Genomic DNA, 115343 nt, shown 5'->3' on the forward strand with positions numbered 1-115343 from the left:
GGGAGGGGAGAGTAGTTACCTTTCAGACAGAGCGAGGGACATAAACGGTATGTTCGGAGCAAAAAGACAAATAGGGCAGACCGCGCTGGAGGTGACGGCACTCGGTTTTGGTGCGGCCACCCTGGGTAACCTCTATCACCCCATGCCCGATGAAGCGGCGAAAGCGGCCATCGAAAAGGCGTTTGCCGCGGGGCTCAACCATATTGATACCGCACCCTACTATGGGTTTGGCTTGAGCGAACGTCGCGTGGGGGATGCGCTGCGGGAAGTCCCCGCAAACGAGTATGTTCTGTCCACCAAGGTTGGCCGCCTTCTGGCCCCCTGCGGCAAGGCCGAAGACAAATACGGTTTCTGCTCCCCCATGCCGTTCGAGCCCGTATACGATTATTCGTACGACGGCGTAATGCGTTCCTATGAACACAGCATTCAGCGGTTGGGGCTGCCCAAAATTGACATCCTGTACATGCACGACATCGGCCGGGTCACCCACGGCCGCGACCACGAGCGTCTGTTCCGCATCGCCATGGAGGGGGGCTACAAAGCCATGGCCGAACTTCGTTCACAGGGCCTGGTGAGCGCCATCGGCCTCGGCGTGAACGAATACGAGGTGTGTGAGCAGGCGATGGACCTCGCCGATTTCGATTGTTTTCTGCTGGCCGGGCGCTACACACTGTTGGAGCAACAGGCCCTGGAGCGCTTTTTGCCCCGTTGTTTGGAGCGCAACACCTCGATTGTACTGGGCGGCCCCTATAACTCGGGAATTCTGGCCACCGGCGTGAAGCGGGAAGGCGGGGTTTTCCATTACAACTACCAACCGGCGCCCCGGGAAATTATCGAGCGGGTCGCGCGGATCGAAGAGATGTGCCACGAGTTCGCCGTTCCACTGCCGGCCGCGGCCCTGCAATTTCCCCTGGCGCATCCGGCGGTTGTCAGCGTGATTCCCGGGTTGAGTTCTCCCCGGCGTGTGGAGTCTGCGGTATCGCAAATGCAGGCAGCGATCCCCGCAGCTTTCTGGGCGGCGCTGCAGGATGCCGGATTGATCCATCCAGAGGCACCGTTGCCGGGGCGGAAAGGCTAATGTTACGCATTGATGCGCACCAACACTTCTGGCAGTTGTCGCGGGGCGACTACGATTGGCTGGGGCCGGAACTGGAGGTGTTGTACCGGGACTATCTTCCCGCGCAATTGCAGCCACTGCTGGCCGCAGCCGGCGTTAGCAAAACCGTACTGGTACAGGCAGCGGAAAGTGTCGAGGAAACGGAATTCATGTTGCGTCTGGCCGATGACACGGATTTTATAGCCGGCGTCGTGGGCTGGGTTGATATGGAGAGCGAGGATGCTGTTAGCACGCTCGATCGCCTGGCGAGGCATTCCGCCTTCAAGGGGATTCGGCCGATGATCCAGGATATCGCCGATACCCGGTGGATGCTCAAACCGGAACTGGAGCCCGTGTTTACGGCGCTGATTGAACGCGGGTTGACCTTTGATGCGCTGGTGACCCCCAGGCATCTGGAACCACTGCTGGTCCTGCTGCGGCGCTACCCCGATTTGAAAGTGGTGATCGATCACGGCGCCAAACCGGAAATTGCCACAGGCCGCACGACGGAATGGGCAGGGGACATCGCGCGTATCGCCTCGGAAACATCGGCCTGCTGCAAGCTGTCCGGCCTGATGACCGAGGCGGGTGACAATCCCGGATTTGAAATATTGATGCCCTGTATGGAGCACCTGCTGGCGTGTTTCGGCGCGCACCGGTTGATGTGGGGCAGTGACTGGCCAGTGCTGGAGCTGGCCGGGAATTACCCGCAGTGGCGGGCTTTCGCGGAGCGTTTTGTCGCTCCGCTGACCGAAGTGCAGCAGCAAGCCATATGGGCGGGGAATGCCGAGCGGTTTTACCGCTTGCAAGTGTGAGCGGGATTTTTTTCGGATTGGTAACTACTCGCCTTCGGGACTCGGGACTCGGGAAAAGAATACCGGGGCTTGATGCGAAGGCCCTGATACCGGGAGCCGTTCGAGAGACGATTGCCGATGAGGTTGTTGAACGAACGGCTACCGGTAGCAGGGCCGCCCAGGCTCCGGTTTAGTGTCACAGGGGTGAGCAGTTACCCGGGTTGAAGATCATTGGGAGGACGATAACGTGGGGCAACGTCTGCTGGGAAAAACCGCCGTCATTACGGCCGCCGGGGCCGGCATTGGCCGCGCCTGCGTAGAGGCCTATGTGGCCGAGGGGGCTACGGTCTGGGCCGTGGACATCAACGAACAGGCCCTGGAACAACTCCAGTCCGCCGTGCCGGCTGTCAAAGTAAAGGTGCTGGATGTCATGAAAGGTGACGATATCCGCGCGTTTGCCGATGAAGTTGGTGCGATTGATATTCTGTTTAACTGTGCCGGTTTCGTTCACAACGGCAGCATTTTGGATTGTGACGAACAGGACTGGGACTTCTCCTCCAACCTGAATGTCAAATCCTGTTACCAGATGATCCGGGCATTTTTGCCCGGCATGATCGACAACGGCGGCGGTAGCATCATCAACATGGCCTCCATTGCCAGCAGCCTTAAAGCCGTGCCTAACCGTTTTGCCTATAGCACCACCAAGGCCGCGGTGATCGGTTTGAGCAAGTCTATCGCCTGCGACTTCGTCAAACAGGGCATCCGCTGTAATGCGGTGTGCCCCGGCACCGTGGACACCCCCTCATTGCGGGCGCGCTTGAACGCCTTCGATGATCCGGTTCAGGCCCGCAGGGATTTTGAAAACCGACAGCCTATGGGGCGCCTGGCCCGCGCGGAGGAAATCGCGGCGCTTCTGGTTTACCTGGGATCCGACGAATCCACCTACACCACGGGTGTGGCTCATGTCATTGACGGCGGCTGGTGTAACTGACCCTGGTAATCAATGGCGCTAAGTTAAGGTTTAAGGAGGCACTTTTGTAGGGTGGATAAGCGGAGCGCATCCACCAAAAAGCCGGCTGTCGGAGTGGTGGATGCGCTTCGCTTATCCACCCTACGTTGAATCAAAGCAGCTTAGCTTAGTGCCATTCGCCGCGTAATCATTTTGAATAAAGATAATAAAGAGGATTTGTCATGACCACAGTAGAAGCCACGGAAGCCCGGGTTACGCCCACGGAAAAAACGGAACTGGTCCCCGGTGCCGTGTTGATTCCGTTCATTCTCGTAACCTGTTGTTTTGCCCTGTGGGGGTTCGCCAATGACATCACCAATCCCATGGTGGCGGCGTTCCAGAAAATCTTCCTCACCGGCGCAACCGAGGCGACCTGGGTACAGGTGGCATTTTACGGCGGCTACGGTGTCATGGCTTTTCCCGCGGCGCTGTTTATTCGCCGGTTCTCCTACAAGGCGGGCATTCTGCTGGGGCTGGGACTGTATACCATCGGTGGCCTCCTGTTTATTCCGGCCAGTTCGATTGGGGAATTTTATCCCTTTCTGTTGGCCTACTTCGTGATTACCTGTGGCCTGTCATTCCTGGAAACCACCGCCAATCCCTATATCCTGTCCATGGGACCGGCAGAGACCGCCACCCGCCGCCTGAATCTGGCCCAGGCGTTCAATCCCGTGGGTTCTCTGATCGGTATGTATATCGCCTCGCAGTTTATTCTGGCCAGGCTGGACGCGCGTGGCCGGGAAGCGCGGGAGCTTCTGCCCGCACAGGAATTTGAGGCCGTTAAAGCCGCGGACCTCGAAATCGTCAGCCAGCCTTATATCCTGATAGGAATTGTGATTGCGGCGTTGTTCGTGCTGATCGCATTGATGAAAATGCCGAATCAAAAAGCGGCTGTAATGACAGACGCGAGCCTGAAGGCGATTTTCGGGCGCCTGCTGCGGTCGAAGAAATACGTCGAAGGCGTGGTGGCGCAAATGCTTTACGTGGGTGCCCAGATCATGTGCTGGACTTTTATCATCCATTACGGCACGGAAGTGTTCGTGGCCGATGGGATGATGGAAAAAGATGCCCAGGTATTGTCCCAGCAATACAATATCGCCGCCATGGCGATTTTTTGTACCAGTCGTTTTATCTGTACCTTCCTGCTGAAGTTTATTCACCCGGGCGCGCTGCTGATGTACCTGGCCGCGGGCGGGGCGGGCCTGTCGCTTGGGGTCGTCTTGCTCGGGGGGCAGGGCGGACTTTACTGCCTGGTGGGCATTTCCGCCTGCATGTCATTGATGTTCCCCACCATCTATGGAATCGCCCTGAAAGGCATTGACGGGGACGATGCCAAGTTCGCCGCGGCCGGCCTGATCATGGCCATTGTGGGCGGGACCTTCCTGCCCATGCTGCAGGCCGGGGTGATAGACAATTGGAATATGGGCTTTGTCAGCGCGGTGGAAGCCTCGTTTGCGCTGCCCCTGCTGTGCTTTGTGGCGATCGCCGTCTATGGCTATAGAACGGTGAGAATTCACGATACCGGTCCCCTCTCCCCCTTTGGGGGAGAGTAGTTACGATTTAATTTTCGAAGTTCATTAGCAGAGGTTGATTACTATGAAATTATTACGTTTTGGTGCTGTGGGGCAGGAAAAGCCCGGCATACTGGATGCCCAGGGCAACGTCCGCGATTTGTCCGGCCACATCAAGGATATCAATGCTGAATTTCTCAGCAGTGATATGTTTGCCCGGGTGCAGGATATGGACCCCGCCAGCCTGCCGCTGGTGGAAGGCGACCCCCGCATTGCCGAACCGGTTTCCGGTGTGGGGAAATTTATCTGTGTGGGCCTGAATTACGCCGATCACGCCCGCGAGTCCGGCATGGAAGTACCGCCGGAACCCGTACTGTTTATGAAAGCCACCTCCGCTATTACCGGTCCCTTCGATCAGGTTCAGCTGCCACCCGGGTCACAGAAAAGTGACTGGGAAGTGGAGCTGGGCGTGGTGATCGGCCGGGAAGCCAAATACGTGTCCGAAGCCGACGCCATGGATTACGTGGCCGGATTCTGCGTTGTCAATGACCTCTCCGAGCGGGAGTATCAGCTTGAACGGCAGGGCCAGTGGGTGAAGGGCAAGGGGTGTGACACATTCGCCCCCATAGGCCCCTGGCTGGTGACGCCGGAAGACGCCGGTGATGTGGAAAATGCGGGTATCTGGTTGGAGCTGAATGGCGAGCGGGTCCAGGACGGCACCACCGCCACCATGGTGTACAAGGTGCCTTTCCTGGTGCACTACATCAGCCAGTTCATGAGCCTGCAACCCGGTGACATTATCAGTACCGGCACGCCGCCGGGTGTCGGCCTGGGCATGAATCCGCCCAAATTCCTGAAAGAGGGCGATGTAATGCAATTGGGGATCGATAGCCTGGGCGTGCAGCAGCAGAGCGTGATTCGCTACGGCAAATAACCTAGTGCCGGCGGTTATCTGGAATGACTCATGCTCTGTAGGAACCGCCGGACCTGTGTGGGAAAAAGGTGAAGGAGTCGAAGGGGGAATGGCCCCCTCGACTTTGCCGGGCGGCGGCGGTACTAAGTTAAGCGCAATTGGCCCGATGTAGGGTGGATAAGCGAAGCGCATCCACCACTCCAGCAGCCGGCTTCTGGTGGATGCGCTTCGCTTATCCACCCTACAAAAATGCCCGGCCCCCCTTAACTTAGCGGCATTCGGGTCTGTGGATGCCGAGGATTTCATTACCCGCAGGGTTCATCGAGAGCAACTTCCTGGCGGCCTTCAGTCAAGAATGGGGAACTTTGTTGCCTTAAACACCCATCCCGCCTTATAGGCTTGCTAGCCACTATCACGTGTTATAGTATGACAAATATTATATAAAAATGTTAACGATAACTTGACTTGTCGCTCGTAGAGGCGAAAAGACTGTTCTCCAGCGGCTTCTAAATATAAGAATAGCGATAGAGGGAAAGCGAGATGTCCAAGCGACTCGTTCTGAGACTCGTTCTGATAACTTCGGCCGCCTTGTTGATGGCCTGTCAGCAGAAAGCGGATCGGGATGAGGCTCCGACCTCTGTCGATACGGCGATCTATACCAATCCGATCATCCACGCCGATTATTCGGACCCGGATGCCATACGTGTGGGGGACGATTTCTATATGGTGTCGTCCAGTTTCAACAGTGCGCCGGGCCTGCCCATTCTGCACTCCCGGGACCTGGTCAACTGGCAGTTGATCGGGCACGTCTTTCAGCAGCAGGTACCGCTTGACGTCTTTGCCAGGCCCCAGCACGGCAAGGGCGCCTGGGCACCCAGCTTCCGATACCACGACGGCAAGTTCTGGGTCTTCTACCCCGACCCGGATTTCGGCATTTACGTCACCACCGCCGAAGACCCGGCCGGCCCCTGGAGTGAGCCAAAGCTGATGTTGGAGGGCAAGGGAATCATCGACCCCGCGCCCCTCTGGGATGACGACGGACAGGCTTACCTGCTGCATGCCTGGGCCGCCAGCCGGGCGGGTTTCAACAATGTGCTGACCCTGCACAGGATGTCCGCGGACGGCACCAAAGTGCTGGACGAAGGCAAAGTCATTATCGACGGCGGCGACTATCCCCTGCACCACACGGTGGAGGGACCCAAGTTCTACAAGCGCAACGGCTACTACTACGTGTTCGCGCCGGCCGGCGGCGTGGAAATGGGCTGGCAGACAGTGTTCCGCGCCCGCGATATCGAAGGTCCCTACGAGCACCGCGTGGTGCTCGCCCAGGGGAATACCGCCGTCAATGGTCCCCACCAGGGTGCTTGGGTAACCACGCCGGGCGGCGAGGACTGGTACCTGCACTTCCAGTACAAGGAGGCCTACGGCCGTATCGTTCATTTGCAGCCGATGCAATGGCGGGGCGATTGGCCGGTGATCGGCGCCGATGAGGACGGCGACGGCAGAGGCGAACCGGTCCTGAGTTACAGAAAACCCGACGTCGCGCAGCCGTCGGCGGATTTCCGGATAGCCACCAGTGACGAATTCGGCTCGGTAAAACTCGGGCCTCAATGGCAGTGGAATGCCAACTGGCGGGACGACTGGTATTCCCTCGGGGACCGCGAGGGCTGGCTGCGGCTGGCGGCCCAACCGTTGCCGGCGGATGCCCAGGTCCCGAACCTGTGGGAAATGCCCTCCCTGCTGCTGCAGAAATTTCCCCGCCGGGAATTCCAGGTGACGACGAAACTGCAACTGGGCGGCGAGGGGCCCCTGGATGCCGGACTGCTTATTTACGGCTACGACTACGCCTGGCTGGGCTTGCGCAGTGGTGACGCCGGCTACCAGCTGGTTCATGAGGTCTGCCCGGGCGCGATGAAGGGATGTGTACTGCGGGAGACGGTGGTGGCCAATCTGGAAGAGCCGGTGATCGAAGTTCGCGCCACCGTAAGGGAAGGGGCGCGGGTGCTCTTCGCCTATCGGACCGCCGGCGGAACCTTTACCGATTTCAACGAAGGCTTTCTGGCCAAACCGGGACGCTGGGTAGGGGCGCACTTCGGGATTTTTGCGCGATCCGGCACCCCGACCGGTGGAGGATATGCCGACTTCGATTACGTGAGAGTACAGGAAAGTCTGTGGTGCCCGTGCGAGATTTATCCAAGTGATGACACAATAATGAGTGAGTGAGAAGCCATGTCTATGTTCCGTAATCTGTCTCTGATCCTGGCGCTTGTGCTCCCGGCCTGCGCCGCCGCCGCTGAATCCGAAAATGCCGGCCCCAACCCGCCGGGCCAGTGGGACGCCCCCCAGGCCGGCAATCCATTTGTCCCCGGCTACTGGGCCGATCCCACCATCATCGTCCACGACGACACCTTCTATATCTATGTCACCACCGACGGCCCGGGCTGGGGGGCGAACGAGCTGACCGTCTGGCACTCGAAGGATTTCAAAAACTGGACAAATACAGTGCTCAACTGGCCCGGCCGCGATGACGGCTTTACGAATGTCTGGGCGCCCGACGTCATCGAGGGTACCGATGGCCGCTTCTACATGTATATTTCGATCAACCATGAAATCTGGGCCGGTGTGGCCGACCATCCGCTCGGGCCCTGGCGCAATGCCCTCGATGAGGACAAGCCCTTCATCGCCCTCGATTTCGATCCGGAGGTACACCACATCGACGCCAATGCCTTTATCGACGACGACGGCCAGCCCTATCTGTACTGGGGTTCCGGCTGGGAATGGGAGCGCGGGCCCGGTTACGTCGGCTTGCTCGCCGATGATATGGTTTCCTTCACGAAGCCCCCTCGCCGCACTCACCCGCCGCACTTTTTCGAAGGCCCTTACATGCTCAAGCGCGACGGCCGCTATTTCCTGATGTACAGCGATGGCAAAGTCTCCGAGCCGAGTTATAAAATCCGTTACAGCTATTCGAAATCCCCGACCGGCCCCTGGACCGAGCCGGAACAGAGCCCGATTCTGGTCACCAGCGCCGACCGCACCGTCTTCGGTCCCGGCCACCATTCGGTGCTCCAGTGGAAAGGGGATTACTACCTTGTCTACCACCGCGACGCTAATCCGTTCATGGGCATGGCCCATCGCCAGCTGTGTATCGACCGCCTGGTCTTTAATAAGGACAACCTCATTGAGCGGGTGGTGCCCACCCATCGCGGCGCTTTTCCCCAGGTGACGGACGACCAACAGCCGGCCAATCTTGCATTCGGTGCGAAAGTCACAGCCTCCTCCGCGGCGGAAAACTACGAAGCCGAGCGTCTCGTCGACGACAATTACGGCACGCGCTGGTCGGCCGCCGAGAGCGACGAGTCACCCTCTCTCACCATCGACCTGGGTGAAGTAAAAACCACCCGCCGCATCGAGATTTTCCCGGAGTATGCAACCAAGTATTACAAGTACAAGGTCGAAACCTCGAGCGACGGCGAGCGCTGGAAGGGCTACAGCGATTCCAGCACTGCCGCCTCACGCGGTATGCCCTGGGTGCATGAAAAAGACACCGACGCCCGTTATGTCAGGGTCTCACTGTTTCCCGGTGAGGACGTCGACGCCCCGCGCCAATCGCTTTGGGAGGTGAAGGTTTATTGATCCGTTGGGTTTATCCGTGCGGTCACCCCATAACGGATGAATATGCATTGTGAATCGACGTACTAGTAAGGCGGAAGGGAAGGATACCCCTCTTCCGGGACCGTATGAGGCATGGATGCCGATTACGAGCGTACAGGGATGTATTTAAGGGGGGCGCCCAGCCTGTGTCCCGGGAGAGGGGTATCCTTTCCTTCCGACCCGGTAGTAACTTTTTCAAGGTGGCTCAGTTGCTCGGTGCCGGAGCCCTGGTAGCCCCTCGGTTGCAAGCCGCTGCCAACCTGGAAGCCGGCGCCTTTTTAAGGTTGGCACGATAGCCACACGAGGACACGTATATGAACCCCCTGCGAACACCCTGGTCTCCACGGCGCCGACCTGGTGGCCGCCACCTGGCACTGGCCCTGCTGTGCATCACTGTGCTGCCGATTCAGGCCGGTGAGCTGTGGCGAGTACAGACCAGCGCACCGGTAACCGCATCACCGTTGGTGTCACAACAGGCTTTGTATCTCGCCAACGGCTATCAACTGCGCGCCTTGAGCCTGGATGGCAAGCCGCTGTGGTCGCGCGACTTTACCGGCCAGCTGCACAGCCAACCGCTGCGCATGGCCGATAAGCTGCTGGTGCACGCGGATGACGGCCTGCACGCCTTGAGCCTTGAGGGCGAACCACTCTGGCATCACGCGTCGCAGGACGGCCCCATGCAGGTGGAGGGCGAAAGTTGGGGTTGGGGCAAGGGCCTGAAGGCCGACCCTTGGGCCTGGTACCGGTCGTCCATCGCCAGTGACGGCAAGCTGGCTTACTATGGCACCCGCCAGGGCACTTACGCGGTAGATCTGGCCGACGGCCGCGAGCGCTGGCACGCCGACACCGGCACCAGTCACACCACACCGGCACTGGCGCAAAACCTGCTGGTGGTGGGCAGCTGGAACAATCACCTATATGGGCTCAACAAAGACACTGGTCGGATCGTGTGGCAGCGAGAAGGCTGCACGCCAGGTGGCCAATACAAGGATTGGATCGGCTGGCTGGGCTTTAACCTCGACCCGCTGGTGGACGACAAGGCTGTCTACGCCGGCAACCGCGGCACCTGTTTTTACAAAATGGATCACCAGACAGGCGAACTAGAGTGGCAGGTGAAGCACGCCACCAGTTGGATCGGCTCGCCGGCGCGCGCTCAGGGTGACAAGGTGGTGTATGGTTTGTCGGACGGCTTGGCACTGGTGGAGCAGGACAAGGCCACAGGCAATTTCACCCGCGTGATTCAGTCGCCGCATCTGATATTCGCGCCGCCGGCGCTGATGGGCGATCGTCTCTTTTTCGCCACCCTGTCCGGCGAGCTGTACCGCGTCGATACCCATTCGAGCAAACCACAGCGCGTGTTTCAAACCCTGGCCAGTCGCGACCACTACGCCGAGCATGTAAAGGCCGAAGGTGGTCCCATCTACCACACACCACCGAAGGAGCTGTCTGCCCATGACGGCGCTACGTGGCAGGTGAACATCATGCTGAAAGAGCTGGATGCCATCGTCAGCCTTAGCGAGCAGGACGGGCGTTTGTACTTGGGCACCCATGATGGACAACTAATTGTTTTCCAGCCGGCCGCAGCGCCATGACGAACGTGCCCGCCCAGGTTGGGATACGCTCCGGCTATCAAAAATCACCCAAGCGCCCCGAGCACCTCAACCGAAGCGACAGCGGCTTCAGCCTCACCTCCAATGGCGACGAGGCCCAACGGCGGCTCGACGACTTCGCCGCCATGGTTGCCGACGCCGAGGCCATCTACGCCCGGCTTCCCAAGGAACAGGAGCCCGCTTTCTACGAAATGATCCTCTACCCGGCCCGGGGCTCGAACCTCGTGAACCGCAGGGTCCTGCTCGCCGAAAGAGGCCGCCGCCTCTGGGGTTTCCGAGCATGAAATCGCCAATCCCGGTGTGCAGACCATCCGGGTCTGGATGATCGATGCCGGCGCCGTTCTCGACAAGCTGATCGTCGAGATCGCCTCCGGCTCTTCCGATATAACATCTCTTGAACGAGAATAATCGAATTTGACGGGGGACTGACAAAATGAATCGACGTAACTTTCTCAAGGCAGCTCCGCTGCTCGGCGCCGGAGCCCTGGCGGCGCCCCGGCTGCAAGCCGGGGATATCCCGGAAACCGGTCTTATCACTGACCATCGGCAGTATTGGCTGGATTTGCTCGATCGAATCTCCAGGCCATTGCTGGAAGCCGGCAGTGCAGGGCAGTTGAAAAGTTCCATGCCGGTGGAAACCACCACGGAGTCCAAGACCAAACCCTCCACCTACCTGGAAGGCGTGGGACGCCTGCTGGCCGGCATCGCTCCCTGGCTGGAATCGAAGTCCGGCGGTGCGGCGGAAATCAAACTCCGCAACCATTACCGGGATCAGGCCGTTGCCACTGTAGCGGCCATTGTCGATCCGCGATCACCGGACTATCTGTTTGACCATATGGAACCGCAGATGCTGGTGGATGCCGCTTTCCTGGCCCATGCCTTTTTGCGCGCTCCAGGGCGGCTTTGGCAGTCGCTTCCCAAGCAGACGCAGCAGCAGGTCGTCAGTTGTTTCCAGGCCACCCGCGAGGTAAACCCGTATTACTCGAACTGGTTACTGTTCAGTGCCATGATCGAGGCTTTCCTGCTGGCGCACGATTTGCCCTTTGACATCATGCGGATTGAGCTGCCGTTGAAAAAGCATCAGGAATGGTACCTGGGCGATGGCATCTATGGCGACGGCGAGGAGTTCCACTGGGATTATTACAACAGCTTTGTCATCCAGCCCATGTTGATGGACATCGCCACGGCGATGCGGGACAAGAATAAAATCGCCGCGGAGGAGGTGGAGACCCTGAGCCGCCGCTTCAGCCGCTATGCGGCCATTCAGGAGCGGCTGATATCGCCCGAAGGTACCTACCCGGCCATCGGTCGATCCATTGCCTATCGAATGGGCGCTTTTCAGCATTTGTCGCAGGCCGCCCTGCAGCACCGCTTGCCGGAGGATATCAAGCCGGCCCAGGTTCGATGTGCGCTGACTGCGGTCATGGATCGCCAGATGACGGCGCAGGGAACCTTTGACAAAAACGGCTGGTTGCAAATTGGGTTTTGCGGCCATCAGAATGCGCTGGGTGAATACTATATATCCACCGGAAGCCTGTACCTCTGCAGCACCGGCTTGCTCGCACTGGGCCTGCCGGTCGAAGACTCTTTCTGGTCCGGTGACGACGAACCCTGGACGGCCGTAAAAATCTGGAGAGGTGAAAACCTTGCAGCCGATCACGCATTGTAATTTCAATTTACGTGTGGGTAACGGAAGATGCTGAGTCAAGGCCGTAGGGTGCGCCGTGCGCACCGCGGAGTGCGGTAGTTTCAGCGGTTCCTTTAGAGTCGATCTTTCCTATGGAGAAGTGTTGTTGAAAAACAATAATCGAACCAAGCGCGCCACCGTTACCATTCACGATGTGGCCCGCCATGCGAAAGTCTCCTCGATGACGGTGTCCCGGGTGATCAATGGACAGCCCAACGTCCGCGAGCAGCTTCGCCAGCGTGTTTTGGAGTCGATCAAGGAACTCGATTACACGCCCAATATGGCCGCCCGGTCAACTCGCGTCGGTTTGGGGGCAACGAGGGTCGGCATTCTGTTCTCGAATCCTTCGGAGAGCTACCTGAGCAAGATTATGGTCGGGAGCCTCGAGCAATCGCGAAAACTGGGCTGTCAGCTGATCCCCGAATATTGCGCCGGGCTGAGTTCGCAGAAGAAAGCAGTCAGTCGCCTGGTGGATGCGGGGGTGGAAGGGGTCATACTTCCGCCCCCGCTGTGCGATTCCGAATCGACAGTGCGGATGTTGACCGGTCTGGACATTCCCGTAGTGGCGCTGGCAACCGCCAGGCCGCTTCCGGAGGTGTCCGCCGTATATATCGACGACTACCGGAGCGCGATATCGATAACCCGTCATCTCATTAAACTGGGGCACCGGAAAATCGCCTTCGTCAAGGGTGACCCGGCGCACACGCCCACGGAATGCCGACTGGATGGCTTTCTCAAGGCGATGGATGCGGCCGGTCTGACGATACCTGAGAACTGGATTACACCCGGTCGTTTCACCTACAAATCCGGTTTGGCGGCGGCGGAGATGCTATTGAGCGGGGACGAAACGCCCACCGCTATCCTCGCTTCCAACGACGATATGGCGGCGGCCGTCATTTCTGTAGCGCAGGGCCGTGGGATTCGCGTTCCCGAAGAACTGAGTGTGGGTGGTTTTGACGATACGCCTATTGCCAGCATTATCTGGCCGGACCTGACCACGATACACCAGCCGATAACCGCCATGGGCAGTGCTGCAGTGTCGATCATCCACAAGATGGTCAGTGATCTGAGGAGAGGCAGGGCGCCGAAACCCATCCATCAACGCATGACCTACAAACTCGTCAAGCGCCATTCCACAGGCCGGGCAGTGTCCTGATGGAGCCCCTTTTCCCGGACTAAGAATGGTACTAAGTTAAGCGGAATTCCCCTGTAGGAGCCTGCTTTCGGGCGAATAGTACCGGCGTCTGGCCCAGTGCCATTCGGGCCAGCTACGAATGGCGCTAACTTAAGCGCAAATGGCCTTATTTGTAGGGTGGATAAGCGAAGCGCATCCACCAGTTACAAGGCCTGGGGCGGCGGATGCGCTTCGCTTATCCGCCCTACGGGAGCCGGAAACCGCTTAAGTCAGTGCCATTCGGGCCAGCTACCAATACCCCTACCTTAATCCGAAAATCGGCCTATTTGTATTTGTAGGGCCGAAGGCGCCGTGAATACCTGGAGCGGACGGACTGGGCAAAGCGTAGCGTGCCCATCAAGACCCCGGAGGTGGCGGTATTAGGCCCCGCGACAGCCGAATCCGTAGTCTAAAATTCCATAAAGAGTTTAAAAATGGGAAAAATTTCCTACATGAAAATTAAAGTGCCAAAAGGGCTTATCAAATGTTTCAGTATTATTTATAGTATTATAACAATGAAGATAAGGGTGGATCGGGGGGCCTCGCCTCCCAGGCCTGGAACGCCGGCACCGGTGGCGGCCCGGCGTTTTCCACCACCGATTCTGTTATCGATAACAATAATTTCAGCGATTTGAGCCGAGGTGTCGGGCGCGATAGCGCCGCCGGAGCTGCCGAATGAGAGGAATCGTTCATGACAAAGTGGGGTATTACCGCCAAACCCGTACGAGGCACCTTGTTCCACCGGGTGGTGCGAGTTATCACAGTGGCGTTCGCATTCTTTATCTGTGGCTGCAACGCGCCGGCGCTGGCGAAGGAGGAGTTGATTGTCTATCCGCCTCCGGCGCCGCCGACCTTTTATACACACCTCAACGACGATTTCACCGTGCGGGTTCGCGAACCCGGGGGAACTTGGCAGGATCTGTACGAGTACAACGTGATGGTCGACCTGGATCGGCCCCAGTCTGCCACCATGGTCCGTTTCGACATGGACGGGCCGGTGGAGGTGATGGTGCGCAAGAACAACGGCGATTTTCGCCGTGTGCAGGTGCGTCCCAAGTCGGCTGGCATTGAGGCGAAGCGCGGCGACTGGGCTCACACCGTCACCTTCACTATCGACCGCCCGCGCAAGCTGTCCGTCGAATTCGACGGCGACCGGCTGCACAACCTGCATGTCATCGCCAACCCCATTGAAACAATGGAAAAGCCCGATCCGGAAGACCCGGATGTGATTTGGTTTGGTCCCGGCGTGCACGAACTGGCCGAGGGCGAAGAAGGCTTTCGCTTTCCCTCGAACAAGACGGTCTATCTGGAGGCCGGTGCCCTGTTGCGTGGGCCCGTAGTTCTCGATCGGGTGGAAAATGTGAAGGTGCTAGGTAGGGGCATGCTCGACAGACCGCAGCGGGGATTCGAGGTCACCTTTTCCAAGAACATCGTCATCGATGGGCCGACGGTGCTGAACCCCAAGCATTACACGGTGTTCTGTGGCCAGAGCCGGGGACTCACCATCCGCAACCTGAAAACCTTCAGTGCCGATAAATGGTCCGACGGCCTGGATTTCATGAGTTGTTCCGATGTTGAGGTGGACGACGTCTTTTTGCGCACCTCGGACGACAGCATCGCCATCTATGGACACCGCTGGGACTACTACGGCGATGTGCGGAATTTCCGCATCACCAATTCGGTTTTGTGGGCGGACGTAGCGCATCCCATCAACATCGGCATACACGGCAATGCCGAGGAGGGCAGTGAGGGCGAGGTGATCGAAAACCTGCTGTTTCAAAATATCGATATCCTCGAACACGACGAGGACGATCTCACTGCCCAGGGCACCATGGCTATCAACGTCAGCGACAGGAATCTGGCCCGCAACATACTTTTCGATACGATCCGGGTGGAGGATTTCCAGGAGGGCCAGCTGCTAACCCTGGGCGTGGTCTTTAATGAAAAATACAGCGCGGCAGCTGGGCGCGGAATCGAAAACGTGACATTCCGCAACGTGAGTTACACAGGCCCCAATATCAAGGCATCCGTTCTCACCGGTTTTGACGAGGAGCGCGCTATACGCGGAGTGCTCTTCGAAAATTTGCAAATCAACGGGCGCAAAGTGCGCAACGCAGATGAGGCGAATCTGGATATTCGCGACCACGTTTCCGGTATAGAGTTTCGTTGATATTTTGCCCGCACCCGTCGGCGAACACCGCCGGGCATGCTTATTGCACGTATCAGCCAAAAAAGTCGCGGGCGCGCAGAGCTCGGATGTGGGACGGTCAGCGGCAGCCTGGAACCACGTGCATCCTCCGAGTCACGGAATAAAATCGAAGAGTCGCATGGGATATTGATTAACTTGTTCTAAGATCCAGGAAGAAGATAGACAATTTTTCTAAATAAAAGAAAGGCATTTTGGGCTTGTTAAAAGGGGGTTTCCTTATTATTGATAATACAATAATGTACGGGTAAGGAAGCTTTTCAAGTCACCGGTTCCGGAGCCCACCCCCCCCCCGCGACTCAGATGAGCGGGGTAAAAATGATGGTTTCTGGTATCGATAACAAAAAAATCGGCGATAGAAGAATAAGAGAGCTGTTCATGTTTCGACGCAACTACTCACCCACAGAGAACCTGTACCGTTTTAAGGGAGCCACCTTGTAGGAGCCTGCTTGCAGGCGACCAAATCGCCTGGAGCGATTTGGTGCTGTCCTTGTTCGCCTGCAAGCAGGCTCCTACAGGGGTGACTGTTCAATCTGCGCGTCGTTTATAACCAGAAATACAGCGGAGCGCCGGGGCGTGGAATCGAAGATGTGGCGGAAAGCGAGCTGAGACCACAGAAATAAATTGGGTCGCAAAAAAAAGTTGCTAATCGAAGCATGGTGAGTTAAGGTCATATTATAATATAAATATGCTGTAATAGAGATATAAGAAAAGAAGGCATTCCGAGCGGCAGCGGTCACTGTCGGTTCCCCGGGCTCTGAAAGCCGATTGCGATCCCATGAGATGGGAAATTTAAATGCCGGTTTTGTTAACGATAACAGCTATTTCAATAATTTGAGCCGAAGTGCCGAATCTTTGCCCCGCCGGGCAAAAAGGCTGGATCAATAAAACGCGGACGTCGCTACGGGCGTTCCTATAACTTTCCGTTCGCCTCTGGCGAACACCCCCGCTGTTCACCACAAAAGAAGACGATGAGGAGATAGCAAAATGATAATAAAGTACAAAAAACTCTCCGCCGCGATTGCGGCTTACACCTCGCTGATGGCGTTGTCGGCAACGACCTTCGCCCAGGATGAGGGTGATGAGAAGGAGAAGGCGCAGCTGGAAGAGATTACGGTTACCGGAATGCGCCAGAGTCTCGAGACTTCCGTGGCTATCAAGAAAAACACGATGGAGATCGTCGATTCCATCACCGCCGAAGACATCGGTAAATTGCCGGACATGAACGTGGCCGATACCCTGACGCGTATTCCCGGCGTCCAGGGCTACCGCTACGGCGGCGAAACCGCCTCTCCGTTCGGCGAGGGCAGTGGCCTGACCATTCGGGGCCTGTCCAATCAGACGGCATCGCGAGTGGATGGGCGGGCCTATTTCACCGCCGGTGGTCGCGAGTTCAACGTTGAAAGCGCGATTCCGGGCATGATTTCCGGCATTGATGTGTACAAGAATCCGTCGGCCGAGCACATCGAGGGCGGCATCGGTGGGCTGGTTGACCTCAAAACGCGAAAGCCGCTGGAATTCGACGACCTTACTGTCAATGTTGCAGTTTCGGGTCGCTATAACGATTTGTCCGAAGATACCAGCCCGGAATATTTTGGCCTGTTTGCCAATCGCTGGGAAACCGGCGTGGGTGAGATGGGCCTGATGATCGCCGGCAACTACCAGAAAAGTCACAACCGCTCGGACTCCAACCCTACCTTTGGTCTGGGGCCGGGTCTGCGCCGTGCCGTGCGTGCCGACAGTGCTGAGTACGCTGGTATTTCCGGCGCCGATCAGGCCTATGCGGGCCGCAACGATGTCTGGTACCTGGATAATGTTTCCTGTCCAGATGATTTCGATTTTCCGGATCCGGACAAAACGGGTTATCTGGATAACCCCACCTGTCTGCCCATGTCGGAGCGGCAGGGCCTGGTCTCAACCCTGGGGCAGTTCAAGCAGATTTTCCAGGAAGATATCAATCGCGTCCGTAAAGGGGCGAATATTGCCTTTCAATGGCGCCCCAGCGACACCCTTGAGCTCTATGCGACGGGTAATTACAACTACTACCTCTACGATCAGGAATACCGTTTCCTGGTGACCTTTCCCGATGGCCGGACTGTCCGGGACTTGACTACAGCGGATTACAACTTTGACGAGAATTTTGCAAACCGAAATTCCAATGGTGGAGCCAATGAAATGGTGGCCGGGCAAATACTGTCCGGAGGCACCTTTCTGGACAAGACCTACGAGACCTGGGGCGGCCACGAAGAGCGGCCCTATGAAACCTGGATCGCGGCGGTCGGCGCTGAATGGCAAGCCTCGGACCGGCTGGAAGCCAAATTCGACCTGTCATTCATCCAGGCTGACCAGCTCAGGGATAACCGCCGGCTGGTGTTCAACTCACGTCAGGGCCTGACCTGGGATGTCACTCGTGACCTGAGTGTGGATCCCCACCAGATCAATCTGGAGGGCCCCGATCTGAGCGATCCCGCCAACTTTGTGTTTCGTCAATACGACAATGGGACCCATGTGTATAACGATGATGAGGGCATCGCGCTGCAAACCGACTGGAAATACCAGATCGATTCGTCATTTGTCGAGGACATCAAGTTCGGCGCGCGTTATGCGGCTCAGGAAGCCAGCTTCAGGAGCTACAGTTTCGGTGGCAGGCCGCTGACAACCGATGGCGAGCCGCTGGCGGCAGATCAGTCCAACGCCATCCTGGCGAGTTCAATGCCGGGTGTGCTGGATCGTTCGCCGAGCAACTGGCTGGACGGAGAGGGCGGTTATAACGGTGGTTACGTCGTCTATGATCCCTTGGAGATTCTAGGCAATAATGTGCGCAGCCTCTTTCCGCAGGCGGGTATTCGCCCGGAAGGTGACCTCGAGGAGAACCTGACCAGCCGCCGTTATTCCGAGGAAGAGACGCTCGCCGCGTATGCGATGGCCGACTTCGCCTACGGCGATATTCTTCGGGGTAATGTGGGTGCGCGTGTAGTACAGACTGACCTGTACGCCCGGGCCATGATTGTTAATGAGGCGGGTGAGATCGTGCCCAACGACAGCAGATCTTCTTACACCGATGTACTGCCCTCGTTGAATGTGACCGGCTATATCGACGAGGATACACTGGTTCGCTTTGGTTACGCCAAGGGCATTTCCCGGCCCAGTCTGGGGCGTCTCAACCCCAGCGTTAGTGTCAGAGCTGGCACGGGCACAGTGAATGTGGGCAACCCCGATCTGAAGCCGTTGAAAGCTGACAGTTTCGATCTGTCGTTCGAAAAATACTTCTCGGCGTCGAACTACGTCTCGCTCGCTGTGTTTTACAAGGATATTGACGGCTTCTTCAATACCAAGACCTCTTGTGAAACTATCGAGGGCTGGCCGGCATACGGTGGCGGAAACGGTTGTTCGGACGGCCAGTATCTCGTCTCGCGCACGGTGAACGCTGGAGAGGGTAGTGCCAAAGGTTGGGAGCTGGGTTTCCAGAGCTTTTTCGACTACGATTTTATGCCGCAAGCGCTGCATAACTTTGGGGTGTCGGGTTCCTACACCGACCTGGATACCAAAAACCCTGTTAAGTTTGGTGACTCCATCGTCAATGTGCCCATGGAGGTTCAGTCGGATACCAGTTGGACCCTCGCGGCTCTGTACGAGAACGATTTCATGTCGGGTCGATTGGTATACACCTATCGTTCGCCCTTCGCGAACCGACTCAGTTCCTCGCCGAGCAGTGCATTCTATACCAAAGGCTACGGTCTCCTGGATGCGTCACTCAACTTTGAGATCACTGAGGATCTGGATTTGGCGATCAACGCATCGAACCTGACCAATCAGGCGCCGGTGCGTTATGTGGGTGAGCCTCGCGACCACGAGTCGGACTTTCTTGTGCAGCACTTTGAGAATGGCCGGGTCTTCGGAATGGGCCTGCGTTATAGCTTCTGATCCTGAAGTACTCTCTCTCCTTTATGGGCGCCCGGGTGGCGCCCCTTTTTTCCGTTCTTCCATGGTGGAAGGCATGAGAGCAGTTGCAGTGTTATAAACCCGGCAATCAAATGGCTCCTCCCGATCCATTGGATTGTCATCCACGAAATACTGACGCAGATGCATGGAACTGCGTATTTTGTGGGCTGACGCCGGTCCGGGCCGGCGGCGGCACTTCCGTGTGCCGCTATTAACCCGACATATTTCCGGGCTAAGAAATCATTTAACCAGAGCGTTGATCCACAGATGGCTTTTCTTAAAAAAAGAATATCGACGATCGAGGACACCGGTACGGCCGGCCTCTGCCGCAGGGCGGAACTGGCCCGCTCGTGGATGTTCGAAGCGTCTTTTCCCCTGTGGTCGGAAAATGGCGTAGCCGACGGGAGAGGTTTCTGGGAATCACTGGATTTGCATGGGCGCCCGCTGGAAAACCCGGTTTCCCGCGTTCGCGTTCAGGCCAGACAGGTTTTTGTGTTTGCACTGGCGAACCGGATGGGATGGCAGCCAAAGCGCTCGCTCGAACTGGTTCGCGCAGGTCTGCGGACGTTGCACCGGGCCTGCCGCAGGGAAGACGGTTTGTACGGGCGCACGATCGACCTGAATTCGCAGGAATTATTGGACGATCGGGCGGACCTTTACGACAGTGCTTTTGCGCTGCTGGCCCACGCCTGGGCCCTGCGCGCAGGCGCCGGGGCCGAAGCTCTGGCTGGGGGGATGGCGCTGAGCATGGCGATCGACCAGCGGCTGCGCTGTCTCCACAACCGGGGCCGCTATTTGGAGCGCCTGCCGGCGACGGATCGGGTGGAGCAGAACCCGCATATGCATCTGCTGGAGGCGTCACAGGCCTGGCATGAGGCGGCCCGCGACCAACGTTCTCTCCTGCGGAGCCAGGAACTGGTCGGGTTGATGGAATCCCGATTTATCGACCGCGAACTGGCGGGCCTGCGGGAGGTATTAGCGGAGGACTGGGGGCCGCACGAAGACGACAGGTTCGAGGCGGGACATCAATACGAATGGGTTTGGTTGTTGCACGAGCACGCACGTATTTGTGGCGGTCGGGTTTCTCCCGCCGCGGCCTTGCTGTATCGCAAAGCCCGTGAACTGACGTTGCCAAACGGCCGGCTCTACTTGTCACATACGCTCCAAGGTGATATCCGGGAGCCCGTTCACAGGTGCTGGGGACTCACCGAGGCGCTGAAAGCCCAGTTAGCCCTTGTCTGCTCGGGCAATACCGGTAGCATTGCGGTGGCGAACGAAATTTTTGATCGGTTGTGGGCGGACCACATTCAGGGAGCGGTTTCGGGCGGTTGGCTCGACCGGCTGGATGCGTCCGGTACATCCGTATCCAACGATATGCCGGCGAGTACCGGGTATCACATACATTTGGCTATATCCGAGTTATTGAGAGCTGAAAAGGTGGTAAAAGGATGAGTGCGACGGATTTGCGAGTGGCAACCCTGATCGGTGGTATCGAGGGGGGCGGCACCAAGTTCAACTGTGTAATCGGCCATTCACCGGACAAGGTTTTGGCGAGAACCAGTTTCCCGACTACCACTCCGGACGAGACGCTCGCTCGGGCGATAGAATTTTTTAAAGAGGGTGAAGCCGAATATGGCGCTCTGAGAGCGATCGGCGTGGCCAGCTTCGGTCCGGTCGGTCTGCATCGGCAGTCGCAATATTACGGATATATCACAACTGCGCCCAAACCCCACTGGGCCTACACCGATGTGGTGGGAAGCATCTCCCGCGCCTTGAATGTCCCGGTGGCTTTCGACACCGACGTCAACGGCGCCACTCTGGGTGAGGGTTTGTTGGGCGCGGCGCGCGGTTTGAAGAACTTCGTCTATGTGACCGTTGGCACAGGCATAGGCGCCGGGGTGGTGTCGAAAGGCGAGCTCGTCAATGGCGCCATGCATCCGGAAGTCGGCCACATGCTGTTGCCGCGGTTTGACGAAGGTAACGATTTCCGTGGCAGCTGTCCGTTTCACGGTGACTGCCTGGAAGGCCTGGCCTCGGGGCCGGCGATTGAGGCCCGCTGGGGACGTAAAGGGCAAGACCTGGAACCGGATCATCCGGCCTGGGCGCTGCAGGCGCGCTACCTGGCGGCGATGTGTATCAACCTTACCCTGTGTTATGCGCCAGAGCGGATTATTCTCGGCGGTGGAGTCATGTCCCAGAAGCAGCTGTTTGCGATGATTCGCACCGAGTTCAGCAAGCTCCTCAACGGCTACACCACCCTGCCGGCGGCGGCGGACCCGGAAAACTACATAGTTCCGTCGGCGCTGGGTGGCCACTCGGGCGAACTGGGAGCCCTGATTGCGGCCGAAAAGTTGTTTAAGCAGAGCGATTATCAGTAGAGGATATGGCAGGCGAACATAACGTTGAAGTTCCCACCGGCTTTGATCCGGTGCGCACGGCGCGCCCTACGGCACTACGAAGAAAATTTGGGTAAATAGGTTTATGTCCATTTCCGCTTTCAACCTGGAAGGAAAGACCGCACTGGTCACCGGCGCCAATACCGGTCTGGGGCAGGCCATGGCGCTGGCGCTGGCGGGCGCCGGTGCGGATATCGCCCTGGTGGGACGTTCACAGCCGGGCGAGACAGTGGCCGGAATAGAGTCGGCGGGTCGCAGGCCGCACGTTATCGAGGCCGATCTGGCCTCCGTCGAGCGTGTTGCTGAAATAGTGGCCGAAGCCGTGGATGCGCTGGGGGCCGTCGATATCCTCGTGAACAACGCCGGCATCATACAGCGCAATGACTCCATTGATTTCACCGTCGAGGAGTGGGACAGCGTGATGAACACCAACCTGCGCACGCTGTTTTTCCTGTCCCAGGCGGCGGCGAAGCAGATGATCGCCTCCGGCCGCGGTGGAAAGATCATCAATATAGCCAGCATGTTGTCGTTCCAGGGGGGGATTCGGGTGCCCTCCTATACGGCATCGAAAAGCGGGGTGATGGGCCTTACCAAGACACTTGCCAATGAATGGGCTCCTCACTGTATCAATGTGAATGCCATAGCGCCGGGCTATTTCGCCACCAACAACACCGCGGCGCTGCGTGCGGACGAGGTGCGCAATGCGGAAATCCTCGGCCGTATTCCGGCGGGGCGCTGGGGCGATCCGGCGGACCTGGGCGGTGCCACGGTATTTCTGGCCTCGTCCGCATCGGATTACGTGCAGGGGATCACCCTGCCCGTCGATGGTGGTTGGCTTGCGCGATAGTGGGCTGTACCGGGGAAATATGGAATTTTCCTGTAGGAGCCTGCTTGCAGGGCCAAGCCGCGCGCATACAAAGCACTGCTTTGTGCGTGGCTTGGCGACCCGCCAGGGATGGCGGGGCCGGGGCATGGTCGAACGTGATGAGGTCGCGCCATGGATGGCGGACACAGAGTTTCTTGCCGGCAATGTTCGCCTGCAAGCAGGCTCCTACAGCGAGTAGGGTGCGCCGTGCGCACCATACCGGAGTTGGAATATCCCGGAGTTGGAATATCGGTGCGAGGCCGCCATGGATGGCGGTCATGCAGACAATGCATGGAGCACTTGTCTGCCACGGCGCACCCTACGTTTGAAAGACACAAAAAATATAATCAGCTCGAGAAAATAATAACCAAGCGGCGGTTCTTCTCTCTGGGAGGCCGGGCCCGCAAGCGAAAATGAGAGGTAAGCCCCATGGCGATAGTGGCAGATGTTCAGAGTGGCGTTTCCGTAGCGGAAGCAAAACCACTCTCCAAAGAGGCGGCGTCACTGAAGTTCCGGCTCTACGCACTGATGAGCGCATTCGTCTTCGCCTATTTCGCGGCGCAGGCCATGAGCATATCCCTGCTTTCCAACTGGCTGAAAAGCACCCTGGGTTTGAACGGCGAACAGATCGGTATTGTCTTCGCGGCCAACTTTATCGCCGCGCTGATAACGCAGCCACTGTACGGCTATATTTCGGACAAGGTCGGGTTGCGTCGGCATGTGCTTTTGTTTCTCTCGGTGATGGTCGGTCTGTGCGGACCGTTTTTTGTCTTTGTCTATGAACCCCTGATCAAGTCGAACATATTCCTGGGCGCGGCGCTGGGGGGTGCCTATCTCGGGATGACCTTTATCGCCGGTTCCTTTGCGCTGGAATCCTATGTGGACAGGGTGGGGCGCAAGTACGGATTCGAGTACAGCCGTGTGCGTCTCTGGGGTTCCCTGGGCTTTGCCTTCGCCGCCTTCTATTCCGGCACCCTGTTCAATATCAACCCACAGATTAATTTCTTTATCGCTTCCGCCACCGTATTGATCCTCCTGCCCGCGCTGTTGTTCCTCAAGGTGGAGACCACCGCCCAGGACCTGAAAGCGTCGTCGAGCCTGAAGGTAACGGATGCCCTGGCCGTGCTCAAGCTGCGGGAATTCTGGGGGTTTATGGTATTGATACTCGGGGTGACCAACCTGTACCTGGTTTTCGACCAGCAGTTCCCGGTCTATTTCGCCTCGCAGTTCGCCACCGAGGCACTCGGGCGGGAGATGTTCGGCAGGCTCAACTCGGCGCAGATATTCCTCGAAGCGGGCATGCTTTTCGTGTCCCCATGGATAGTAAACAGAATCGGTATCAAAAACGGATTACTGCTCGCCGCCGCCATCATGATCGTGCGGATTACCGGCTCCGGGCTGGTGACCGGGCCTGTGGCCATCTCCTGTATGAAAATGCTGCACGCGATCGAGCTGCCCATACTGGTCGTGTCGATATTCCGCTATATAGCGGCGCACTTTGAAAGCCGCCTGGCATCCACACTCTACATGGTCGGCGTGAGCTTCGGCCACTCGCTGGGACTGGCCATTTTGTCCCAGCCCGTCGGCAGGGCCTACGACCTGTTCGGTTTCGCCAATACCTATCTGATGATTGGCGCCGGCGCCCTGGTGTTCTGGATTGCGGCGGTATTCACCCTGCGACCTGACCCTGATCCTCAAAACCAGGAAGTTACCGCAGAGGGGAATTCATGACTATTCATCAACAATCGGCTGACAATTCAAGCTACTCCATCGAAAGAGAGACTTTGTCCCGGGCATTCGATAGGGAATTCGACCCGGTGGGCGACCGGGATCTGATCCGCAGCGCTATCGATACCGCGCTGAGCCGCATCGATGCGGGGCTGGAGGTATTTGGAGATCAGTATCCTGAGCCGTCGAGCGTCGACGGCGTTTATACCACCATAGACAATATCGAGTGGACCAGCGGCTTCTGGACCGGCCAGTTGTGGCTGGCCTATGAAGCCAGCGGGGAGGAGAAATACAAATCCGCAGCGCTGAAGCAGGTGGAAAGTTTCAGTGCCCGTATTTTTGAGCGTGTAAACGTCGACCATCACGACCTGGGGTTTCTCTATTCGCTGTCCTGCGTCTCCGCCTATAAGCTCACCGGCAGCCGTCTTGCCCGCGATGCGGCCCTGGAGGCGGCGAATCTGCTCTATAAGCGGTACCTCCCGAACGCCGGAATCATTCAGGCCTGGGGCGACCTGAACGACCCGGAGCAGGCCGGGCGGATGATCATCGACTGCAACCTGAATCTGCCGCTCCTATACTGGGCCGCGGCGGAAACCGGCAACACCGAGCTGAAGCTGGCCGCAGACACGCATATCGAGAATGCCGCGCGCTATATCGTGCGCGCGGACGGCTCCACTCATCACACTTTCCATATGGATCCGGTTTCCGGCGCACCGAAATACGGCTCCACCCACCAGGGGTTCTCCGACGAATCCTGCTGGTCCCGCGGGCAGGGGTGGGGCATTGCCGGCTTTCCGCTGGTCTACCGCTATTACCGCAATCCCCGCCTGGTGCAGCTCTCCGCGCGTCTGGCCAATTACTTTCTGAACCGCCTGCCGGCGGACGGCGTCTGTTGCTGGGACCTCGTATTCCGGGAACCTTCCCATGAGCGCGACACATCCGCCGCGGCTATTGCGGTGTGCGGTCTGTTGGAACTGAACAAAACCTTACCGCTGGCCGACCCCGATATCGGCAGCTATCGAAATGCCGCGGTAGAGATCACCCGCAGTCTGATCCGAAATTACGCCTGTGGGCCGAGCGACGCCGGCACAGGCCTGCTGAAAGAGGGCGTCTATCACATGCCCAATAACGTGGGCGTGGGCGAGAGCTGCATCTGGGGCGATTACTTCTACCTGGAGGCCCTGGTTCGTCTGACGCGGGTCTGGAATCCCTATTGGTGAGGTTTATTTGAAGATGAACGGCACTAAACCAAACGATGAGCGTGACGCGAAGGCCCTGATGCCGGTGTTCTTTTGCGGGACTGTCTGTGAGGGGGACCTCGCGGACAAGCCTCCAGGGATGGATTTACCGGGGGGGCGCCTAGCCCGTGTCCCGCGAAAGACCACCGGTAGCAGGGCCGCCCGGAGCCTTACTTCATTGCCTCTGTGTTTTGCGGGGAAAGCTGTAATCCTGCGCCTGCTTGCGACCATTATTTTGACCATGGCATACGCTGCAGCAGGAGTAGCGGCCCCTGAAGAAAAAGCTTTTCAGGAGAGCCTGCACTCGCCGGACGGAAACTACCTGCTGGAGATACACCGGGAAGCGGAGAAAGGAAGCGAGGCGAAGATCCTCTACCAAGTTTCTTACAAACGCAAGCCGGTGGTAGATAAATCAGAACTCTCTATTTCTCTCGATAACCACCTTTCCGAATGGGCGCTGGCGATTAAGGAAAAACCGCAGGGCGCCTGGATGGACGGCCTGCGGCTGGCGGATGTGGACAGGGAACAGGTGGACTCCTCCTGGCGTCCCCCCTATGGCGAGCGCAGCCAGGTAACGGACAAGTACAATGCATTGACGCTGACCTTCGAGCAACAAGCCAGCGCCAACTACAAAATGGACATTCAGTTGCGGGCCTACAACGAAGGCGTCGCCATCCGCTATTACTTCCATGAAAATCCCACCGGCATCTATTACCGGGTGGTGGATGAGCAGACCGAATTCAGCTTTCCAAAAGGGACCCTGGCCTGGTTTGAACCCTGGGCCCAGGGACCTTATTCACTGCTGCCACTAGCCGATTGGCCCGGGGAGAGTGAGCGCCCGCTGACCTTGCAGCTCGAGAACGGGCTCTACGCCAGTATCACCGAAGCGGCAATGGTCGACTTCGTCCGCACTAAATTCACCCTGTCCCACAGCAAGCCCAATACGGTGCGCACGGCGCTCTACGAGCCGGTGGACAAGATGCCCTATTTCGCTACCCCCTGGCGGGTCATTATGGCGGCGGAAAAACCGGGACAGCTGATCGAGCACAACGATATCCTGCTGAACCTCAACGCGCCTAGCCGCGTCGCAGACACCTCCTGGATCAAGCCCGGCAAGATAGTCCGCGATATGACCCTGACGGAGGAAGGCGCCAAGGCCTGGATCGATTTTGCCGCGGAGCACAATATCCAATACCTGCTGTTCGACGCGAAATGGTACGGGCCGGTTTTCAGCTTTGACACCGATGCCCGCACGGTGGAGATCGACCTGGACCTGCCGGAAGTCATCCGCTACGGAAAAGAGAAAGGCGTGGGTATCTGGCTCTATGTCAACCAGCAGGCGTTGCTGAAACAGGACCACGAACTATTTCCCCTCTACCGGGAGTGGGGCGTCGCCGGGGTGAAATACGGCTTTGTGCAAGTCGGATCCCACCGCTGGACCACCTGGCTGCACGAATCGGTGGAGCGCGCCGCGCAGAACCAGCTGATGGTCAACATCCACGACGAGTTCCGGGTCACCGGCGAGCAGCGCACCCTGCCCAATATCCTTACCGTGGAGGGCATCCGCGGCAACGAAGAGATGCCCGACGCCACCCACAACACCATCCTGCCGTTTACCCGCGGCATCGCGGGTATGGGCGACTACACCATTTGCTATTACAACGACCGTATCAAAACCACGCATGCACATCAGCTGGCGCTCGCGGTGGTGATGTACAGCCCGTTGCAGACACTGTTCTGGTACGACAAGGCGGCGGACTACGGTGGCGAGCCGGAGATTGAGTTTTTCGAGAAGGTGCCGACGGTTTGGGACGACACGCGGGTGCTTTCCGGTGAGATCGGGCAATACATAGCGGTAGCCAGGCGCTCGGGAGATCAATGGTTTGTTGGCGCCATCACCAATAATGACGCCAGGCGAGTGGAGGTCAATTTCGATTTTCTGGATAAAAACAGAAATTACGTTGCCACTTTGTATCAAGATGACGACGAGGCCAAGACTAAGACCGGTGTCTCACTTTCGCAGAGAGCGGTGGAGCGCGGCACTTCGTTGTCGCTGGACCTGAAGGCCTCGGGTGGGGCGGCCATATGGGTCAGAGAAGAATGAAAGTTCATTCTTCTCACGTCTCCAGCGTTGCCCGGCTTGACTTGGTGGATGCGTTGCGGGGGTTTGCGTTACTGGGATTATTTTTGGTCCATTGCCTGGAGTATTTTGAACTCTACTGGCGAGACCCCGAGCCAAGCTGGGTTCGCGATATTGTGTTTTACCTGTTCTCGGGCAAGGCCTATGCGATTTTCGCCATGCTTTTCGGCCTGAGCTTTTTTTCATCATAGACCGGCAGACGCGCCATGGCACTGATTTTTCGTGGCGTTTCCTCTGGCGTTTGGTGATTCTTCTGGGCATCGGTTACCTGCACAGTCTTATTTACCTGGGTGACATTCTCCAGGTTTTAGCCATTTTGGGATGCAGTCTGGTGCTGCTCAACCGTTTCAATAACGGATTTCTGCTTTTCCTATCGCTGTTTCTCCTGTTGCAGCCGCATCTGATCTGCTATATCGCAGCTTCCCTTATGAACCTCCCCGGTGCCAACGACGCTCCTGTTCACTGGGGGTTATACGGGAAGGCGTTCGAGGTTTTTGCAAGTGGGACTTTCCGCGAAGTTGTATTGTTCAACAGTTGGCAGGGCCAGATGACTACTTGGGCTTATGTGATTGAATCGCCCCGCCTATCGTCCTTTGTCTGCCTCTTTATCTGGGGTTTGCTGCTGGGGCGGGTCGGATTCTTCGCGCGGCCAGAGCATTTTGCCGGGCAGCGGCGCCAGGGGCTCTTACTGTCCCTGGGTGCCTGCGTGATGCTCTATGTAGCCAAGTCGTATTGGAGTTCCCTGCCGGCAGATTTTTTGCAGGAGCAGGGGTATGCGAAGCACTATGCGGGGATGATGCTGGATGCCTGGTTCGCAATCGGTGTAATGAGTTTCGGGGTGTTGCTGTATGTTGAGCTGTACCAGTTTCGTCCATTTGCGCGACTGGCCGGCTTGCTGGCCCCTTGCGGGCGCATGAGCCTGACTATCTATGTAGTACAGGGACTGTTGTGCGTTCCGTTGTTTTATGGGTTTGGTCTGAGTTGGTATCAAAGCATCGGCCAGGAATGGGCATTGGTGTTCGGGTTGATGGCCTATACCGCTCTGATGCTGTTTGCTTCCTGCTGGCTGTACTTTTTCCGATACGGGCCTCTGGAATGGTTCTGGCGTTGCGCCACCAACGGGACATTCCGTGTACCGTTTCGGCGGACGGGGGCCAACTTTCGTCAAGGTGCCGTAGCGGGGGCTGGACTTTAGAGGCCATCGCGTTGGCAAACCGGACAGCATATTTTTACTCCGTGCTGTGAAAACTTATCGTAGGTAACGGATTTGGCAGACAGAGCATAGGTCTCTCTTCTTAGCCTGGCTCGGTGTCCTGGCCTGCAAAGGAGCTGCAATTGTTGCATCTCTTTTGCAGCCTGATTTGAGGCCAGGGCGCCAGTCGGGAAATTTTTTCGATTTGGGAGAGAGCAGTGTAGCTCTGGGTTCAATGGTGTTTGGTATCCCTGTCGGGCACCGCCCGTCAACCGGCAAAAGTCCTGGTTCGTACCCAGTCGGGCACGGCGGAAAACGGCCGCGACTTTATTCCGCCGGGACGCGTGGTGCACTTCGCGGTCGGCGAGAAGAGCAAGGTCGTCGAGGTCCGGGTGAGACCGGACGACAAGCGCGAGGGCGATGAGCAGTTCACCTTGGAGGCCATTTGGGCCAAGGGCGCCGAAGTGCAGGACGGGGTGGGTGTTGGCACCACCCTGGACGACGACTGAACCGCTCGTCGTGCCGGTGCAGAGCCTGTGTCGGGCTTGATCCGGTACCGGTATCCAGGACTGTGGCTCCTGGGTTCCGGCTTTCGCCGGAACGACGCGTTGTAGGGGGCGAACCCTGCGTTCACCCGGGCGGGCCTCAGGCCCGCTTGCCGGGGCAGGGTAATCGCATAAAAACCTGAAGGGTGCGGAGAGCGAGGTCAAATGCCATCATGGCGATTTGCTATTACCGGACCCCGACGGCAGCCGGGAAACCCACCCGCGGGAAGTCTACGATCGTGGCGGCTGACGCCCTGTTTCATCCGGTAGTGCCGTAGTAATTGTCTGGAATTCCAGATTGTGTCCGGCTGTCGGAATTGAATTCTGATAAACCCAATCTCAGGATTTTCTGAGAGAAGGTATCGCTTGGCGGTGCCCGGAATGCTCAAGTGCTGCGTATATACTGCGCTTCCTGGGCTCCGGTGGCCACCTCCAAGCATCCGCTCCCTGCGTTGTGAAACCACTTCTAACCCCTTGTCACTGCATGCAGCCGTTCTACAACCTTTTACTTACGCATCCTGCGCGGTCAGCAGGCCACGGCTCGCCAGCCAGTCCCGGCAACGCTCGATCCAGTTGTCCGGGGTGGTCGGGTTATTCAGGCCGAAGCCGTGGCCGCCCTCGGGGTAGACGATAAGTTGTGCCGGTACACCTTGGACGTGCAGCGCCTGGTAAAAGGTGATGCTGTTCCCCACCGGTACCGCCCGATCGTCGCCGGCGTGGACCAGTAGGGTAGGCGGTGTCTGGGCTGTCACCTGGAGTTCGTTGGAGTAGCGCCGGATCAATGCCTCGGGCGGTTTGGGGCCCAACAGATTTGTGCGCGACCCAACGTGTGTCTGTCTATCAGTGAAGCTGATAACGGGATAGACCAAAACCATGAAATCGGGTCTGAGGTTGTTTTTACTCCAGGCGGCGACCACCGGGCGATCGAAGTGGGTACCGGCGGTGGAGGCCAGGTGTCCGCCGGCGGAAAAGCCGGCGATACCAACGCGGTCGGGATCGACATGCCATTTTTTCGCGTTCCGGCGCACCACCCGCAAAGCCTGTTGCGCATCCTGCAGGGGGCCGGTGGCTTTGTCGGTCATATACCGGTCGCTCGGGGTGCGGTACTTGAGCACGAAAGCCGCCACACCCATTTCGTTGAAGGCCCTGGCGACGTCGCTGCCTTCTTTGACGACGGACAGTCCGATGTAGCCACCGCCGGGGCAGATGATGACCGCGGTCCCGTTGGCCTGTTGCGGGTCCGGCAGGTAGACCGATAGCGTGGGGCGGGAGACCTTCAGTTTGAAGGTGTGTTCCGCAGACGGGTCCCTGACGGATTCCTCGTCAGGGGCTTCGATGGCATTGGGGATTTCGCCGGAGTATAGGGGAATGGTTTCCTGGGCATCTGCCGAAGCCACTATCCCAAACAAGAAGGCGAATAATACCGTGATTCTAGTCATCATTCAGGCCTCGTTCTTCTGCTTGCATAAATGTATGATAAATAATAACATTTGTTTTCGGTGGGGGAGAATGTGATGTTTATGATAGTAAATGTTCTGCGTTTTAACCTCGGTGTGCTCGCACAGTTGTGGTGGCTTCTTTTATTGATGCCGATAGCCGGCTGCCAACCAGTCGATGAGCAATTTACCATTGCAGACCAAAACAGAACAGTTTCCATTATTTACGATGTCGAGGGTTCTACACTAAATCCCATAGTCGCACACTTACTGGCTCGGGATATAGAAGCTATCACCGGTCGAAAACCGGAAGTATATACCAGTCTCGAAAACGTTGTAGGGAATGCGATTATCCTTGGGGATGTCACTTCCGGGATGATTCGCAGAACTATCGACACCTCTCGCCTCACAGGGGAATGGGAGACGTACGGGTATATGTTTAAAACCGAGCCTGTTGCGGGCATCGATCAGGCGATGTTTATCGTGGGCAGTGATCCGAGGGGTATGGCTTACGGGGTGTTTGACCTTTCAAAAAAGATGGGCGTCTCTCCCTGGTACTGGTGGGCGGATGTGCCGATTGAGAAGAAGAGCTCTTTATCCATAAGCAACCAGGACATCTTTTCTACCGCTCCTTCGGTTAAATACCGGGGAATCTTTCTCAATGATGAAGGGTGGGGCCTTGAACCCTGGGCGTCCAAAACGTTTGAGCCATCGGTTGGCAACCTGGGCCCCAAAACCTACGCCAAGGTGTTTGAGCTGATGCTGCGTCTGAAAGCCAATATACTATGGCCGGCGATGCACCCGAACACGGTGCCGTTTTTCCAGGTCCCCGGAAATGCCGAAGCTGCCAAAGAATGGGAAATTGTGGTCGGAACCTCTCACGCCGAACCGATGCTTAGAAACAATGTGGGGGAATGGGATCACGACACGAGGGGCGATTTCAATTATCAAACCAATGCCTCCTCCGTTTACGAGTACTGGGAACAACGTGTAGAGGAAAGCCGGGGCCTGGACGCCATCTACACGGTTGGCATGCGGGGCATTCACGACACCGGCATGGTGGGCGCCGGCTCCATGGAAGACAAGGTCGGTCTGCTCGAAAAGGTAATTTCAGATCAGCGGGGGCTGATCAAACAGCATATCAATGACGATGTATCCCAAGTTCCACAGTCGTTTACCCCGTATAAAGAAGTGCTCAAGATCTACGAAAACGGATTGGACCTGCCGGAAGAAATAACCATCATATGGCCCGAAGATAACCATGGATATATCCGGCGGTTTTCCAATGATGCCGAGCAACACCGCTCCGGGGGAGCGGGGGTGTATTATCACCTGTCCTATCTCGGGTCGCCTCATCCCTATATCTGGCTGTCCCCGACATCGCCGGCCCTGGTCTGGCGTGAAATGACCCGCGCCTGGCAGCACAACATGGATCACATTTGGATTGCCAATGTGGGCGACCTGAAGCGCCGCGAGTGGGAGACCGAATTTTTTATGGATCTCGCCTGGGATATCAACTCGTGGACGCCGGACAACCTGCGGGATTTTTTTGAGACGGTTGCTTCACGCGATATTTCCCAACAACACGGGCAAGCGATATCCGACATGATGTGGGAATACTACCGGCTTGCCACCGAACGGAAGCCTGAATTCATGGGCTTCAACGAATCCCAATGGGCCGGCTATCCGCCCATTCGCAACCCTCTGTACAGCCTGTGGTATTACGGTGACGAGGCCGAACAGCGGATGCGCAGCTACCAGGACCTGAGAGCCCTCGCGGAAAAAATCTCGAAAGCGCTTCCCGAGGCGGCCTCGGATGCATACTTCCAGCTGGTGCACTATCCCATTGCCGGCGCCGCCGCGATGAACGAGAAGTGGTTGTATGCCTATAAAAGCAGGGAATACGCCAAACAGGGCCGGGTAACGGCAAACCGGATGAGCGATTCGGCATTCGCGGCGTTCGACAGGATTCAACAGCTGACCCGCCATTACAACCAGGAGGTTGCCGGTGGAAAATGGGAGCATATGGTTGATTATAGGCCCGGGTATCAAATGGGATCTTCGGTATTTTTTGAACCGATCACGACGCGTCTTGAAACAAAAGGTGTGCGTGGAGTGGGTGTCGCCATTGAAGGGCAGCCGCGGCCCTTGACGCCGCTGACCGGCTCCCTTCCCGGCATCAAAACCCGGGGGGCAACGATTACATTGAGGGCCGCGGAGGCTGGCATATTTGGCGATCTTGCGACCGGGAAGGGTTCAGACGGCACCTTTGTCAGGGCGGCGCAGGACGAGGCTCGCTTCACCGTTTCCGACCTGCATTGGGATACGATTCCCTATGTTGTGGATGGCGCTGCAAAAGCGCTGTTTGAATTTTATATGGAGGACGAGCCGGGTGGGGTTCACACCCTCTATTTGTCAGTCGATCAGCCGGATGAAGACGGCAAAACCTGGTGGGTGACAGTCAATGACCATAAGTCGGTCAGCGTAAAGGGTTCCGCCGGCCGGATCCGGAAGCTCGAGGTTGGGGATTATGTGTTGCGGCCTGGCCTGAACAAGTTGGTGGTTCATCCACCCGGGGACGGAGCAAAGCTATATGGAATGGAATTCGTGCAGGAATCCCGACAGCTGTCTCCGGTGTTTGCGAAAGAGAACCGTCTCCCGGCATTGAATCGTTATACCCAAGAGCGCCGTTTTATCGACATTTTCAACCGGGGGGAGGACCCGCAGGAGTGGTCGGCTAAAACCAGTGCTCCCTGGATAGAGTTAAGTGATGACGGGGGCGTGTTGAGCGATGACTCGGAGCGTATCTGGGTAACCGTCAATCATGATAAGGCACCTGTAGGCCAGGACATCAACGGCCACATAGAAATTGCGAGTGGAGCGCAACGCTACCGTGTAGATGTCTCAGTATTCAATCAGAAATTGAACGCCCCGTCCGGCGCCTACATAGAGACTAATGGCGTAATTTCCATGCCGGCAAGCCAGTACAATAAAAAACAGATGGGAAAGGTGGCCTCCTGGCGTTCGGTAACTGGTTTGGGACGAAGTGGTTCGGCCATGCTGCTGGAGCCGATGCAAGGGTGGTACATTGAGGATTTGTTGCAGGTTCGTCAGGAATCTCCCGTTCTGGAATATGAAGTGGTTGTCGTCGAGGGCGGAAAAGCCGAGGTTATCGTAGAGGCTGTTCCGGCTTTTCCTCTGGACGCATCCCGGCAATTGCGGTGCGCCTTTAGCATTGGTGATGAGGATCCCCGGTGGATCACATTCAAAATGGGTGACCCGGGGGCGCAACCTTGGCAGAACAATGTGCTGGAAAGCCGTATGGTCGGAACCGGGCAACTGGATCTTGCTCCCGGCAAGTACCGATTTAAGCTGTGGGGGACAGATCCTTCTGTTAGCGTTGACCGAATCACGATTGATTTTGGAGGCTTGAAGCCGTCCTATGCCGGGCCACCTCAGACCAGAATAGAGCGACTAGGTGAGTAAAAACTGAGGAACTACTCGCCCCCTCGGGGCCCGGGTCGTAGGGTGCGCCGTGCGCACCGATACCGCCGGAGTTCCACTGGCTCTGGCTGGTGCGCACGGCGCACCCTACTGGAGTCCCGAGGAAGCGAGTAGTTACAAACTGGGTTTCAGATTTCAGTACTAAAAGCGATATCCATTTTATTCGATTGAACCAGAAAAATGACTATAAAAACTCTCTTTTCCCGGATAATAATATTTTTCAGTATCGGTGCCGTGGTATGCGCTTGCGATAAGCAAATGGCCAGCCGTGAGGGCTCGAGCGGCCTGGCAGAGTCGCCGCAGGCGCCCGTTCGCGAGCGGGTTTTGCTCGATAAAGGCTGGCGCTTTATGAAGTACGCATCAAAGGAGGAGGCCGACGGGCTGATCTATGATGTTCGCCCGGAAATCAAGGATCACGAGGATGGCCGGCCCGCCGACGCCAAACCCACTGAAGCGGTCGCCGTGGAGTCGGATAAGTCGGTGCTCAAGCCCTGGATTCTGCCCACGGCGAACGACTTCATCAAAGACCCCGCCAAACGCTTCCGGCGCCCGTCGGGCAATCCGGGCGGTGATTTCCCATTCGTGCAAACCGGGTTTGACGACAGCGCTTGGCAAGCCGTGCGCCTACCCCACGACTGGGCGATCGAGGGCCCGTTTATGGCCGGTGAAGACGCCGCGGTCGGCGGCGGCATGGGCCGCCTGCCGAGCCCGGGGGTGGCCTGGTACCGGAACAAGTTCGACATCCCGGCATCGGATGCCGGCAAATCCATTTTCCTCGATATCGACGGCGCCATGTCCTACGCCATGGTGTGGTTGAACGGCCACCTGGTCGGCGGCTGGCCTTACGGTTATGCGTCCTGGCGCCTGGATATCACCCCCTTCGTGGTGCCCGGCGGCGAGAACCAACTGGCCATCCGCGTGGACAACCCGCCCGCCTCTTCGCGCTGGTATCCGGGGGGCGGGCTCTACCGCAATGTCTGGCTGACCAAAACCCATCCCGTTCACATCGGCCAGTGGGGTACCCGCATCACCACGCCCCAGGTATCCGAAGCCGCCGCCAGGGTAGATTTGGCGGTATCCATCGACAACGACTCGGACAAAGATGCCGCCGTGACCGCGTCCACCGAGATCTATGTGCTGGATGCCGAGGGCCGAAAAAGCGGGGAGGTGGTTGCCCGTTTCGCGCCTCTTCACGCTGCGCTTGCCGCCGGTGAAAGCGCCGAACTGGAGAGCACCGTCACCGTTGAAAACCCCCGCCTGTGGGGGCCGCCGCCCACGCAGGCGCCCAACCGCTATGTGGCCGTGACCACCCTGGAGCAGGACGGGCGAACCCTCGATCGCTACGAGACCCGCTTCGGCATTCGCGAACTGCGCTTCGATGCGGAACGGGGGGTGTTCGTCAACGGCGAGCGCATCTATCTGCAGGGCGCCAACCAGCACCACGACCTGGGTGCCCTGGGAGCGGCCTTCAACGTTCGCGCGGCCGAGCGCCAGCTGGAAATGCTGCGCGAGATGGGCGCCAACGCCATTCGTATAGCCCACAATCCGCCCGCGCCCGAACTGCTCGAGCTGACGGACCGGATGGGCTTTCTGGTGGTGAATGAAATCTACGATGTGTGGGAACGGAAGAAAACGCCGCTGGATTTCCACCTCATCTTTCCCGACTGGCACGAGCCGGATCTGCGCGCGTTCATTCGCCGCGACCGCAATCATCCCTCGGTGATCATGTGGAGTGTGGGCAACGAAGTTGGCGAGCAGTACACCGACGAGAGCGGGGCGGCCGTGGCGCAGCGTCTGCACGAGATCGCCAAAGAAGAGGACCCCACCCGGCCGACGGCAGCGGCCATGAATTACGCCAAGCCGCACATGCCCCTGCCCGGGGTGATGGACACCATCAGCCTGAATTACCAGGGTGAGGGCATCCGCGATGCGCCGGCCTACGCCGGTCTCAAGGGTATACGCACCGCGCCGCTATACCCGGCGTTTCACGAAGCCTTCCCCGACAAGCTGATCTTCAGCAGCGAAAACGCGGCCGCCGTGAGCTCCCGCGGGGAGTATCTGTTCCCCGTCACCGGGGAAATCAGTGCGCCGGTCAAGGACGGCGCCGGCGGCGACCCGCAGTCCGGCCAGGTCAGCGCCTACGAGCTCTACACCACCCCCTTCGGTTCCTCCGCCGACAAGGTCTTCGCCTCTCTGGAAAAGCACCCCTACGTGGGCGGCGGCTTCGTGTGGAGCGGCTGGGACTACCTGGGCGAGCCGACCCCCTACTATTCCTCGCGCAGTTCCTACTTCGGGGTCATCGACCTGGCCGGGTTCAGGAAGGACCGCTTTTACCTCTATCAGTCCCACTGGCGTCCCGACTTGCCCATGGCGCACATACTGCCGCACTGGAACTGGCCGGAGCGTGTCGGCCAGGTAACGCCGGTGCACGTGTTCACCTCGGGCGACGAAGCGGAGCTGTTCTTGAATGACGAATCCCTGGGCCGAAAGAAAAAGGGAAAACACGAGTACCGTTTGCGCTGGGACCAGGTGAAATACCAACCCGGTGAGTTGAAAGTGGTGGCCTACAAGGACGGTGAGGTGTGGGCGACGGATCAGGTGCACACCGCCGGGGCGCCGGCCCGTCTCGATGCCGAAGCGGATCGCCCGGTCATTCGGGCCGACGGTCGCGACTTGGCCTTTGTCACGGTGAAAGTGGTGGACGAAGCGGGTCGGCTCGCGCCCCGGGCGGACAGCGAACTCCGCTTCACCATCGAAGGCCCCGGCGAACTCGTGGCCACGGACAACGGCGATCCCACCAGCATGGTGTCCTTCGCCTCGGCCGAACGCCCGGCCTTCAACGGCCTGGGCCTGGCCATCGTGCGGGCCAAGGCGGGGCAAGCGGGCGAGATCAAGCTCACCGTGTCGGCTGAAGGCCTGCAGGATGCGGTGATCGATATCGCAGCCGAGGGGTAGTTAAAGTTTTGGAGGTGGCTGTTTGCCACTGGAGACTCGGGGCTCGAAATAGTTGTGCCTTGTATGAGCGGCTCCCTGGGAACGCCGAGCTCCAGCTCGGCACGCGGGCCGCAGGCCCGCTATCGCGCCAACGGTCGCTCCTACAGGGGATATGAACCGGTCAGTGCCGTCGTCGGTCCTAAGCGGAGAATTTATGAAGACTTTAAACAGGCGCTTACACAGGCCAACAGCCAGAATCCTATCTTTGCTCCTGGCCCTGGGCGGGATTGCTGGTTGTGTGTCGCCGGCCATCTCCGGGCAATTCCCGGAAACGGCTGGGATAGAGCATCGAACCTACTTCCGGGAACTGCCGGAAGGCAACTACCGTGTGCGCCTGACCTTTGGCGATGAGGAGGCCCCAAGCCGGACCACGGTCAAGGCAGAGGCCAGGCGCCTGATGGTCGAGTCCTTGGAAACCCGGGAGGGGGAGTTTGTTACCAGGGACCTGATCGTCAATATTCGCCGCCCCTCCCTGCCGGAAGGGAAGCGGGTCTGGCTCGAGGATTACGAAAAGTCGTCCCCCAATTGGGACGATGGACTGTCCCTGGAATTTTTAGGCCAAAACCCCAAAATTTCCGCAATTGATATTGCGCCGGTCGAGCTGCCCACCCTGTTTCTGGCCGGGGACTCGACTGTCGCCGATCATATGGGGGAACCCTACGCCGCCTGGGGCCAGATGCTGCCGCGTTTTCTCAAACCGGTTGTGGCGGTTGCCAACCACGCCCACCCGGGGGCGAGCATGGAATCCTTTGAAGCCGCCGGCCGCCGGTCCAAAATCATGTCCCTGATCAAGCCGGGGGATTACCTGCTGATCCAATTCGGCCATAACGACCAGAAAGCCCACCTTCCCACTTATGCCGCGGCCAAATCCCTGTATCGGGATTTGCTGCGCAACTGGATAGGGCAGGCCAGGGAAAAAGGCGCGGTCCCAATCCTGGTAACCCCGCCCGAACGGGGTTTTTTCGACCGGAAGGGGCATTTAAAGCGTACCCTGGATGATTATGCGGAGGCGGTACACGCTGTAGCTGCCGCGGAAAAGGTTCCCGTGATTGATCTCAATGCCGCCAGCGTTGCGCTGTATGAATCCCTGGGGTCGCAAAAGGTGCGCTTTATCTTTGCCAAGCACGGTGAGGATGGGGACTTTACGCACAACAATAATTATGGCGCCTGGATACTGGCTCGCTCCGTTGTGGAGGGGCTGCGGAATACGCCCTTATCTGAAGTCATTGTCGACGATCTTTCGCCCTTTGACCCAGACCAGCCGCCACCGCGGGAGGAATTTACCCTGCCGGCAAGTCCCTTGGAGCAAAGGGAAAAGCCAGCCGGTAGCTAAGGTATCTCATTTCAACTGAGTCTCTTTCGTTAGGCATAAAAACGCGGATTCCGAACCCATGAAAAAATCTCTCATTATCTCAGTGGGCCTGCTGGCATACGCAACCTCCGCATTGGGTCAGGAGGTCATTCTGCCCGATTTTCACGCTGATCCGTCCGCCCGCGTATTTGATCAAAAACTGTATATATACCCACCCCACGATGCCAAGGGGGCACGCAACTGGAAAGGCATGGTGGATTGGCATGTTTTTTCCACGGACGATATGGAAACATGGATCGATCATGGTGTCATTTTCAGCCTCGAAGACATTGCCTGGGCTGATGAGGAAGCATGGGCTCCGGACTGCATAGAGCGCAATGAAAAATACTATCGATTCAAACCTATTTTGGAAAGGCCCTGATTACGCTTCAATCAGGTCGTTCAAAAGGAACAATAAGGGTAAGAGTCCGTTCAAAAGGGTTGTCAGATGAGATGTTAACCATTGAGGCACAATAGCAATGTCAGTAAAAAGATAGGAGAGATATTCATAGGAGTTTTATTAAGTAGGACTGGTCATACCGGCGTGCGCCAGAATGACGAGCGTACTTTGTAGGGATGAATCTCGTGTTCGCCCGGGCGGGCCTCCGGCCCGCTTGCCGAGCTGGAGCTCGGCGTTCCCAGGGGGCTGACCCTCTAATCTTCGTAACAATGTGATGCTTATGATTAAAAAATTATTGAGTTTCTTTGCAATTACCTTGATTGCCCTGGACTCCACAGCGATGGAAAAATTGATCGTCAACACCGACAGCAGGGAGTCGATCTCCCTGAACGGCACCTGGCACACTATCGTCGATCCCTACGAAACCGGCTTCTATACCTACCGCTACAAGGAACGGGGCGAGGACGACCGGGAGGCCTACTGGAACCGGCCGGTGGCGAAGGATAAGCTCGACCGACTGGAACACGGCTATCGGGATCCCTACACCATCCGGGTGCCCGGGGACTGGAACTCCCAGAGCGATACGCTCACCTACTACGAGGGTACCATCTGGTACCAGCGGGATTTCGATCTGCGCAAACTGAAGAGGGGAGAGAGGGCATTCCTGTACTTCGGTGCGGTAAACTATGAAGCCCATGTCTATGTCAACGGAAAGAAGCTGGGTTCCCACAAGGGCGGCTTTACGCCGTTCAACTTTGAAATCCCCGCGGACCTCCTCAAGACGAAAGACAACTTCCTCGTGGTAAAGGTGGACAACAAACGCCACCCGCAGGAAATTCCCACCGTCAATACCGACTGGTGGAACTACGGCGGTATCACGCGGGACGTCAAACTGCTGGTCATGCCGGATAATTTTATTCAGCAGTATGCCCTGCAGCTGGACCCGGCACAGGATATCCACAAGGCCAAAGAGGAAAGCCGCTTCCTGGTTTCCGGCAGCGTCGACCTGAACAGGGCGGTCGGCAAGGGAGATGTGATCCTGGCCATCCCGGAACTCGGCTTCGAGCGCCGCTTCCCGGTGAGCGGAAGCCGGCTGGAGTTCGAGTTCGAGCTGGAAGACCTGGGGCTCTGGTCTCCGGACAGTCCCAAGCTGTACCAGGTGAAGCTGGATTTCAACGGTGAGACGCTTACGGACAACATCGGCTTTCGCAAAATCGAGACCGCCGGCAAAAAGATACTGTTGAACGGCGAGCAGATATTCCTGCGCGGCATCAGTGTTCACGAGGAGATTCCCCAGCAGGTGCGAAGAGCCTTCAGTGCGGAGGACGCGGAACAGCTCCTCACCTGGGCGAAGGAGCTGAACGCCAATATGGTGCGCCTCGCCCACTATCCCCACAACGAGCAGATGACCCGTATGGCGGATGCCATGGGAATACTGGTGTGGTCGGAGATTCCGGTCTACTGGACTATCGACTTCGGCAGTGATGAGGTGCTGGACAAGGCCAAAACCCAACTGGAGGAGATGATCGTCCGCGACAGGAACCGGACCTCGGTGATCATCTGGTCCGTCGGCAACGAGACACCAGTCAGTCCTCTGCGCACCAGCTTTATGAAATCCCTGATCGACAAGGCCAGGTCCCTCGACGACAGCCGCCTGATTTCCGCGGCGCTGGAAGTCGGTTACAACGGCGATGTCAACCGTATCGACGATCCGCTGGGCGCATATACCGATATCGTCTCGGTGAACGAGTACCTGGGTTGGTATGGCGGCCTGCCGGATGATTGCCGCACCGCAAAGTGGGAAGTCGCCTATGACAAGCCGCTGTTTTTCAGCGAAACCGGGGCCGGAGCCAAAGGTGGTTTTTATGCCGACGAGAAAACCCGCTGGAGCGAAGAGTTCCAGGAGTGGTTTTACAAAGAGCAGGTGGCCATGTTCAAGCGGATGCCGGACAACTACAGCGGTCTCTCTCCCTGGATACTGGCGGACTTCCGCTCACCCCGGAGAAACCACCCGGTTTACCAGCAGGGCTGGAACCGCAAAGGTCTGATCGATGATAAAGGTATCAAGAAGAAAGCGTTCGGGGTATTGAAAAATTACTACCGGGAGATAGAAAGCGCTCAGTAAGACGGATCAAATCATGAAACGAATACTATTCAGGCTGTTCTCGCCTTGGCTGGTTCTGGGGCTCGCCGCGTGTAGTGGGGAGCAGCAATACGCACTGCAGAGCCCCGATGGGCGCATCGCGGTGGCGATGGAACTGAATGATCGGGGCCAGTTGCACTACTCGATCACGCGCGACCGGGCCGGGGTGCTGCAGCCCTCGCAGATGGGGCTGGTACTGAACGATCGCGACCTGGGCAGCGAACTACGCAACCTGAGTGCGGGACCTGTGAACCAGGTGCGCGATGGCTACACCATGGTTCAGGGCAAGCAGCGGGTGATCGAGTACCGGGCCAACGAGCAGATGTATCGCGTAGAGAATACGGATGGAGAAATCCTGCAGATTGTACTGCGTGTATTCGACGGCGGTGTGGCTTTCCGCTACCGGGTTCCCGGAGATACGCAAAGTGAGTACGAGCTGAAGGAGGAACTCACCAGTTTTGCCTTTGCCAGTGACAGTCGCGCCTGGCTGCAGCCGATGGCCGAGGCGCAGACCGGCTGGGCGAATACCAACCCCTCCTACGAAGAGCACTACCGGATGGACATTCCTGTTGGCGAGGCATCGCCTTCCGGGGCCGGTTGGGTTTTCCCCGCGCTGTTTCATACCGGCGGTGGCTGGGCCCTGATTACCGAGGCGGATATGGACGGCCGGTACCACGCCTCTCGCCTGCAGGCGGAATCACCCGATGGCGAATACCGTATCGGCTACCCGATGGCACCAGAGAAATTCACCGGCGGCGCCCTGATGGCGCAGGCCGAACTGCCGCTTGAATCTCCCTGGAGGATTATCGCTATCGGTGACCTGCCGACGATTGCGCGGTCGACCCTGGGCACCGATCTGGCTGAACCGGCTGTGTCCCCAATGCCGTGGGTGAAACCGGGGCTGGCGAGTTGGAGCTGGGCGCTGCTGAAAGACGCCTCGGTGAACTACGAAACCCAGAAGCGTTTTATCGACTACTCAGCGGATATGGGTTGGCCCTATACATTGGTGGATGTGAATTGGGACCAGAATATTGGTTACGAAAAAATCGCCGAGCTTGCGGACTACGCCGCGCAGAAAAATGTCCGCTTGCTGCTCTGGTACAACTCCTCCGGCGCCTGGAACAAGACCGAGTATACGCCCAAGGGCGCGCTGCTGGAGCGCGACAAACGCCGCCGGGAGTTCGCGCGCCTGCAGCAGATGGGCATCGCCGGTATCAAAGTGGATTTCTTTGCCGGCGACGGCCAGTCGATGATTGCTTACTACCGGGATATTCTCGAAGACGCAGCAGATTTTGAACTACTGGTGAATTTTCACGGTGCCACACTACCGCGTGGATGGCAGCGTACCTTCCCCAACCTGATGACCATGGAGGCGGTGCGTGGTATGGAATTTATCACCTTCGGGCAGGGGACCGCCGACCTGGCACCCGGGCATATGGCCATGCTGCCGTTCACGCGCAACGTTTTTGACCCAATGGATTTTACTCCCACGGCATTTTCGGAAATCCCGAATATCGACCGCCGCACCAGCAACGGCTTTGAACTGGCACTGCCGGTGCTTTTCCTGTCGGGCCTGCAGCATATTGCCGAAACGGATGAAGGTATGGCAGGGGTACCGCAGTATGTGCGGGACTACCTGGGCCATATTCCCAGCGTCTGGGACGAGAGCCGCCTGCTGGACGGCTATCCCGGAAAGTTCGCTGTGATGGCCCGCAGAAACGGCGACACCTGGTATATCGCCGGCATCAACGGCGAAGAGGAGACCCGGAGACTGCAGCTGGATCTGTCCTTTATCGGCCCGCGTGCGGGTGAGCTGATCACCGACGGTAATACGCCGCGCGAGTTCTCCCGCAGCGAAGTGGAAACCGGCAGTACCGTGGTGGTGGAAATCTCGGGTCACGGTGGTTTTGCAATGAAATTTCCCGGCGCAAATCTGGCGCGAAACTGACTGGTAGTGGCAGGAGATGTAATAAAAGCGGTGAGTTCAGATCAGAAGAAGGTCAGTCTCCGAACTGGTTGAGAACTGATTGAGTCGCGGTGAGTCAACTTTTAGTTCCGCAGCGAAAGGCTGTCGAAGCGGTGTTCGAGCCGTGCCACCAGCTTTTCCAGCATATCTGGTGTTGGTGTCCCAATTGCCGGCTGGCGGTAGGCGGGGTTCAGGCACTGTTCACCACGCGCCGCCTGTATGGCGTAGCGGCGTACGCCGCGGTCGGCGAGGGCCAGTGCCAGGTTTTCCACGTCGGTGAGGGAAAAGTCCCGCCAGTGCACAGTGGTGCGGCATTCGAAATCGATACCGCTGTCGAGCAGCAACGCCAGGCTCCGGGTGTGTCGCCGCCAGAGTCCGGGCCGGCCGCAGATACGGTCGTATTCGGGCCCGTTTCCTTTGACGTCCAGCCCCACCCAGTCGAGCAGTGGCAGCAGTTCCGCCAGCTTCGCCGGATAGGGGCCGGCGGTGTGCAGGCCCACCTTGAAACCCATGGCGCTGGCCTGTGCCACCGCCTCGGGCAGTTGGGGGTGCAGGGTCGGTTCGCCGCCGCTGAATACGACAGCTTCCAGCAGGCCCCGGCGGCTCTCCAGGAAGTCGCGGATTCCCTGCCATTCACGCACTTTCCCGCGGCGCGGAAGGATCATCTGCGGATTGTGGCAGTAGCCGCAGCGCAGCGGGCACCCCTGGGTGAATACCACACAGGCCAGATGTCCCGGGAAGTCGAGGGTGGTGAGTTGTGTCAGGCCGGCGATCGGCAGGCGGATTTTCGGGTTGGACATGGTGTTACCGGGAGATGGAGGTATCGCGCACCGGGGAACGGTGGTTCCCCGGCGATTCGTCGCTAGTATGAGACACCACACTAGTTACAGGCCGGCGGCCTGCTGGCTGAAGTGGTGGCGTTCGCAGTGCTCGGAGCGCTTGCCGAGGTTGAACTGGCTGACCGGGCGGTGATAGCCCATCACCCGGGTCCAGACTTCGCAGCGCTGGCGCAGTTCGGTGGGCAGGTTTTCCCGTTGGGTGGTTGTAGTGGTCATGCTGTCGACTCCTTCTGTGGGTGGTAAGTGGTCTGTCGTTCGCCGGTCACACCGGCACTGGTTCTCGAGCAGGAATGTTGTTCTGGTAGGCGGCCCGGGCCTGTTGCTCCAGCAGCGCATCGTCGCATTGCGGGCAGAACTCGTGTTCCCCGGCCAGGTAGCCGTGCACCGGGCAGATGGAGAAGGTCGGGGTGACGGTCAGATAGGGCAGCCGGAAACGCGACAGGGCGGTGCGCACCAGCTTGCGGCAGGCATCCGCGCTGGAAAGCCGCTCGCGCATGTAAAGGTGCAGTACGGTACCGCCGGTGTAGCGGCTCTGCAGCGGGTCCTGGTGCAGCAGCGCCAGGAAGGGGTCGTCGGTATAACCCACCGGCAGTTGGCTTGAGTTGGTGTAATAGGGGGCCTCCGGGGTGCCGGCCTGGAGAATACCGGGGAAGCGGCGGGCATCTTCCCTGGCGAAGCGGTAGGTGGTGCCCTCCGCCGGGGTGGCCTCCAGATTGTAGAGGTGTCCGGTCGACTCCTGGAATTCGCGCAGACGCGCACGCACGTGTTCGAGCAGCTCGAGCGCCATATCGCGGCCCTCCTCGCTGGCGATGTCCAGGCGGTCGCCGGTGAAATTGCGCACCATTTCGTTGAGGCCGTTGGCGCCCAGTGTTGAGAAATGATTGTGCAGGGTGCCCAGATAGCGCTTGGTGTAGGGGTAGAGGCCGGCGTCCATCCATTCCTGGATGCGTTCGCGCTTGATCTCCAGGCTGTCGCGGCCCAGTTCCAACAGGCGATCCAACTCGCGGTACAGCCCTGCCTTGTCGCCCTGGAAGCGGTGGCCGAGGCGCGCGCAATTGATCGTCACCACACCCAGCGAGCCGGTCTGCTCGGCGCTGCCGAAGAGGCCGTTGCCGCGCTTGAGCAGCTCGCCGAGGTCGAGCTGAAGCCGGCAGCACATCGAGCGCACCATATGCGGCTGCAGGTCCGAATTGAGGAAGTTCTGGAAGTAGGGCAGGCCATACTTGGCGGTCAGCGCGAACAGCCGCTCGGCGTTATCGCTCTGCCAATCGAAGTCGGCGGTGATGTTGTAGGTGGGAATCGGGAAGGTGAAAACCCGGCCCTGGCGGTCGCCGGCTTCCATGACCTCGAGATAGGCCCGATTGAGCAGGTCCATTTCGTGCTGCAACTCGCCGTAGGTGAAGGGTTGCTCCTCGCCGCCGATCACCGGCACCTGGTCGCGGAGGTCCTCCGGGCACACCCAGTCGAAGGTCAGGTTGGTGAAGGGGGTCTGGCTGCCCCAGCGCGAGGGTACGTTGAGGTTGTAGATGAACTCCTGGATGGCTTGCTTGACCTCGGGATAGTGCAAGCTGTCGCGGCGTACATAGGGTGCCAGATAGGTATCGAAGGAGCTGAAAGCCTGGGCGCCGGCCCATTCGTTCTGCAGGGTACCGAGGAAGTTGACCATCTGCCCCAGGGCGCTGGAGAGGTGTCGCGGCGGAGTGCTTTCGGCGCGGTCGGGCACGCCGTTGAAGCCTTCGTGGAGCAGACTGCGCAGCGACCAGCCGGCGCAGTATCCGCCCAGCATGTCCAGGTCGTGCAGGTGCAGGTCCCCTTCCCGGTGTGCCGCGCCGATCTCGGCCGGGTACACCTCGTCCAGCCAATAGTTGGCGATCAGCTTGCCGGAGATATTGAGGATCAGCCCGCCCAGCGAATAGCCCTGGTTGGCGTTGGCATGCACGCGCCAGTCGGCACGCTGCAGGTATTCGTCGACGGTGGAAGCCACTGCGACATGGCGGGGCTGTGTGGTGTGGAGGCTAATGGAATTATTCATTGGGATCACTATATATACCGCCTTCTTGTTGACTTTAGCACTATATGTAGTGGTTCAGGTTATGGGAGCTTGCAAGTGGCCGCCTTGATTTGTGTCAAGGCGGCGGCAGGTAGACGGGAGAAGGTGGGGGAGAACAGAAAAAAGAGGCGCCAGGACACGAGGGCGAAAACCCTCGGATCAGGCAAAGGGTGATTCAAGCGGCGTGAGTTCCACCAGGGTACCCGCCGGCTGGTCACCACTGCCGTGCGGTAACACGATAAAACAGTTCACAAGGGGTAAACGCCGGCTAACGTTCGGAAGATCGACCGATGGGGGCGGGTTCGCTGCGCTTCTGGTTAACCATCCACACCGCAGCCTCTATGCGGGAGCGCATGTTGAGTTTTTTCAGTAGATGTTTGACATGTACCTTGACGGTGGCGTCGGAGATGTCGAGTTCGCGGGCGATGAGCTTGTTGCTCAGCCCCATCGCGATCAACTGCAGTATCTGGTATTCGCGGCTGGTCAGGGTGGACAGTATGTCGGCCCCGGAATTGTCCGGCTTGCGCAGCGCAGAGGCGAGGATTTCCGTAAGCCGCTGGCTTATCGCCAGCTTGCCATGGGTCGCCGCCAATACCTGTTCGAGGATATCTTCCGGGTCCATATCCTTCAGCAGGTAGCCGTCTGCCCCGGCGCGTATGCAGGCCACCACGTCGGCGTTATTGTCGGACACCGTCAGCATTACGATGCGCGCAGTGACATCGGAGGCGCGCATGGCCCGCAGCGTATCCAGGCCGTCCATACCCCGCATATTCAGGTCCAGCAGGATGATGTCCGGATCGCACTCCTGTGCCAGCTTCACCGCCTCTTCACCGCTGCTGGCCTCCGCCACCAGTTCGAGACAGGGCTCCAGGCTGAATAGTTGCATCAGTCCTTTGCGGAATAGGGGATGGTCGTCAACCATCATGACTCTTGCTGGACTGGACATGGTTTTCCCCGTCTTGTTGTGCCATCGGATTTTACAAATCTGATAACTACTCACCCATAGGGAACCTGTATTGGCTTAAGCGAGCCACCCTGTAGGAGCGGGCCATGCCCGCGATCGGGTTCTGTTCGCGGGCATGTCGGATGGCCGCCCCGTCGCTCCTACAGGGGTGAGCAGTTATCAAATCTGATGCTAACACAACTGTGGGGCAGTGGAGCCGACTACCCCAAAATGGGTAGTGGCGCCCAGCTATTTTCGTCGGTACGGATTACCGGGGCCCGATGCATAGGAGGATATACCCGCAGATATTCAGGCAACCTGTGGAAAACGGGGTACTTATTGATGGTAATTGAGCGCTGTCGCGGGGGCGGCCATAGTGGCATTGAGAAACATTTTGAACAGGAGCCGCCACTGTGTCCGACATATACGATTGGTCTCCGGAGAACAGCCAGTTCTGGCAGTCCCGGGGAAGTAAAATTGCGAGCCGTAATCTGTGGATTTCAATTCCCAGCCTGCTGGCCGGATTCGCAGTATGGCTGTACTGGGGGATCATCACTGTACAGATGCTCAATCTGGGTTTCCCCATTGCCAAGTCTGAGCTGTTCACCCTGACGGCGATAGCCGGCCTGACCGGCGCTACGCTGCGCATTCCCAGCAGTTTCTTTATCCGTCTGTGCGGCGGGCGCAACACCATAGTATTCACCACCGCACTGTTGATCATTCCCGCCCTGGGAGCGGGGATTGCTTTGCAGGACCGCGACACGCCGCTGTGGATCTTCCAGTTGCTGGCTCTCCTCAGTGGCCTGGGGGGTGGTAACTTTGCTTCCTCCATGTCCAATATCAGCTTTTTCTTCCCCCGGGAAAAACAGGGGCTGGCTCTCGGGCTGAACGCGGGGCTCGGCAACTTCGGCGTTACCACCATGCAGATACTGGTGCCGTTGTTTATGACCTTTGGTGCCTTTGGCGCTATGGGCGGAGATCCGATGACACTGGTGAGTTCGTCCGGAACCCTGATCGGAAAAATCCCCGCGGGTTCCCCGGCGTGGATACAGAATGCCGGATTTCTCTGGCTGCTGATTCTGGTGCCCCTGGTGCTGGCCGGCTGGTTTGGTATGAACAATATCCGTACCGAAGAGGTGTCGCCGGATATCGGCAACCCGGCCAGCGCCTTTGGCAGGATGACCCTGATGCTCGGCATAGGTTTCCTCACCGCCGTGGTGGGTCTTTGGTTACTGCTGCCGGAAAGCGCGAATGGGTCCGGGTGGGGAGTACCCAAGGAAATTGTGCTGGTTTTTGTGATTTTCGGTACTGTCTACGGCCTCAAGCTATTGCCCGGGGAGATCAGAAGCAGCCTGAACAGGCAGTACCGGATTTTCAACCACAAGCACACCTGGGTAATGAGTGTGATCTACACCATGACCTTTGGCAGCTTTATCGGTTATTCCGCGGCTTTTCCCCTGGCGATCAAGGTGATCTTCGGCTACAGCCACGTGGCGGTCGATGGCGTGATGACTCACAGCACTGTAAATGTAAACGGTCCCAGTGCACTGATGTACGCGTGGATGGGGCCTTTTATCGGCGCACTGATACGCCCGGTTGGGGGTTGGATTGCCGACCGGATCGGCGGCGCCCTGGTAACCCAGGTATGTGCACTGGTGATGGTTGTCAGTGCTCTGGGTGTGTCCTACTACATGGAGGCGGCCTATGCATCCGCAACGCCGGAGGAGTATTTCGTACCCTTTTTCCTGCTGTTCCTGGTTCTGTTCGCGGCCACGGGAATAGGCAATGGCTCGACTTTCCGCACCATTGCCATGGTGTTTCCAAAAGAGCAGGCCGGCCCTGTGCTGGGGTGGACCTCCGCGGTAGCGGCGTACGGAGCCTTCTATATCCCGAAAGTATTCGGCGAACAGATCAAGGCGACTACCCCGGAATATGCGCTGGTCGGCTTTGCTGTTTTCTACGCGCTGTGCCTGGTTATCAACTACTGGTACTACCTGCGCAAAGGCAGCGAATTCTATAACCCGTGATCAAATCTGATTGGGCCATGAATGAGAGAGGGGGCAACCCCTCTCGTTTTTTTGTAACTACGCTCCCCCTCCCGCTTGCGGGGGAGGGGCCGGGGGAGGGGGCGCTGACCGGCTCCCCTCTCCCTACCCTCTCCCCCAAAAGGGGGAGAGGGGACTGTCGGGGTGAGTAGTTAGACCAGTTTGTTGGCTGCCAGCGCAGCGTGAATGCGCCGGCACATTTTGCCAAAGCGAGATACGTCACCGATAGTGGGCTTTTCGCCGGAATCCAGGCGGGTCTCCCATTCCTCCAACTCCTGGTCGAGGAATTCCAGTAGTTTTTTCGGGCATCCGCGGCAGGGGCCGGCACACAGTTGGCTCGCCGGCAGATGGAATGGCAGGGTTTTGCGAACCTGTGAAATCAGTTCGCGCATAGCGGTGGTGGTATCCGGTTTCACAATTCGCTCGGTTAGACTCCACCCCGCTCATCCACCGGACCCGGCAGCGTTGTTCCACAACAGCTGGCGTTCGCGGGCGTACTCGGGAACAAAGACAAAGGAAACCTCGGTGCCGCCGCTTTCGCAGCGGCGGATATCCAGCCCGCCTCTCAGGTTGCTGGCACGCTCCTGCATGATGGACATGCCGAAGTGATTGCGTTTCTCCGGCGACTCGCTGATGCCGACACCGTTGTCGCAGATACTGACCCGGATTTCCTGCCCCTCGCCCTGTGTCAGGCGGATGCTTATATGATCGCCCCACGAATGATACACCGCGTTTTGCGAGGCCTCGCGCACCAGCTGTAACAGGTGAATCTCTTCGTTGGGGGTCAGTGGGATTTCCTCCAGATCGTAGACCAGATCGATAGTGATCTCCGGGTGTTGTTCGCGGTGCTGGAAAACGGATTTTTCCAGAATGGCGCGCAGCCCTCCCTCCGCTATCTGCAGCCGGAAAGTGGTAAGCAGTTCCCGCAACTGCCGGTATGAGGCGTTGAGGCCCTGCTTGAGTTCGGAGGTGATCTCCGCGACCTGGTCGCGGTCCAGCGCATCGCCGCGGTTGCAGCGGGCCAGCCTGGCCACTTGGATTTTGAGATAGGAAAGGGACTGGGCCAGGGAGTCGTGCAGTTCGCGGGCAATAATGCCCCGCTCGTCCATCAGGGCCACGCGCCGGTCCTGCTCGCTGCGCTCCTTCAGAGTTATCGCCGTGGTGACCGCATCGGCAAATGCGCTGAGGCGTAGCTGTTGTTCCCTCTGCAGCAGCTGGCCCTGCGGAAGGGTGCATACCAGGACACCGTAATTGCGTTTGTCCGCTTCCAGGGGGAAGCGGTAGATCTGCTGGCCGGCGACCTCCCTGGGGCCGGAGGCGTGGGCACAGCTGTTGCAATTACTTTCCTGGCAGGCGTTGTTGCCGGCGCCGTGAATCAGGTGCTGGTAAGGGGTCATTCCCTCCGGCGTCATCAGGCACAGGTCGAGGTCGTGCAGTTCGGTGAGCTCGCTGAACTCCGCCAACCACTGGTCCATTTCCAATCCATTGAGCGGGCCTTCGCTGATGCGCCGCGCGAGGCGGTATTGAAAGTTGAGTACCTCGTGGCTCTTGTGCAGCTGTGCGGTCTTGTCCCTGACCCGCGTTTCCAGTTCGCGATGTGTGCCGTCTATAACCTCACACATCCGGTTGATGGTCTGTGCCAGCAGGCCCAATTCGTCCTCGCCGTGCAGGTCGAGTTTTTGGCGGAAGTTGCCCCTGGCGATATCGCGACAGCTGGCGATCAGTTTGCGCAGCGGCTGCTCCACCGAGCGGGACAGCGAGAAGAGGGAAAAATAGACCAGTATGACGGTAGCGAACAGAGAGCAGAGCTGGACCAGGCGCAGCAATTCGACTTTGTGCTCCGCGGTGTGCTGGTAATCCAGTACCAGGGTGTCCACCCGGTCCACAAATGACTCAGCGGTGTTGAGGAGTTTGCCTTCGCTGATGCGGCTTTCCCCGTTGGCGACGGATGCCAGCAACGGCAGGATATGCTGCCGCCACTCCTGGCGCACCTCTCGAAAATTCTGTGCCTCCGGCTGTTGGTCGGCGGGAGAGAATTCCGAGATGGTGGCGATATGATCCAGGCGCGCGGATATCTGTTCCGCCAGATCCTGCGTGGCCCTCTGGTCACCACTGGAGGCGGTGGCCACCGATTTGTAGGTCATGGCGCGCAGCGAGCCGGACAGGTTGACGGCGGCGGCGTCATTTTCCGCGGCGTCGGAGATGACATAGGAGGCCACCATGGAGCCGATGGCCACCACAATGGTGAGCAGCATCAGCACCCCGATACGGAACACAATGGATTGGCGGATGCGATTCAGTACATTGCCCATAGGATATTCTCCGCAGGTAAGGCACTCATTATGCCCGACACCACTGTATTTGGTAGTACCCCCAAAAAACCGCAATGAGTCCCGTCGGCCCCCTCCTCCAACCCGCCGGCCACGCCGCGCCGGACCAGCTGCGGCCGCGGCTGCCCGGCACCGGTAATACCTCTACCACTTAGGGGGTAGGCGGTCATTTTTGCCTCGGCGGCACCCCGGTGAATTCACTTGCCGCACCTTTTATATTGCTTTTCATCCACGGCAAGACACCGGCATTTTCGTCTCGGAGTAAAGCATGAGCCACTTTCTGGACCGACTGAAATATTTCAAAAAGCGCAAAGAGCCTTTCGCGGACGGCCACGGTGAAAAAACCTGGGATGACCGCAGTTGGGAGGACGGCTATCGCCGCCGCTGGCAGTTCGACAAAATTGTGCGATCCACCCATGGGGTGAACTGTACCGGCTCCTGCAGCTGGAAAATCTACGTAAAAGACGGGCTGGTCACCTGGGAGACCCAGCAGACCGACTATCCGCGCACCCGCCCGGATCTCCCCAACCACGAGCCCAGGGGCTGCCCGCGCGGCGCCAGCTACTCCTGGTACATGTACTCGGCCAACCGCCTCAAGTACCCGAAAATCCGCAAGCGCCTGGTACAGCTCTGGCGCCAGGCCAGGCTGCAGCACGCCGATCCGGTGGACGCCTGGGCCAGTATTGTCGAAGACCCGGAAAAAGCCAGGTCCTACAAGGAGTGCCGCGGCATGGGGGGCTTCGTGCGCATCGAATGGAATGAGGTGAACGAACTGATCGCTGCGTCTAATGTGTACACCACCAAAACCTATGGCCCGGACCGGGTAACCGGATTTTCCCCGATTCCCGCCATGTCCATGGTGTCCTACGCCGCGGGTGCCCGCTACCTGTCCCTGATAGGCGGCAACTGCCTGAGCTTTTACGACTGGTATTGCGACCTGCCGCCGGCCTCGCCGCAGGTCTGGGGTGAGCAGACCGACGTGCCGGAATCCGCCGACTGGTACAACTCCAATTACCTGATCGTGTGGGGTTCCAACGTCCCCCAGACCCGGACGCCGGATGCCCATTTCCTGAGTGAAGTGCGCTACAAGGGCGCCAAGACCTGTGTGATCACCTCGGATTATTCCGAGTGCTCCAAGTTCGGCGATACCTGGCTGGCACCGCGCCAGGGCACCGACGCCGCCCTGGCCATGGCCTTTGGCCACGTGATCCTGAGGGAATTCCACGTGGACAAACCCAGCGCCTACTTCACCGAATATGTGCGCACCTACACCGATATGCCCATGCTGGTGACCCTGGAGGAAAAAGACGGCAGGCTGGTGCAGGGGCGTTTCCTGCGCGCCTCGGATCTGGCCGACAACCTGGGCCAGGACAATAACCCGGAATGGAAAACCATCGCCGTCAACGACGACGACCTACTGGTGTGCCCCAACGGCTCCGTGGGCTTCCGCTGGGGCGAGCCCGCGGCGAAGGATGGGCAGGGTAAGTGGAACCTTGAGCAGCGGGACGGCCGCGACGGGGCGGAAGTGAAACTGAAGCTGAGCCTGAAGGATTGCGCCGACGGCGTGCTCAAAGTGGCCTTCCCCTATTTCGGCGGTCAGGTCCACGAATACGATTATTTCCAGCACACGGATCACAGCGACGTGATCGAGTACAAGGTGCCGGTAAAAAAAATCACCGGCGCGGACGGCAGATCCATTCTGGTAGCCAGTGTCTACGACCTCACACTCGCCAACTACGGCGTCGAGCATGGCCTGGACGACCCCAATTGCGCCCGCAGCTACGACGACAACAAGCCCTACACCCCGGCGTGGCAGGAGGCGGTCACCGGAGTCAAGCGCGAGGATGTGATCCGCGTTGCACGGGAATTTGCCACCACTGCGGACAAGACCCGCGGCCGCTCCATGGTGATCGTCGGTGCCGCGTTGAACCACTGGTATCACATGGACATGAACTACCGCGGCCTGATCAACATGCTGATGCTGTGTGGCTGCGTGGGCCAGAGTGGCGGTGGCTGGGCGCACTACGTGGGCCAGGAAAAGCTGCGCCCGCAGACCGGGTGGACGCCGCTGGCGTTTGCCCTGGACTGGCAGCGTCCGCCGCGCCACATGAACGGCACTTCCTTTTTCTACAATCACTCCAGCCAGTGGCGCTACGAAAAGCTCGAGATGAGCGAAGTCATTTCCCCGCTGGCGGACAGGGAAAAATGGAGTGGCTCCATTATCGATTTCAACAGCCGCGCCGAGCGCATGGGATGGCTGCCGTCGGCTCCGCAGCTGGGTACGAATCCGCTGCGGCTGGCAAGCGAAGCCGCCGCCGCGGGTATGGACCTGAAAGACTACGTCGTGCAGCAGCTCGGGAGCGGCGAACTGAAGTTTGCCAACCAGGACCCGGACAACCCGCAGAACTTTCCGCGCAACCTGTTTATCTGGCGCTCCAACCTGTTGGGTTCCTCCGGCAAGGGGCACGAATATATGTTGCGTCACCTGCTGGGCACCCGGCACGGCCTGATGGGTGTGGACCTGGGCGAGTCCGGCGGCAAAAAGCCGGAGGATGTCACATGGCGCGACACGCCCAGCGAAGGCAAGGTGGATCTGCTGGTAACCCTGGACTTCCGCATGTCCACCACCTGCCTGTACTCCGATATCGTCCTGCCCACCGCCACCTGGTATGAAAAGGACGATATGAATACTTCGGATATGCATCCGTTTATTCACCCCCTGACCAGGGCGGTGGACCCCGCCTGGCAGGCGCGTTCCGACTGGGAAATCTTCAAGGGCATCGCAAAGAAATTCTCTGAACTTACCGAGGGGCACCTGGGAGTGGAAACCGACCTTGTGACCCTGCCGATTCACCACGATACCCCCGCGGAAATCGCCCAGCCGTTCGGGGTGAAAGCCTGGTGGAAGGGCGAGTGCGATCTGGTACCCGGTGTGACCGCCCCAAGCATGATCCCGGTGGAGCGGGATTACCCCAACACCTACAACCGGTTTACTTCCATTGGCCCCCTGCTGGAAAAACTCGGCAACGGCGGCAAGGGAATTTCCTGGAATACCGATGCGGAAGTGGACTTCCTCAAAAAACTCAACCGCACCTATTGCGAGGATTCCGCACGGGATGGCCGCGCAAAAATAGAAACCGCCATCGACGCGGCGGAAATGATTCTCTCTCTGGCGCCGGAAACCAACGGTCAGGTGGCGGTAAAGGCCTGGGCCGCGTTAGGCGAGATCACCGGTCGCGACCACACGCACCTCGCCAGGCCCAAGGAAGAGGAAAAGATCCGCTTCAACGACATAGTGGCGCAACCGCGTAAGATCATTTCCTCCCCCACCTGGTCCGGGCTGGAAGACGAGCATGTGAGCTACAACGCCGGCTACACCAATGTGCACGAGTATATTCCCTGGCGCACCATCACCGGCCGCCAGCAGTTCTACCAGGATCATGAATGGATGCGCGACTTCGGCGAGACCCTTTGTGTCTACAAGCCGCCGGTCAATCTCAAAACTGTGGAGCCGGTGCTGAACAGGAAATCCAACGGCAACAAAGAGATCCTGCTCAACTGGATCACGCCGCACCAGAAATGGGGCATCCACAGCACCTATTCCGACAACCTGCTGATGCTGACGCTCTCCCGCGGCGGCCCCATCGTGTGGATGAGCGAAAGGGATGCGAAGCTGGCGGGCGTGGAGGACAACGACTGGATAGAGATCTTCAACGTCAACGGCGCCATCGCCGCCCGCGCGGTGGTCTCTCAGCGGGTTCCGGAGGGAATGGCGATGATGTACCACGCCCAGGAGCGGATCGTGAACACCCCGGGGGCGGAAACCACCGGAACCCGGGGCGGCATCCACAATTCCGTTACCCGCGCAGTGATGAAGCCCACCCATATGATCGGTGGTTATGCCCAGCAATCCTACGGTTTCAATTACTACGGCACCGTCGGCTGTAATCGGGACGAGTTTGTTATTGTGAGAAAGATGAACAAAGTTGACTGGCTGGATGGCGAAGATGCCAAGGTAACAGAGATTGCAGGGGGGGCGTCAGAGTGAAAGTAAGAGCGCAAATCGGCATGGTGCTGAACCTCGACAAGTGCATCGGCTGTCACACCTGCTCGGTAACCTGCAAAAACGTATGGACCTCCCGGGAAGGGGTGGAATACGCGTGGTTCAACAACGTGGAAACCAAGCCGGGCATCGGCTACCCCAAGGAGTGGGAGAACCAGGACAAATACAAAGGTGGCTGGGAGCGCGGGAAAAACGGCAAACTCCAGCCCCGCCAGGGCGGCAAACACCGGGTGCTGGCCAATATCTTCGGCAACCCGGAAATGCCGGAGATCGACGACTACTACGAGCCGTTCGATTTCGACTACCAGAATCTGCACCAGTCACCTCAGAAAAAGCACCAGCCGGTAGCGCGCCCCCGCTCGCTGATCACCGGCGAGCGCATGGAAAAGATCGAATGGGGTCCCAACTGGGAGGAAATTCTCGGCACCGAGTTCGAGAAGCGCAAAAAGGACAAGAATTTCGACCAGGTGCAGGCGGAGATATACGGAGAGTTCGAAAATACCTTCATGATGTACCTGCCGCGCCTGTGTGAGCACTGCCTCAACCCGGCCTGCGTGGCGTCCTGCCCCAGCGGTGCCATCTACAAACGGGAGGAGGATGGCATTGTCCTGATCGACCAGGACAAGTGTCGCGGCTGGCGCATGTGCGTCTCCGGGTGCCCCTACAAGAAAATCTACTACAACTGGAAAACCGGAAAATCCGAGAAGTGCATCTTCTGTTATCCGCGTATTGAGTCCGGGCAACCCACTATCTGCTCCGAGACCTGTGTCGGCCGCATTCGCTATCTCGGCGTGCTGCTGTACGACGCGGATCGTATCGAGGAGGCCGCCGCGGTGGAAAACGAACAGGATCTTTACCGGGCGCAGTGCGATATCTTCCTGGACCCGGCCGATCCCAAAGTGCAGGAGGCCGCCCTCGCCGAGGGTATTCCCCAGGCGTGGATCGACGCGGCCCAGCAGTCACCGGTGTACAAGATGGCGATCGACTGGCGGGTGGCGCTGCCCCTGCACCCGGAGTACCGCACCCTGCCAATGGTCTGGTATGTGCCACCGCTGTCGCCGATCCAGTCCGCCGCCGAGGCCGGCCATGTGGGCATGAGCGGCGATATCCCGGACCTCAAGAGCCTGCGCATTCCGTTGAAATATCTCGCCAACATGCTTACCGCCGGCGATGAAGCGCCGGTGGAGCGCGCGCTGGAACGCATGATCGCCATGCGCGCCTATATGCGCTCGGTGCACCTCGAGGGAGTGCAGGACCGCCAGCTGTTGGAGCGGGTTGGTCTGTCGGTACAGCAGGTCGAGGAAATGTACCGTTACATGGCCCTGGCAAATTACGAGGATCGCTTTGTCGTTCCCTCGAGTCACCGCTCCTATGCGGAAAACGCCTATGACATGAAATCCTCCTGTGGCTTCAGTTTCGGCAACGGATGCAGTACCGGAAACGACTCGGTCAATATTTTCGGAGGCAAAAACCCCGCCGTTCGCCAGGTTATCCCGGCGAAGAATGTGGAGTAACCGGAGAAACCAATGAAAATACTTCAGCTGATATCGCACCTGTTGGACTATCCGGATGAAGCTCTGGCAAAAAACCTGCCGGAACTCACCCGCTGGGTGGAGCAGGCGGACGAACTCGATGGCGAAGTGCGGGAAAGTATCCTGCATTTCATCGAATACCAGCGGCAGCGGGATCTGCTCGACTGGCAGAGCGAGTACGAGGGTCTGTTCGAGCGCGGGCGCGCCGTGTCCCTGCATATCTTCGAACATATTTACGGCGAGTCCCGCGATCGCGGGCAGGCCATGGTGGAGCTTCTCAAGCACTATCGGGAAGCGGGCCTGGAGCTATCGGAAAGGGAGCTGCCGGACTATCTGCCCACCTACCTGGAGTTCTGCGCGACCCAGGAAACCGCGGCTCGGGAATGGCTGGAGCAGATAGCTCATGTACTGGCACTCTTGTCCGCCCGGCTCAGGCAAAAGGAATCCGTCTACGCGCACCTATTGACCGGCCTGCTGGGGTTGATCGGCCTGAATGTGGATATGACGGCGCTCGCGGAGGTGGTATCCAAGGAGGAGCCCGACGATACGCCGGAAGCGCTGGACAAAATCTGGGAGGAGGAGGCCGTTTCCTTCTCCGCGGGCGGCAGTTGCGACCAGAGTGTACAGCGCCCGGCTGCGGCGCAGTTTATGGGGGAGGAGCCCATTGTCTGGGCGGATGAAGGCCGGAACAGTGCGACACCTGGGTGAGGAGTAAATGATGAACTATTTTAATACGCTTTTGTTCGGAATCTATCCCTTCGTAGCGCTCACCGTCTTCCTGGTGGGAAGCCTGATTCGCTACGACCGGGATCAGTACACCTGGCGTACCGGCTCCAGCCAGCTGCTGGAAAAGAAGAAGCTGCGCCTGGGCAGCTACCTGTTTCATGTGGGGATAATCGCGATACTCGCCGGACACTTTGTGGGTCTGCTGACCCCCAAGGCGGTGTGGCATCTGCTGGGGGTTGAGGCATCCACCAAGCAGGCGCTGGCGATGATCGCCGGTGGCCTCTTCGGGGTCATCTGCTTTGTCGGCATGACCATCCTGATCCACCGCCGCCTGACCAACCCCCGTGTGCGCGCCACTTCCTCGACAATGGATATCACCATACTGCTGTTGCTGTACGTGCAGTTGATACTCGGCTTGTTGAGCATCTTCGTCTCCGCCGGCCACATGGACGGCGCGGTCATGCTCCAATTGATGATCTGGGCACAGTCCATTGTCACCTTCAATGCGTCCGAGGCAGTGGCCGCGATCAGCGACGTGCACATCATTTACAAGCTGCATGTGTTCCTGGGCATGACGCTGTTCCTGCTGTTCCCCTTCAGCCGCCTGGTACACGTCTGGAGCCTGCCGGTGCAGTACCTGGGCCGCAACTACCAGGTCGTACGGGCGAGAGGCGCCCGTCGGGTTTGATCGGGGAATCACCTACAGGGCTGACTATGAACGGTTTACTGGCTTCAGACCGGGACGGGGACCGTCCCGATCTTCTGCAAACGATTTGTGTCAACGGTCGGGAGATATCCCCGCAACAGGTATACAGGGAGATGCAGTACCACCCGGCCGCCACGCCGGCAGAGGCAATTTTCAACGCGGCCCGCTCCCTGGTTCTGGGAGAACTTCTGAGCCAGCGCGCCCGGGCACAGGGACTCTGTGACCGGGAAACACTGCCGGGAAGTGCCGGCTTTGATACGGCGGTGGACAAGCTGTTGCAGCTGGAAGTGCCGGTACCCAAACCCGGCCGCCCCAGTTGCCTGGAGTATTACTGCCAGCACCGGGAGCAATTCACTTCGCCGCCGCTGGCGGAGGTGCGCCATATCCTGCTACCGGCGACAGGCGCCGATAGGGAGGAGGAAGGTCGAATCCGGAGGCTGGCGAATTCCCTATTGATGGAAATCAAGGCTTCCGCCGATCCGCTGGTGTACTTTGCAGAACTTGCCCCTACGCAGTCCGCCTGTTCATCCAGGGACGCCGGTGGCTGTCTGGGCCAGATAGGCCCGGGAGATACGCTTGCGGCTTTCGAGGAGGCGGTGTTTCGGTACGGCGTCGGCCTGGTGCCGGAGCCGGTGGCCAGCGACTATGGGTTGCACCTGATTTACGTGGAGCAGTTTGAACCGGGGCAGCCGTTGCTATTTGAAATGGTGGAGGAAAAGATTGCGCAACAGCTCCAGCAGTCGCTGCGCCGGCGGATGATACGGGTCTACCTGCTGGACCTGGTATCCCACGCCCGCATCACGGGTATCGATTTGCTGTCGAAACGGGATTGGGCGCATTAATCGGTGAGAGGCCGCACGCTTTTCCGGGAGGAATACAGATGGCAGTGAAAAATCCATATAGGCACTTGCCGCTGGTCTGGGCCGGGATCCAGATTCCTGGGGTCCAGACTTCGCAGGAATGACGAGATTACTTGTTCAGGGCCTTCCTAAATCGAGATAGTTATGGCGTCCATTCGCAAGTCCATTTCCCGCGGAGGTTACCGGTTCGGCTGCCGGCTGCTGCCGGTACTGCCCAAGTGGCCGGGTGAACTGGCCCTGATGAAATTCCTCAACATCCAGCTGGCCGAAGAGCTGGAGGAGGGCGGGTTCGATTTTCTCGAAGGGCGGGTATTGGAGATTGCGATCAGTGATTTTCGCATTAGCCTGCGCATAGGAAAACGCGGTGCGCGTTTCGTGCGCGCACCGGTGAGTGCAATTACCGATGCCACCATCGCGGCGAAAGCCGCGGACTTTCTGGCCATCGCCAGCGGCAGGGAAGATCCGGACACGCTGTTCTTTCACCGCCGGCTCAGTATCAGCGGTGATACCGAACTCGGATTGACGGCCAAAAACCGCCTGGATGCAATCGACCGGAGCCGCCTACCGCAACGGGCGCAGCGCTGGCTGGTGCTGGTAGCCGGGGCGCTGGCAGACGCGGCTCCGAAATAAATGGAAAACCTATGGAACTCGTATGTCCCGCCGGCGGCGTGCCGGCATTGGAAGCCGCCATCGACAACGGCGCCGACGCTGTCTATATCGGATTCAATGACGACACCAACGCGCGCAATTTCGGCGGTCTCAACTTCAACGACAGGAGTGCGCTGCGGGCCCTGGAGCGTATACGCAGTCGGGACAGGAAACTGTTCGTCGCCATCAACACCTATGCGAAGCCAGGAAGTTTCCCGCGCTGGCAGGCGGCGGTGGACCGGGCTGCCGACCTTTCGGCCGACGCGGTGATCATGGCGGATATTGGTCTTATGGGGTATGCGCGCGACAAGTACCCGAAATTGTCCCTGCACCTGTCGGTGCAGGCGTCGGCGACCAGCGTTGCGGCGCTGGAATTCTATCGCCGGCAGTTTGGCATTCGCCGCGCGGTGCTGCCGCGGGTGCTGTCGCTCAAGCAGGTGCAGCAGCTGGCGGCCGGCAGCCGGGTGGAGCTGGAGGTGTTCGGTTTCGGCAGCCTCTGCATCATGGCCGAGGGGCGCTGCCACCTGAGTTCCTATGTCACCGGTGAGTCGCCCAACTTGAACGGAGTCTGCTCCCCGGCCAGGGCGGTGGAGTGGAGAAACGGGGCGAACGGGCTGGAGACAAGACTCAACGGCGTATTGATAGACCGCTTCGCCGACAACGAAAACGCCGGTTATCCCACCCTGTGCAAGGGGCGCTTTGTGGTGGACGGCAAGCGCCAGCATGCCCTGGAAGAACCCACGAGCCTGAACAGCATGGCACTGCTTCCGGAGTTAAAAGCGGCGGGTATTCAGGCGATCAAGCTGGAAGGCAGGCAGCGCAGCCCCGCCTATGTGGCGCAGGTGGTGCGCACCTGGCGCGAGGCGATCGACGAAGTGCTGCAACGCGGCGCCGATTTCTCGGTCAAGGAGCGCTGGCGTGGGACACTGGCAAAAAACTCTGAAGGCAAGCAAACCACACTGGGCGCCTACGATCGCCCCTGGCAGTAGAGGAGGCGGTATGCAGCTCGCCTTGGGGCCGGTGCAGTACTATTGGAGCCGGACCGATATCAACCAGTTCTATGAAAGCATGCTGTCCACGCCGCTGGATATCGTTTACCTGGGGGAGGTGGTGTGCGGCAAGCGGCACCAGTTGCGCGCGGCGGACTGGCTGGAGCTGGCCCGGACCCTGGTGGAGGTTTCCGACAAGCAGATAGTGTTGTCGACGCCGACGCTGCTGGAGTCGAATGCCGACTTGAATTGGGTGCGGAAAATCTGTGACAACGGGCAACTGCTGGTCGAGGCCAATGATATGTCGGCGGTACAGCTGTTGTCGGAAGCCCGACTGCCGTTTGCCTGTGGTCCGGCGATCAATATTTACAATCATCGGGCGCTGTCTCACCTGATGTCACTTGGCATGGTGCGCTGGACCGCGCCGGTGGAAATGAGCGGGCGGCAACTGGGCGATGTGCTGAACGTCTGCGGCAGTAAGCCCGAGGTCGAGCTGTTCGCTTACGGACATATGCCGCTCGCCTATTCGGCGCGCTGCTTCACCGCCCGCCACCTCGGGCTTGACAAGGACAACTGTGGATACCGCTGTATGGAATATCCCGACGGTCTGTCGCTGGCCTCCCAGGAGGGCGAAAAGCTGTTCGTGATCAACGGTATCCAGACGCTGTCCGGGGAGCCTGTCAATCTATTGCGCCATTATCCGGAACTGCGTGAGCTCGGGATCGACATTCTGCGCATCTCCCCACAATGGTTGCGTATGGAACAGGTGGTCGCTGCCTTTGACAGCGCCCGCCGTGGCGAGTTGAACCCGGATCTTCTACCGCATGGCGTCGACGGTTACTGGCGCGACCATGCGGGCCTCGAACTGATTGCGCGTAGTGGTCGCGATGCAGATTCTACAGACTGGTGCCACACCTGAAGCCGAAGCTGTTTTCAGTGTCGAATGGCCGATCGCTCAGGGCACGATCAGCACATCGGTATTGGACCTGGCAAGTATTCGCTCCGCGGTGTTGCCGAGCAGCAAGCCGGCGGGGCCCTTGCGCACACCGCGCCCGACCAGCATCAGGCGGGCCTTGTTGCGGTCGACGATCCGGTTGACCTCGCGCGCCGGCTTGCCGGACACCAGGTGCATCTCACTGCAGCTGGCGCCGCTGTCAGCGATCATCGCCTGCAGATGCTCGCGCAGCGAGCGCTGCTGTTCGGCGGAGGTGTCCTGCCTGGGCGCCAGTCCCAGCTCCTCGAGCACGCCGACGCCGGGCAGGCAGGCAACCGCTTCCAGCTGCGCATTCAGCAGCCGCGTCAGCCGGTCGCCGGTGGCCAGTACCCGCAGGTTGAGTTCCTGGTGCAGGGGGTTGTCCACGGAAGGGTCCAGTGCCGCCACGAGGCGCTCGCGTTTGACCCAGGGCGTGCTGACCGCGAGCCACAGGGGCACCGGTGAGCGCTCGATCAACTGCCAGTCGATGGAGCCGAAGCCGCCGCGGCCAAACTGTTTCTGGGCCGTCTTGATGACCAGGTCGAAGGGCTCCCGCGCCAGCGCCTCCTGGGTCCAGTTGGCGATACTGTAGTGCCACACGGCTTCGGTCACCGTGTCCGCGGGAAGCTGGTGGCGCTTGCGTAGTTCCTCCAACCAGTGTTCGCGTCCGCTCACTATCATCTGCACCAGGTCGTCCGTTGCCTCGTGCACGCCAGGCAGGGTCAGCTGTGGCTCGTAGGCGAAACTGACCAGGTGCAGTCGCACGCCCGCCGCCTCGGCCAGTGCCATGGCTCGCTGCAGGGCGATCTGTTCATGTTTGGGCTTATCGAGAATCACGAGAATGTTTTTCATTGGATCATCCTTATAGGTACGGTTCTCCCATTGAATCTAACGCTAACTGCTCGCGACTTCTTGATCCAGATCAGTGTGGCGGGAACCAATTACTCTCCGGTGGAAAACAACGCAATAACAGCCAGCAGTGTGACGATCCACAGGCCGGAGAGGATTTTCCAGAACAGCGACGCATTTCGTCAGATTATCCTGGCTGCGCGTCCGAGCGGCATGGCCAAGCTCAGCGATTTTCAGTTCGTACCGCTGGCCTGGGCGGGCCAGACGGCGTTCAAATTCTACGGTAGAACCGCCGTGGATGGACATTACAACGGCTTGGCGCTCGATGAACGCGAAGGCGACAGGATCGCGGGCGTGCTCGAAGACAATGGCATCCTGTTTATGAAGAACCATGGGGTGATGGTCTGTGGCCCGACGATCGCGGAAGCATGGGACGATCTCTATTATTTGGAGCGGGCTGCGGATGTGCAGATCAGGGCCATGAGTAGTGGAAGACCGCTGGTTCCGGCGGTCGTTGCCGAAGAAACCGCCCGGCAGATGCGGGAGGGCGATCCGGAGAGTGCGCGCCTCCATCTGGAAAGCGCCAAGCGCGTTCTGGATCGCGCTGAGCCGGACTATAAGTCCTGATAAAGCCGTCCACGCAGCATGTACCGGCTCCGAGCCCTATGCAGGCGACTTAAGCCCGAACACCCGAAAGCGGACATACAGACTCTCGACCGCTAGAAATAGCGCCGGCGTCGTCAACAGGGATAGCACCGTTGCCACGAGCAGGCCGCCAATAACGACGACCGCCATGGGAGAGCGGAATCCGCCGCCGACGGCGCCTCCCAATGCGCTGGGTAGCATACCTGCCACCATCGCTAGTGTGGTCATCAAAATGGGTCGCGCCCGGGTGCGGCAAGCATGGACGATGGCATCGGTGGGCGACATCCCGCCGTCTTCTCCGATCTTTGCAAAGTCCACCAACAGGATGGCGTTCTTGGCAACGATTCCCATCAGCATGAGAATGCCGATCAACACCGGTAGGTTGATGGGTGTGCTGGTCACGTATAGCGCCAGGATCGCCCCTGTCAGGGCCAGCGGCAGCGACAACAGGATGATCAGCGGCTGGCGCAAACCCGAGAACAGCAGCACCATGACGGCAAACATTAACAGCAGCCCCAGGCCCAGTGCGCCGACAAAACCATTCATCACTTCATCCAGGAGTTCGCCGTCGCCCGCTGGCTGGATCAATACGCCAAGCGGCAGCGCCTGCACCTCTTCGGATGCACGAATTCCGGTCAATGCTGTGCCAAGGGTCGCGCCGCCGGCAAGGTCCGCCCCGACCAGTACGCGACGTTGACGGTCGTATCGCTCGATCGACGAAGGCCCTCCTTGCCACCGGACGTCGGCAACGGCGGAGAGTGGAATGGACTGTCCCTCGATGCGCGCTACCGGGAGTGCACGCAGCAATTCAACATCTTGCCGAGCCGACGCATCCAGGCGCACGCGAATGGGGACCAGACGATCCTCTGTCTTGAACTTCGGCAACATCATGTCGGCATCACCCACGGCCGCCAGGCGCACCGCATCGGCGATCTGCCTCGTTGTAATATCGAGCCGGGCAGCGTCCGCCAGCCGCGGCGTGATGTGGATCTCGTTGCGTATAAAGCCGGAGTCCATGGCGATATTCGCCAGCTCCAATTCCTGCATTCGAGATTCAACCAGGGAGGCCGCTTCTTCCAGAAGCGATGGCGTTGCCGCAGCAACCGAGATTTCCACCTCGCGGCCGAGGTTGCTGTTCAAGGGCCAGGCGCGCAGGTCCGGCAATGTGCGCAGCAAGTCGCGAATGGCAATCTGCACCTGACGCTGGCTCTTCTCGCGCTCGCCTCTGGGCCGCAGGTGGACGATCAACGTGGCAAGCCGAAGCTCCTGCTTGCCCGATGGCGACACACCGCCTTCAACCAGGACATGCGCCACCTCAGGCCGTTCGGAGCGTATGCGCCTGGCCATAGCGTCCGTTCGGTCGGCCAATTGCGAAAGGGTGAGGCCGGGAGGAGCTTCCAAGGCGAATACCAAGCGCCCGGTTTCCTCCTGCGGCACCAGATCATCCGGTAACTGGCTGGCAGCTGCCAGCGACAGCCCGAAACCAAGGATGCTGAAAGCGATCACCACACCCTTGCGGCGTACCACCCAGGCGAGCATATGCGCATACCAGCCGGTCGGGGAAACCGGGGTGTCCTCCTCGCCGGGTTGTGGTTTCTTCGAAGGGCGCAGTATGTTGGCCGCCATGATGGGCGTGATGAGCCGGGCCACCAGCAGCGAAAACAGGACCGATACCGAAACCGTCAGTCCGAATTCCTTAAAGTACTGGCCGGCGACACCGCTCATGAAACCTACTGGCGCGAACACCACGGCGACGCTGATCGAGATTGCCATCACCGCCAGACCGATTTCGGCGGTGGCATCGAATGTGGCTTGGCGCGGCGTCTTGCCCATGTGCATGTGACGCTCGATGTTCTCGATCTCGACGATAGCGTCGTCCACCAGGATGCCGGTCACCAGCGTCACGCCAAGCAGGCTGAGCATGTTCAGCGTGTAGCCCATCAAATCGAGCACCCAGAACGTCGGAACGATTGCCAATGGCAATGACACTGCGGCAATGAGAGTGGCGCGCCAGTTGCCCAGGAACATGAAGACAACGACGACCGCAAGAAGTGCGCCTTCGAACAGCGTGCTCATTGCCGCATCGAAGGTTTCCGCGGTAGGAGCAGTCGTTTCATCGATAAGCGTGAAGGTGATGTCCGGCGCAAGGGCCCTGAACCTTGGCAACGCATCGGCGACTGCCTGCGCCACGGCAAGCTCATCGGCGCCCCGCGCACGGAACACAGAGAAGGCCACCGCGGACTGCACGCCGTCGCGGCGCAGGAAGGTCTGGGTTTCGGCAGATGTATCGCTAATGCGCGCCACATCGCCGAGACGCAAGCTGTGTCCGGCGAGCGGCAACGGCGTATCGGCCAGTTCCCGGACCGAACGTGCCCGCGCCAGGATGCGTATGGGCTGCTGGCCATCGGCCGCATTCCAGTGTCCGGCGGGCAGATCGACCCGACTGCCACGAAGCGCGTGCTGTACGTCGCCAACCGTGGCTCCCAGTGAGAGCAGCCGATCCGGATGCAGGGCGACTTCGATTTCCCGGTCGCTTCCGCCCCTGCGCACCGCGTCGCCGATACCCGGCAATCCGAGCAGGTGCTGGGACACCGTGTCATCGATGAACCAGGACAGTTCGGCCAGCGATCTGTGGGGCGAGGAAACCTGCCAGGTCACCAGTTCCACGCCTTCCGTATCGACCTTGGCGACCACCGGCGCGTCTATGTTGGCAGGGAGTTCGCTGCGCAGGGCATCGACGCGGCTCTTGACCTCGAACAGCGCTGTGTCAGAGGCCACGTTCAACTGGAACTCGACCCGCGTGGTTGAAAGGCCGTCGGTGACCGACGAACTGATGTGGCGTATACCGGCAAGCCCCGCCACGGCGTTCTCGACCAGACGTGTTACGTCCGTTTCCAGTTCTTCAGGTGCCGCTCCCGGCTGTGAAATGGACACAGTGACCAGCGGCAGGTCGATATTGGGTGTGCGGCCGACCGGTAACGACAGGAAAGATGACACGCCCAGCAGAAGCAACAGAACGAACAGAACCAGCGAGGGCACGGGCTTGCGGATGGCTCTTGCGGAAATGTTGAAATTCATCGCTCGCGGCCTTCCGGTTCGTTGCCGGTTGTCGCGATCCGGACGGGATCGCCATCGCCATCGCGCAACAGCGACCCCGCTTCCGCCACGACGGCATCGCCATCGCGCAACAGCGACCCCGCTCTCGCCACGACGGCATCGCCGGAGTTCAGACCTCTGACGATTTCAGCATACTCGCTGTTCCGCTCACCCAGGATCACGTCTTGCCGCACGGCCTTACCGTTCCTGACGAGAAACACGTGGGCGCCCAGCTGATCATGGAGCAGGCTGGACTGAGGAAGCGCGAGAAGATCGGCGCCCCCGGTTTGCAAGCGAGCGGTGGCGCCTTGGCCGGAGACGAGCCCGGCGGGTGGATTGTCGAGGCTGATCCAGGCACGCCCCAACCGGGTGCGGCTGTCGAGCGCGCCGGACAACCGGCGTATGTGGCCCGAGAAAACCTGTCCTTCCGCCAAGGTGATGTCGGCGCTTTGACCGATGCGAACCTGGCGCCAGGCGGCCTCGCTGAGGTCGGCGACCAGCTCCATGGCGCTATCGGCGGCGATCTCGAACAGAGGTTGATCATTTGCGGCCTCGCCGATTTCGATGTTCCGTCGTTGTAGCAAACCCGCCACCGGAGCGCGGACCTCGGTTCGTGCAAGGTCGATTTCCAGGGCGCGCACGCGCGCCAGCGCCTCGGCATGACTGGCCGCCACCGCATCGGCCTCGCTACGCGTCATCGCGCCGGAGGGGGCGAGTGCCTCGGCGCGGGCCAGTGCCTGTTCAGCTCGGTGCAGCTCTCCGCGCGAGCCAGCCAACTCGGCGCGCTGGCGCTCGGAGGACAGGTGCGCCAGAATTTGGCCAGCACGAACGGTTTGGCCTTCTTCCGCCAACAACTCCGTTACCACCAGCCCCGGCGTTTGCGTGTGAACCAGCACCACCTGGCGCGGGGCCAATGTGCCAGTCACCGCTATGGAGGAAGCCAGGGGCCGCACTTCTGCACGCACGACACTGACCACCGAGGCCGCTTCAGTTGTGGTCTGAGGCTCATCCGTGTCGCAGCCCTGCAGAACAAATAGAGTAAGTAGCAGTGTCGAGCATTTATGAAGAGGAAGGGGCATGGAAGGCGTTCTCTGACAAAGCGGATGATGCACGCCCGAAAGCGTTACGGCTCGCAGTCCCGGAGACAGGGTACGGGCAACTCAGATGTTCAGGCCGCCGCCTCATCTGCGAACTAAACCAGGATACACCGGGCGATGGAACGCCACATCGAACGATCCCGCCAGGATATCTTTTGAACCGGCCATTCAATTGACGGCGACGTCGGCAACGTCACCGGGCGCATCCAGTCTGGGTTAGGCCCGGCAGAACATTGCATGTGGCGGGACACGCCAGATTGTGGCGGGATCTCTGTATTTGTTGGCAGCCCTGCGAAAGCGATTGGAACGCAGCCCATGATACAAAAAGGGCACGTCAGCTATTGCCCGTGGTCCAGCCTGCTGAAACGAATAGCGATGTCGGCCTTCGGCGGCTCCCGGCATCTCGCACGGTCAACGAAAGGTAAGACGATACTCCTGGATGAAACCCGCTTCCCTAACTTGTTCCCATCCATAAACGGGTAAGGTATTGAAATATAAGGAAAAAATTTTCTCCAGGCCTTAAAAAAGGCCCTAAAGTTTTGTAAAATCGTTTTCGAGCAAGAAAATAATCAACAAAACCAGAGGGCCTTACTATGCGAGAAACCCGCACAGTGCAGCAGAGTATATTTGATTTCTACGCAAAACACGAGTTTGGCGATTTCCTCGCGCAGCTATCGAACGTCTTGGATGATCGTCCCGAGCTGATCGCATTGCTGGAGGGCGATTTAATCCCCGGTGACGCACTCCCCACTGGCCGCAAGGGGCTGTCCGTTGAAAGTGTTCTTCGCTGTCTATTGCTGAAGCAAATCACAGGTGTGAGTTACGACAAGCTGGCCTTTCACTTGGCGGACTCGCAAAGCTACCGCGCCTTTGCTCGGCTGGAGAGAGATTGCTATCCAAGTAAGTCGGCGTTGTGCACGAACATCCGCCGGATTCAGCCGGAAACATTACAAAAGGTGTTCGAGCAACTTGCGGTCAATACGTTTAGTGACGGTGTGATTGATAACGAATCCATGCGCCTGGACAGCACAGTTGTCAAAAGCAACATAGTCAGTCCTTCCGATAGTGGCCTTCTGGACGATGGCATTCGAGTATTGAGTCGTCTGTTTGAGAAAGCCAAGGATCGCACAGGGGTAAAATTGCGATTAACAGATTACCGCAAACCATCCAGACAGTTGGCAGCAGCTATTTTTTACGGGAAAAAAGCTGAGAAAGACAAGCTATACGAAGAGTTACTTCCCTTGGCCAAGCGTGTAATAAAGCAGAGTCATAAAGCCATCGACCAAGTCGAACTGAAGAGCACTGACCCGCTGTCGCAGTTTTGGATCGAGGAAGTCAGGCACTACCGGGGCTTGCTGGAGCAGGTAATCGATCAAACCGAGCGTCGGGTAATTTATGGTGAAAAAGTGCCGGCATCGGAAAAGATCGTGAGTCTGTTTGAGCCACACACCGACATCATCGTCAAAGCAAAACGCGGTATAGATTACGGGCACAAGGTCAACTTATCGACAGACAAAAATGGGTTTATTACGACGCTCTTGATAGAGAATGGGAACCCGAGTGATAGTGATCGTTTTATTCCTATATTAGAAGAATACCAGCGCCTCTATGGCAGTATACCGACAACCACGGTAGCGGACGGTTGTTACGCCAGTCACAAGAATGTCGATACTGCAAAAGAATTGGGCGTGAAGAGAGTAGCGTTTCACAGAAAGAATGGCATCACACTCGGTGCGATGGGCATTAAAGAAAAAACCTTGAGAAAATTACGAAACTTCCGGGCGGGTATTGAAGCCAACATCTCAGAGCTGAAAAGAGTCTTTGGTGCTGGCAAGGCGATGTGGAAGGGCGAAAACGGCTTCATGGCTTTTGTCTGGTCCTCGGTGATCAGCTATAACTTGACGCACCTAGTGCGAATGGACAGCGGCTAACGCTCAATAGTAGCTCGGCAAACACTACAAAAAGTGCTGAGAAAGCAGTCGGCACAATAGCTTTCGCCCTGAAAAAGCAGCTCAAGATAAGATTGGTTAAATATTAACCAGATTGATCCGAGGTGTTGGGAATTGGATGGCTTCACGCCAATGAAAATTTGGTGCCAGCGCCAGTTTCTAAAAAAATGCGCGTTTATGGATGGGAACTAGTTACATCTGGTTTACGGTTTATCGTGGACCTTTAGTTCCGGGCCTGCTTTCACTTGAGACTTGGCTTTCATTCGCACCCCTCCGGTTATTCTTGGTTTGAGGTTTGATAGGTTAACCGTGGATCTCCAGCTCCGGGCCGGCTTTTACCTGGGATTTGGTTTTCATAGCGTTCTCCTTTTATCTGGTTTGTGACTTGAGAGTTAATCGTCTTGGATTTCCAGTTGCGGACCGCCTTTTACCTGAGATTTGGTTTTCACGGCACTCCCCCTTTATCTGGTTTGCGGTTGAGATGTCAAAGTTGAATGTCCAGCTCCGGGCCGGCTTTTACCTGAGACTTGGCTTTCATGGCGTCCCTCCTTTTATTGGGTTGGTTTGTGGTTTGGATACACACCCGAGCCGCAAGAACCCCTGAAAAACAGAGTCGCTGGCGTACTCATAGCAAAAGACTAACCGCTTTGGCCTGCTGAGTCACTTCCTGTCGACCGTCAAAAACGGAACTGTGTATCTTTTGGGGCCTGCCAATGATGGGGCGTGCGTTCTTTGATTACTTTGCGGTTATGCGCGGCGTTTCCGAGCCCCGGATGGCGAGGGCCATTGGGGTAGGCTTCGCTGTGCTCATCAAAGGACCGGATTCTAAGTGAGAGGGGGATTTTTTACCATTGCCCGGCGGAATAATAGCACTGATGGACGAATCTGTAGGAGCGGCCCATGGCCGCGATCGGCAGCACTACGGAAGTGAGGTCGATCGCGGCCAGCGGCCGCTCCTACCAGAGAGATTAAGTGGCAAGTTCTGGTTAAAAACTCGCCAAACCTGTAATGGCGTGTAATGGCGTGTGATCGACCTGTTATCGGTTTATCCGTAGAGTAGCGCTCAGGGTTGAGGAACGGCGTTGCCACCCGGTTGTTCAGGGCCGTCTATGGATGGACACTCCTCAGCGCTTTATCCGACGGACCGGATACCGTGCCGAGTGCGGCGCGGCTCGGGCAGGAAGCCGTTCAGCGCCAGCTGAATTGCCAGGCCGGCTGGGTATACACAGAGCCTACGTCTGCCCAGTTTGAGGAAAGGCCTGGTCGGGCACGGATGCTTCCTTCGCTCTTGATAGTGTTGTTGTAACCGTCCGATGGTTGGGACCATCAATTGTGCCGGCAGTAAATTGCTTGCTGCCGGCTTTTTTACTTCCGACTAGCCAGGGGTTTCCTCAGCCTTCCTCATCCGATCAGTGCAAGACTCCAGAATAAGTGTCCGCCTTTGCACCGGCTCTGCATCCCACCGAACTCGTCATAAGTCGTGGCATCCACGCCCGAAAGATGGGCACGTCCTGTGCAGGGCTTACGCCAGCTGTTGTCTACTACTTCCCGTCGGGGCCGCAGGGATTCCGGTTGCTGTTTCGGCTCCGGGCTATCCGGTTCTCTCCGGCAATGGGGGGGATTTTTTACCAATGCCTTCCGCAATAAAGGCATTGATGCATCACCCTGTAGGAGCGGCCCATGGCCGCGATCGGCGTACGCTAAGCAAGCCTGGCGGCCGATCGTGGCCATGGACGCTGCTACTGGGCGCTATTTCGGTGGGAAGGAAGCAAATATGCTGGAAAGTCTAGGGCAGAGTGAGGATGGAGGCAGTTACCCGGCAACTGCCGGGTTACCTTTCAATAGCCGGTTTGCACGTCAAGTTTTGGGTTGGATTTTGATCTCCGGGCCGGCTTTTATCTGAGATTTGACTTTCATAACATTCCTTCTTTTTCATTTGATTTCCGGCTTTAGATGTCAATCATCTTGAACATCCAGCTGCGGACCAGCCTTTACCTGGGATTTGATTTTCATAACGTCTTTCCTTTTGTCTGGTTTGCGGATCGGAAGGTCGTTTTGGTTGGACTTCCAGTTCCGGGCCTGCTTTCACCTGAGATTTGGTTTTCACCGCATCTCTTCTTTTTATCCAGTTCGAGGTTTGATGAATCAAACGTGGATGTCCAGTTCTGGGCCGGCTTTTACCTGGGACTTGGTTTTCATAGCATTTCTCCTTTTATATGGGTTGCAGTTTGAGAGATCAAGTTTTGATCTTTAGTTCTGGGCCGGCTTTTACCTGAGATTTGGTTTCCACGGCATTTCTCCTCTTATCTGGTTTACGGTTTGAGAAGTCAACCGTGGATGTCCAGTTCCGGGCCGGCTTTCACCTGGGATTTGGCTTTCATGGCATTTTTCCTTTCTTCTGGTTTATGGTTTGATAGGTCAATTATTGACGTTAAGTTCCGGACCGGCTTTCACCTGGGATTTCGTTTTCATCCATTTCTCCTTTTATCTGCTTGCGGTTTGAGAAGTCAATTTGGTTGGATCTTCAGTCTTGGACCAGCTTTTATCTGAGACCTGGCTTTCACAGCACCTCTCCCTTTTGTGGTTTGGGGATCAACCGTGACCGTGGATCTGCAGTTCCGGGCCGGCTTTTACTTGAGATTTGGCTTTCATGGCTTTCCTCCTTTTCGTGGGGAGTTCAATGGTTGCTAGCGGATGCGCTTATCGCGGATTTACTTCTAACTTCGGGCCAGCTTTCACCTGAGACTTGGCTTTCATAGCGCCTCTCCTTTCATTTTTGGTTTGGATAGATGCCTGAGCTGCCCGCACTCTCTGAAAACAAGGATTGCCGGTGCGCTCACCGTAAAAGACTACCCGCTTTGCCCGGCCGAGTCACCCCTGCAAGCCGCACAATGTGCAGTTACAGTGTGCAGTTACAGGACACCAGTGTGCAGTTACAGGACACCCACCCCTGTGCAGTTACAGCGACAGTTACAGGACACCCACTCGACCAGCAGTTCCAGGACACCCAGCAGTTCCAGGACACCCACCCCGATGCCACCCACCCCGATGCCAGTTCCCGGTGCCAGTTCCAGGACACCCACCCCGGGACAGTCCACAGTTCCAGGACACCCACCCCGGGACAGTTCCCAGGTACAGGACACCCATCCCCACCACCCACCGAATGCCCGCAGTCCGTCTCGGATACCCAGGGTTCGTCTCACAGCTCGGGAAATAGGTTGGAAGCTACCGTTGTCCTGGTTTCGCAGAATCATGGGATTGGTGATTGGACGGCGGGCCGGAGAGGTTTTGCGCAGCGGTGTCGAATAACCTCGCCGAGATGCCGCTAAGCCCCGCAGTAAACCTGCGAAGACGTTCTTTCCGGGAAAAGCAAAAGCTCAGGGACCGGTAGGTGGGGAGAAATAGCATTCACAGTCTCGGACTCCTTGTGCCCAACGCTTGCCGAGCAGTGTACAGGCGCGGCGAAGGGCATGGGCGGAGCCCACCAGAGTCTTGAAACGGCTCTCAAAGTTACGGCTGAGATAGAGCCAGTGTCGGGGATCTATTTGCAATCTATCGAGAATCGGCGGCAACTCTTCGGGGATGGCCCCACGTTTGTCTTCGCGCAGACATCGCCCGGTCCAGTCCACCAGCTCCAGATAGTCCTGTAGCCTAAAGGGTAGCCCTGCGGGCATGGGTTCGCGGGGATTGCCAACAAACGGAAACAGGGCCTGCGGTTGCCGCCGGAATTCTGCGGCTTCGATGCGCCGCTGGACGGAAGTATGGTCCGATGTCTCGGGCGATTCGGCCATCTTCGCGCGAATCGGGTTGAGATCGACATAGGCCAGGCAGGCAGCCAGTGCCCCCTCGTCCAGCAGTGCCTGGGACTTGAAGCGACCTTCCCAAAAGCGGCCGGTGCACTGATCCTCCCGATTGGCCTCGCGGGCGATGGACTCGTTCAGCATACGCATAAACCAGCTGATATTCATGAGTCGCGCCCGCCAGACCTCCGCCAACTCGGTAAGTCTGGCCAGTTCGGCGGCATCCAGGGCCTCGTTGCGGGCGAAGCGGTTGGAGAGGGGGGGAACCCTTGCACAGCTGGTGCCAACGCTCCACTACCTCGCGGAGTTCCCAGGCGGCAGCCTTCGCCGCGTCCACGTGGAATACCACATGGTAGTGATTGCTCATCACCGCATAGGCACAGATGTCCAAGGCGAATATCCGGGACAACTCCAGCAACTTGTCTTCGATCCATTGACGACGGTGCTCGAAGCATTGCCCGGTGCGTTCGTCCCGCCCGCACAGAAAGGCGCGGCGCACGCAGCGGGAGACGCAGTGGTAGTAGTGCGTGGCTTCAAGGGCTATCAGGGCTTTGCGCGGGAGTCCCATAGGTGGCTACCTATGTAAGGTGGATGGATAACCAGTATTTTGCGTAGATTCGGACGGGCTGCAATAGGGCTGGCGCTATATGCTTTTTATTTGGTGGGTGTCCAGTAACGCGCCGTCCAGTAACGCGCCGGTGGGTGTCCAGTAACGCGTTTCAGGTGTCCAGTAACGCGTTTCAGTAACGCGTGGTGGGTGTCCAGTAACGCGCAGTAACGCGTCGTTGGGCATCCTGCAGCAGCGCGCGGGCGATATACAGGTGGTTCCTTGGTAGGTTGGGCAAGGCGAAGCGCGTCGATCATCCTGTGGTGGGGCCATTGATGGGCACGCTTCGCTTTGCCCATCCTACAAAAGACCGATCGCGGCTGTGGGTGGTTAAAAGTTCGCCAAACCTGTAATGGCGTGTAATGGCGTGTGATCGACCTGTTATCGGTTTTTCCGTAGAGTAGCGCCAGGGTTGAGGAGCGCAGCGTCGCTCGGTTGTTCAGGCGACCGGTCTATGGGTAGACACTCCTCGACGCCGCATCCGATGGACCGGATGCCGTGCTGCACAGGCGCGGCTCGGGTAGGAAGCCATTCAGCGCCAGCTGAATTGCCAGGCCGGCTGGGTATACACAGAGCCTACGTCTGCCCAGTTTGGGAACGGGCCTGGCCGCGGGGCACGGATGCTCCCTTCGCTCTTGATAGTGTTGTTGTAATCGTCTGATGGTTGGGACCATCATTTGAGCCGGCAGTAACTCGGTTGCTGCCGGCCTTTTTACTTTCAGATAAGGCAAAATAGACAAAGCGCGCTCCCGTGTGCGCGAAAATAATATTGATACTAGGGAGGAATACCCAATGCTGAATCCAGCACAAACAAAAAAAATAGATGTGAACAGTAATGAACTGGTGACGTTCGAGTTTACCGTCAAGCCTGTGGCGGATGACGGGCAGGTCTGGGTGATCGAGGATGCCGGTGGCAACCAGATCGACGATATTGTGGCGGCGTTCAAGAGTATCGAGGGCTCAGGGCATGGCTATGGCTGCGCGGAGCTGAAGTTTACCCTGGATGGAGCCGGCTGGGAGTGGGATTGGATGTCCTGGAGGTGCCGCAACCGTCTGCCGGGTATCGAGTTCTGTGAGCGGCCGAAGCAATGGCGCTGTTTCTCTGAGTTCCAGTCCTATATCGGTGATGAGGGGGCGCAGGTTTTGGATGTGCTTCTTGATCCCAAGCATAAGGAAGATGGGTGTCAGCGCAAATACAAATATTGCTGGGTAGCATGGTATAATGGCAAGAAATATAAATCTGCCGATCCCGCTGTGCTTGTTGAGCCCCAGTAATTAGCGACAAAGGCTTTCTTTTACTCGCTTAGAGGTTCCCGGCTGAGCGCAGACTTGGTGGAATACTGGTAGGGAAAACCAGTCTGTGCTCATTCCTTGATCAAGGAGTTGTTCTATATAATAACTCGAAGAACTATACTCTCCTGCCAAGGCATAGATTTGGGAGGCAACATACTTTACGTTTGTATCATTTGGAAACGCTTTATTGAGCTTATGTGTAAGTGCGATTGCCTTTGATGTTTTTCCTTGGTAAGCAAGAGATAATGCGTGATATCTACTGGCCTCGGCACTATCTTTATTGGCGCTAAGCTGTTCAATTTGTTGGAAGTAGGTCAAGACCTTCTGGTTGTCTTTTTGTGCTAGGTATACTTCCGCAATATTGCCGAGAATTGTAAGATTTTCTGGTGAGACTTGTAAGGCACTTTTATAGGCATCTAGGGCTTCTATGTACTTTTCTTGTAAAAAGTAAGCCACTCCTAGATTGACGAGAGTTCTCCAGTTTCGGAATTCCTTTGGAATAGCACTGATGATATCTTCGGATGCTTGGTAGTTCCCGCTTTCAATATAGATCGCGCCTAATGTGGCATAAGATGCCCAGTGCTCGGGAAAATGTTGCGTAATTTGAGTTAGCGTGCTCGTTGCTTCTTTATATTTTCCGCTGCCGAATTGGTTTAGGGCGGTCAAGTATAGATTTTCCGCTGACGGATACAAATTGGCGGCCTCGCTGGCGTACCTAGCCCCATCCTGATATTCACCCTGCATATACAGCAGTCGAGCATACTTGCTGAGAAGCTGAGCTGGAGGGAAATCAAGCTCTTGTAGCTTACGTAATAGCTGGTCAAAAGTTTCTCGATTGCTGTCGTAAGTGCGCAACCAAAGCTCCAGTTCCAAGACTATAGTTTCATCAATATCGCGCAATTTGGCGCGCTCCAGTACCGTTAGCCCGGACTGGATATAATCAAAGTTATCTGAAGCAACATAGAGGTTTGTTGCTAAACTGGTATACGCTCGGTAGAGGTTGGCGTTATCCAGATACCGCAGTACCAACTCCTCCATTACTTTGAGATCGCTCTCTTCTAGATCCTTGCTGTCCGCTCGAGCCACTATCTCCAGATAGCGCCGATAATCCTCATCATTCATCAAATCCTGCTTCGCTTCATGCTTGAGATAATTTTTGTCAAACAAATGTGCAGTAGCTTCACTAATCTGATACTCAGACTCCTGCCGCTTCTGCGGCAAAAAGGCAAAGCTGGTCTGGTTCCTGATCAGATTATCGACCGCGCCCAGCCGCTGTATTTCGATTTCACAGCGGGTCCGCGCGCAGTGCAGGTGGGAAACCAGCACATCGGTTACCCCTTTTTCGCGCAGGGACTTGATCTGCACCTCCAGGCTGTCTTCTGGTTTGGGCGTAAATGCCACCAAGGCGCTGCTTTTTAGATGGCTGACGGATTGGGACAAGGCCTGGCGCACCAGGGTGCCGGTAAGCTCCGGCGCTTCGCCTTCGATCTGTGCGGGCAGCACGGCGATATATCGCGGATCGAGCCGGTTGAGGTAGTTCCAGCCCCAAACGCCGCCCGCGATTACAGCAGCCGCCGCGGTGAAAGCGACGACTTTGCGCCAGTAGTTGTTGCGCGGCTTGCTGAGGAGCTGGGTAATGGTGGCGGAGAATTCCTCGGTATCCGCGTCCGGTTCTCCCTGGCGGTACATAAATTCCAGGGCATCGTAAACGAGCTGTGCATTCTCCGGGCGCTGGGTGGGGTCCTTGTGTAACAGTTTGTCCAGCAGTACGGCCAGCGGCTCGGGGATTTTCGACCAGGCCTGTTGCGGTGCCGTATGGGGTTCGTTGATTACCCGGCCGGCCAGGGCCAGGAAGTTCCCCTCGCCGGTGTCGAAAGGTTTGGTGCCGCACAAGAGTTCGTAGGCGATGGTGCCCAGGCTGAACAGGTCGCTGCGCAGGTCCAGGGATTTGCCCTGGATCTGTTCCGGGGACATGGCGCCCAGGGTGCCGGCCACGTGATCTTCCTTGGTGAGGTTGAGGTCCTGCTGCTCCTGGGATTTGGCGATGCCGAAGTCGGTAATCTTGGCTATGCCGTTATGGGTGATCAGGATATTGTCGGGCTTGAGGTCGCGGTGGATGATGCCCAGGGCGTGGGCTTCGCCCAGGCCGTCGCAGATCTGCATCAGCAGGCCGATCTTTTCCCGCAGCGGGGCGATATGTTCGCGCATCCACTCGCGCAGGGTGGTGCCCTCCACGTATTCCATCACCAGAGCGATGCCGCCGTCTTCCTCCAATACGTCGTAGAGCTGGACGATATTACTGTGGTTGAGCTTGGCCAGCAGCTGGGCCTCGGACTGGATGCGGCCGCGGGCGGACTCGCCAGCAGCGTCGCGGCGCAGCTTCTTGATGGCGACCGGGCGGTCCAGTTTGGTGTCCTGCGCCAGGTAGACCACGCCCATGCCGCCGGCACCGAGGGTGCGGCCCAGCCGGTAGCGGTCTAACTGTATCTGTTCCGGTTCGGCGGTTTCCATGGGTGTTTGTTCTTCTTTCGGGGCGTGATGGGCGCGTCACATCGTGTTTTTGCCCATCCTACGATATTTTGTGTTGTAGCGCCTGCTTGCAAAATGGCGCGGGCCTTTCCTGGCGTTCCCCTGAGCTTTCTGTCCAGCCCCGGCCCCGCCATCCCGCGCACAAAGCGGTGCTTTGTATGCGCGCGGGATGGCCCTGCCAGCAGGCTCCTACAGTTGGATTTTTCTATTGTCTCGCTACCTCGGTGTGGGTGTTTTGTGCTCCTTCCGAGCACAGGGCAGGATATTCCGTGCGCAGGTCGGCAAAGCCGCCATGGGTACAGATTTTTGCGAAGCGGCTGGTGTGGTACCAGATGGGCGACTGTCCCAGTTCCAGGGTGCGGCGGATATGCGCTTCTGCGGATACCAGGTCGCCGGTGGTGATATAGATCTGAGCGCGGATATGGTTTACGTAGGTGTCGTCCCTGGCCTGGCGGCGGACTTTGATCAGGGTTTCCACCGCCTGCTGGTGCCGGCCCATTTGGGCGTAGGCCAGGGCCAGGATCAGCTTGTTTTCCCATCCTTCCCGGGTGAGAGTTTTCTGCACCGCCTGTTCGGTGAGTTCCCGGGCCAATGACTCCCGCCCTTGAGCGCGGGCCATTTCCGCGCGGAACAGCAGCGGTTCGGTGTCGTCCGGGTTGATTTGCAGCAGTTCCTCGAAGCAGGGGTCCGCCTCGGCGAAGTTCTTTTCCAGGTATTGCGCGGTGCACAGGTTGTAGGTGTCCAGGGGGCTCAGCAGTTGGCGGTCTACGGAGGTGAGCAGGTGCACGACTTCCGCAGTGTTGCCCATATCCAGGTCGTTGGCGGCGAGCAGGGATATGGCATCGATATAGGTGTCGTCGATTTCCAGGGCTTGCCTCAGTACCGGCCTGGCACTTTTCATATCGCCCAGGAAGCTGAGGGCCATGGCTTTCTGTACCAGATAGTTGGTGCTGGTGCGGTGCTCCAACGATCGGTTCGAAGCCTCCAGTGCCTGCTGGTACTCGCCCCTCAGGTGAAGATAAATGGCCTTGCGGTGATAGAAACTGGCCTCGTCTGCGATGGCGGGTTTCAAGCGCTGCAGTTGCCGGTCGGCCTCCTGCCAGTCAGCTTCCGTCTGGGCCTGAATTAACCTGGCGCTGATAATTTCCGGTGTGTTGGCGATTTGGGGCGGCGCTTTGCTCAGAAACTGCCGCAGGCGATCAACGGATTCCATATTGAGGTTGTGATAGCGATCCTTGAACGCCTGCTCGCTATACAGCTCGTAAATGTGCGGGAAGTAGGGCGCTTTTTGCTGCAGCTCTTCCAGGGTCTCGAGGTAGGTGGCGATATTGCGTTCATCGAATGGGTATTCCGCCAGTTCCAGATAGCGTTTGTAGTCCTCTTCTGCAATTTCGTATTGTGGTCTTTGCTGGCGCGAGGGATGGTCGGGCAGAAGGTAGCCGACTTGCTGGAATGTTTTTTCGAAGCTGCCTAAATAGGAGTCCAGGCTGACAGAGATGCTCCGATTGGCGACCACGGAAAAATTCTGCGCGTCGATTACTTCCAGCGAGAGGTCGCAAAAGCTTGTGTCGCACGAGATTTCGGGGTTCAACAGTAGCTGGGTATTGAGTGTTTGCGCTTGTTTGCGCAAAGGCAGGCCCCGCAGCCTCTGGGATTCGGAGACGGGCACCAGATATAGTCCGCGGCGATCGGAGAGCGCTTCCGCGAGTGCGTTCATGACGCTGCCGGTGAGCAGCCGGACCTCCCTTGGGGCCTCGGGATTATCCATGGGTGATACCAGGGCGATATATTTCCCTTCGGATGTGTGCTGGGTGTAGGCGAACAGCGCTATGGCACCTCCCATCAGCAGGGATGCGGCGGTGGCGGCGATGAATTTGCGATATTTCCCCCCGCCTTGCTGTTTGCGCCGGTGGTAATCTTCCACGGTAATGGTGACTGTGCGGCTGCCGCTGAAACCGGACCCGCGGTTTTCCAGGCTTACCGCAATGGCCTCCAGTTCCGCCACCACCGAGGCGGCATTGAGGGGGCGCTGGGCGGGGTCCTTGGCCAGCAGCCGGTCCAGCAGTTGGCTCAGGGCCCCCGGCAGTTCGGGGTTGAGTTTCGAGGCCGGCGGGTGCTGGCTGTTGACGATGCGGTCGACGAGCACATAGGGGCTTTCGCAGTGGCCGAAGGGATTCTGTCCGCACAGCAGCTGATAGGCGAGGACGCCCAGGGAGAATAGGTCGCTGCGGTTGTCCAGCGGTTTGCCCTGGGCCTGTTCCGGTGACATTGCGCCCCAACTGCCGGCGATATGCTGTTCGCGGGTGAGGTCGCTGGTTTCGCGCCAGTTCTTGGCGATGCCGAAGTCGCCGATCTTGGCGGTATTGTCGCTGTCGATCAGGATGTTGTCGGTTTTCAGGTCGCGGTGAATGATGCCGACACTGTGGGCCCGGGAGAGGCCGCTGCAGATTTGCTTGAGCAGTCGGACTTTCTGGATCAGGCCGGGGTTGCGCTCGCGCTGCCAGTGGGTGAGCGAGCAGCCGTCCACGTATTCCATCACCAGCGCCACGTCGTCCCGCTCTTCCACCACATCGTAGATCTGCACGATGTTGCTGTGGTTGAGCTGTGCCAGCAGCAGGGCCTCCTGGCGAATCCGGAGGTGCGCGGAGCTGCTGCTGGGGTTTTTCACCAGGCGCTTGATGGCCACCTGGCGGCCCAGGCGCTCGTCGGTGGCCAGGTAGACCACGCCCATGCCGCCGGAGCCGAGGCGGCCGGTGACCAGGTAGCGTCCGATGTAGAAAGGGGATTGTTCTGTTGGCATGGCGGTTATCAGTGACCAATGATCAGTTATCGATAGAGATGCTCTTACTGTTCATGCTGTTCACTGTTCATTGACTGTCTCCGCCCCGCTCGTATGGGCTTCCAGTTGGGAGCCCTTATAGATCTCAAACTGGCCGCAGCCCAGGCGGATTTCCCAGGCCCGCCGCTCTACCAGGGCCGAGGTGTCGATGGCGTCTGGCAGGGATTCCGCAATCTGCTTGCGTGCGCGGAAGAGCTGCATGTTTATGCTGTTGGGGGTGAGGCCCAGCTCCTGGGTTGCCACCTGGATAGGAATCCAACCCTGGAATTCCGGGTCCAGCCCCCGTTTTATGTCCCTGATACGCGCGCGGGCGAGGTAGAGGAGCAGGTAGTGGTGAGAGCGCCCGGGCAGGGGGACTTTCACTTTCTCCCGGATCAGCTGCATTTGCACATGTTCTTCGTGGTAGCTGGAGATGAAGCGCAGTTTGAAGTCGGCGATCGACAACTGCTCCAGGGACAACTCCTTGGTGGTGCCCTGGTTGTCGGCGAGAAACAACTGCCAGCCATGGCGGCCGCAATCGATGCGGTCGCCGTGTTTGACGACGCGGGCGTTTTCGCCGCCGTTGGAATTGCCGGTGAGTTCGTAGAGCCACTGGCCGGTGACGGGGTTCAGATGCAGGGTGGCCACCGGGTCGCGCTCGTCGGGCAACAGGTGATACCGCTCCAGGTATTGCGCTTCGCCGGTGCGCAGGTCGATCAGCAGGTTTTCGGGTGCGTCGAGGTTTTCCACTGCCCACAGTGGATTGTCGGCGCGGCCGAAGGCGACTTTGTCCCCCAACTGGAGCTGGTAATTTTTTGCCGGAACCAGCTGCTGGTCATTGACCCAGGTGCCGTTGCGGCTCAGATCGCGAATATTCCAGTGGGTGCCGGTCCACTGGATGGCGGCGTGGATACCGGAAATTTCTGCGCTCGTGATCCGCGTGTCCACGGCGCCCTGGCGCCGGCCGATGGTATGGTGTGCCATCAGGTAGACGGGCTGCTCCCTGTCAGGGTGTTGCAGGCATGCCATGTTGTCGGTCCCTTCGCCCCGGTTTTTCATTGAAACAGACAGGTGGTGCAATGGCGGGAGGCGGGCGGTTGCCACAGGCTAACCGTCGGGAGCCGATAGTAGCTATCGGTTGTTTTTCGCCAGGCGTCTTCCGCGCGCGCTAAACCACTGCCCGAGTCCATGCAGTAAAACGTAGTTAGCAGCGCTTTGGTGTTGTTATTGCGCCCTGTCTTGAGTAGTGAGCGCTAACTCTATGGTTGGCGGCCACTTTAGTGTTGTTCGCCCATTTATACCGAAGTTCCGGTCGATTGCAATGATTGAGTGCTAAGCGGGGGAATTTTGCCGGAAACTTGTGCTGGCGCGCAAATCTTTGCGTGCGATTTCGGATGTTCCCTTTGCCGGGACCGGCAACCGTTCGGAAGGGTCAATTGCCTGGAGATTGAGGGTCAATTTCCGTCGTCGGCCCCTTCTTTTTCCGACGGCAGCTGGCGGCTGTCCTTGCGGTCAAGGTCGCCGATATCCAGCACCGGCGAGGCGTCGATATGCTCCGCGTCCATCATCAGCGCCACCCGTTGCAGGGACGAGATAATCATGGACTGCTCCCAGTCGCGCAGATCGCGAAACTGGCGTACGAAGTGCTCCTGCAAGGGGGTGGGGGCGTCGCGGATGATGTCCGCGCCCTTGTCGGTGAGGTAGGCGTGGACTTTGCGTTTGTCCTCTGAGGAGCGTTCCCGATACACCAGTTCGCGCTTCTCCAGGCGGTCTAGAATGGTAGTGACCGTCGCCTGGCTGAGGCTGATTTCCCTGGCCAGGGCGCCGATGGTGACCTGGCCTTTCTCGCGGATCGCCTGCAGCAGCAGCAATTGCGGGGCGGTGAGGCCGGCGGTTTTCACCAGTTGCTTGGAGTGGAGGTCGGTGGCGCGAATCAGTCGGCGCAGGGTAATCAGTACTTCTTCAATCTTGTCCATCAGTAGCAGGCTCTGCAGGTCGCGGCGGGAGAATCGCCTGTGGCCGACTTTAGGGCCCTGGTCGCGATTGTCAATTGTCTCGCCCCGCGCCCGCCCGTGGGTGCTGCTTTCAGCGGCACTGCCCGATGGCGTCAATCTGCGTGACTTGTGATCAGTTTGCATGGGGCTCCGTCTTGCGATTTGGTGGTTAGTTAGAGTACTATGCAAAAAATTATTTAGAGTAGTAAATAGTTTTATGTATTAAAGGCCAAATATGATCCAAAAAGTGGAATTTGGACGGAAAAATCTACTTTTTGGCCTTTAAATAAACATTTGACAACTAAAGGTATCGATTTGAGCGCCAACAGCAAAGCGGGAGCCCTCAGTCAAACGAGGGCCACCAGCCAAACCGCAGCCATCAGCCGGGCGAGGGAAGAACGGGCTGAAGGAGAAACCCCGGAAGGTGAGGTCTATGCGCGGCGCAGCGCCAAAGGGGCAGAGCCCCTGCTGCGCCGGCCTCTCAGTGAAGATGGCGCCGCGGTCCATGCGCTTATCGGCCGCTGCCCACCCCTGGATGAAAATTCCATCTACTGCAACCTGCTGCAGGCCAGCCATTTCGCCGCCACCAGCGTCGCCGCTGAGTTGGATGGCAACCTGGTCGGTTTCGTTTCCGGTTACCGGGTGCCCGAACGCCCGGACACCCTGTTTATCTGGCAGGTGGCGGTCGCCGCCGAGGCCCGCGGGATCGGCCTCGCCGGCCGTATGGTCCGGGAGATCCTGGGCCGCCCCTGCTGCGCCGAAGTGCGCTTCCTGGAAACCACCATCACTCCCGACAACCGCGCTTCCTGGGCGCTGTTCCACGGCCTGGCGCGCAAGCTCGGCGCCGGCTGCGACGAGTCCGTGCTGTTCGATCGCGATCGCCATTTCCGCGGCCGTCACGACAGCGAAACCCTGCTGCGCATAGGCCCATTCACCGGCGCGGCCGAGGGCGCCGGGTGATCCCCTGCTCCTATACCTATTCAATCCTCCAAACTCACCAACAAGGATTGCCATCATGAAAGTTTTTGACGAGATCGAATCGGAAGTACAGAGCTACGCGCGCGCCTTTCCGCGCATTTTCAACCGCGCCCAGGGCGAGTACCTGTATGACGAGGAAGGGAACCAGTACCTGGATTTCCTCGCCGGTGCCGGCACGCTCAACTACGGCCACAACAACCCGGTCTTCAAGAAGGCGCTGCTGGAATATATCGAGCGCGACGGCATCACCCACGGCCTGGACCTGCACACCGCGGCCAAGCGCGATTTCCTGGAGACCTTCTACGAGAAGATCCTGCAGCCCCGCGGCCTGAGCTATGTCATGCAGTTTACCGGTCCCACCGGCACCAACGCGGTGGAGGCGGCGATGAAAATTGCGCGCAAGTACAAGGGGCGGGAGAACATCATCTCCTTTACCAACGGCTTCCACGGCGTTACCGCCGGGTCCCTGGCCGCCACCGGCAACTCCCATCACCGCGGCGCCGCCGGCGTGAGCATGGCCGGTGTGACCCGCATGCCCTACGACGGCTATCTGGGCGACGACATCGACACCACTGCCTACCTGGACAAGGTGCTGTCCGATTCCTCCAGCGGCGTCGACCACCCGGCGGCGGTAATTGTGGAAACCGTACAGGGGGAGGGCGGCATCAACGCGGCCACCACCACTTGGCTGCGCAATCTTTCCGAGGTGTGCAAGAAGCACGACGTGCTGCTGATCATCGACGATATCCAGGCGGGCTGCGGCCGTACCGGCAGCTACTTCAGCTTCGAGGAGTCCGGCGTGGTGCCGGATATCGTCACCCTGTCCAAATCCCTCAGCGGCTACGGCCTGCCCTTCGCAGTCGTGTTGATGCGGCCGGAGCTGGACCAGTGGAAACCGGGCGAGCACAACGGCACCTTCCGCGGCAACAACCTGGCCTTCGTCACCGCCACGGCGGCGATCGACCACTACTGGAGCGATGACAGGTTCGCCGCGGAAGTACTACGCAAGGGCGACTACATCGGTGAGCGCCTGGAAAAAATCGTGGACAACTACGGCGACGGCAACCTCACCACCCGCGGTCGCGGCATGTTTCGCGGGCTAAACTGTGTGAACGGCGACCTGGCCGGACAGATCACCCGCGAAGCCTTCCGGCACGGACTGGTGATCGAGACCAGCGGCGCCGACGACCACGTGGTGAAAACCCTGTGCCCGCTGACGATCAGTGACGACAACCTGAAAAAGGCACTGGATATTGTCGAGGCGGCGGTGGCCAAAGTGCTGAAGGGTCAGGACGTACCGGAGGAACACGATTTCTTTGCCGAGGACGGCGATGAAAACAGTGAGAAAAAAGACGAACTGGCCGGCGCAGCCTGATCCGGAAGAGCGGCACCGGGGGTGAAGTCGAGAAGTCGAAATGGTGCGCGCGGCGCACCCTACGCAGTTTTCCATTGTTATTGAAGTTTGAGAGAGCAGAGTAATGATTGTCAGGAATTTACAGGACGCAGAAAAAACAGCCCGCCGTGTGGTTTCCGAAGGTTGGGAGAGCACGCGGCTGCTGTTGAAAAACGACAATATGGGGTTCTCCTTCCATATCACCACCATTTATGAAGGTGCCGAGCTGAACCTGCATTACCAGAACCACCTGGAATCGGTGTACTGCATTTCCGGCGAGGGCGAGGTGGAGACGGTAGCGGACGGAGAGGTCTATCCCATCCAGCCGGGCACCATCTATATCCTGGATAAAAACGACAAGCATATCCTGCGTGCCAAAACGGAAATGAAGATGGCCTGTGTCTTCAACCCGCCGTTGCACGGCAAGGAAGTGCACAATGCCAGCGGCGCCTACGAACTGGAAGCTGAAGAAATCTCCGACAAAAAATGACAGATGTTGCATAGCCCGGGCCGCCCGTTGGCGGCCCGCGTCGACACGAGAGTTCGAAACGACATCCTTTACAGGGAAACCATGAAACTACACACGGTGGAAAAAATCGGCGGCACGTCCATGAGCGACTATGCCGCAGTTCGCGACAACATCATTCTCAAGAACGGCGGAGCGGATCGCGAGGGGGTTTACCAGCGTATCTTCGTGGTCTCCGCCTACGGCGGCATCACCGATATGCTGCTGGAACACAAGAAATCCGGGCGCCCGGGTGTCTTTGCCCTGTTCGCCGGTGCCGAGGAGGAGCGCAGCTGGTCGGAAGCCGTGCACGGCCTGCGCGAGCGCATGGGGGAAATCAACGCCATACTGTTTGAAGACCCGGCGCTGTGCAAGAAGGCCAACGAGTTTATCGGCGAGCGCCTGGAGGATACCGAGCGCTGCCTAGCGGACCTGGAGCGGCTCTGCCAGCACGGCCACTTTGCCCTGGAGGGCCATCTCGATACCGTCAGCGAGATGCTCGCCAGCCTGGGTGAGACACACAGCGCCTGGAACACGGCGCAGCTGTTGCGCCAGGAGGGCATCGAGGCGCGCTTCGTCGACCTCACCGGCTGGAGGGACAGCGACCACCTGACCCTGGACGAGCGCATCGAGCGCGCCTTCCGCGATATCGATCTCGCCAGGGAGCTGCCCATTGTCACCGGCTATGCACATACCCGCGAGGGACTGATGAAAACCTTCGCCCGCGGCTACAGCGAGATGACCTTCAGCCGCATCGCGGTGATCACCGGTGCGCGCGAGGCGATCATTCACAAGGAATACCACCTGAGCAGCGCCGACCCGCGCCTGGTGGGGGAAAACCAGGCAGTGCCCATCGGCCGCACCAACTACGACGTGGCGGACCAGCTGGCCAACCTGGGTATGGAGGCCATTCATCCCCGCGCCGCCAAGGGGCTGCGCCAGCAGGAGATTCCGCTTCGGGTGATGAACACCTTTGAGCCGGAACACCGCGGCACCCTGGTGACCGGCGACTATGTCAGCGAAACCCCCTGCGTAGAGATTATTGCCGGGCGCAAGAATATCTATGCGGTGGAATGTTTCGACCAGGACATGATGGGCAGTATGACGGCCTATGATCGCGTGATTAACGAAATCATCGGGCGCTTTAAAGGCAGCGTGGTTACCAAGGACACCAACGCCAATACCATTACGCATTTTCTGGCCAACAACCTGAAAACTGTAAAGCGTATTCGCAGCGCAATCTGCGAGCAGTATCCGGACTGCGACATCCAGGTGCGCAAGGTGGCAGTGGTCTCCGCGATCGGCAGCGATATGAAGGTGCCCGGTATGCTCTCGCGCGCGGTGGCGGCGCTGGCGCAATCCGGTATCAGTATCCTTGCGGTGCACCAGTCCATGCGCCAGGTGGATATGCAGTTTGTGGTGAATGAAAACGATTATGAAGTCGCTGTGAAAAGCCTGCACCACGCGCTGGTGGAGGTTTACGAACACGGCGATGCGATATGCGCGGCTTGAGATATTCCACGTCTTGGGAAACCTCTGAATATCGTCATTCCGGCGAAGGCCGGAATCCAGAACACGGCGATTTCTCTGGGCTCCGGCCTTCGCCGGAGTGACTAATTTGACTATTCAGCGGTTCCTTAGCTGGTATCCTGACGCGGAGATACAAGGTTTCTAAAAAATAATTAAAGCCTTTGCCCGGCCCCCGTGTTTCCGGGGGTCGAAGGAAGGTTTAACCTGCGGGGTCGCTATCCCATGCTGCTTGCCAGTTTTCTCGGTTTCCTGTTGATGTTTCTCCTGATCGGCTTTTCGTCGGTGCTGGTCCGCTCCAAGAAGCAGTCCGACTACCTGCTCGCCGGCAGTTCCGTGCCGCCTTCGCTCACCGGTCTTTCCGCGGTGGCCACCAACAATTCCGGCTTTATGTTCATCGGGGTGATCGGCTACACCTACGCCACCGGTTTGCCGGCGTTCACCATGATGGTGGGCTGGATTCTGGGGGACTGGATGGCCGCTACCCTGGTGACGCGCAAGGTGCGGCAGATGACCGAACAGCGCGGTACCCTCACCATCCCGGAGCTGTTGTCTCGCTGGGGCGGGGAGAATTTCCAGCTTCTCAAGGTGGTGGCCGCACTGATCGCCGTGGCTTTGCTGGGCGTTTACGCCGCCGCTCAGTTCAAGGCCGGCGGCAAGGCCCTGCAGGCCCTGTTCGGCTGGGATCTGCGCACCGGCGCGGTTATCGGCGCGGTGATGGTGCTCTGTTACGGTTTTTCCGGCGGCTTGCGGGCCTCGGTGTGGACCGACGCCGCACAGTCGGTGGTGATGATCGTCGCCATGGTGGTGATGCTGGTTGCGGCGGTGTCCACCGTCGGCGGTTGGCAGCCGGCCTGGAGCGGTCTGCACGAGGTCTCTCCCAGTTTCTTCCAGTTTTTCCCCGCCGAATCCGCTGTCAGCGGTTTGAACGGTGCCCTGCTGTTCCTGATTGGCTGGACCTTCGCCGGGGCGGCGGTGATCGGCCAGCCCCATGTAATGGTGCGCTTTATGGCCTGCAATGATGTGAAAAGCATTCGCCGGGCGCGCATCTACTACTATCTTTGGTTCGTGGCCTTCTACACCCTGGCGGTGGGCGTGGGCATGATGGCGCGCCTGCTGATGGATCAGGGGGCGGTAGACCCGTCCCTGGTGATGAGCGGCGGTGAGCTGGACGCGGAACTGGCCCTGCCGGTGATGGCGGAGGTGTTGCTGCACCCGGCGGCTACCGGCCTGGTGTTGGCGGGGCTCTTTGCGGCCACTATTTCCACTGTGGATTCGCTGATACTAAGCTGCAGCGCCTGTCTGTCCCGGGACCTGATGCCCTCGCGTTGGCACGGCTACGGTACCGCCCGCGTCGCCACGCTTGTGGTGGTGGGGGCATCTCTGCTGATCGCCCTGTTCGCCAAGGAGAATGTGTTCAACCTGGTGCTGTTCGCCTGGGGCGTGCTGGGCTCTGCCTTCGGCGGTCTATTGGTGGTCTATGCGCTGGGCGGGCGGCCCCGCGAGTCGCTGACCATCGCGATGGTACTGGTGGCCAGCGCGGTGGCCATCGGCTGGCGTATGTCCGGGCTCAATGCGACCATCTTCGAAGTTTTGCCGGCGGTGGTGAGCGCCTGGTTGGTTTACGGCGTGGGTCGGCTCTGCGGCCTGTCCGGCCCGGCGAAATTATCGAGCGTCGGGGCTTAGGGCAGAATGATGAATGCGGACAAATCTGCCGGGAGCAGATCTGCACAGCCGAAGGCTGCCCGCGAAGCGGGTGAAGTGCAGGGACGCACTTCATGAATGCGGAATGCGGAATGCGGAATGCGGAATGCGGAATGCGGAATGCGGAATGCGGAATGCGGAATGCGGACAAATCTGCCGGGAGCAGATTTGTCCGCATTCATCATTAAATCTTAACGCCTTCCACATCCAGGATCATTTCCACGGTCTGTGAGGCCGGTCCCAGATCATAGTCGATACCGAAGTCCTTCAGCTTGAACTCAGTGGTGCCGCTGAAACCCTGGCGCTCGCCGCCCCAGGGGTCCTTGCCGCCGCCGATATTGGTCACGTCGATGGTGATTGCCTTGGTGACGCCGCGCAGGGTCAGGTCGCCGGTCAGTTCGGCCTTGCCGTCGCCCAGGGGTTTAAAGCCGGTGCTCTTGAAGGTCGCGGTGGGGAATTTGGCGACGTCGAGGAAATCGGAGCCGCGCAGGTGCTTGTCGCGTTCGGCGTGGTTGCTGTCGAGGCTGGTGGTATCGATTTTCACCTCTACGGAAGAGGATTGCGGATTTTCCTCGTCGTAGGAGAAGGTGCCGTCGAATTTGTCGAAACGGCCGTACAGCCAGCTGTAACCCAGGTGTTTGATGCGGAACTGGACAAACGCGTGGGCGCCGCTGGTATCGATCTTGTAGTCCGCGGCCTGGGCGGTCGTGCCGATCAGTGCGGCAAACAGCAGTGCGGTGAGTTTTTTCATTGGTTGCTCCCTTATTTTGTGATTGCGGGGTTGGAGTTGGTGATTGCGACACCGCGCCCGAGCATCTTGCGCAGGGTGGCATCGCGGTCGATAAAGTGGTGTTTCAGTGCCGCCAGCGCGTGCAGGGCCACCAGGGCCATCAGACTCCAGGCGAGCACCTCGTGCACCAGCCCGGCGACGTCCTCCTGGTTCTCGATGCCATGGATCGTCGCCGGCACTTCGAACAGGCCGAACACGTCGATGGGACGGCCATCGGCGGTGGAAATCAGGTAACCGGATAACATGATCGCCAGCAGCAACAGATAGATGACACTGTGAGTCAGGCTCGCCAGTGTTTTCTGCCAGCGTGGGGTTTCGGCCTCCGCCGCCGGGCTGGGATTCATGAGTTTCCAGGCCAAGCGCGCCAGCAGCAGCCCCAGCAGGATGATGCCGATGCCCTTGTGCAGTTCCGGGCCCTGGCGATACCAGGGGTCATAGTAGGATAGCTGGCGCATCCACCAGCCCAGGGCGAACATCCCGATAACGGCGGGGGCCATCAGCCAGTGCAGGGCAATGGCCACCCACCCGTATTCCGTATTGCTGTTTCTGGCCGGCACGACATTCCCCCTATTGTCCGCAAGCGACCATTATAAAAACTCCGAAGCGACGGAACAGTGCAAAAACCTGAACGAATCTATCGAAAAATTGGCAGGAAAGCCAATTTCGACGCCGGAGGCGCCCGGAGGGTGAGCCACAAGGATGTGGCGAGTCAAAAATTGGCAGGAAAGCTAATTTCGACGCCAGAGGCGCCCGGAGGGCGAGCCACAAGGATGTGGCGAGTCAAAAATTGGCAGGAAAGCCAATTTCGACGCCAGAGGTCGAGCCAACAGGGATGCGATGAGTTAAAAATTGGCTGGATAGCCGATTTTTGTACCTGCTCCCCTCTCCCGCCCGCGGGAGAGGGGCTGGGGAGGGACGGGCCTTCGGCCCGCGTGCGGAGCTGGAGCTCCGCGCTCCCGGGAGCCGCTCCCACCAAGGAAAAAGGGGGATCAGTACGCCTGCCGCGCCCCCTCCCGCTCCGCGGCCGCCAGCACCCGTTCCACGGCGCCGCGGTCGATATCCCCATTGCGGCGCGCCAGTTCACTTGCCAACCAGGCGGGGGAGAGCCCTGGTTTCGAGCCGTCCAGGGCCAGTTGTTCCAGCTCCCAGATCACATTGAGCAGCAGGTCTGGCTTCAATTCGCTGTCCGCTTCCCGCGGGGAGAATATCTGCGGCTCCAGTTGTTCCAACTGGCTGCGCTTCACCACCAGTTCGGCAAAAGTGGGATACCAGCGGTTGCTGAAAGGCTCGGGACGCTGGCTCCGCTCGAAGGTGATGCGCAGGCGGTTGCCCTCCGCGTCCTCCAGCAGCGGGGTGTCCTGTTCGTAGGCGGGCAGGGCGGGGCGGTGGCGCAATATGCCCGCGATCGCTTGCCAGTCGCTGTGGTTTTCCGGGCACAGGCGCATGGGCGTATCCAATTCGAGGGTACCGCGGCCGTCGGTGTAGGTGAGCAATTGGCCGGGGCGGTACCAGTAGAGATCCAGTTGATAGTCCTCGGCCAGGTCGGCGAGATCCGCGCTGGTCAGCGGTTCCTCCGCCACAGCGCTCAGGTGGTTCACCGCCTGTTGTATGCTCAGCCACTGTCTGCGGTGGAAAGTTGTCTGTCCCATTGGCGGGTTCCCGGCGTGGCGCTTTTCAGGTTTATTTTAGCAGTTGAGACGGAGGGCCACGGAACCGCGACGACCAGTGTTGCCGGCGCAGGATTTATCCACAGGCGGCGAGTAGAATCCGATTTCGTAACTACTCGCCCCGACAGTCCCCTCTCCCCCTTTTGGGGGACAAATCCGCCGGGAGCGGATTTGGGCAGCTTTAGCTGGCCGAAGGCCGAGCGCCATGGATGGCGCGAGTCACTGGGTTAGGGAGAGGGGGAGCCGGTCAGTGCCCCCTCCCCCGTAAGCGGGAAAGGGGAGAGTTCGCCCACCTTCAAATTACAACCACCCTTTTTTCTTGAAATACCAGTAGGGCGCAATGCCCGAGAGCACGATCAGTCCCAGAGCAAAAGGATAGCCCAACAGCCATTTCAGCTCCGGCATGAAATCGAAATTCATTCCGTAGATGCTGGCCACGGTGGTGGGGGGCAGGAAAACCACCGCGGCAATGGAAAACATCTTGATGATGTTGGTCTGTTCGATATTGATAAACCCCTGGGTGGAATCCATCAGGAAGTTGATCTTGTCGAACAGGAAGGTGGTGTGGGCCATCAGGGTGTCGATATCGCGGATGATGTCCCGCACGGTCTCCTGCAGTTCGTTGTCGATCTTGATATGGCGCTGTAGAAAGGTGATGGAACGGCGGGTGTCCATCAGGCAAAGGCGCACCTTGCCGTTGCTGTCCTCCAGCTTGGCCAGTTGGTCGATGGCATCCTCCAGTTCCGCGGCCTCGTCCTCCAGCACCAGGTGGCTGACCTCGCCCAACTTGAGGTGGATATCCTCCAGGGCGTCCGCCAGGTTTTCCACTTTCTGCTCGAACACCAGTACGCACAGCTCCTGGGCACTGTGCGCCACCACCTGGCCGCGCCGGGCGCGCATGCGCAGCAGGCGGAAGTCCGCCAGGTCGCTGTCGCGCACGGTGAGCAGTCGCTGTGGCTGCAGAATGAAGGCCACACTGGCTGTGTTGTGGCGGCCCTCGCTCTGGGTCAGGAACAGGGAGTGTATGTGAACGCCGGCATGGTCTATGTAGTAGCGTGCCGATGCCTCGATCTCCTCGACATCCTCAGACTCCGGCAGCTCGGTGCGCAGCAGCTGTTCCAACAGTTTGCGCTCTTCCTCCTGGGGCTCCTGCAGGTCGACCCATACGGCCTCCGCGAGCTGCTTTTCAGTGGCACCCGTGTCGGCGGGCTGCTCGGCGATAGCGCCCCGCCTGATCTCGAAGAGTCTCAGCATTGCCGTGTCCCGTAGCTCTTGTAGTCGATAGTTGGGACATATTTGCAATCCGCAGGGTACAAATCAACCTAGGTTCATCTTCGCGGGCCGGTCAGAGCCAGGTCGGCAACTGTGCGCGGATCTCCTCCGCCTCGCAGCTCACCAGGTTCTTGCCGGTTTCGCCGGCGACGGTGGCCAGGGTGGGCGGCTTGAGAGCCTCGCGCAGGCTGCCCACCATGTGCGGTTCCGCCACTATGTAGAGCTTTTCGTAGCGCCCCTCCTGCCGCCCCCGCTCCAGGGCGTGGGCGATCTCGCGGGCGAAGGTTCGCCCCGCACGGTTGTGCAGCTCCCGCACGTTGCCCATGGCATGGCGGCCCTCGCCGCCGCTGTCGAAGGCGCGCCCGGGAGCGTCTGTCTCTATGTCCCGGCCCTTGAGGCGCGTCTCGGGGTGGATCAGCGTCTTCAGTTCGGTGAGGGCGCCGGCGCGCTTCTGGGCTTCAAACAGGCGCGCGCGGGACTGATTGGCCACGATTACCCATGCAAGTGCCATGAGAATTTCCTCGGTTGTTCTCCCCTTAATGCTAGTTGAAACAGTTGTTGCCGGGGAGCCGTTAACCAGGAGTTATCAGGAATAAGTTTCTTATGAGGCAATAGTCTGTGGACTGGTCTCGGCTGCAGCCAACCGCTGCGCAGATCCACGGAATTTTTTTCATCTTCCCGCTACCGGGTGGCGTCCGTTTCTCTAGACTTGTGGATGAAACACTAAATCGTGGATTCCGGAAAATCGCACCGGAGCCACGGTGCGGGTTTTTTTCATTTACTGGTAGGAGATCTACACCATGAGCCTTGTACCCCGCGGATCGCTATTCGACCTGGACAATATTTTCGAGCAGTTTATGTCCCCTGTGCGCACCATAGGTGAAGGCAAGGAGGGCTTTTTCTCTCCGCGTATCGACGTGCGTGAGACGAAGAAGAATTACGAGATCAGTGCCGAGCTACCGGGTGTCAGCCGCGACGATATCAATGTGACCCTGGAAAACGGCGTGCTCACCCTGGAGGCCGAGGTGCACCGCGAGGAGAAAGAGGAAAAGGAAGGCCGGGTGATTCGCCAGGAGCGGCGTTACGGTAAGTTCATGCGCAGCTTCAACCTCGGCTCCGATGTCAGTGAGGACGAGATCGATGCCAATTTCAAAGACGGTGTCTTGATCCTGAAGGCGCCCAAGCGTGAAGAAGCGATACCGCGCAGCCACCGTATTGAAATCCACTGACGGGTGCCGGGAACGGCTGTTCCCGCGAGGGAGGTGGCGATGTTCGCCACCGACCCTACACTGCGGGTTATGCAACTGAAGTCGGAGGTATGTGATGAAAGTCAAGCAAGCAATGCACAAAGGGTGCACCTGGTGTTCTCCGGACTCATCCTTGCCGGAAGTGGCAAAGATCCTGCGCGACGAGGATATTGGCTCGGTGCCGGTCGGTGAGAATGACAAGCTGATCGGTATGGTGACCGACCGCGATATTTGCTGCCGCGGTGTGGCGGAAGGGCGCGACCTGTCCTCGCTGACCGCCCGGGATGTGATGACTGAGGGCGTCGCCTGGTGCTGGGAGGACGACGACCTGGATTCCGCTCTCCAGAAGATGGAGGAAAACCAGCTGCGCCGCATGCCGGTGATGAACAGTGAGAAGCGCATGGTGGGTATTCTGAGCTTGGGGGATATTACCCACTCAGCTCCTCCCCAGCAGGCCGCGGAATTCGCTTCCTCGGTTTCGGCGCACCATTAGAGAAGATGTTCGATCGGCAGCCGGCTGCCGATTCTCGAACCCAGCCTCTGCAATCAGCTGGTACCGGGATCGCGGGACAGTACTGTGCCGCCCCCGGTGCCAGTAGATCCTGCCATATAACAGGCTTCAACCCGCGCCTCCGCGGCCGGAAATAAAAAGAAGTGCATCCCTGCACATCAATACGAGACCGGTGGGCGTATACATCGGTCTGCCCCTGCCCAGAGATGCCGACTGGGGTTTGGGCCGGCCCTTCCATGGGCCGCGTTCAGCAGTTGGTGGTTTCCGGAAGATCAGCAATTAATCTAAATGCGAATCATTATCGTTAATTTTATACCGAGACTTTCCGCCGTGCAAGGAAATTTTGGGGATATACGGGGATCTGTTTTTGGGGGTGGCCGGGTGCGAGGTGTCAATCGCCTGTGCCTCCCCTCGCCGTTTTATGGATTTCTCTATCAGGCCACAGCTGTTGCTAGAGATGCGTTAACAATTGTGAATCTGGTATGGTGGCCGGAACAGTTAGCCACTAGTGTCCTGTCTGGTATCACTATTTAGTACCATACAGGACACTACTGTGAGGGAAATCCATGAAGGATCAGACAATCCATTGTAAGGCCGCTGTGGCCTGGGAAGCGGGCCAGCCGCTCTCCATCGAAACCGTCGAGGTAATGCCGCCGCAGAAGGGGGAAGTGCGTATCAAACTGGTGGCCACCGGCGTGTGCCACACCGACGCCTTTACCCTCTCCGGCGAGGACCCCGAGGGGATCTTCCCGGCCATTCTCGGCCACGAGGGCGGCGGTATCGTGGAATCCGTGGGCGAGGGGGTTACCAGCGTGCAGGTGGGAGACCATGTGATCCCGCTGTACACCCCCGAGTGCGGCGAGTGCAAATTCTGCAAGTCCGGCAAAACCAACCTGTGCCAGAAAATCCGCGAAACCCAGGGCAAGGGTTTGATGCCGGACGGCACCACGCGCTTTTCCATTGACGGTCAGCCCATCTATCACTACATGGGCACATCCACATTTTCCGAATACACGGTATTGCCGGAAATAGCCCTGGCCAAGGTGAATCCGCAGGCGCCGCTGAAGGAAGTGTGCCTGCTGGGCTGCGGCGTCACCACCGGCATGGGCGCGGTGATGAATACCGCGAAGGTGGAGCCGGGGGCGACGGTTGCGATATTCGGCCTCGGCGGCATCGGCCTGTCCGCGGTGATCGGGGCAACGATGGCCGGCGCCGGGCGGATTATCGGTATCGACATCAACGAATCCAAGTTCGACCTGGCGCGCAAACTCGGCGCCACCGAATGCATCAATCCCAAGCAGTACGACAAGCCGATTCAGGAAGTAATCGTCGAACTGACCGACGGCGGCGTGGACTATTCCTTCGAGTGTATCGGCAACGTAAAGGTAATGCGCGCGGCGCTGGAATGCTGTCACAAGGGCTGGGGGGAGTCGGTGATTATTGGCGTGGCCGGCGCCGGCCAGGAAATCTGCACCCGCCCGTTTCAGTTGGTGACCGGTCGCGTGTGGCGCGGCACCGCCTTCGGCGGTGTAAAAGGTCGCACGGAACTGCCGGACTATGTGGAGCGCTACCTGGCGGGGGAATTCAAGCTGGACGACTTTATCACCCACACCATGCCCTTGGAGGAAATTAACCAGGCCTTCGAACTGATGCACGAGGGAAAAAGTATCCGCAGCGTGATTCACTACGATTCATAAGGAAGGACGCAGATGAAACTCGAAGCTGCCAGCAGCACCAAGTCTTTCGACGGCTGGCAAAAACAGTTCTGTCACCACTCGGAAACCCTGCAGTGCGATATGCGCTTTGCGGTCTACCTGCCGCCGCAGATTGAGAAGGACACCCGCTTTCCGGTGCTCTATTGGCTGTCCGGCCTCACCTGCACCGATGAAAACTTTATGCAGAAGGCGGGCGCCCAGCGCATGGCTGCGGAACTGGGCATTGTGCTCGTGGCCCCGGATACCAGTCCCCGGGGCGAGGATGTGCCGGACGATCCGGGATACGATCTGGGGCTGGGTGCGGGTTTTTATGTCAACGCCACCCAGGAGCCTTGGAAGCATCACTACCGCATGTACGACTATGTACTGAAAGAACTGCCCGCACTGGTGGAACAGCACTTTCCGGTGAACGACCGCCGCGCCCTCGCCGGCCACTCCATGGGTGGGCACGGTGCGCTGGTGATCGGCCTGAAAAATATGGAACGCTACACATCGATTTCGGCGTTCAGCCCCATCTGCAACCCCATTGCCTGCCCCTGGGGAGAAAGGGCCTTTGCGGCCTACCTGGGAGCGGACAAATCCCTGTGGGAAGAATACGACGCGACGGTGCTGCTAAGCCGTGCCGGAGAGCGGATTCCCCTGCTGGTTTCCCAGGGGGATGCGGACGAATTCCTGGAAGAGCAATTGAAACCCCACGCGCTGCAGAGCGCAGCGGAAGCCAGCGGCTATCCGCTGAGGGTCGAGCACCACGCCGGTTACGATCACAGCTACTACTTCATCGCCAGCTTTATCGAGCAGCACCTGCGCTTTCACGCGGATTTTCTGCTCAGGGGTTGAGCCAGGTCGCCGGATTAGAATCTCTCGAAACACTCAACGCCCGTTCACCGTAAAAACGAGAATCCCATGAGAAGAAAGCTTCTGTTTCTGCTGGGCTGCACTTTTGCCGGTTTTTCCTCTGCCGATCAGCTCACCATCGAGAGAATATTCTCCGATCCTGCCCTGAGCGGTACTTCTCCCCGCGCCCTGGAATACTCTCCGGACGGCAGCCGGGTCACCTTCCTCAAGGGGCGGAAAACCGATTACAACCGCTACGACCTCTGGGAATACCATATCGACGACGGTGAGACCCGCATGCTGGTGGATTCCGATTCCCTCCACCGGGGCGAGGAGGTGCTCTCCGATGAAGAGAAGGCCCGCCGTGAACGCCAGCGTATCTATGGCAGCGGCATCATGGAGTACACCTGGTCCGACGACGGCAAATCGCTGCTGTTCCCCCTCGCCGGCGATATCTATTACTACGACCTGGGAAAAAAATCCGTGCGGCGGCTGACGGAAACCGAGGCTTTCGAAACCGACGTTCGTGTGTCGCCCAAGGGTAGCTATGTTTCCTTTATCCGCGACCGGGATATTTTTATCGTCGACCTGAAAACCGGCAAAGAGCGCCAGCTTACCCGCGACGGCGAGGGGTCGATAAAAAACGGCATGGCGGAATTCGTCGCCCAGGAGGAAATGGACCGCATGACCGGCTACTGGTGGTCGCCGGACGACCGCCATATCGCCTACCTGCAGGTGGACGAGTCAACTGTGGACGAGGTGACCCGCAGCGAGATCTATGCGGACCGCATCGATATGATCCGGCAGCGCTACCCCGCCGCCGGTCGCCCCAACGTGAAAATCAAACTGGGAGTGCTGGATATCGACTCCGGTGAGACCCGCTGGCTGGATCTGGGCAAAGACGAAGACATCTATATCCCGCGCGTGGATTGGGCGCGGGACAACCTGCTCAGTTACCAGTGGCAGAACCGCGACCAGCAGACCCTGGAATTGCGCCTGGTGGATATCGTCAGCAAAAAAACCCGAACCCTGGTGAAGGAAACCAGCGATACCTGGATCAACCTGCACAGCGACCTGGAATTCCTGGAGGACAGCGACCGTTTTGTCTGGGCCTCCGAGCGCAGCGGGTACAAACACCTGTACCTGTACGATCTCGACGGCAAACTGATCCGCCCCCTGAGCGCGGGGGAGTGGAGTGTCGACGCCCTCGCCGCCGTCGACGAAGAGAACGGCCGGGTTTACTTTACCGGGCGCCGGGATATGCCGCTGGAACGGCATCTCTACGCGGCGGCGCTGCACACCGAGACCCCGGAGAAACCGCAGAAAATCTCCACCCGCCGCGGCATGCACCGCATCGAGTTTGCCCAGGATGGTTCCGGCTACCTGGACGACTTCTCCAGCATCGACACCCCACCCCAAGTGAGCCTGCACAGGGCCAGCGGTGAGCGGATCACCTGGCTGGAAGAGAACGCGGTGAAGGAAGGCCACCCGCTGTTCCCTTACAAGAAGAGCTGGATCCGCCCCGAGTTCGGTTCCATCGAGGCGCCCGAGGGCCACAAGCTCTACTACCGCATGTACAAGCCCAGTGGCTTCGACCCGAAAAAGCGCTACCCGGTCATGGTCTATCTCTACGGCGGCCCCCACGTGCAACTGGTGACCAATAGTTGGGACAAGCCCTTTAATCAGTATATGGCGCAACAGGGCTATATCGTGTTCACCCTGGACAATCGCGGTTCCGCCAATCGCGGCAAAACGTTTGAAGATCCCATCTTCAAACGCATGGGATCGGTGGAAGTGGAAGACCAGGTCACCGGAGTTAAATTTCTGCGCACACTGCCCTATGTGGACGCGGAGCGCATCGGTGTCTACGGCCACAGCTACGGCGGTTATATGGCGTTGATGACCATGTTCAAGGCCGGCGACTATTTCAAGGCCGGGGTGTCCGGAGCGCCGGTTACCGACTGGTCCCTGTACGACACCCACTACACGGAGCGCTATATGGGTGATCCCAACAGGAACGGCAAAGCTTACGAAGCCTCCTCGGTATTTCCCTATGTGGATGGCCTCAAGGGCTCACTGCTGGTCTACCACGGTATGGCGGACGACAATGTGCTGTTTACCAATACCACCAGGTTGATCAAGGTAATGCAGGACAAGGGAATACAGTTTGAGCTGATGACCTACCCGGGCAAGAAGCACAGTCTGCGCGGCAAGCAGACGGGTATCCACCAGTACAGCATGATCAAGAGCTTCTTCGATCGGCAGCTGAAGGGTGCAGCCCAGTAATCAAGCAACTGGGAGGTCCCGCTGCCGAGGGCTTTTTACGAGACACGCTGTGAATACATCCTTGTAGCCTTGATTGCCCGTCCTGCAAATCCGCGGCTGAAAGAAAGGCGCACAATTTCCCGCTGTCGGCTTCCCTTCGCGGTCAGCAATCATCAGCTGTTCCTATACTGCAAATCTCATCGCTATTTTCGTTATCTCTAATTTCGCAGAGAGGACTGTCTCCGTGGCGCTGTGGAAACCCGACCCATCGTTCTATCCCTCGGCTAAAATGGCAATGCAGGCGCCGCCCGAGCGCCACGCTTATGTGGCGGCGCTTAACCCGAACGGCGGAGAAAAACCCGACGCCATCTGTGTGGTCGATCTGGACCCGGATTCCGCGACCTACAGCCAAGTGGTCGGCACGCTGGAGCTGCCCTATGTCGGCGACGAGCTGCATCATTTTGGCTGGAATGCCTGCAGTTCGGCACTGTGTCCGTTTGCGCCGCATCCGCACTTGGAGCGGCGCTACCTGGTGGTGCCCGGGCTGCGTAGTTCGCGCATCTATATCATCGACACCAAACCGGACCCTCGACAGCCACATATTGTAAAAACCCTGGAGCCGGACGAGGTCATCGGCAAGTCCGGTTACAGCCGCCCGCACACAGTGCACTGCGGACCGGACGCGATTTATATTTCCGCCATGGGCTCGGCCAAGGGCGACGAAGGCCCCGGCGGTATTTTCATGCTGGACCACTTCAGCTTCAGTGTGGTCGGTCCCTGGGAGCTGCACCGCGGCGATCAGGAGTTGGCCTACGATTTCTGGTGGCACCTCGCGGAAGATGTGCTGATCAGCAGCGAGTGGGCAAAGCCATCGCAGTTTGAAAACGGGCTGGTGCCGGAGGACTTGCTGGCGAACAAGTACGGCCATCGCATTCACTTTTGGGACCTGCGCAAAAGACGCCTGGCCCAGAGCATCGATATAGGCGCCGAACACCAGATGCTGCTGGAACTGCGCCCGGCCCACGACCCGACCAAGGACTACGGTTTTGCCGGAATCGTCATCAGTACCGAGGATCTGTCCGCATCCGTATGGACCTGGTATCGCGAGGGCGGTGAGTGGAAAATGAAGAAAACCATTTCCATTCCCGCCGTGCCGGCGGATGAGGAATCCCTCCCCGAAGCACTGAAGCCGTTCAAGGCGGTGCCGCCGCTGGTGTCGGATATCGATCTCTCCCTCGACGATCGCTTCCTGTATGTGTCCTGTTGGGGCACTGGCGAGTTGCATCAGTATGATGTGTCCGATCCTTTCAATCCCCGGCTCACGGGCAAGGTTGAGATCGGTGGAATCGTCGCCAGGAAGGGACACCCCAAAGAGAACCGGCAATTGCTTGGTGCGCCGCAAATGGTGGAAATCAGCCGCGACGGGCGCCGGGTCTATTTCACCAATTCGCTCTACAGCAGCTGGGACGACCAGTTTTATCCCGACAAGATGACGGGCTGGATGGTCAAGGTGAATGTCGATCCATCCGGGGGCATGGAACTGGACCCGGATTTTTTCGTCGACTTCGGAAAAACCCGTGTACACCAGGTAAGGCTGGAAGGTGGAGACGCTTCTACCGACTCATACTGTTTCCCTTCCTGAGGGACTCAGCCCCTGGCTGGTCATGATCGCCCTCGGTGCCTTTCACGGGCTCAACCCGGGGATGGGCTGGCTGTTTGCCCTGTCGCTGGGCTTGCAGCAACACAGCGGGCGGGTCATCTGGATATCACTGCTCCCCATTGCTGTCGGACACGCCGCGGCGATTGTCGCCGTTGTGTTGATCGTGCTTGCGGGACTGCAGATGATTTCATTCCATAGATTGCAGTGGCTTACCGCTGTACTGCTGCTGGGATTCGGCATCTACAAACTGTTCAACTACTACCGTCACCCGCGCTGGACCGGCATGAAAGTGGGGATGCGCGACCTGTTGTTGTGGTCATTTCTGATGGCTACGGCCCATGGCGCCGGTCTGATGGTCATCCCCGCGCTGCTGGGGGTGGCGGCGGAACAGAAATCCCATCACGCCGGGGGGCATCCGGCGATGCCCGAGGGAGGGGCCATGTTGTTGGCGGTGGGTGCCCATACCCTGTCGATGCTGCTGGTGATGGGGGCCGTCGCCTGGATTGTTTACCGCAGGCTTGGCCTGAACGTACTGCGGCAAAAGTGGATCAATTTTGATCTGATTTGGGCGGTCGCCCTGCTGGTTGTCGGTGGTGTGGCGCTGTGGATGGCGATCTGAACGTGAGGACGAGACTTGAGATCTTCTGCAGGCAGCCAAAAAAACTCTCCCTGTTGTCACAAAGAATTTTTTCAGGTGTTTTTTAAAATGCTATTGACAGTCTGATGGCGCCCTCTCAAAGAAAAGACTATTTTTTAGCACTGAAATGCCATTGATACGAAGAGGGTAAAATACCGCGCTTTGCTGCGAATATTTCGCGGCGCAGTGGCCTGTGCGAAAAGATTTCGTTTGGTGCGCTTTCTCACGGGAGGGTATTGACCTTTCCGGTGATGGGAACCTCGAGTGGATTCCAAAAGCCCGGGAAGTCAATTTCCGGGCTTTTTTCTGGCGTCATATTCCTTTCTTTGCTCTGCCGATATGTTAGCGCAACCAAAATGTCGTGATAACATCCCCGCTCTAGAAATAGAGCGAGCCCGCAAGGCTTTTCCCTGGTTTAAAACAATAAGCAAAACGAAATGGAATATTCACCGTTATCCCGGGGCTGGGCCCTGCCTCTCGGCTCCCTGCTTTTCATCTGTGCTCTCTACTGGAACGGCCACGGCACCGACCTGGGCTATTGGACCAGCTGGATGCAGCAGATGGCCCAGGGTTACGAACATGCCCAGGCCAATTACCCGCCCCTGCTACTGCACTGGTTCTGGTTGCTGGCAAAAATATTCGACTTCGCCGGATTTGAATATCCACCGGTTTCTCCCGTACAGCTGAAGTTTTTTGTATTGCTGCCGGTTTTGGCCACACAGCTGTGGCTCTGCCACCGGGTGGAATGCTCGCTGTGCGAGAGAAATGTACAGCCGTTGGAGAGCCCGGTGTTTTGGGCTGTGGTGGCGAGCCCGGCGCTGCTGCTGGATGGCCCAGTGTGGGGGCAGGTGGACCTCTTGCCCTTCCTGCCCATGTGGCTGTCCCTGGTGTACGCCTTTCGCGCGCGTTTTTTCGTTGCCGGCGCCGCGTTCGGGGTGGCATTGCTGTGGAAATTCCAGGCCATCGTCATCCTGCCGGTGTTGGTGGGGCTGTTTATGCGCCGCTGGCGCCTGCAGACCTGGTATTACGCCCCCCAGGCCCTGGCGGGGCTGCTGCTCGTTGGCCTGATTGGCTTCCTGCCGTTTATCTGGGTGGGGCGCTTTGCAGAAATGTTCCACGCCGCCTATCTGGGCAACACCGATATTTTTCCCTTCGCAACCTTTAATGCCGCCAATCTCTGGTATCTGCTCGTGGGCAATATCACAGACATGCACCAGCCGCTGCTGGCCGACGGCGGCTGGCTGACACCGCACAAATTGGGCCTGGTGCTTTTCGCTCTGGTGTCGGTCGTGTGCATGCTGCGCGCCTGGCTGGCCACCGAGCGCTTCGGGCAGGTCGTCGGCCTGGCGATGGTAATGGTGCTGGGCTTTTTTACCCTGGCGCCGTCGATGCACGAGCGCTACCTGTTCCTGCTGGTACCCTTGGCGGCGCTGGGCTGTGCGCGGGGGGAAATCCGCACCGGCTGGCTCCTGCTCGCCAACCTGGTGGTCGCCTGCAACATACTGCTGGTATTGCCCCTGGAGGGCGATGCCATCTGGCGGCAGCTCTCCTGGCTGGTGATCGTTCTCACCTTGTTTGCCCTGGCGACCCTGGGGCTGGGACTCCGCCTGCCCACCTCCGTGAAGATACCCCACGGAGGTGCCATAGCCGCCGCAGTGGTGGGCGGTTTTATGACTGTGCAGGTTTACCTGCTCCACAGCCTCAACCGGGTGGAGTTCGACCGCCTGGGGCGTGTCTACCTCAGCGATATCAAGGAGTCGTACTTCCACCAGGACTGGGGGCGCTTGAGTCGCGACGCCAGCGTCAGTAATGATCCACTGAACATCTACGGCCGGAGTTTTGACAAGGGGCTCGGGGTACACGCCTTCTCGAAAGTAGCCTACCGCATTCCGGAGGGGGCAAACTTCTTCCACAGCTACTACGGGCTGGACCGCGCCGGCGAGAGCGGCAGTGTGCGCTTCAACGTCCTCCTGGACGGCCGCACGGTCTGGTCCAGTGGCGCCGTCGGCTGGCAGCCGCCGCGGCAGGTGCTGCTGCCGCTGCGCGGAGCACGCGAGATAGTGCTGCAGGTGGATAGCCTGGGCAGTATCACCTCGGATCACGCGAATTGGGCGGAAGCGGGGCTCTGGAAGACGGCCCCCGGGGGCAGAATCCTGTCTCGCCAATAGGCGGGATTGGGGCCCAGGCGGAATTGCGCTGGAAATATTGGCCTGACCATCGCAATAATGCTGCGCGATTAGTCGCGGTTTATTTCTCTCTCTTTGGCCTCTATATCGTCAAATTCACCGGTGTTGTCGAAGGGATGGGATACCTCTTCGCGCAGTTTTTCTTCCAGGCCGTGCTCGCGCAGTGCGATACGAGCGCTGCGCGCGTAGGGGAGGTGTGGGTGAAGTAGAGTTTCATCGAAGACCCCTGTTGCAGGATGTGAGCGCAGTGTGCTGAACCGCGCCGTCGTGGTCGACAGCGGGATAGGTTTTTGCGACGGGCTGCCCGTCCTACAGCTGTTACCGGTAATAGCCCGCATGTTTTACTGGCGCTTGCTGTAGCCTCAGCAATTTATCAATGGAGGAAAGCCCAATGACCAAGGAGCTCGTTCTTTACACCAACCCCCAGTCCCGTGGCCGCATCGCGCGCTGGATGCTGGAAGAAGTGGGGGCGCCCTACAGCACGGAAATACTGGAGTACGGCGGCAGCATGAAATCGCCGGAGTATCTGGCCATTAACCCCATGGGCAAGGTGCCCGCTATTCGCCACGGGGACCAGGTGGTAACCGAGGGGGCTGCTATCTGCGCCTACCTGGCGGAAACTTTCCCCGAGGCGGGCCTGGCGCCCCGGCCGGAGGAGCGCGCCAGTTATTACCGCTGGCTGTTTTTTGTCGCCGGCCCCATGGAAGCCGCGATCACCGACCTCAAGGTATTCGGTGTGGAGCCTGAGCCGGAAAAGCAGATGATGGCGGGCTACGGCAGCTACGCCGCCGTGGTCGATAACCTGAGCCACTGGTTCAAGACCAACGCCTACGTGACCGGCGACCGCTTTACCGCAGCGGACGTGTATGTGGGGGCGCAGGTGAACTGGGGGATCAGTTTCGGCACCCTGGAGAAGCGCCCGGAGCTAGTCGACTATGCCGCCCGCGTTGCCGACCGCGATGCCTTCCGCCGCGCCACGGAAATGGACGAGGCGCTGGTGAAGGAAAAGGCGTAGCGCCTTTTTACCTCCGCTACCTCTGCCCCTGTAAGAGTGGCTGCCGGCAACGGGCTGCGAACCCGAGTTCGCGGCGGTCGCTCCTACAGCGGTGCTGAGCCGGCCCAGGGGCGGGCAGAACCTGTCTCTCAGATAGCTGGCTGGCCCGCGGCGCCGTTGGCAATGAGGTGGTACAGGTGCTGCTTCAGGTAGGCGCGCCGTTTCTTGAGGCTGTTGTAGTGCTCGTCGTCGGTGCCGATGCCACTCTCCTGCAGGCCGCGGATTTCCTTGTCGAGCCGTTCGTACTCCCGTCTGTCGATTCTGAACCCCAAGTCCTCGGCAGCCAGGCGTTTAATGGTCTCAATATACTCCGGGAAGTCGTGTTCGAGGGTGTGGGCAGTTATCGTCGGCATGGAGGCATCTCCTTTGGCTGGAAATGGGGGCCGCCAGTCAATGGTAGTGTGCCCGAGGGGCTGCCCGCCTGTCGACGTAATCAGGCGCCAGCATTGCCTGGATAGACAAATCTTGATACTAAACTAAGTGATAAATCTTCTTATTTGTGGTGGGTCCCAGGCGCACCGAAGTCGTAGGATGGGCAAAGCGCAGCGTGCCCATCAGGCGGCCAGTGATGGGCACACTGCGCTTTGCCCATCCTACGGGTATCGTTGCGCCCCTGCTTAGTTCGGACCACTGAGCTCAGTGATAGTGCAACTCGGTCGCCTTGCCGTGGAAGACCCTATACGCATAGATGGTATAGGCCAGTATCAGGGGCACCACGATCACCGCGCCCACCAGGATAAATATCAGTGACTCGGTGGCGCTGGCGGCCTCCCAGATGGTGATTTTGCCCGGTACGATTTCCGGGAAGAAACTGAACGCCAGGGCCGTGAAAGACAAAAGGAAAATCAGCAGCACATTCACAAAGGGAATCCAGCAGTGCCGGTCGTCCACCTTCGGCAGGCGCCGGAGCAGAATCTCGTTGGCGCCGAAGGCGAAAAAGCACAGCATCGGAATCAGCAGCACAAACATCACCAGCGGAAAAGTGAACCAACGGTCGAATACCCCGGGATTGACCATCGGGTTGACCAGGGAGACCGCAACCACACCGACAAAGGCCGCCCGCCCGGCGAGGTGCGTCCAGCGGATCGCGCGGTTCTGCAGTTTGCCCTCGGTTTTCATAATCAGCCACGCGGAACCGATATAGCTGTAGGCCGCGGTCACACCCAGCGCGCTCAGCGCGGAAAACAGCTGCGACGGCCAGCCGGGCTCGAAGCCCATCACGTACTGGCCGAGCATATAGCCCTGGGTCAGGGTGGTGAGCAGCGAGCCGATCTTGAAGGTGCGGTCCCAGGTCAGTTTTTGATCCACCGCCGCCTTGGCGCGGAAGTCGAATGCGACCCCACGTAATATCAGGCCCAGCAGCATGATTGCCACCGGAATATACAGGTGGGTCAGGATAAAACTGTGCGCGATGGGGAAGGCGATCAGCAGCAGCCCGATCGCCAGGACCAGCCAGGTCTCGTTGGCGTCCCAGAAGGGACCGATGGAGGCGATCATGGTGTCCCGTTGCGCCTCATCTTCCTCCCCCATGGGCAGCAGAATCCCCACGCCCAGGTCGTAGCCGTCGAGCACAGCGTAGAGCAGTATCGCGAGCCCCATCAGGCCTATAAAAACAACCGGCAGCCATTCGCTTGCAGTGAGTTCGTTCATTGTGTGTTGTCTCCAGCGGATTGCGGCAGGTTGGTGAGGGTGCCACCGCGAGCAGGCTCCGCCGTCTCGAATTCCTCGACTTCCACCGATTTCAGGGCCATCACCCGCAGGGTGTGGATATAGGCCCACATCAGCACCACGTAGACTGTGAGGTAGAGGGTCAGGGAAAAGCCCACGTTGGATGGCGGCACCGGCGTTATCGCGTCCGCGGTTCTGAGCACTCCGGTTACCAGCCAGGGCTGGCGCCCTATCTCGGTGACATACCAGCCGGCCAGGGTGGCCAGCCAGCCGGAGAAGGTCATCGCCACCACCACCTTGAGCATCCAGCGGGGCAGTTCCCCGCGCCGGTACAGGAGCCAACAGCCGGTCCATGCCGTCATCAGCATCAGCACACCGACGCCGACCATAATGCGAAAGCCGTAGAACAGCGGTTTCACCGGCGGGTGGTCGTCTTCGAAATCATTGAGCCCCTGGACCTCCCCGTCGAGGGTATGGGTCAGGATCAGGCTGGCCATTTTGGGCAGGGCTATTTCGAAATGGTTGCTCCTGGTCTCCTCGTCCGGAACCGCAAACAGGAGCAGGGGGACGCCGGTTTCCGTTTCCCAGATCCCCTCCATGGCGGCGATTTTTTGCGGCTGGTGTTCCAGGGTGTTGAGCCCGTGCAGGTCGCCGACAAACACTTGGGTGGGAGCGAGGATCGCCGCCACTATCAATCCGGTTTTCAGCGCCAGGCGCGGCGCCCGTTTCTCGTCGCCCTTGAGAATGCGGTAGGCGGAGAGCCCGGCGACAAAAAAGGACGCGGTGAGGCCGGAGGCCAGCAGCATATGGGTGAGCCGGTAGGGGAAAGACGGATTGAAGATCACTGCCAGCCAGTTTGCGGCATGGGCCACGCCATCGCGCATCTCAAACCCGGCTGGTGTCTGCATCCAGGAGTTGAGCGCCAGAATCCAAAAGGCGGACAGGGTGGTACCTATGGCCACGATCAGTGCGGAAAAGGTGTGGACCTTGCTCGGCACCCGGTTGATGCCGAACAGCATAATGCCCAGGAAGGTCGCCTCCAGGAAAAACGCCGTCAGCACCTCGTAGCCCAGCAGCGGTCCGGCGATATTGCCCACGGTTTCCATATAGCCCGGCCAGTTGGTACCGAACTGGAAGGACATGGTGATGCCGCTGACCACGCCCAGGGCGAAGTTGAGCGCGAAGACCTTCACCCAGAAGCGGTAGGTGCGCATCCACACCGGATTGTCCGTCTGGTCGAAGCGCAATTTGAAAAAGAAAAGAAACCAGCCCAGGGCGATGGTGATGGCGGGGAAGAGAATATGGAAGCTGATATTGGCTGCGAACTGTATTCTCGACAGCATCAGGGTGTCCAGCATAAAGACCTCTGCGGTATCGTGGTCGGGACTCGGGACTCGGGCGCTCCCCTCTCCCCTTTGGGGAGAGGGGTTGGGGGAGAGGGGCTCCCCTCAGCTCTTTCTACCTTTGAGCGCGAGCAGCTTGCTGAGCCCGGACCCCAGCCTCATCAGTTTTAGCAGGTCCTTCTGGTCCAGCCTGCTCAAAGTGTTGGCAAACCGGTCCAACAGTTCCAGCAGGTCGTACACCTCCTGCATCCTTTCCTGTGCCCGGGCCTCCTGTTCGTCCTGGGGCTCGTTCAGCAGCAGCTGGCGCAGCAATGACAGGGTAGGATCCAGCTCGCGCTTGCGCCGCTCCTCGAACACGGTGCGCGCCATATCCCAGATGGAGCCAGCGGCGGTAAAGTAGTCTTTCCGGTCCCCGGGTAAGTGGTGCAGTTCCACCAGGCGCCAAGCCTGCAGTTCCTTCAGCCCCATGCTCACATTGCCGCGGCTGATCTTCAGCGCCTGGGCCAACTGGTCCGCGTTCAGCGGCTCGGACTGGATGGTCAGCAGCGCCAGCATCTGTCCGACGGTGCGGTTGAAGCCCCAGCGGCTACCCATCTCCCCAAAATGCAGTACGAAGGCCTGGGCCTGGCTGGTCAGTTTCATAGGTTTCTTAAGTTTCAGAAAGTTCTGAAAATTATAAAGCTAAAGGGGTAGCTGTCAATCCTCCCGACGGGCTATCGAAGGATATCCAGTGCGGATTGATACCAGCCGTCGGGCACGATAAAGCCGCGGGTCCGCTCCCGGCCACCGATGAGCCCTGCGACGCAGAGCGGTCTGTGCAGCCCTTCGCTTTCGAGTATTTCCGCGAGCGCCGCGCAGGAGCAGGATTGCAAAACCCGGTAGTCCCGATCCGCCAGCCAGCCCTGTTTGGGCAGTGTCACCCAGTGGTAGGCTTCGGTGACAAAATGTTGCCGGAACTCGCCCGGCGCCGTCCACCAGTGGCTGGTGGGATTGATGTCAGCGTCCAGCGGCCGGTTCCTGTCGGCAAGGCGGCGAAACAGACGGCCGGGCATCAGCGTCCACTGGCGCCCGATCAGAATGCCTTCCTGCTGCAGGATCGCTTTCGCCGCCGGCTGTTCGATCACCGGCAACTGGTGATCGCGCATCCGCGCCAGTTTGATATCCAGTCGGTCGCGCAGGCCCGGGCCAACCCAGTAGTTATTATCCACCTGCAGATAAAACTTTGTCGCCAGCTCCCAGTGCTCGGTCCTGTCGGTGGGCAGGTGCCGCACCACAAAGTCCAGTTCGCCCAGGGTGCGGCCGCTGTCGCGCAAAGGCAGATTGCGGTGGCGTAATTCGTAGTGGGGGTGGTGGGTGAAGGCAAAGCTCCAGAGGTTTTCAAAATACACACCCAGGCGCTTGCTCGGCCCGCTTGCGACAAAGGTCTCCAGCTCCCGCTGTAGTCTGTTGCGGATTTCCTCCCGGGAGAAAAAGGACGACAGCTGCTCCCGGCGTTCATCCGGCAGCCAGGGCAGGCCCCAACCCCTGACAATGGAGGGAGTGCTCACCGACCAAATTAGGTTGGTCCAGTGGTCGGGTTCGACCATTGAATCCGTTTGGGCCATTTGTCGCCTCGACGAGTGGGGAGCTCCGCGGCGCTTTCCCCCGAGCTGTGCTAACTTTCAATGCGAATAAAAAATAATGCCTTAAAGGAGGCCGGTGTGGAATCAGAACCATTGATCTCGATCGGCCTGCCGATCTCCCTGTTTATCATCATGACCGGTATCGGCATGACCCTGACCGCCCGGGATTTTCACCAGGTGACGGTGAAACCAACCGGGCTGATCGTCGGAACCATTGCGCAAATCCTGGTGATGCCTCTGGTCGCCTTCGCCCTTTGCTGGATACTGGGCCTGCCGCCGGCCATAGCAGTCGGGCTGGTGATTATTGCCGCCTGCCCCGGCGGTACCACCTCCAATCTGTTCACTCTGCTGGCGCGCGGGAATGTGGCGCTGTCGATTGTGCTGACGGTGTCCGCGAGCATGATCACGATTCTGTCCCTGCCACTCTTCACCAATTACGCGCTGCAGGCCTATTTCGGCACCCAGCGGGAAATCGTGCTTCCGTTCGGCAAGACCGTCGCCATGCTGTCCGCGATAGTGCTGCTACCGGTGGCCATCGGCATGTTAGTGCGCGCCTGGCTGCCGCGGCTCGCCAGCCGCGCCGAGGGCGCGGTGAGCATATTTGGCGGCCTGGTGCTGGCGGTACTGGTGATCGGCCTGGTGTACGGGATTCGCGACCGCTTTGTGGAGCTCCTGGTGCAGGCCGGCCCCTCCGCCATTCTGCTCAATCTTCTCGGCGTCGCCGTCGGCCTGCTCTCCAGCCGTGCGGCCGGCCTGTCCCGGCGCGAGGCGCTGGCAGTGGCCACCGAGCTGGGCGTCAAGAATGGCACCCTCGGCCTGATGGTGACACTGACGTTGCTGCACTCCAGCGAGATGTCGATTCCCTCCGCCGTCTACGGCGTGCTGATGTTTCCGATCGGCTTCCTGCTGGCGGCCTATGGCCGGCGGGTTATTCCCGCGGGCAAGAAGGGCACCGCCGCGGTCGAGCCTGCCTAGAGTTCTCCCCCGGGACCGCGGAGCTCTTTACCAAAAGCGTGCTGAAGGCTCCAACCTGGGAGCGCCGAGCTCCAGCTCGGCATCCTCCTCCAGAGTCATGGCGCGCAGTCGCGCAGTACTGTGGGCGATGGTCCCAAGCTCACCCCCTGTTTCAGTGTTTCTTTTTTGCGCCTGCTTTGCAGGCGGTGCCGAGCTGGAGCTCGGCGTTCCCAGGGGCGGAGCTGGAGCCTTCAGCGCGTTCCGGGCAAAGAGCTCCGCGGTCCCGGGGGGACTATGGGGTCTTGTATTGGTTGAAGTGGTCGTTGTCGGTGGTGACCAGCTCCATCAGTTTCGGGTGCACGAACAGTTTTTCCTTGCCGGCCTGGATCTCGTTGAGCACGCCGATTTCGGCGAGCTTTTTCAGGTAGCTGGAGGCGGGTCTGGCGCTGTTCGACCAGGTTGCGTATGGCGGCGATCTTGCGGCTGGTCCACTGGGCGCTTTCGGTGACGGCTTCCAGCATAAATGTCGAAATAGTGGGAGTTTATCGACACATCGGCTCCACGTGTCGATGCCGTGAACATGAGTTGAGAACATGTCGAAATTTTATCGTTATTTCAACATGATATGAGGTTCGGGAGAGGAAAGCCTCAGAGCCTGTTTAGAATCTTGCGAAGAACCCTCCCGGCCCCGCGCTGGGCGTGCAGCACCATAGAACTTAAACAGGCTCTTAGACTGATCGAAAGTTGTCAGGAGTCTGATAAAGACCGCTTGTTCCCAAACGCCGAGTCCGGCAACCTCCAGAGCACCACTCCGCCCGCCACAAACAGCAGAATCACCGCCAACATCGAATAGCGCACATCGCCGAACCAGGCCCCAAAGAGCCCGAACAGCGGCGGGCCGATCAGTGCGGCGAACTTGCCCATCAGGTTGTAGAAGCCGAAAAACTCGCCGCTCATGTGGGCGGGGATCAGTCGCGCGTAGCAGGAGCGGCTCAGCGCCTGCACACCACCCTGCACCAGTCCCACCAGGATTGCGATTGCGAAGAATTCCCAGGGCGAGCGAATCAGTGCGCCCCAGATGCATACCAGGATATAAACTGCCAGGCCGATAGTGATGCCCCGCCGCGGGCCTATACGCTGGCCCAGGAGGCCGAAGGCAATGGCCGAGGGGAAGCCGATAAACTGCACCAGAAGCAGCGCGGTGATCAACTGGTCGCGCTCGAAACCCAGCGCGCGGCCGTAGGCCACCGCCATGCGAATCACCGTGCCCACGCCATCGATGTAGAGCCAGTAGGCGAGCAGGAAGATACATACCGACCGGTAGCGGCGCAGATTGCCCAGGGTGGTGCGCAGCTGCGCGAATCCCCGAAGCCAGGCAGAACGACCTCCCGCTGCGCCGACGGCCGGAGGCTCCGGTACCAGTAACAGTAGCGGCAGGGAAAACAGTGCCCACCAAATGGCGGTGGCCACAAAAGCGGCCAGCGCCGCTTGGGTGCTGTCGGCAAAGCCAAAGGCTTCCGGCCTGAGAGCTGCGACCACACAGCCGAGATACATCAGGCCGCCGCCGAGGTAGCCCAATCCGTAGCCCAGGCCTGATATTGCGTGCCACTGCGCCGGCGGCGCTACACTGGTCAGCAGTGCGTCGTACAGCAGGTTGGCTCCCATAAAGCCGACTGTGGCGCAGACAAACAGCAGCGACGCCGACAGCCAGGCACCTCCCGGAACACCGGCGAGCAGTCCGGTGGCAATCATCCCCGCCAGCGCGAACAGAAACAGCAACCGTTTGCGCGCCCCCGCGGCGTCCGCCAGTGCGCCGAGCAGGGGGGCGCTCAGGACGATCACCAGCGAAGCCGCGGAGTTACTCCAGCCCAGACGCAGGTTGGCCACCTCCGGTGTCGTCCCGACATTCCAGAAATCCTGGAACAGCAGCGGAAAAAATCCCGCCAGCACCACGGTAGCGAAGGCGGAATTTGCCCAGTCGTACAGGGCCCAGCCCCAGATGGTGCGCCGCCCGCGCCTCGCGCCACTGCCCTGCATAAATTCTTCCGTGACCACATTGGCGTATTCCTGCTCAGCATAGCTGCCCCCGGCCGGGCCGAAAAAAGGCGTTCATTTTTCCCTCGTCGGGGAGAGGGGCTCTTATCCTTGCTGGAGTTCTTACACGGCTTCCGGGAGGAGCGATCATGTCCGAGCGATTTATCGTATTACAAAGTTCCAGCGCGGTGATCCCCGCCAGTGCGAGCATGGGTGGGGTCGCCATCGCACATGCGCCGGTTGAGACCCTGTCGCTGACCGAGGTGGATCTGAGCAAGGCCGAGCACGCGAGCCTGCGGCACGACCCGCGTACCCGGGCCATAGCGCGAGCCATGCCGATGAAGCTCATAGAGCCCGTCGAGTCCGGGGCGGTGACAGAGCCCCAGGCCGGCGGGGAAACCTGGGGCGTGAAGGCGGTGGGCGCGCCGGATTCGCCGTTCAGTGGAGAGGGCGTCACCGTGGCGGTGCTCGATACCGGCATAGACCCGGACCACCCGGCGTTCCAGGGTGTGGAGCTGGTGCGCAGGAATTTCACCGACGGCGGCGACGACGACCAGCACGGCCACGGAACCCACTGCGCCGGCACCATCTTCGGGCGCGACGTGGACGGCCTGCGCATCGGTGTGGCCCCCGGCGTCCGACGCGCGCTGATCGGCAAAGTGCTGGGACCGGGCGGCGGCTCCTCCGCGAGCATTGCCCGTGCCATTCAGTGGGCGGTCGACGAGGGTGCCCATGTGATCTCCATGTCCCTGGGTATCGATTTCCCGGGCTTCGTCGACGAGCTGGTGCACCGCGAGGGGCTGGACATCAATCCGGCCACCTCCATCGCCCTTGAGCAGTACCGCGCGAACGTCAATCTGTTCAATGAACTGGCCGGTTTCGTGAACTCCATCGGTGCCTTCGGCCATGGATCGATCATCGTCGCCGCCTCCGGCAATGAGAGCAACAGACCCCAGTTCGAAATCGCCGTGGCGCCACCGGCGGCGGGCACCGGCATCGTCGCTGTGGGCGCTTTGCAAGAGGGAGCCGACGGGCTGCGCGTGGCCTCGTTTTCAAACACCGAAGTGGACGTGTCCGCCCCCGGGGTAGGTGTGATCTCCGCGCGGCCGGGCGGCGGCCTGGTGTCCATGAGCGGCACCAGCATGGCCACCCCCCACACCGCCGGCGTGGCGGCGCTGTGGGCGGAAAAACTCAAGCGGCAAAACGGTGGCATCGAGAGCGGCGCGCTGCTCGCGCAGCTGGTCGCCCGCGCCGACCGGACACTGTTGGCGGACGGCGCTGAAGAGGAGGACGTGGGCAGTGGCATAGTGCGGGCGCCGCTGGAATAAGAACTTATGCCAGGCCCGGCGCGACTAGCTCGCTTCGCAGAGCGCTAGGTTCTTCATTGCCTGGGCGAATTGACCTACGTGGCGAAGGTTAAGTTGGCCCGCACACTACTGAGCAGGTGGGCTATTGGGTATTTTAGTAGGGGCTTTCTTGTGGGACTTTATTTGAGTCCCCAAAATTCCGTTGAAAATAAAAAGGCCTGCCGATTATTGACAGGCCTTTATTGTTTTCAGGGGGAGCTGGTGCTTTATAGGCTGCGTGTTTTACGCAGGACCACCAGAGACAACAGTAACAGGATCAGTGCCGGACCCGCGGATCCACCGCTGCCGCCACCGCTCGGATAGGCACGCTTGCCTCTGAAGGCCGGTTGGGACTTGTCTTGCCTGTGTTGCTGCACCGGAGCAGAAGAGCGCTGCTGGCGAGCGGCCCTTTCCCTCTCCACCCGGGCTTTGTTATCCCGTGCGATGCCCTGTTGTTCAAATATGGGCTCCTCCACGACCACCAGCGAGGTGTAGGGGGTAACCAGGCCGTATTCAACCGCGAGATCCACAATCGCATTTTCACTGTCGGCGTTGTGGCCCAGATAGTCCATCCTGTTCTGGATGTCTTCAATGGTGGCGTAGGCCCACAGGCGCTCGAGTTCCGGATTCCGGATATCGGTTGCCGGGAACTGCAGGTCGGAGGTGTACCGCACCTTCTGGCCCGATACCTTGCCTTCGATCGCGAGCCTGGCCTGGCCATCGCCCCAGTAGTGGCCGAACACGATGAGTTGCTGCCCCCGGTACAGGGAACCGATCCGCTCTGGGCTGAGATCGCGGACCTTGACCCCGGACTTTTTTGTTCCGGTAATGGTCAACGCGATATCGCGATAGGCCTGGTGGCGCAGCTTGTCCGCCGCCTGTACCAGCCGGCCGGAGATATCATCGCTATTGGAAATGGCCATCGCAAAGCCATTGGACACCTTTGCCATTGCCTCCAGTAGCGGCCGGTTGGCGCTGTTGCCCATCACAAAGGTAAACAGGCGTATATCGTGTTGCTCAAGCAGCTTCAGGAACGCCTTTTTTTCCACCACGCCCACATTGGCAACGCCGTCCGTCACCAGGATCACTGCGCTGGGCCTGTCCGAATCGAGGCCTTGGTACGCGGTCTTCAGGCCGGCAAACAGATTGGTCCCATTGTTCGGCCGGATGGATTCCAGCTGCTGCAGGTAGTGCGCCACGTTGGCATCGTTTACGGTTACGTAGCCCCGGGTCAACTCCCGGGCGTGGTCATTGAACAACACCAGCCGGAAGCGGTCCCCGGGCTGCAGTTTGCCCAGTCCCTTGCGCACACCCTCGGCAAGGCTGTGGTATTTCCCTTCCATGGAGCCGGAAATATCCAGCACAAACGTCCAGTCCCGACCCTGCTGCACCGGGCCCAGGTCATCCCCCGGGGTCAGCGTCAGCATAAAGGTACCGCGATCGCTCCCCTCGGGGCGGTAGGTGACCATATCCACACTGCCGGGTAGACCCTGCTGGTGCCGCCAGTAAACGACGATGTCCTTGTCCAGGGTAAAGGCGCTGCCTGTCGATGGAAT

Annotated in this window: 88 protein-coding genes (1 of these 88 running past the window's edge); 57 read left to right on the forward strand and 31 right to left on the reverse strand. The window is 58.9% G+C overall.

From position 1 onward, the window contains the following. Positions 1 to 49: 49 nt before the first annotated feature. The 23 genes from ACRC0P_RS00775 (at position 50) to ACRC0P_RS00885 (ending at position 29664) form a co-directional block, all read left to right on the forward strand. The gene (locus ACRC0P_RS00775; protein ID WP_438627540.1) at positions 50 to 1078 is read left to right on the forward strand and encodes an aldo/keto reductase; all 1029 of its coding nucleotides are present in this window, start codon (positions 50 to 52) and stop codon (positions 1076 to 1078) included. Continuing rightward, positions 1078 to 1911 (forward strand): amidohydrolase family protein, encoded by an 834-nt coding sequence (locus tag ACRC0P_RS00780; RefSeq protein WP_438627542.1) that lies wholly within the window; start codon positions 1078 to 1080, stop codon positions 1909 to 1911. Before ACRC0P_RS00775 ends, ACRC0P_RS00780 begins: the two co-directional genes overlap by 1 nt. 226 nt (positions 1912 to 2137) lie before the next feature. Next, positions 2138 to 2881: an SDR family oxidoreductase gene (locus ACRC0P_RS00785; protein WP_438627544.1), complete on the forward strand. Its 744-nt coding sequence runs from the start codon at positions 2138 to 2140 to the stop codon at positions 2879 to 2881. A gap of 200 nt (positions 2882 to 3081) precedes the next feature. Then, complete coding sequence (gene fucP / locus ACRC0P_RS00790) at positions 3082 to 4452, forward strand: L-fucose:H+ symporter permease (protein ID WP_438627546.1); 1371 nt, start codon at positions 3082 to 3084, stop codon at positions 4450 to 4452. Positions 4453 to 4495: 43 nt separating this feature from the next. After that, positions 4496 to 5344, forward strand: a complete 849-nt coding sequence (locus ACRC0P_RS00795) for a fumarylacetoacetate hydrolase family protein (protein ID WP_438627548.1) — start codon at positions 4496 to 4498, stop codon at positions 5342 to 5344. Between the two features lie 519 nt (positions 5345 to 5863). After that, positions 5864 to 7546, forward strand: coding sequence for a glycoside hydrolase family 43 protein (locus ACRC0P_RS00800; RefSeq protein ID WP_438627550.1), 1683 nt, complete (start codon positions 5864 to 5866; stop codon positions 7544 to 7546). A 12-nt stretch (positions 7547 to 7558) separates the two neighbouring features. Then, a complete protein-coding gene (locus ACRC0P_RS00805; RefSeq protein WP_438627552.1) occupies positions 7559 to 8959 on the forward strand; it encodes a family 43 glycosylhydrolase in 1401 nt (466 codons plus the stop codon). Positions 8960 to 9291: 332 nt separating this feature from the next. Further along, a complete protein-coding gene (locus ACRC0P_RS00810; RefSeq protein WP_438627554.1) occupies positions 9292 to 10569 on the forward strand; it encodes an outer membrane protein assembly factor BamB family protein in 1278 nt (425 codons plus the stop codon). After that, positions 10566 to 10871, forward strand: a complete 306-nt coding sequence (locus ACRC0P_RS00815; RefSeq protein WP_438627556.1) for a hypothetical protein — start codon at positions 10566 to 10568, stop codon at positions 10869 to 10871. Before ACRC0P_RS00810 ends, ACRC0P_RS00815 begins: the two co-directional genes overlap by 4 nt. A gap of 16 nt (positions 10872 to 10887) precedes the next feature. Further along, on the forward strand, positions 10888 to 10995 hold the full coding sequence (locus tag ACRC0P_RS00820; RefSeq protein WP_438627558.1) for a hypothetical protein: 108 nt from the start codon (positions 10888 to 10890) through the stop codon (positions 10993 to 10995). 25 nt (positions 10996 to 11020) lie between these two features. Continuing rightward, positions 11021 to 12256 carry a DUF2264 domain-containing protein gene (locus ACRC0P_RS00825; RefSeq protein ID WP_438627560.1) on the forward strand — a complete coding sequence of 412 codons (1236 nt, stop codon included), beginning with the start codon at positions 11021 to 11023 and terminating at the stop codon, positions 12254 to 12256. A gap of 124 nt (positions 12257 to 12380) precedes the next feature. Beyond that, complete coding sequence (locus ACRC0P_RS00830) at positions 12381 to 13430, forward strand: LacI family DNA-binding transcriptional regulator (RefSeq protein ID WP_438627562.1); 1050 nt, start codon at positions 12381 to 12383, stop codon at positions 13428 to 13430. A 709-nt stretch (positions 13431 to 14139) separates the two neighbouring features. Beyond that, entirely contained in the window at positions 14140 to 15618 is a 1479-nt protein-coding gene (locus ACRC0P_RS00835; protein WP_438627564.1) for a glycosyl hydrolase family 28 protein, read from the forward strand. Between the two features lie 1023 nt (positions 15619 to 16641). Beyond that, a complete protein-coding gene (locus ACRC0P_RS00840; protein WP_438627566.1) occupies positions 16642 to 19578 on the forward strand; it encodes a TonB-dependent receptor in 2937 nt (978 codons plus the stop codon). A gap of 285 nt (positions 19579 to 19863) precedes the next feature. Further along, entirely contained in the window at positions 19864 to 21048 is a 1185-nt protein-coding gene (locus ACRC0P_RS00845; RefSeq protein WP_438627568.1) for an AGE family epimerase/isomerase, read from the forward strand. After that, positions 21045 to 21974 (forward strand): ROK family protein, encoded by a 930-nt coding sequence (locus tag ACRC0P_RS00850; RefSeq protein ID WP_438627570.1) that lies wholly within the window; start codon positions 21045 to 21047, stop codon positions 21972 to 21974. Before ACRC0P_RS00845 ends, ACRC0P_RS00850 begins: the two co-directional genes overlap by 4 nt. A 103-nt stretch (positions 21975 to 22077) precedes the next feature. After that, the gene (kduD, locus tag ACRC0P_RS00855) at positions 22078 to 22839 is read left to right on the forward strand and encodes a 2-dehydro-3-deoxy-D-gluconate 5-dehydrogenase KduD (RefSeq protein ID WP_438627572.1); all 762 of its coding nucleotides are present in this window, start codon (positions 22078 to 22080) and stop codon (positions 22837 to 22839) included. Positions 22840 to 23286: 447 nt separating this feature from the next. Next, positions 23287 to 24588, forward strand: a complete 1302-nt coding sequence (locus ACRC0P_RS00860; protein ID WP_438627574.1) for an oligosaccharide MFS transporter — start codon at positions 23287 to 23289, stop codon at positions 24586 to 24588. After that, positions 24585 to 25805, forward strand: coding sequence for a glycoside hydrolase family 88 protein (locus ACRC0P_RS00865; RefSeq protein WP_438627576.1), 1221 nt, complete (start codon positions 24585 to 24587; stop codon positions 25803 to 25805). The genes ACRC0P_RS00860 and ACRC0P_RS00865 overlap by 4 nt, the downstream gene beginning before the upstream one ends. A gap of 259 nt (positions 25806 to 26064) precedes the next feature. Beyond that, positions 26065 to 27927, forward strand: coding sequence for a glycoside hydrolase family 97 N-terminal domain-containing protein (locus ACRC0P_RS00870; RefSeq protein ID WP_438627578.1), 1863 nt, complete (start codon positions 26065 to 26067; stop codon positions 27925 to 27927). Beyond that, positions 27924 to 28154, forward strand: a complete 231-nt coding sequence (locus tag ACRC0P_RS00875) for a hypothetical protein (protein WP_438627580.1) — start codon at positions 27924 to 27926, stop codon at positions 28152 to 28154. The genes ACRC0P_RS00870 and ACRC0P_RS00875 overlap by 4 nt, the downstream gene beginning before the upstream one ends. Before the next feature lie 53 nt (positions 28155 to 28207). Further along, the gene (locus ACRC0P_RS00880; protein ID WP_438627710.1) at positions 28208 to 29158 is read left to right on the forward strand and encodes a DUF418 domain-containing protein; all 951 of its coding nucleotides are present in this window, start codon (positions 28208 to 28210) and stop codon (positions 29156 to 29158) included. Positions 29159 to 29397: 239 nt separating this feature from the next. Then, complete coding sequence (locus tag ACRC0P_RS00885; RefSeq protein ID WP_438627582.1) at positions 29398 to 29664, forward strand: Calx-beta domain-containing protein; 267 nt, start codon at positions 29398 to 29400, stop codon at positions 29662 to 29664. 545 nt (positions 29665 to 30209) lie between these two features. On the opposite strand, the gene ACRC0P_RS00890 is transcribed toward ACRC0P_RS00885, so the two are convergent. Then, positions 30210 to 31142, reverse strand: coding sequence for an alpha/beta hydrolase (locus ACRC0P_RS00890; protein WP_438627584.1), 933 nt, complete (start codon positions 31140 to 31142; stop codon positions 30210 to 30212). A 72-nt stretch (positions 31143 to 31214) separates the two neighbouring features. Between ACRC0P_RS00890 and ACRC0P_RS00895 the strand changes: the two genes are divergently transcribed. The 6 genes from ACRC0P_RS00895 to ACRC0P_RS00920 all read left to right on the forward strand — a co-directional run bounded on the left by ACRC0P_RS00895 (position 31215) and on the right by ACRC0P_RS00920 (position 43476). After that, entirely contained in the window at positions 31215 to 34622 is a 3408-nt protein-coding gene (locus tag ACRC0P_RS00895) for a glycosyl hydrolase 115 family protein (RefSeq protein WP_438627586.1), read from the forward strand. Positions 34623 to 34898: 276 nt separating this feature from the next. After that, positions 34899 to 37595, forward strand: a complete 2697-nt coding sequence (gene galB, locus ACRC0P_RS00900) for a beta-galactosidase GalB (RefSeq protein ID WP_438627588.1) — start codon at positions 34899 to 34901, stop codon at positions 37593 to 37595. A gap of 277 nt (positions 37596 to 37872) precedes the next feature. Continuing rightward, on the forward strand, positions 37873 to 38967 hold the full coding sequence (locus tag ACRC0P_RS00905; protein WP_438627590.1) for a rhamnogalacturonan acetylesterase: 1095 nt from the start codon (positions 37873 to 37875) through the stop codon (positions 38965 to 38967). Between the two features lie 58 nt (positions 38968 to 39025). After that, positions 39026 to 39367, forward strand: coding sequence for a family 43 glycosylhydrolase (locus tag ACRC0P_RS00910; RefSeq protein WP_438627592.1), 342 nt, complete (start codon positions 39026 to 39028; stop codon positions 39365 to 39367). Between the two features lie 298 nt (positions 39368 to 39665). Continuing rightward, positions 39666 to 41510 (forward strand): glycoside hydrolase family 2 protein, encoded by a 1845-nt coding sequence (locus ACRC0P_RS00915; protein ID WP_438627594.1) that lies wholly within the window; start codon positions 39666 to 39668, stop codon positions 41508 to 41510. Between the two features lie 13 nt (positions 41511 to 41523). Further along, positions 41524 to 43476, forward strand: coding sequence for a glycoside hydrolase family 97 catalytic domain-containing protein (locus tag ACRC0P_RS00920; RefSeq protein ID WP_438627596.1), 1953 nt, complete (start codon positions 41524 to 41526; stop codon positions 43474 to 43476). 101 nt (positions 43477 to 43577) lie between these two features. Here ACRC0P_RS00920 and ACRC0P_RS00925 read toward each other — a convergent pair whose 3' ends face one another. The 4 genes from ACRC0P_RS00925 to narL form a co-directional block, all read right to left on the reverse strand. Continuing rightward, positions 43578 to 44294, reverse strand: coding sequence for an anaerobic ribonucleoside-triphosphate reductase activating protein (locus tag ACRC0P_RS00925; protein ID WP_438627598.1), 717 nt, complete (start codon positions 44292 to 44294; stop codon positions 43578 to 43580). 84 nt (positions 44295 to 44378) lie between these two features. Next, the gene (nrdD, locus tag ACRC0P_RS00930; protein WP_438627600.1) at positions 44379 to 44549 is read right to left on the reverse strand and encodes an anaerobic ribonucleoside-triphosphate reductase; all 171 of its coding nucleotides are present in this window, start codon (positions 44547 to 44549) and stop codon (positions 44379 to 44381) included. Positions 44550 to 44595: 46 nt separating this feature from the next. Continuing rightward, positions 44596 to 46365, reverse strand: coding sequence for a ribonucleoside triphosphate reductase (locus tag ACRC0P_RS00935; protein WP_438627602.1), 1770 nt, complete (start codon positions 46363 to 46365; stop codon positions 44596 to 44598). A 286-nt stretch (positions 46366 to 46651) separates the two neighbouring features. Further along, the gene (gene narL, locus ACRC0P_RS00940; RefSeq protein WP_438627604.1) at positions 46652 to 47329 is read right to left on the reverse strand and encodes a two-component system response regulator NarL; all 678 of its coding nucleotides are present in this window, start codon (positions 47327 to 47329) and stop codon (positions 46652 to 46654) included. Positions 47330 to 47739: 410 nt separating this feature from the next. Between narL and ACRC0P_RS00945 the strand changes: the two genes are divergently transcribed. Continuing rightward, positions 47740 to 49353 (forward strand): antiporter, encoded by a 1614-nt coding sequence (locus ACRC0P_RS00945; protein ID WP_438627606.1) that lies wholly within the window; start codon positions 47740 to 47742, stop codon positions 49351 to 49353. A 170-nt stretch (positions 49354 to 49523) separates the two neighbouring features. On the opposite strand, the gene ACRC0P_RS00950 is transcribed toward ACRC0P_RS00945, so the two are convergent. Both ACRC0P_RS00950 and ACRC0P_RS00955 read right to left on the reverse strand, forming a co-directional pair. Then, the gene (locus ACRC0P_RS00950) at positions 49524 to 49787 is read right to left on the reverse strand and encodes a hypothetical protein (RefSeq protein ID WP_438627608.1); all 264 of its coding nucleotides are present in this window, start codon (positions 49785 to 49787) and stop codon (positions 49524 to 49526) included. Positions 49788 to 49814: 27 nt separating this feature from the next. Beyond that, positions 49815 to 51683 carry an ATP-binding protein gene (locus ACRC0P_RS00955; protein ID WP_438627610.1) on the reverse strand — a complete coding sequence of 623 codons (1869 nt, stop codon included), beginning with the start codon at positions 51681 to 51683 and terminating at the stop codon, positions 49815 to 49817. A 286-nt stretch (positions 51684 to 51969) separates the two neighbouring features. On the opposite strand from ACRC0P_RS00955, the gene ACRC0P_RS00960 reads away from it, so the two are divergent. The 8 genes from ACRC0P_RS00960 (at position 51970) to ACRC0P_RS00995 (ending at position 62144) form a co-directional block, all read left to right on the forward strand. Further along, entirely contained in the window at positions 51970 to 55749 is a 3780-nt protein-coding gene (locus ACRC0P_RS00960) for a nitrate reductase subunit alpha (protein ID WP_438627612.1), read from the forward strand. Next, the gene (narH, locus tag ACRC0P_RS00965; protein WP_438627614.1) at positions 55746 to 57278 is read left to right on the forward strand and encodes a nitrate reductase subunit beta; all 1533 of its coding nucleotides are present in this window, start codon (positions 55746 to 55748) and stop codon (positions 57276 to 57278) included. The genes ACRC0P_RS00960 and narH overlap by 4 nt, the downstream gene beginning before the upstream one ends. A gap of 12 nt (positions 57279 to 57290) precedes the next feature. Continuing rightward, complete coding sequence (gene narJ, locus ACRC0P_RS00970; protein WP_438627616.1) at positions 57291 to 58004, forward strand: nitrate reductase molybdenum cofactor assembly chaperone; 714 nt, start codon at positions 57291 to 57293, stop codon at positions 58002 to 58004. Between the two features lie 7 nt (positions 58005 to 58011). Further along, on the forward strand, positions 58012 to 58710 hold the full coding sequence (narI, locus tag ACRC0P_RS00975; protein WP_438627618.1) for a respiratory nitrate reductase subunit gamma: 699 nt from the start codon (positions 58012 to 58014) through the stop codon (positions 58708 to 58710). Between the two features lie 26 nt (positions 58711 to 58736). Continuing rightward, a complete protein-coding gene (locus tag ACRC0P_RS00980; protein WP_438627620.1) occupies positions 58737 to 59570 on the forward strand; it encodes a peptidylprolyl isomerase in 834 nt (277 codons plus the stop codon). 162 nt (positions 59571 to 59732) lie between these two features. Next, positions 59733 to 60218 carry a ubiquinone anaerobic biosynthesis accessory factor UbiT gene (gene ubiT / locus ACRC0P_RS00985; protein ID WP_438627622.1) on the forward strand — a complete coding sequence of 162 codons (486 nt, stop codon included), beginning with the start codon at positions 59733 to 59735 and terminating at the stop codon, positions 60216 to 60218. Positions 60219 to 60229: 11 nt separating this feature from the next. Continuing rightward, positions 60230 to 61225, forward strand: a complete 996-nt coding sequence (ubiU, locus tag ACRC0P_RS00990; RefSeq protein WP_438627624.1) for a ubiquinone anaerobic biosynthesis protein UbiU — start codon at positions 60230 to 60232, stop codon at positions 61223 to 61225. 10 nt (positions 61226 to 61235) lie between these two features. Further along, a complete protein-coding gene (locus tag ACRC0P_RS00995) occupies positions 61236 to 62144 on the forward strand; it encodes a U32 family peptidase (RefSeq protein ID WP_438627626.1) in 909 nt (302 codons plus the stop codon). Between the two features lie 36 nt (positions 62145 to 62180). Here ACRC0P_RS00995 and ACRC0P_RS01000 read toward each other — a convergent pair whose 3' ends face one another. After that, positions 62181 to 63050, reverse strand: coding sequence for a universal stress protein (locus ACRC0P_RS01000; RefSeq protein WP_438627628.1), 870 nt, complete (start codon positions 63048 to 63050; stop codon positions 62181 to 62183). A gap of 60 nt (positions 63051 to 63110) precedes the next feature. Between ACRC0P_RS01000 and ACRC0P_RS01005 the strand changes: the two genes are divergently transcribed. Then, positions 63111 to 63674: a class II aldolase/adducin family protein gene (locus ACRC0P_RS01005; protein ID WP_438627630.1), complete on the forward strand. Its 564-nt coding sequence runs from the start codon at positions 63111 to 63113 to the stop codon at positions 63672 to 63674. Positions 63675 to 63710: 36 nt separating this feature from the next. Here ACRC0P_RS01005 and ACRC0P_RS01010 read toward each other — a convergent pair whose 3' ends face one another. Together ACRC0P_RS01010 and ACRC0P_RS01015 are read right to left on the reverse strand one after the other, a co-directional pair. After that, positions 63711 to 66770, reverse strand: a complete 3060-nt coding sequence (locus ACRC0P_RS01010) for an efflux RND transporter permease subunit (protein ID WP_438627632.1) — start codon at positions 66768 to 66770, stop codon at positions 63711 to 63713. Further along, positions 66767 to 67867 carry an efflux RND transporter periplasmic adaptor subunit gene (locus tag ACRC0P_RS01015; RefSeq protein WP_438627634.1) on the reverse strand — a complete coding sequence of 367 codons (1101 nt, stop codon included), beginning with the start codon at positions 67865 to 67867 and terminating at the stop codon, positions 66767 to 66769. Before ACRC0P_RS01015 ends, ACRC0P_RS01010 begins: the two co-directional genes overlap by 4 nt. 611 nt (positions 67868 to 68478) lie before the next feature. Here ACRC0P_RS01015 and ACRC0P_RS01020 point away from each other — a divergent pair. After that, positions 68479 to 69816: an ISNCY family transposase gene (locus ACRC0P_RS01020; protein ID WP_438627636.1), complete on the forward strand. Its 1338-nt coding sequence runs from the start codon at positions 68479 to 68481 to the stop codon at positions 69814 to 69816. 1978 nt (positions 69817 to 71794) lie between these two features. Here ACRC0P_RS01020 and ACRC0P_RS01025 read toward each other — a convergent pair. The 3 genes from ACRC0P_RS01025 to ACRC0P_RS01035 form a co-directional block, all read right to left on the reverse strand. Further along, entirely contained in the window at positions 71795 to 71941 is a 147-nt protein-coding gene (locus tag ACRC0P_RS01025; protein ID WP_438627638.1) for a hypothetical protein, read from the reverse strand. Between the two features lie 826 nt (positions 71942 to 72767). Then, on the reverse strand, positions 72768 to 72932 hold the full coding sequence (locus ACRC0P_RS01030; RefSeq protein WP_438627640.1) for a hypothetical protein: 165 nt from the start codon (positions 72930 to 72932) through the stop codon (positions 72768 to 72770). A gap of 279 nt (positions 72933 to 73211) precedes the next feature. Next, positions 73212 to 73802, reverse strand: coding sequence for a transposase (locus ACRC0P_RS01035; RefSeq protein WP_438627642.1), 591 nt, complete (start codon positions 73800 to 73802; stop codon positions 73212 to 73214). A 1231-nt stretch (positions 73803 to 75033) separates the two neighbouring features. Between ACRC0P_RS01035 and ACRC0P_RS01040 the strand changes: the two genes are divergently transcribed. Continuing rightward, positions 75034 to 75516, forward strand: a complete 483-nt coding sequence (locus ACRC0P_RS01040) for a hypothetical protein (RefSeq protein ID WP_438627644.1) — start codon at positions 75034 to 75036, stop codon at positions 75514 to 75516. Here ACRC0P_RS01040 and ACRC0P_RS01045 read toward each other — a convergent pair whose 3' ends face one another. From ACRC0P_RS01045 to ACRC0P_RS01060, 4 genes are all read right to left on the reverse strand, one after another. Next, positions 75517 to 78045, reverse strand: coding sequence for a protein kinase domain-containing protein (locus ACRC0P_RS01045; RefSeq protein WP_438627646.1), 2529 nt, complete (start codon positions 78043 to 78045; stop codon positions 75517 to 75519). Positions 78046 to 78268: 223 nt separating this feature from the next. Further along, entirely contained in the window at positions 78269 to 80863 is a 2595-nt protein-coding gene (locus ACRC0P_RS01050; RefSeq protein WP_438627648.1) for a protein kinase domain-containing protein, read from the reverse strand. A gap of 60 nt (positions 80864 to 80923) precedes the next feature. Further along, entirely contained in the window at positions 80924 to 81910 is a 987-nt protein-coding gene (locus tag ACRC0P_RS01055) for an FHA domain-containing protein (protein ID WP_438627650.1), read from the reverse strand. A 425-nt stretch (positions 81911 to 82335) separates the two neighbouring features. Continuing rightward, positions 82336 to 82857: a MarR family winged helix-turn-helix transcriptional regulator gene (locus tag ACRC0P_RS01060; RefSeq protein ID WP_438627712.1), complete on the reverse strand. Its 522-nt coding sequence runs from the start codon at positions 82855 to 82857 to the stop codon at positions 82336 to 82338. A gap of 333 nt (positions 82858 to 83190) precedes the next feature. Between ACRC0P_RS01060 and ectA the strand changes: the two genes are divergently transcribed. From ectA to ACRC0P_RS01085, 5 genes are all read left to right on the forward strand, one after another. Beyond that, complete coding sequence (ectA, locus tag ACRC0P_RS01065; RefSeq protein ID WP_438627652.1) at positions 83191 to 83835, forward strand: diaminobutyrate acetyltransferase; 645 nt, start codon at positions 83191 to 83193, stop codon at positions 83833 to 83835. A gap of 55 nt (positions 83836 to 83890) precedes the next feature. Further along, positions 83891 to 85228, forward strand: coding sequence for a diaminobutyrate--2-oxoglutarate transaminase (gene ectB / locus ACRC0P_RS01070; protein ID WP_438627654.1), 1338 nt, complete (start codon positions 83891 to 83893; stop codon positions 85226 to 85228). Between the two features lie 103 nt (positions 85229 to 85331). Further along, on the forward strand, positions 85332 to 85736 hold the full coding sequence (locus ACRC0P_RS01075) for an ectoine synthase (protein WP_438627656.1): 405 nt from the start codon (positions 85332 to 85334) through the stop codon (positions 85734 to 85736). 81 nt (positions 85737 to 85817) lie between these two features. Next, positions 85818 to 87263 carry an aspartate kinase gene (locus ACRC0P_RS01080; RefSeq protein ID WP_438627658.1) on the forward strand — a complete coding sequence of 482 codons (1446 nt, stop codon included), beginning with the start codon at positions 85818 to 85820 and terminating at the stop codon, positions 87261 to 87263. A 240-nt stretch (positions 87264 to 87503) separates the two neighbouring features. Continuing rightward, positions 87504 to 88964 carry a sodium/proline symporter gene (locus ACRC0P_RS01085; RefSeq protein WP_438627660.1) on the forward strand — a complete coding sequence of 487 codons (1461 nt, stop codon included), beginning with the start codon at positions 87504 to 87506 and terminating at the stop codon, positions 88962 to 88964. Between the two features lie 202 nt (positions 88965 to 89166). Here ACRC0P_RS01085 and ACRC0P_RS01090 read toward each other — a convergent pair whose 3' ends face one another. From ACRC0P_RS01090 to ACRC0P_RS01110, 5 genes are all read right to left on the reverse strand, one after another. After that, positions 89167 to 89733 carry a YceI family protein gene (locus tag ACRC0P_RS01090; RefSeq protein ID WP_438627662.1) on the reverse strand — a complete coding sequence of 189 codons (567 nt, stop codon included), beginning with the start codon at positions 89731 to 89733 and terminating at the stop codon, positions 89167 to 89169. A gap of 11 nt (positions 89734 to 89744) precedes the next feature. Next, complete coding sequence (locus tag ACRC0P_RS01095) at positions 89745 to 90329, reverse strand: cytochrome b (RefSeq protein ID WP_438627664.1); 585 nt, start codon at positions 90327 to 90329, stop codon at positions 89745 to 89747. 432 nt (positions 90330 to 90761) lie between these two features. Beyond that, positions 90762 to 91421 (reverse strand): hypothetical protein, encoded by a 660-nt coding sequence (locus ACRC0P_RS01100; RefSeq protein ID WP_438627665.1) that lies wholly within the window; start codon positions 91419 to 91421, stop codon positions 90762 to 90764. A 318-nt stretch (positions 91422 to 91739) separates the two neighbouring features. Continuing rightward, positions 91740 to 92693: a magnesium/cobalt transporter CorA gene (gene corA / locus ACRC0P_RS01105; protein ID WP_438627667.1), complete on the reverse strand. Its 954-nt coding sequence runs from the start codon at positions 92691 to 92693 to the stop codon at positions 91740 to 91742. Positions 92694 to 92784: 91 nt separating this feature from the next. Then, positions 92785 to 93222 carry a host attachment protein gene (locus tag ACRC0P_RS01110; protein ID WP_438627669.1) on the reverse strand — a complete coding sequence of 146 codons (438 nt, stop codon included), beginning with the start codon at positions 93220 to 93222 and terminating at the stop codon, positions 92785 to 92787. Positions 93223 to 93511: 289 nt separating this feature from the next. Here ACRC0P_RS01110 and ACRC0P_RS01115 point away from each other — a divergent pair, with 289 nt between their 5' ends. From ACRC0P_RS01115 to ACRC0P_RS01150, 8 genes are all read left to right on the forward strand, one after another. Continuing rightward, the gene (locus ACRC0P_RS01115; protein ID WP_438627671.1) at positions 93512 to 93940 is read left to right on the forward strand and encodes an Hsp20/alpha crystallin family protein; all 429 of its coding nucleotides are present in this window, start codon (positions 93512 to 93514) and stop codon (positions 93938 to 93940) included. A 94-nt stretch (positions 93941 to 94034) separates the two neighbouring features. After that, a complete protein-coding gene (locus ACRC0P_RS01120; RefSeq protein WP_438627673.1) occupies positions 94035 to 94451 on the forward strand; it encodes a CBS domain-containing protein in 417 nt (138 codons plus the stop codon). A 584-nt stretch (positions 94452 to 95035) separates the two neighbouring features. Continuing rightward, positions 95036 to 96166 (forward strand): S-(hydroxymethyl)glutathione dehydrogenase/class III alcohol dehydrogenase, encoded by a 1131-nt coding sequence (locus ACRC0P_RS01125; RefSeq protein WP_438627675.1) that lies wholly within the window; start codon positions 95036 to 95038, stop codon positions 96164 to 96166. 12 nt (positions 96167 to 96178) lie between these two features. After that, entirely contained in the window at positions 96179 to 97021 is an 843-nt protein-coding gene (gene fghA, locus ACRC0P_RS01130; protein WP_438627677.1) for an S-formylglutathione hydrolase, read from the forward strand. A 66-nt stretch (positions 97022 to 97087) separates the two neighbouring features. Then, positions 97088 to 99304, forward strand: coding sequence for a S9 family peptidase (locus ACRC0P_RS01135; RefSeq protein ID WP_438627679.1), 2217 nt, complete (start codon positions 97088 to 97090; stop codon positions 99302 to 99304). A gap of 223 nt (positions 99305 to 99527) precedes the next feature. Beyond that, positions 99528 to 100925 (forward strand): selenium-binding protein SBP56-related protein, encoded by a 1398-nt coding sequence (locus ACRC0P_RS01140; RefSeq protein ID WP_438627681.1) that lies wholly within the window; start codon positions 99528 to 99530, stop codon positions 100923 to 100925. A 22-nt stretch (positions 100926 to 100947) separates the two neighbouring features. After that, complete coding sequence (locus ACRC0P_RS01145) at positions 100948 to 101562, forward strand: hypothetical protein (RefSeq protein ID WP_438627683.1); 615 nt, start codon at positions 100948 to 100950, stop codon at positions 101560 to 101562. A 455-nt stretch (positions 101563 to 102017) separates the two neighbouring features. Then, positions 102018 to 103748 (forward strand): NPCBM/NEW2 domain-containing protein, encoded by a 1731-nt coding sequence (locus ACRC0P_RS01150; RefSeq protein WP_438627685.1) that lies wholly within the window; start codon positions 102018 to 102020, stop codon positions 103746 to 103748. A 68-nt stretch (positions 103749 to 103816) separates the two neighbouring features. On the opposite strand, the gene ACRC0P_RS01155 is transcribed toward ACRC0P_RS01150, so the two are convergent. Continuing rightward, on the reverse strand, positions 103817 to 104104 hold the full coding sequence (locus ACRC0P_RS01155; protein WP_438627687.1) for a hypothetical protein: 288 nt from the start codon (positions 104102 to 104104) through the stop codon (positions 103817 to 103819). Between the two features lie 53 nt (positions 104105 to 104157). Between ACRC0P_RS01155 and ACRC0P_RS01160 the strand changes: the two genes are divergently transcribed. Continuing rightward, entirely contained in the window at positions 104158 to 104781 is a 624-nt protein-coding gene (locus tag ACRC0P_RS01160) for a glutathione S-transferase family protein (protein WP_438627689.1), read from the forward strand. Positions 104782 to 104909: 128 nt separating this feature from the next. Here ACRC0P_RS01160 and ACRC0P_RS01165 read toward each other — a convergent pair whose 3' ends face one another. From ACRC0P_RS01165 to ACRC0P_RS01185, 5 genes are all read right to left on the reverse strand, one after another. Further along, the gene (locus ACRC0P_RS01165; protein WP_308366108.1) at positions 104910 to 105173 is read right to left on the reverse strand and encodes a YdcH family protein; all 264 of its coding nucleotides are present in this window, start codon (positions 105171 to 105173) and stop codon (positions 104910 to 104912) included. A 283-nt stretch (positions 105174 to 105456) separates the two neighbouring features. Next, on the reverse strand, positions 105457 to 106470 hold the full coding sequence (locus tag ACRC0P_RS01170) for a cytochrome d ubiquinol oxidase subunit II (protein ID WP_438627691.1): 1014 nt from the start codon (positions 106468 to 106470) through the stop codon (positions 105457 to 105459). Continuing rightward, positions 106467 to 107846, reverse strand: coding sequence for a cytochrome ubiquinol oxidase subunit I (locus tag ACRC0P_RS01175; protein WP_438627693.1), 1380 nt, complete (start codon positions 107844 to 107846; stop codon positions 106467 to 106469). The genes ACRC0P_RS01170 and ACRC0P_RS01175 overlap by 4 nt, the downstream gene beginning before the upstream one ends. A 90-nt stretch (positions 107847 to 107936) precedes the next feature. After that, entirely contained in the window at positions 107937 to 108473 is a 537-nt protein-coding gene (locus tag ACRC0P_RS01180; RefSeq protein ID WP_438627695.1) for a GbsR/MarR family transcriptional regulator, read from the reverse strand. 71 nt (positions 108474 to 108544) lie between these two features. After that, on the reverse strand, positions 108545 to 109435 hold the full coding sequence (locus ACRC0P_RS01185) for a DUF1853 family protein (protein ID WP_438627697.1): 891 nt from the start codon (positions 109433 to 109435) through the stop codon (positions 108545 to 108547). Between the two features lie 96 nt (positions 109436 to 109531). On the opposite strand from ACRC0P_RS01185, the gene ACRC0P_RS01190 reads away from it, so the two are divergent. Next, the gene (locus ACRC0P_RS01190; protein WP_438627699.1) at positions 109532 to 110428 is read left to right on the forward strand and encodes a bile acid:sodium symporter family protein; all 897 of its coding nucleotides are present in this window, start codon (positions 109532 to 109534) and stop codon (positions 110426 to 110428) included. A gap of 271 nt (positions 110429 to 110699) precedes the next feature. Here the strand turns inward: ACRC0P_RS01190 and ACRC0P_RS01195 are convergent, their stop codons facing one another. After that, the gene (locus ACRC0P_RS01195; protein ID WP_438627700.1) at positions 110700 to 110807 is read right to left on the reverse strand and encodes a hypothetical protein; all 108 of its coding nucleotides are present in this window, start codon (positions 110805 to 110807) and stop codon (positions 110700 to 110702) included. A 347-nt stretch (positions 110808 to 111154) separates the two neighbouring features. Continuing rightward, on the reverse strand, positions 111155 to 112462 hold the full coding sequence (locus ACRC0P_RS01200) for an MFS transporter (RefSeq protein WP_438627702.1): 1308 nt from the start codon (positions 112460 to 112462) through the stop codon (positions 111155 to 111157). A gap of 128 nt (positions 112463 to 112590) precedes the next feature. Here ACRC0P_RS01200 and ACRC0P_RS01205 point away from each other — a divergent pair, with 128 nt between their 5' ends. Next, positions 112591 to 113769: a S8 family peptidase gene (locus ACRC0P_RS01205; protein ID WP_438627704.1), complete on the forward strand. Its 1179-nt coding sequence runs from the start codon at positions 112591 to 112593 to the stop codon at positions 113767 to 113769. A 245-nt stretch (positions 113770 to 114014) separates the two neighbouring features. Here the strand turns inward: ACRC0P_RS01205 and ACRC0P_RS01210 are convergent, their stop codons facing one another. Further along, positions 114015 to 115343: the 3' portion of a VIT and vWA domain-containing protein gene (locus ACRC0P_RS01210; RefSeq protein WP_438627706.1), read on the reverse strand. It continues 747 nt past the right edge of the window; the window shows 1329 of its 2076 coding nt (coding positions 748-2076); the start codon falls outside the window, past its right edge — the gene reads right to left on this strand; it ends in the stop codon at positions 114015 to 114017.

This window comes from Microbulbifer sp., assembly GCF_051659245.1.
Classification (GTDB): Bacteria; Pseudomonadota; Gammaproteobacteria; order Pseudomonadales; family Cellvibrionaceae; genus Microbulbifer.

Coding starts and splice junctions, on each gene's coding strand:
- ACRC0P_RS00775 (WP_438627540.1), top strand. CDS start 50: ATGTTCGGAGCAAAAAGACAAATAGGGCAGACCGCGCTGGAGGTGACG.
- ACRC0P_RS00780 (WP_438627542.1), top strand. CDS start 1,078: ATGTTACGCATTGATGCGCACCAACACTTCTGGCAGTTGTCGCGGGGC.
- fucP (WP_438627546.1), top strand. CDS start 3,082: ATGACCACAGTAGAAGCCACGGAAGCCCGGGTTACGCCCACGGAAAAA.
- ACRC0P_RS00795 (WP_438627548.1), top strand. CDS start 4,496: ATGAAATTATTACGTTTTGGTGCTGTGGGGCAGGAAAAGCCCGGCATA.
- ACRC0P_RS00800 (WP_438627550.1), top strand. CDS start 5,864: ATGTCCAAGCGACTCGTTCTGAGACTCGTTCTGATAACTTCGGCCGCC.
- ACRC0P_RS00805 (WP_438627552.1), top strand. CDS start 7,559: ATGTTCCGTAATCTGTCTCTGATCCTGGCGCTTGTGCTCCCGGCCTGC.
- ACRC0P_RS00810 (WP_438627554.1), top strand. CDS start 9,292: ATGAACCCCCTGCGAACACCCTGGTCTCCACGGCGCCGACCTGGTGGC.
- ACRC0P_RS00815 (WP_438627556.1), top strand. CDS start 10,566: ATGACGAACGTGCCCGCCCAGGTTGGGATACGCTCCGGCTATCAAAAA.
- ACRC0P_RS00825 (WP_438627560.1), top strand. CDS start 11,021: ATGAATCGACGTAACTTTCTCAAGGCAGCTCCGCTGCTCGGCGCCGGA.
- ACRC0P_RS00835 (WP_438627564.1), top strand. CDS start 14,140: ATGACAAAGTGGGGTATTACCGCCAAACCCGTACGAGGCACCTTGTTC.
- ACRC0P_RS00840 (WP_438627566.1), top strand. CDS start 16,642: ATGATAATAAAGTACAAAAAACTCTCCGCCGCGATTGCGGCTTACACC.
- ACRC0P_RS00845 (WP_438627568.1), top strand. CDS start 19,864: ATGGCTTTTCTTAAAAAAAGAATATCGACGATCGAGGACACCGGTACG.
- ACRC0P_RS00850 (WP_438627570.1), top strand. CDS start 21,045: ATGAGTGCGACGGATTTGCGAGTGGCAACCCTGATCGGTGGTATCGAG.
- kduD (WP_438627572.1), top strand. CDS start 22,078: ATGTCCATTTCCGCTTTCAACCTGGAAGGAAAGACCGCACTGGTCACC.
- ACRC0P_RS00860 (WP_438627574.1), top strand. CDS start 23,287: ATGGCGATAGTGGCAGATGTTCAGAGTGGCGTTTCCGTAGCGGAAGCA.
- ACRC0P_RS00865 (WP_438627576.1), top strand. CDS start 24,585: ATGACTATTCATCAACAATCGGCTGACAATTCAAGCTACTCCATCGAA.
- ACRC0P_RS00870 (WP_438627578.1), top strand. CDS start 26,065: ATGGCATACGCTGCAGCAGGAGTAGCGGCCCCTGAAGAAAAAGCTTTT.
- ACRC0P_RS00875 (WP_438627580.1), top strand. CDS start 27,924: ATGAAAGTTCATTCTTCTCACGTCTCCAGCGTTGCCCGGCTTGACTTG.
- ACRC0P_RS00890 (WP_438627584.1), bottom strand. CDS start 31,142: ATGATGACTAGAATCACGGTATTATTCGCCTTCTTGTTTGGGATAGTG.
- ACRC0P_RS00895 (WP_438627586.1), top strand. CDS start 31,215: ATGTTTATGATAGTAAATGTTCTGCGTTTTAACCTCGGTGTGCTCGCA.
- galB (WP_438627588.1), top strand. CDS start 34,899: ATGGCCAGCCGTGAGGGCTCGAGCGGCCTGGCAGAGTCGCCGCAGGCG.
- ACRC0P_RS00910 (WP_438627592.1), top strand. CDS start 39,026: ATGAAAAAATCTCTCATTATCTCAGTGGGCCTGCTGGCATACGCAACC.
- ACRC0P_RS00915 (WP_438627594.1), top strand. CDS start 39,666: ATGATTAAAAAATTATTGAGTTTCTTTGCAATTACCTTGATTGCCCTG.
- ACRC0P_RS00920 (WP_438627596.1), top strand. CDS start 41,524: ATGAAACGAATACTATTCAGGCTGTTCTCGCCTTGGCTGGTTCTGGGG.
- ACRC0P_RS00925 (WP_438627598.1), bottom strand. CDS start 44,294: ATGTCCAACCCGAAAATCCGCCTGCCGATCGCCGGCCTGACACAACTC.
- nrdD (WP_438627600.1), bottom strand. CDS start 44,549: ATGACCACTACAACCACCCAACGGGAAAACCTGCCCACCGAACTGCGC.
- ACRC0P_RS00935 (WP_438627602.1), bottom strand. CDS start 46,365: ATGAATAATTCCATTAGCCTCCACACCACACAGCCCCGCCATGTCGCA.
- narL (WP_438627604.1), bottom strand. CDS start 47,329: ATGTCCAGTCCAGCAAGAGTCATGATGGTTGACGACCATCCCCTATTC.
- ACRC0P_RS00955 (WP_438627610.1), bottom strand. CDS start 51,683: ATGGGCAATGTACTGAATCGCATCCGCCAATCCATTGTGTTCCGTATC.
- ACRC0P_RS00960 (WP_438627612.1), top strand. CDS start 51,970: ATGAGCCACTTTCTGGACCGACTGAAATATTTCAAAAAGCGCAAAGAG.
- narJ (WP_438627616.1), top strand. CDS start 57,291: ATGAAAATACTTCAGCTGATATCGCACCTGTTGGACTATCCGGATGAA.
- narI (WP_438627618.1), top strand. CDS start 58,012: ATGATGAACTATTTTAATACGCTTTTGTTCGGAATCTATCCCTTCGTA.
- ACRC0P_RS00980 (WP_438627620.1), top strand. CDS start 58,737: ATGAACGGTTTACTGGCTTCAGACCGGGACGGGGACCGTCCCGATCTT.
- ubiT (WP_438627622.1), top strand. CDS start 59,733: ATGGCGTCCATTCGCAAGTCCATTTCCCGCGGAGGTTACCGGTTCGGC.
- ubiU (WP_438627624.1), top strand. CDS start 60,230: ATGGAACTCGTATGTCCCGCCGGCGGCGTGCCGGCATTGGAAGCCGCC.
- ACRC0P_RS00995 (WP_438627626.1), top strand. CDS start 61,236: ATGCAGCTCGCCTTGGGGCCGGTGCAGTACTATTGGAGCCGGACCGAT.
- ACRC0P_RS01000 (WP_438627628.1), bottom strand. CDS start 63,050: ATGAAAAACATTCTCGTGATTCTCGATAAGCCCAAACATGAACAGATC.
- ACRC0P_RS01010 (WP_438627632.1), bottom strand. CDS start 66,770: ATGAATTTCAACATTTCCGCAAGAGCCATCCGCAAGCCCGTGCCCTCG.
- ACRC0P_RS01015 (WP_438627634.1), bottom strand. CDS start 67,867: ATGCCCCTTCCTCTTCATAAATGCTCGACACTGCTACTTACTCTATTT.
- ACRC0P_RS01020 (WP_438627636.1), top strand. CDS start 68,479: ATGCGAGAAACCCGCACAGTGCAGCAGAGTATATTTGATTTCTACGCA.
- ACRC0P_RS01035 (WP_438627642.1), bottom strand. CDS start 73,802: ATGAATATCAGCTGGTTTATGCGTATGCTGAACGAGTCCATCGCCCGC.
- ACRC0P_RS01040 (WP_438627644.1), top strand. CDS start 75,034: ATGCTGAATCCAGCACAAACAAAAAAAATAGATGTGAACAGTAATGAA.
- ACRC0P_RS01045 (WP_438627646.1), bottom strand. CDS start 78,045: ATGGAAACCGCCGAACCGGAACAGATACAGTTAGACCGCTACCGGCTG.
- ACRC0P_RS01050 (WP_438627648.1), bottom strand. CDS start 80,863: ATGCCAACAGAACAATCCCCTTTCTACATCGGACGCTACCTGGTCACC.
- ACRC0P_RS01055 (WP_438627650.1), bottom strand. CDS start 81,910: ATGGCATGCCTGCAACACCCTGACAGGGAGCAGCCCGTCTACCTGATG.
- ACRC0P_RS01060 (WP_438627712.1), bottom strand. CDS start 82,857: ATGGACAAGATTGAAGAAGTACTGATTACCCTGCGCCGACTGATTCGC.
- ectB (WP_438627654.1), top strand. CDS start 83,891: ATGAAAGTTTTTGACGAGATCGAATCGGAAGTACAGAGCTACGCGCGC.
- ACRC0P_RS01075 (WP_438627656.1), top strand. CDS start 85,332: ATGATTGTCAGGAATTTACAGGACGCAGAAAAAACAGCCCGCCGTGTG.
- ACRC0P_RS01080 (WP_438627658.1), top strand. CDS start 85,818: ATGAAACTACACACGGTGGAAAAAATCGGCGGCACGTCCATGAGCGAC.
- ACRC0P_RS01085 (WP_438627660.1), top strand. CDS start 87,504: ATGCTGCTTGCCAGTTTTCTCGGTTTCCTGTTGATGTTTCTCCTGATC.
- ACRC0P_RS01090 (WP_438627662.1), bottom strand. CDS start 89,733: ATGAAAAAACTCACCGCACTGCTGTTTGCCGCACTGATCGGCACGACC.
- ACRC0P_RS01100 (WP_438627665.1), bottom strand. CDS start 91,421: ATGGGACAGACAACTTTCCACCGCAGACAGTGGCTGAGCATACAACAG.
- corA (WP_438627667.1), bottom strand. CDS start 92,693: ATGCTGAGACTCTTCGAGATCAGGCGGGGCGCTATCGCCGAGCAGCCC.
- ACRC0P_RS01110 (WP_438627669.1), bottom strand. CDS start 93,222: ATGGCACTTGCATGGGTAATCGTGGCCAATCAGTCCCGCGCGCGCCTG.
- ACRC0P_RS01115 (WP_438627671.1), top strand. CDS start 93,512: ATGAGCCTTGTACCCCGCGGATCGCTATTCGACCTGGACAATATTTTC.
- ACRC0P_RS01120 (WP_438627673.1), top strand. CDS start 94,035: ATGAAAGTCAAGCAAGCAATGCACAAAGGGTGCACCTGGTGTTCTCCG.
- ACRC0P_RS01125 (WP_438627675.1), top strand. CDS start 95,036: ATGAAGGATCAGACAATCCATTGTAAGGCCGCTGTGGCCTGGGAAGCG.
- fghA (WP_438627677.1), top strand. CDS start 96,179: ATGAAACTCGAAGCTGCCAGCAGCACCAAGTCTTTCGACGGCTGGCAA.
- ACRC0P_RS01135 (WP_438627679.1), top strand. CDS start 97,088: ATGAGAAGAAAGCTTCTGTTTCTGCTGGGCTGCACTTTTGCCGGTTTT.
- ACRC0P_RS01145 (WP_438627683.1), top strand. CDS start 100,948: ATGATCGCCCTCGGTGCCTTTCACGGGCTCAACCCGGGGATGGGCTGG.
- ACRC0P_RS01150 (WP_438627685.1), top strand. CDS start 102,018: ATGGAATATTCACCGTTATCCCGGGGCTGGGCCCTGCCTCTCGGCTCC.
- ACRC0P_RS01155 (WP_438627687.1), bottom strand. CDS start 104,104: ATGCGGGCTATTACCGGTAACAGCTGTAGGACGGGCAGCCCGTCGCAA.
- ACRC0P_RS01160 (WP_438627689.1), top strand. CDS start 104,158: ATGACCAAGGAGCTCGTTCTTTACACCAACCCCCAGTCCCGTGGCCGC.
- ACRC0P_RS01165 (WP_308366108.1), bottom strand. CDS start 105,173: ATGCCGACGATAACTGCCCACACCCTCGAACACGACTTCCCGGAGTAT.
- ACRC0P_RS01170 (WP_438627691.1), bottom strand. CDS start 106,470: ATGAACGAACTCACTGCAAGCGAATGGCTGCCGGTTGTTTTTATAGGC.
- ACRC0P_RS01175 (WP_438627693.1), bottom strand. CDS start 107,846: ATGCTGGACACCCTGATGCTGTCGAGAATACAGTTCGCAGCCAATATC.
- ACRC0P_RS01180 (WP_438627695.1), bottom strand. CDS start 108,473: ATGAAACTGACCAGCCAGGCCCAGGCCTTCGTACTGCATTTTGGGGAG.
- ACRC0P_RS01185 (WP_438627697.1), bottom strand. CDS start 109,435: ATGGCCCAAACGGATTCAATGGTCGAACCCGACCACTGGACCAACCTA.
- ACRC0P_RS01205 (WP_438627704.1), top strand. CDS start 112,591: ATGTCCGAGCGATTTATCGTATTACAAAGTTCCAGCGCGGTGATCCCC.